General features: G+C 48.6%; 95 protein-coding genes, 1 tRNA gene and 3 pseudogenes (2 of these 99 running past the window's edge). 58 read left to right on the top strand and 41 right to left on the bottom strand.

Features of this window, described 5'->3' with window-relative positions; all coding sequences use genetic code 11:
- The 4 genes from PSE6802_RS28795 to PSE6802_RS0112270 all read right to left on the bottom strand — a co-directional run.
- Nucleotides 1–5,825: the 5' portion of a SpvB/TcaC N-terminal domain-containing protein gene (locus PSE6802_RS28795; RefSeq protein ID WP_019500353.1), read on the bottom strand. It extends 1,558 nt beyond the left edge of the window; 5,825 of the gene's 7,383 nt are visible here — the first part of the coding sequence; the start codon lies at nt 5,823–5,825; its stop codon lies off the left edge, out of view.
- 291 nt (nt 5,826–6,116) lie between these two features.
- Nucleotides 6,117–6,548, bottom strand: a complete 432-nt coding sequence (locus tag PSE6802_RS0112260) for a hypothetical protein (RefSeq protein WP_019500354.1) — start codon at nt 6,546–6,548, stop codon at nt 6,117–6,119.
- A gap of 105 nt (nt 6,549–6,653) precedes the next feature.
- Complete coding sequence (locus tag PSE6802_RS0112265) at nt 6,654–9,077, bottom strand: FHA domain-containing protein (protein ID WP_019500355.1); 2,424 nt, start codon at nt 9,075–9,077, stop codon at nt 6,654–6,656.
- Nucleotides 9,078–9,103: 26 nt separating this feature from the next.
- Nucleotides 9,104–9,556 (bottom strand): FHA domain-containing protein, encoded by a 453-nt coding sequence (locus tag PSE6802_RS0112270; protein ID WP_019500356.1) that lies wholly within the window; start codon nt 9,554–9,556, stop codon nt 9,104–9,106.
- Between the two features lie 347 nt (nt 9,557–9,903).
- Between PSE6802_RS0112270 and PSE6802_RS28800 the strand changes: the two are divergent.
- Nucleotides 9,904–10,696, top strand: a pseudogene (locus tag PSE6802_RS28800) (transposase).
- A gap of 237 nt (nt 10,697–10,933) precedes the next feature.
- Here PSE6802_RS28800 and PSE6802_RS0112285 read toward each other — a convergent pair.
- Nucleotides 10,934–11,932 (bottom strand): CBS domain-containing protein, encoded by a 999-nt coding sequence (locus tag PSE6802_RS0112285; protein WP_019500357.1) that lies wholly within the window; start codon nt 11,930–11,932, stop codon nt 10,934–10,936.
- 259 nt (nt 11,933–12,191) lie between these two features.
- Nucleotides 12,192–12,539, bottom strand: coding sequence for a recombinase family protein (locus tag PSE6802_RS0112290; protein ID WP_019500358.1), 348 nt, complete (start codon nt 12,537–12,539; stop codon nt 12,192–12,194).
- Between the two features lie 68 nt (nt 12,540–12,607).
- Here PSE6802_RS0112290 and PSE6802_RS0112295 point away from each other — a divergent pair.
- The 3 genes and pseudogenes from PSE6802_RS0112295 to trxA form a co-directional block, all read left to right on the top strand.
- Nucleotides 12,608–12,790, top strand: a pseudogene (locus tag PSE6802_RS0112295) (nucleoside monophosphate kinase); the annotation flags it as partial.
- A 152-nt stretch (nt 12,791–12,942) separates the two neighbouring features.
- Nucleotides 12,943–13,242: a ferredoxin gene (locus tag PSE6802_RS0112300; RefSeq protein WP_019500360.1), complete on the top strand. Its 300-nt coding sequence runs from the start codon at nt 12,943–12,945 to the stop codon at nt 13,240–13,242.
- A 61-nt stretch (nt 13,243–13,303) separates the two neighbouring features.
- On the top strand, nt 13,304–13,633 hold the full coding sequence (gene trxA / locus PSE6802_RS0112305) for a thioredoxin (protein ID WP_019500361.1): 330 nt from the start codon (nt 13,304–13,306) through the stop codon (nt 13,631–13,633).
- Between the two features lie 199 nt (nt 13,634–13,832).
- Here the strand turns inward: trxA and PSE6802_RS0112310 are convergent, their stop codons facing one another.
- The 6 genes from PSE6802_RS0112310 to PSE6802_RS0112335 all read right to left on the bottom strand — a co-directional run bounded on the left by PSE6802_RS0112310 (nt 13,833) and on the right by PSE6802_RS0112335 (nt 20,801).
- A complete protein-coding gene (locus tag PSE6802_RS0112310; protein ID WP_019500362.1) occupies nt 13,833–14,168 on the bottom strand; it encodes a low molecular weight protein tyrosine phosphatase family protein in 336 nt (111 codons plus the stop codon).
- Nucleotides 14,169–14,349: 181 nt separating this feature from the next.
- Nucleotides 14,350–16,125: an ABC transporter ATP-binding protein gene (locus PSE6802_RS0112315; RefSeq protein ID WP_019500363.1), complete on the bottom strand. Its 1,776-nt coding sequence runs from the start codon at nt 16,123–16,125 to the stop codon at nt 14,350–14,352.
- 141 nt (nt 16,126–16,266) lie between these two features.
- On the bottom strand, nt 16,267–16,383 hold the full coding sequence (locus tag PSE6802_RS0112320; protein ID WP_019500364.1) for a photosystem II reaction center protein I: 117 nt from the start codon (nt 16,381–16,383) through the stop codon (nt 16,267–16,269).
- Between the two features lie 477 nt (nt 16,384–16,860).
- Nucleotides 16,861–18,342 carry an ammonium transporter gene (locus tag PSE6802_RS28805; protein ID WP_412973442.1) on the bottom strand — a complete coding sequence of 494 codons (1,482 nt, stop codon included), beginning with the start codon at nt 18,340–18,342 and terminating at the stop codon, nt 16,861–16,863.
- Between the two features lie 109 nt (nt 18,343–18,451).
- Nucleotides 18,452–19,825, bottom strand: coding sequence for a 23S rRNA (uracil(1939)-C(5))-methyltransferase RlmD (gene rlmD, locus PSE6802_RS0112330; RefSeq protein WP_019500366.1), 1,374 nt, complete (start codon nt 19,823–19,825; stop codon nt 18,452–18,454).
- Nucleotides 19,826–19,889: 64 nt separating this feature from the next.
- Entirely contained in the window at nt 19,890–20,801 is a 912-nt protein-coding gene (locus PSE6802_RS0112335) for a carbohydrate ABC transporter permease (protein WP_019500367.1), read from the bottom strand.
- A gap of 317 nt (nt 20,802–21,118) precedes the next feature.
- Between PSE6802_RS0112335 and PSE6802_RS0112340 the strand changes: the two genes are divergently transcribed.
- Nucleotides 21,119–21,592 carry a hypothetical protein gene (locus PSE6802_RS0112340; RefSeq protein WP_019500368.1) on the top strand — a complete coding sequence of 158 codons (474 nt, stop codon included), beginning with the start codon at nt 21,119–21,121 and terminating at the stop codon, nt 21,590–21,592.
- 15 nt (nt 21,593–21,607) lie between these two features.
- Here PSE6802_RS0112340 and PSE6802_RS0112345 read toward each other — a convergent pair whose 3' ends face one another.
- The gene (locus PSE6802_RS0112345) at nt 21,608–22,117 is read right to left on the bottom strand and encodes a hypothetical protein (RefSeq protein ID WP_019500369.1); all 510 of its coding nucleotides are present in this window, start codon (nt 22,115–22,117) and stop codon (nt 21,608–21,610) included.
- A complete protein-coding gene (locus PSE6802_RS0112350) occupies nt 22,114–23,439 on the bottom strand; it encodes a GAF domain-containing sensor histidine kinase (RefSeq protein WP_019500370.1) in 1,326 nt (441 codons plus the stop codon). Before PSE6802_RS0112350 ends, PSE6802_RS0112345 begins: the two co-directional genes overlap by 4 nt.
- Nucleotides 23,440–23,843: 404 nt before the next feature.
- Here PSE6802_RS0112350 and PSE6802_RS0112355 point away from each other — a divergent pair, with 404 nt between their 5' ends.
- From PSE6802_RS0112355 to PSE6802_RS0112385, 7 genes are all read left to right on the top strand, one after another.
- Nucleotides 23,844–24,218, top strand: a complete 375-nt coding sequence (locus PSE6802_RS0112355) for a hypothetical protein (protein WP_019500371.1) — start codon at nt 23,844–23,846, stop codon at nt 24,216–24,218.
- A 116-nt stretch (nt 24,219–24,334) separates the two neighbouring features.
- Nucleotides 24,335–25,132 carry a glucose 1-dehydrogenase gene (locus PSE6802_RS0112360; RefSeq protein WP_019500372.1) on the top strand — a complete coding sequence of 266 codons (798 nt, stop codon included), beginning with the start codon at nt 24,335–24,337 and terminating at the stop codon, nt 25,130–25,132.
- The gene (locus PSE6802_RS28810; protein WP_019500373.1) at nt 25,132–25,965 is read left to right on the top strand and encodes an MIP/aquaporin family protein; all 834 of its coding nucleotides are present in this window, start codon (nt 25,132–25,134) and stop codon (nt 25,963–25,965) included. The genes PSE6802_RS0112360 and PSE6802_RS28810 overlap by 1 nt, the downstream gene beginning before the upstream one ends.
- A 159-nt stretch (nt 25,966–26,124) precedes the next feature.
- Nucleotides 26,125–27,603, top strand: coding sequence for an NAD(P)/FAD-dependent oxidoreductase (locus tag PSE6802_RS0112370; protein WP_019500374.1), 1,479 nt, complete (start codon nt 26,125–26,127; stop codon nt 27,601–27,603).
- A 38-nt stretch (nt 27,604–27,641) separates the two neighbouring features.
- Nucleotides 27,642–28,163 (top strand): DoxX family protein, encoded by a 522-nt coding sequence (locus PSE6802_RS0112375; RefSeq protein WP_019500375.1) that lies wholly within the window; start codon nt 27,642–27,644, stop codon nt 28,161–28,163.
- A 51-nt stretch (nt 28,164–28,214) separates the two neighbouring features.
- Complete coding sequence (locus tag PSE6802_RS0112380) at nt 28,215–29,756, top strand: GMC oxidoreductase (protein ID WP_019500376.1); 1,542 nt, start codon at nt 28,215–28,217, stop codon at nt 29,754–29,756.
- A gap of 117 nt (nt 29,757–29,873) precedes the next feature.
- Nucleotides 29,874–31,175, top strand: a complete 1,302-nt coding sequence (locus PSE6802_RS0112385; RefSeq protein WP_019498766.1) for an NF041680 family putative transposase — start codon at nt 29,874–29,876, stop codon at nt 31,173–31,175.
- Between the two features lie 186 nt (nt 31,176–31,361).
- Here the strand turns inward: PSE6802_RS0112385 and PSE6802_RS0112390 are convergent, their stop codons facing one another.
- Nucleotides 31,362–33,743, bottom strand: coding sequence for an ATP-dependent helicase (locus PSE6802_RS0112390; protein ID WP_019500377.1), 2,382 nt, complete (start codon nt 33,741–33,743; stop codon nt 31,362–31,364).
- Nucleotides 33,744–33,815: 72 nt separating this feature from the next.
- Here PSE6802_RS0112390 and surE point away from each other — a divergent pair, with 72 nt between their 5' ends.
- The 9 genes from surE to PSE6802_RS0112440 all read left to right on the top strand — a co-directional run bounded on the left by surE (nt 33,816) and on the right by PSE6802_RS0112440 (nt 46,546).
- A complete protein-coding gene (surE, locus tag PSE6802_RS0112395) occupies nt 33,816–34,589 on the top strand; it encodes a 5'/3'-nucleotidase SurE (RefSeq protein WP_019500378.1) in 774 nt (257 codons plus the stop codon).
- A gap of 98 nt (nt 34,590–34,687) precedes the next feature.
- The gene (locus PSE6802_RS0112400; protein ID WP_019500379.1) at nt 34,688–35,167 is read left to right on the top strand and encodes a CRR6 family NdhI maturation factor; all 480 of its coding nucleotides are present in this window, start codon (nt 34,688–34,690) and stop codon (nt 35,165–35,167) included.
- 10 nt (nt 35,168–35,177) lie between these two features.
- Complete coding sequence (csaB, locus tag PSE6802_RS0112405) at nt 35,178–36,212, top strand: polysaccharide pyruvyl transferase CsaB (RefSeq protein ID WP_026103260.1); 1,035 nt, start codon at nt 35,178–35,180, stop codon at nt 36,210–36,212.
- A 1,201-nt stretch (nt 36,213–37,413) separates the two neighbouring features.
- A complete protein-coding gene (locus tag PSE6802_RS0112410) occupies nt 37,414–37,947 on the top strand; it encodes a hypothetical protein (protein WP_019500381.1) in 534 nt (177 codons plus the stop codon).
- Nucleotides 37,948–38,273: 326 nt separating this feature from the next.
- On the top strand, nt 38,274–38,549 hold the full coding sequence (locus PSE6802_RS0112420) for a MoaD/ThiS family protein (RefSeq protein ID WP_019500383.1): 276 nt from the start codon (nt 38,274–38,276) through the stop codon (nt 38,547–38,549).
- 131 nt (nt 38,550–38,680) lie between these two features.
- Nucleotides 38,681–39,835, top strand: a complete 1,155-nt coding sequence (gene corA, locus PSE6802_RS0112425) for a magnesium/cobalt transporter CorA (protein WP_019500384.1) — start codon at nt 38,681–38,683, stop codon at nt 39,833–39,835.
- Nucleotides 39,836–40,001: 166 nt separating this feature from the next.
- Nucleotides 40,002–44,228: a PAS domain S-box protein gene (locus PSE6802_RS28815; protein WP_019500385.1), complete on the top strand. Its 4,227-nt coding sequence runs from the start codon at nt 40,002–40,004 to the stop codon at nt 44,226–44,228.
- A gap of 40 nt (nt 44,229–44,268) precedes the next feature.
- Entirely contained in the window at nt 44,269–45,690 is a 1,422-nt protein-coding gene (locus PSE6802_RS0112435) for a dihydrolipoyl dehydrogenase family protein (protein ID WP_019500386.1), read from the top strand.
- A gap of 19 nt (nt 45,691–45,709) precedes the next feature.
- A complete protein-coding gene (locus PSE6802_RS0112440) occupies nt 45,710–46,546 on the top strand; it encodes a metallophosphoesterase (RefSeq protein WP_019500387.1) in 837 nt (278 codons plus the stop codon).
- On the opposite strand, the gene bchH is transcribed toward PSE6802_RS0112440, so the two are convergent.
- From bchH to PSE6802_RS0112460, 4 genes are all read right to left on the bottom strand, one after another.
- Entirely contained in the window at nt 46,537–50,493 is a 3,957-nt protein-coding gene (gene bchH / locus PSE6802_RS0112445) for a magnesium chelatase subunit H (RefSeq protein WP_019500388.1), read from the bottom strand. The genes PSE6802_RS0112440 and bchH overlap by 10 nt on opposite strands.
- A gap of 67 nt (nt 50,494–50,560) precedes the next feature.
- Nucleotides 50,561–51,247 (bottom strand): dienelactone hydrolase family protein, encoded by a 687-nt coding sequence (locus PSE6802_RS0112450; protein ID WP_019500389.1) that lies wholly within the window; start codon nt 51,245–51,247, stop codon nt 50,561–50,563.
- A gap of 464 nt (nt 51,248–51,711) precedes the next feature.
- Complete coding sequence (locus PSE6802_RS0112455) at nt 51,712–52,680, bottom strand: pyridoxamine 5'-phosphate oxidase family protein (protein ID WP_019500390.1); 969 nt, start codon at nt 52,678–52,680, stop codon at nt 51,712–51,714.
- Nucleotides 52,681–52,765: 85 nt separating this feature from the next.
- On the bottom strand, nt 52,766–53,314 hold the full coding sequence (locus PSE6802_RS0112460; protein ID WP_019500391.1) for a TetR/AcrR family transcriptional regulator: 549 nt from the start codon (nt 53,312–53,314) through the stop codon (nt 52,766–52,768).
- A gap of 109 nt (nt 53,315–53,423) precedes the next feature.
- Here PSE6802_RS0112460 and PSE6802_RS0112465 point away from each other — a divergent pair, with 109 nt between their 5' ends.
- Both PSE6802_RS0112465 and PSE6802_RS0112470 read left to right on the top strand, forming a co-directional pair.
- A complete protein-coding gene (locus PSE6802_RS0112465; protein ID WP_019500392.1) occupies nt 53,424–54,023 on the top strand; it encodes a glutathione S-transferase family protein in 600 nt (199 codons plus the stop codon).
- Nucleotides 54,024–54,354: 331 nt separating this feature from the next.
- A complete protein-coding gene (locus PSE6802_RS0112470) occupies nt 54,355–54,684 on the top strand; it encodes a DUF4870 domain-containing protein (RefSeq protein ID WP_036945632.1) in 330 nt (109 codons plus the stop codon).
- Nucleotides 54,685–54,701: 17 nt separating this feature from the next.
- On the opposite strand, the gene bchI is transcribed toward PSE6802_RS0112470, so the two are convergent.
- Both bchI and PSE6802_RS0112480 read right to left on the bottom strand, forming a co-directional pair.
- Nucleotides 54,702–55,796: a magnesium chelatase ATPase subunit I gene (bchI, locus tag PSE6802_RS0112475; RefSeq protein ID WP_019500394.1), complete on the bottom strand. Its 1,095-nt coding sequence runs from the start codon at nt 55,794–55,796 to the stop codon at nt 54,702–54,704.
- 57 nt (nt 55,797–55,853) lie between these two features.
- Nucleotides 55,854–57,269: a serine/threonine protein kinase gene (locus PSE6802_RS0112480; RefSeq protein ID WP_019500395.1), complete on the bottom strand. Its 1,416-nt coding sequence runs from the start codon at nt 57,267–57,269 to the stop codon at nt 55,854–55,856.
- A 688-nt stretch (nt 57,270–57,957) separates the two neighbouring features.
- Here PSE6802_RS0112480 and PSE6802_RS28820 point away from each other — a divergent pair.
- From PSE6802_RS28820 to opcA, 6 genes are all read left to right on the top strand, one after another.
- A complete protein-coding gene (locus tag PSE6802_RS28820; RefSeq protein WP_019500396.1) occupies nt 57,958–58,689 on the top strand; it encodes a helix-turn-helix domain-containing protein in 732 nt (243 codons plus the stop codon).
- Nucleotides 58,690–58,694: 5 nt separating this feature from the next.
- A complete protein-coding gene (locus PSE6802_RS0112490; RefSeq protein ID WP_019500397.1) occupies nt 58,695–61,817 on the top strand; it encodes a peptidase domain-containing ABC transporter in 3,123 nt (1,040 codons plus the stop codon).
- Between the two features lie 150 nt (nt 61,818–61,967).
- Nucleotides 61,968–63,452, top strand: coding sequence for a putative HlyD family type I secretion protein (locus tag PSE6802_RS0112495; protein WP_019500398.1), 1,485 nt, complete (start codon nt 61,968–61,970; stop codon nt 63,450–63,452).
- Between the two features lie 20 nt (nt 63,453–63,472).
- Nucleotides 63,473–64,207: a peptidylprolyl isomerase gene (locus tag PSE6802_RS0112500; protein WP_225902672.1), complete on the top strand. Its 735-nt coding sequence runs from the start codon at nt 63,473–63,475 to the stop codon at nt 64,205–64,207.
- 223 nt (nt 64,208–64,430) lie between these two features.
- A complete protein-coding gene (gene zwf / locus PSE6802_RS0112505) occupies nt 64,431–65,960 on the top strand; it encodes a glucose-6-phosphate dehydrogenase (RefSeq protein ID WP_019500400.1) in 1,530 nt (509 codons plus the stop codon).
- A gap of 77 nt (nt 65,961–66,037) precedes the next feature.
- The gene (gene opcA, locus PSE6802_RS0112510; RefSeq protein ID WP_019500401.1) at nt 66,038–67,171 is read left to right on the top strand and encodes a glucose-6-phosphate dehydrogenase assembly protein OpcA; all 1,134 of its coding nucleotides are present in this window, start codon (nt 66,038–66,040) and stop codon (nt 67,169–67,171) included.
- Nucleotides 67,172–67,229: 58 nt separating this feature from the next.
- On the opposite strand, the gene PSE6802_RS0112515 is transcribed toward opcA, so the two are convergent.
- Nucleotides 67,230–67,541: a hypothetical protein gene (locus PSE6802_RS0112515; protein ID WP_019500402.1), complete on the bottom strand. Its 312-nt coding sequence runs from the start codon at nt 67,539–67,541 to the stop codon at nt 67,230–67,232.
- 116 nt (nt 67,542–67,657) lie between these two features.
- Nucleotides 67,658–68,083, bottom strand: a complete 426-nt coding sequence (locus PSE6802_RS28825; RefSeq protein ID WP_019500403.1) for a globin domain-containing protein — start codon at nt 68,081–68,083, stop codon at nt 67,658–67,660.
- Nucleotides 68,084–68,433: 350 nt separating this feature from the next.
- On the opposite strand from PSE6802_RS28825, the gene PSE6802_RS28830 reads away from it, so the two are divergent.
- Entirely contained in the window at nt 68,434–68,874 is a 441-nt protein-coding gene (locus PSE6802_RS28830) for a lysozyme inhibitor LprI family protein (protein ID WP_019500404.1), read from the top strand.
- A gap of 30 nt (nt 68,875–68,904) precedes the next feature.
- Here the strand turns inward: PSE6802_RS28830 and PSE6802_RS0112530 are convergent, their stop codons facing one another.
- On the bottom strand, nt 68,905–69,615 hold the full coding sequence (locus PSE6802_RS0112530) for a DUF4058 family protein (RefSeq protein WP_019500405.1): 711 nt from the start codon (nt 69,613–69,615) through the stop codon (nt 68,905–68,907).
- A 138-nt stretch (nt 69,616–69,753) separates the two neighbouring features.
- Between PSE6802_RS0112530 and PSE6802_RS0112535 the strand changes: the two genes are divergently transcribed.
- Genes PSE6802_RS0112535 through glcD form a run of 4 tightly spaced genes read left to right on the top strand, consistent with a single transcriptional unit; the run spans nt 69,754 to nt 74,444 of the window.
- Nucleotides 69,754–70,971 (top strand): HlyD family efflux transporter periplasmic adaptor subunit, encoded by a 1,218-nt coding sequence (locus PSE6802_RS0112535; protein WP_019500406.1) that lies wholly within the window; start codon nt 69,754–69,756, stop codon nt 70,969–70,971.
- 10 nt (nt 70,972–70,981) lie between these two features.
- The gene (gene devC / locus PSE6802_RS0112540) at nt 70,982–72,166 is read left to right on the top strand and encodes an ABC transporter permease DevC (protein WP_019500407.1); all 1,185 of its coding nucleotides are present in this window, start codon (nt 70,982–70,984) and stop codon (nt 72,164–72,166) included.
- A 19-nt stretch (nt 72,167–72,185) separates the two neighbouring features.
- A complete protein-coding gene (locus tag PSE6802_RS0112545) occupies nt 72,186–72,899 on the top strand; it encodes a DevA family ABC transporter ATP-binding protein (protein WP_019500408.1) in 714 nt (237 codons plus the stop codon).
- Nucleotides 72,900–72,926: 27 nt separating this feature from the next.
- The gene (glcD, locus tag PSE6802_RS0112550; protein WP_019500409.1) at nt 72,927–74,444 is read left to right on the top strand and encodes a glycolate oxidase subunit GlcD; all 1,518 of its coding nucleotides are present in this window, start codon (nt 72,927–72,929) and stop codon (nt 74,442–74,444) included.
- A gap of 37 nt (nt 74,445–74,481) precedes the next feature.
- Here the strand turns inward: glcD and bioU are convergent, their stop codons facing one another.
- Complete coding sequence (bioU, locus tag PSE6802_RS0112555) at nt 74,482–75,465, bottom strand: (S)-8-amino-7-oxononanoate synthase BioU (protein WP_019500410.1); 984 nt, start codon at nt 75,463–75,465, stop codon at nt 74,482–74,484.
- Between the two features lie 238 nt (nt 75,466–75,703).
- Here bioU and serC point away from each other — a divergent pair, with 238 nt between their 5' ends.
- From serC to PSE6802_RS0112590, 7 genes are all read left to right on the top strand, one after another.
- Nucleotides 75,704–76,813, top strand: a complete 1,110-nt coding sequence (gene serC, locus PSE6802_RS0112560; RefSeq protein ID WP_019500411.1) for a 3-phosphoserine/phosphohydroxythreonine transaminase — start codon at nt 75,704–75,706, stop codon at nt 76,811–76,813.
- Nucleotides 76,814–76,825: 12 nt separating this feature from the next.
- A complete protein-coding gene (locus PSE6802_RS0112565; protein ID WP_019500412.1) occupies nt 76,826–77,404 on the top strand; it encodes a hypothetical protein in 579 nt (192 codons plus the stop codon).
- Nucleotides 77,405–77,478: 74 nt separating this feature from the next.
- Entirely contained in the window at nt 77,479–79,734 is a 2,256-nt protein-coding gene (locus PSE6802_RS0112570) for a polyprenyl synthetase family protein (protein ID WP_019500413.1), read from the top strand.
- 36 nt (nt 79,735–79,770) lie between these two features.
- Nucleotides 79,771–80,817, top strand: a complete 1,047-nt coding sequence (locus PSE6802_RS0112575) for a Rieske 2Fe-2S domain-containing protein (RefSeq protein WP_019500414.1) — start codon at nt 79,771–79,773, stop codon at nt 80,815–80,817.
- A 2-nt stretch (nt 80,818–80,819) separates the two neighbouring features.
- Nucleotides 80,820–82,229, top strand: a complete 1,410-nt coding sequence (locus tag PSE6802_RS28835; protein ID WP_019500415.1) for a cytochrome P450 — start codon at nt 80,820–80,822, stop codon at nt 82,227–82,229.
- Nucleotides 82,226–83,518: a glycosyltransferase gene (locus tag PSE6802_RS0112585; protein WP_019500416.1), complete on the top strand. Its 1,293-nt coding sequence runs from the start codon at nt 82,226–82,228 to the stop codon at nt 83,516–83,518. Before PSE6802_RS28835 ends, PSE6802_RS0112585 begins: the two co-directional genes overlap by 4 nt.
- Nucleotides 83,519–83,554: 36 nt before the next feature.
- A complete protein-coding gene (locus PSE6802_RS0112590; protein WP_019500417.1) occupies nt 83,555–84,385 on the top strand; it encodes an FkbM family methyltransferase in 831 nt (276 codons plus the stop codon).
- Between the two features lie 32 nt (nt 84,386–84,417).
- On the opposite strand, the gene PSE6802_RS0112595 is transcribed toward PSE6802_RS0112590, so the two are convergent.
- Nucleotides 84,418–88,098 (bottom strand): WD40 domain-containing protein, encoded by a 3,681-nt coding sequence (locus tag PSE6802_RS0112595; protein ID WP_019500418.1) that lies wholly within the window; start codon nt 88,096–88,098, stop codon nt 84,418–84,420.
- A 270-nt stretch (nt 88,099–88,368) separates the two neighbouring features.
- Here PSE6802_RS0112595 and PSE6802_RS0112600 point away from each other — a divergent pair, with 270 nt between their 5' ends.
- Both PSE6802_RS0112600 and PSE6802_RS0112605 read left to right on the top strand, forming a co-directional pair.
- A complete protein-coding gene (locus PSE6802_RS0112600; RefSeq protein WP_019500419.1) occupies nt 88,369–89,886 on the top strand; it encodes an acyl--CoA ligase in 1,518 nt (505 codons plus the stop codon).
- A 14-nt stretch (nt 89,887–89,900) separates the two neighbouring features.
- On the top strand, nt 89,901–90,878 hold the full coding sequence (locus PSE6802_RS0112605) for a 2-dehydropantoate 2-reductase (protein WP_019500420.1): 978 nt from the start codon (nt 89,901–89,903) through the stop codon (nt 90,876–90,878).
- Here the strand turns inward: PSE6802_RS0112605 and PSE6802_RS0112610 are convergent.
- Entirely contained in the window at nt 90,875–92,020 is a 1,146-nt protein-coding gene (locus PSE6802_RS0112610) for an anhydro-N-acetylmuramic acid kinase (protein ID WP_019500421.1), read from the bottom strand. The two genes, PSE6802_RS0112605 and PSE6802_RS0112610, sit on opposite strands and share 4 nt — an antisense overlap.
- A 236-nt stretch (nt 92,021–92,256) precedes the next feature.
- On the opposite strand from PSE6802_RS0112610, the gene PSE6802_RS0112615 reads away from it, so the two are divergent.
- The 5 genes from PSE6802_RS0112615 to PSE6802_RS31075 all read left to right on the top strand — a co-directional run bounded on the left by PSE6802_RS0112615 (nt 92,257) and on the right by PSE6802_RS31075 (nt 95,650).
- Entirely contained in the window at nt 92,257–92,478 is a 222-nt protein-coding gene (locus PSE6802_RS0112615) for a DUF2997 domain-containing protein (protein ID WP_019500422.1), read from the top strand.
- 92 nt (nt 92,479–92,570) lie between these two features.
- Nucleotides 92,571–92,957, top strand: a complete 387-nt coding sequence (locus PSE6802_RS0112620) for a DUF1257 domain-containing protein (protein WP_019500423.1) — start codon at nt 92,571–92,573, stop codon at nt 92,955–92,957.
- 14 nt (nt 92,958–92,971) lie between these two features.
- Nucleotides 92,972–93,430, top strand: coding sequence for a ferredoxin (locus PSE6802_RS0112625; protein ID WP_019500424.1), 459 nt, complete (start codon nt 92,972–92,974; stop codon nt 93,428–93,430).
- Nucleotides 93,431–93,673: 243 nt separating this feature from the next.
- The gene (locus PSE6802_RS0112630) at nt 93,674–94,324 is read left to right on the top strand and encodes a Uma2 family endonuclease (protein ID WP_019500425.1); all 651 of its coding nucleotides are present in this window, start codon (nt 93,674–93,676) and stop codon (nt 94,322–94,324) included.
- A 90-nt stretch (nt 94,325–94,414) separates the two neighbouring features.
- Complete coding sequence (locus PSE6802_RS31075; RefSeq protein ID WP_019500426.1) at nt 94,415–95,650, top strand: GIY-YIG nuclease family protein; 1,236 nt, start codon at nt 94,415–94,417, stop codon at nt 95,648–95,650.
- A gap of 240 nt (nt 95,651–95,890) precedes the next feature.
- Here the strand turns inward: PSE6802_RS31075 and pntB are convergent, their stop codons facing one another.
- The 3 genes from pntB to PSE6802_RS0112650 form a co-directional block, all read right to left on the bottom strand.
- A complete protein-coding gene (gene pntB, locus PSE6802_RS0112640) occupies nt 95,891–97,342 on the bottom strand; it encodes a Re/Si-specific NAD(P)(+) transhydrogenase subunit beta (RefSeq protein ID WP_019500427.1) in 1,452 nt (483 codons plus the stop codon).
- 103 nt (nt 97,343–97,445) lie between these two features.
- The gene (pntA, locus tag PSE6802_RS0112645; RefSeq protein ID WP_019500428.1) at nt 97,446–99,080 is read right to left on the bottom strand and encodes a Re/Si-specific NAD(P)(+) transhydrogenase subunit alpha; all 1,635 of its coding nucleotides are present in this window, start codon (nt 99,078–99,080) and stop codon (nt 97,446–97,448) included.
- Between the two features lie 182 nt (nt 99,081–99,262).
- The gene (locus PSE6802_RS0112650) at nt 99,263–100,093 is read right to left on the bottom strand and encodes an inositol monophosphatase family protein (RefSeq protein ID WP_019500429.1); all 831 of its coding nucleotides are present in this window, start codon (nt 100,091–100,093) and stop codon (nt 99,263–99,265) included.
- Between the two features lie 175 nt (nt 100,094–100,268).
- Here PSE6802_RS0112650 and PSE6802_RS0112655 point away from each other — a divergent pair, with 175 nt between their 5' ends.
- Together PSE6802_RS0112655 and PSE6802_RS34265 are read left to right on the top strand one after the other, a co-directional pair.
- Nucleotides 100,269–101,333: a peptidoglycan DD-metalloendopeptidase family protein gene (locus tag PSE6802_RS0112655; protein WP_225902673.1), complete on the top strand. Its 1,065-nt coding sequence runs from the start codon at nt 100,269–100,271 to the stop codon at nt 101,331–101,333.
- 63 nt (nt 101,334–101,396) lie between these two features.
- Nucleotides 101,397–101,540 carry a hypothetical protein gene (locus tag PSE6802_RS34265; protein ID WP_019500431.1) on the top strand — a complete coding sequence of 48 codons (144 nt, stop codon included), beginning with the start codon at nt 101,397–101,399 and terminating at the stop codon, nt 101,538–101,540.
- Between the two features lie 108 nt (nt 101,541–101,648).
- Here the strand turns inward: PSE6802_RS34265 and PSE6802_RS0112665 are convergent, their stop codons facing one another.
- Together PSE6802_RS0112665 and purF are read right to left on the bottom strand one after the other, a co-directional pair.
- The gene (locus tag PSE6802_RS0112665; RefSeq protein ID WP_019500432.1) at nt 101,649–102,119 is read right to left on the bottom strand and encodes a VOC family protein; all 471 of its coding nucleotides are present in this window, start codon (nt 102,117–102,119) and stop codon (nt 101,649–101,651) included.
- On the bottom strand, nt 102,112–103,575 hold the full coding sequence (purF, locus tag PSE6802_RS0112670) for an amidophosphoribosyltransferase (protein ID WP_019500433.1): 1,464 nt from the start codon (nt 103,573–103,575) through the stop codon (nt 102,112–102,114). The genes PSE6802_RS0112665 and purF overlap by 8 nt, the downstream gene beginning before the upstream one ends.
- Before the next feature lie 628 nt (nt 103,576–104,203).
- On the opposite strand from purF, the gene glpX reads away from it, so the two are divergent.
- The gene (gene glpX / locus PSE6802_RS0112675; RefSeq protein ID WP_019500434.1) at nt 104,204–105,244 is read left to right on the top strand and encodes a class II fructose-bisphosphatase; all 1,041 of its coding nucleotides are present in this window, start codon (nt 104,204–104,206) and stop codon (nt 105,242–105,244) included.
- An 89-nt stretch (nt 105,245–105,333) separates the two neighbouring features.
- Nucleotides 105,334–106,653 (top strand): glutamyl-tRNA reductase, encoded by a 1,320-nt coding sequence (locus PSE6802_RS0112680; RefSeq protein WP_019500435.1) that lies wholly within the window; start codon nt 105,334–105,336, stop codon nt 106,651–106,653.
- On the opposite strand, the gene PSE6802_RS0112685 is transcribed toward PSE6802_RS0112680, so the two are convergent.
- From PSE6802_RS0112685 to PSE6802_RS0112695, 3 genes are all read right to left on the bottom strand, one after another.
- Nucleotides 106,650–107,537: a hypothetical protein gene (locus tag PSE6802_RS0112685; protein ID WP_019500436.1), complete on the bottom strand. Its 888-nt coding sequence runs from the start codon at nt 107,535–107,537 to the stop codon at nt 106,650–106,652. The two genes, PSE6802_RS0112680 and PSE6802_RS0112685, sit on opposite strands and share 4 nt — an antisense overlap.
- A 75-nt stretch (nt 107,538–107,612) precedes the next feature.
- Nucleotides 107,613–108,419, bottom strand: a complete 807-nt coding sequence (locus tag PSE6802_RS0112690) for an SDR family NAD(P)-dependent oxidoreductase (RefSeq protein ID WP_019500437.1) — start codon at nt 108,417–108,419, stop codon at nt 107,613–107,615.
- 20 nt (nt 108,420–108,439) lie between these two features.
- Nucleotides 108,440–108,619 (bottom strand): hypothetical protein, encoded by a 180-nt coding sequence (locus PSE6802_RS0112695; protein ID WP_156815507.1) that lies wholly within the window; start codon nt 108,617–108,619, stop codon nt 108,440–108,442.
- A gap of 18 nt (nt 108,620–108,637) precedes the next feature.
- Between PSE6802_RS0112695 and PSE6802_RS0112700 the strand changes: the two genes are divergently transcribed.
- The 3 genes from PSE6802_RS0112700 to PSE6802_RS0112710 all read left to right on the top strand — a co-directional run bounded on the left by PSE6802_RS0112700 (nt 108,638) and on the right by PSE6802_RS0112710 (nt 111,189).
- On the top strand, nt 108,638–110,203 hold the full coding sequence (locus tag PSE6802_RS0112700; protein ID WP_019500439.1) for a tetratricopeptide repeat protein: 1,566 nt from the start codon (nt 108,638–108,640) through the stop codon (nt 110,201–110,203).
- Nucleotides 110,204–110,281: 78 nt separating this feature from the next.
- Nucleotides 110,282–110,353 (top strand) — tRNA-Gln (locus PSE6802_RS0112705).
- 170 nt (nt 110,354–110,523) lie between these two features.
- On the top strand, nt 110,524–111,189 hold the full coding sequence (locus PSE6802_RS0112710; protein WP_019500440.1) for a hypothetical protein: 666 nt from the start codon (nt 110,524–110,526) through the stop codon (nt 111,187–111,189).
- A gap of 13 nt (nt 111,190–111,202) precedes the next feature.
- Here PSE6802_RS0112710 and PSE6802_RS0112715 read toward each other — a convergent pair whose 3' ends face one another.
- The 5 genes from PSE6802_RS0112715 to folD all read right to left on the bottom strand — a co-directional run bounded on the left by PSE6802_RS0112715 (nt 111,203) and on the right by folD (nt 114,398).
- The gene (locus PSE6802_RS0112715) at nt 111,203–111,598 is read right to left on the bottom strand and encodes a pentapeptide repeat-containing protein (protein ID WP_019500441.1); all 396 of its coding nucleotides are present in this window, start codon (nt 111,596–111,598) and stop codon (nt 111,203–111,205) included.
- Between the two features lie 77 nt (nt 111,599–111,675).
- Nucleotides 111,676–112,095: a hypothetical protein gene (locus PSE6802_RS0112720; RefSeq protein WP_019500442.1), complete on the bottom strand. Its 420-nt coding sequence runs from the start codon at nt 112,093–112,095 to the stop codon at nt 111,676–111,678.
- A gap of 40 nt (nt 112,096–112,135) precedes the next feature.
- Nucleotides 112,136–112,576, bottom strand: coding sequence for a divergent PAP2 family protein (locus tag PSE6802_RS0112725; protein WP_019500443.1), 441 nt, complete (start codon nt 112,574–112,576; stop codon nt 112,136–112,138).
- 9 nt (nt 112,577–112,585) lie between these two features.
- Complete coding sequence (crtE, locus tag PSE6802_RS0112730; RefSeq protein WP_036945635.1) at nt 112,586–113,536, bottom strand: geranylgeranyl diphosphate synthase CrtE; 951 nt, start codon at nt 113,534–113,536, stop codon at nt 112,586–112,588.
- Nucleotides 113,517–114,398, bottom strand: coding sequence for a bifunctional methylenetetrahydrofolate dehydrogenase/methenyltetrahydrofolate cyclohydrolase FolD (folD, locus tag PSE6802_RS0112735; protein ID WP_019500445.1), 882 nt, complete (start codon nt 114,396–114,398; stop codon nt 113,517–113,519). Before folD ends, crtE begins: the two co-directional genes overlap by 20 nt.
- 237 nt (nt 114,399–114,635) lie before the next feature.
- Between folD and PSE6802_RS0112740 the strand changes: the two genes are divergently transcribed.
- The 3 genes and pseudogenes from PSE6802_RS0112740 to PSE6802_RS31970 all read left to right on the top strand — a co-directional run.
- Nucleotides 114,636–114,821 carry a hypothetical protein gene (locus PSE6802_RS0112740; RefSeq protein WP_019500446.1) on the top strand — a complete coding sequence of 62 codons (186 nt, stop codon included), beginning with the start codon at nt 114,636–114,638 and terminating at the stop codon, nt 114,819–114,821.
- Nucleotides 114,822–114,823: 2 nt separating this feature from the next.
- Nucleotides 114,824–115,111, top strand: coding sequence for a hypothetical protein (locus PSE6802_RS0112745; protein ID WP_019500447.1), 288 nt, complete (start codon nt 114,824–114,826; stop codon nt 115,109–115,111).
- Nucleotides 115,112–115,138: 27 nt separating this feature from the next.
- Nucleotides 115,139–115,279: pseudogene (locus PSE6802_RS31970) on the top strand (DUF29 family protein); the annotation flags it as partial.
- 6 nt (nt 115,280–115,285) lie between these two features.
- Here PSE6802_RS31970 and PSE6802_RS28845 read toward each other — a convergent pair.
- Nucleotides 115,286–115,343, bottom strand: partial view of a GTPase gene (locus PSE6802_RS28845; RefSeq protein ID WP_019500449.1) — the 3' portion only. 1,094 nt of this gene lie beyond the right edge of the window; only the last 58 of its 1,152 coding nucleotides appear in the window; its start codon lies off the right edge, out of view; the stop codon is at nt 115,286–115,288.

Consider the following 115,343-nt stretch of genomic DNA (forward strand, 5'->3'; position numbering starts at 1 on the left):
TCCGTATAATTTTCCAGTTTATTGGCATCATTAACCAACGGCATAAACTTGCTCTGCTTAAAGTCTCCATCCTTCTCGTTATTCTTATAGGTCGCGCCATTGATACCTGGATGCTGCCTGCCGTTTGCCTCGATCAGACGATATAGCGCATCATAGGTATATTCAGAAAGCGGTTCTACCTTTTGATTGTTATAGAAAATGGTTTCATGCGACCTATCCAAAAGACGGGTAATATTCCCTACGGGGTCGTAGGTATAAGTAATATCCTGAAGCACCGTTGGGCGATCCTTCCCTGTAGCATCCTTGCCCAATCGCGTACTAAAAAGCTTAATTAAATGCAGCGTAGTATCTTCGTAGGTATAAGTTGTATTAACTCCATTTCCATAGGCAACAGCAACCCGTTGTTGATTCTGATTGTATTCGATGCGATTGATAATTGGCTGTAGTGTGCCGTCAGGGAATTTGACTGAAACCCGATCTAACAAACCGGATAGATTGTAGGTATTGGTGGTGATGGAACCATCGGGGGTAGTTTCTGTTATCAACTGTTGTAAAGCATTAAAAGCAAATTGATGCTTGTAGGGACTTTCTGTTTCTAAATTAACAACTGTCTCCCAGTTAATGTAATCTTTGTACTCCTGAGTAAACTGCCGCGTTGTTTCCAGTAATTGCCCTTGGATATTGTATTTGCCATTAATAATCTGCCCCGATTGATCCTGGTGTTGGTAAAGTTGTCCCCGCAAGTTGCAAGCCTGTGACTGCGGATGAGTTTCCCCATAGGTATAGGTTTCCACAATATTGTCAGTGGCAACCGTGCCGTCATTTTTAAGCCCTTTAATGCGAATTTTGGTTTTTCTTTGGAAGCGATCGTATGCAATCACCTGGTCGAAGTTCCTCGCACTTCTAATCCATAAAAAGCTGCCGAAAATATTGTTCAGACTTAGATCTAATCCAGCATCTGCACTATCTGTAGCAGCAGGATTCTCCTCACCCATTGCATATTGATATTTGAAATTATAATAAGCTGTGCCCTGAGTCTGATTGGCATGATAAAGGCGTGGATCGATGGACTCTATCAGTCTTCCCTGGGTATCGTATTTATGGTAGGAAGTCAAGCAGTTTTGCCTTAAAAGATCGATTATTTCTTCGGCAAATGGCTGAGCCATATCTGATATAAATGCAGGTTTGAAATCGCTGCTATAAGGTCGGAACTTACTCGTTACCCATGCCTGAGTATTGCCTTCTGCCTTGCTCAGATAACCCTTAGTAATTAAGAGATCCCAGACTGCCTTTGAGGTAATATCTCCACTGACAATATCTTTAAAAGCCTCCTCTGACACTGCTCCTAAATTGTTTTGAATTTCTAGAAAAGCGTTACCCATGCTGTCTAACACCATCATTTGCGGTGTATTGTAAAAGACTGCCGCTTTATCCAGGGCATCCTTTTCATTTTTTTGCTCTTCTGTGGGGTTGGCAGGATAGTTGTCTATAAATTTCTTGTAGTAGGCAGAGTCTTTGACCGTATCGTTCCGATCGTAGTGCTTGGTTTCCCAAGCAGTGAACTCTACCTTGGAGAAAAAGCTCTTGGGCGTATCTACTCTAATCACGCGCAACAAGGGATCGTAATGCATCACAGTGGGCGGCGGCACCAGTTTTTCGGCGACAATCTCCGACTGTGTTTCGTAGAGAGCCGTGTTAGAAAAATAAGGCAGGTACTGTTCAGCAGGGTTGCCCTTGTTGTTATAAACGGTGCGACCGGAAACCAGCCATCGTTGCAGAATTTCCCCTCGCACTGGCTGCCCATTCTCGTCTCTTTGTAAATTTCCTGCCTCGTCCCGTAGAATTGCTTCTCCCGGTTCCACTAACAGCTTTTGTTCAATCGCCCTGCCAAAACCATCCGCATAGCCCACAGAAACCTGAATAACAGATTGTTCTCCTGATTTGAGATCGCTGACATGAGTTTGCCGCACTAGACTGATATGATTAACGGGTTGCTGACGCTCTTTCCAAGCCAACAGGTCATAGTAGAAGAAACTCGTCGCTTTCTGCAAATAATCCGCCAGATTCTTGTCAAGTTCTTTGTCAGACAAGTTCTGAGCCAGGATCTTGTCAAAAGTCGCATCTATTGGGATTTTGAACTGGCTGAGATCCCCGTCGCCCTCTCTGGACGATCCATCAGTCGCCTCTTTAAAGATGGATGTCGCGATCGCCATCCCCAAAGGATCGAACAGGACTTGATGAATCACTCCATTTTCGTCTGTCAATTGCCAAGGTGCTAGATTATGATAATCGATGCTTGCCGTAGTGACATTCTTTTCTGTATCCGTGAGATAAGCTTCAGTCTTGATGGGTAGGAGATAGTAGGAATCATAGCTGACAATCATTTTCCCCTGCAGTCCATCAGCTTGTGCAGCTTGTTCTGCGAAGTCGTTTTTAGTTTGCCAAGATAGATAAAACCCTTCGAGCTTAAAATAATGTTGTACCAGCCCTTTATTCCACCAGTAGCCGTTATCTTCCTGAAAATATCCCCCGTCTCGACTGAGTATGGTCTGGTCTAATTTGTTGCCATAGACTGATTGCAGCCATTCATTGGAAAAAACAGCTTCTTGTTGATGGTGTAGTAAAGCCTGTGCTGTTATCTGTCCCAGAGGAAGCATTTGCTCTTGATGCTCATGCCAAAAATAGGATTGTTGCCATGAGATTAGGCGAGATTTTAGAGCATTGTCGCTAAATGGCACACCATAAGCGACCTGTTGCTTTAATGCCCCATTTATCTGTTCCTGAATCGCGTCAAGGCTGAAATATTGCTGCCCTTGTAAATCCAAACCATTGATTTCCAAGGCTTTCTGTTCATAAGGAACTCCGATCAGCCTGAAGGGTTCTGTTATCTCGATAAATTCCCCTAATTGGACAGTAGCTTTCAGTTGAGTCTGTTCTGGGTAAACAGTAATATTAGCGTCTGCCCGTCTGCCATAAGAAACACTACAAGCCTTTAAAACATTCCCGAAGGGAGTGATTTCCAAGACAAAATCGTGCTGGATGCGTGGATCTTGGTGATTGCGCTCGTAATGGTAGGTGAGGGTTTCCTGTGGATGGACAAAATATACCCCATATTTGTGGCTTCCCTGTGGTTGCAGCAACCTGACACGGTAATTCGTCTCCGAGACCGTATAGGGATTGCTTTGCAGCGAAGAATTATCGATCGCAAATACTTCCTCCCGCAGCACTGTCCCCTTCAACGCCCGAAAAGCCTCGCGCTGAGCGTCATCATCGGGTTTGCCGCCAGTATAGACAGAATAGTCAACCGCACTATCAGGCAACAGGTGAGCCTGCGTATCCCCTTGAAAATATTCTCGTTCGTACTGCCGCGACAGCGACCCGTTTTGTTGCCATGCGCCCGTGTGATACCAGGTTTTGGTCAAGACAGGAGGTACATCCGTAAGTTGGGCATTGGCTGACAGCGTTTCCGCATCCTGTCGCTCCACCATGCCAAAGCCGCGAAACTCCCGCTCGATGCCGTCGTAAAATCCGTGATGGTAACTGTACGTGCTGACCAGTTTGGTTTGAGAAATCAAGTCGAAACTTTCTGTCTTCTCTACTACGAGCACTGGGAATGGCAGATTGACGATCCAGGGAGTTCCTTTCTTCTTATCCGCCAGGTAAAACTTAGTCGAACTGCTATAAGTAATCGTGGATTTTGCGCCAAGATTGTTGTCGATCTCGTTCAAGAGATAGGGCTTTTGCGTCCCGCTGAAATCGTAACACCAATGGCGCGGTTCGGGATGGGTTTCGCTAAAGACCAAACAAGTCGTGCCATTGCCATGAATGTCCGCAAATTCAATTTGCGCTAACCTGTCCCACGTACTGGGCAGAGTAATGGATACAGGATCTTTGAAAGAATTGCCGCTCTGATTGAAAAATACCTCTACCCGATCCGGATAAACATAGATCAGATCGGCAGTTCCCGAACCATCGAGGTCTGCCAAAAACAGCCGCGAAGCATCCAGATCCCCTTCAAACTTGGGAGCGTTGTCTAATTGCACTGGCTTGCCAAACTTGCCATATCCCAGGTTGGGCCAACACTCAACCTTGCCATTGGTAATGCGAGCGAGATGCTGCTGCCCCGAACCAAGCAAATCGGCAAACTGGATGACTTCATTCGCCCCACTCTGTTTGGTCAGTGGCAGGTCATTGTTTTTGTCTCGCAGGCAGATCGACGGTGCCCCAAACCCATCCTTGCCCAGAGACGGATAGACCCAAATGCGATCGCTCTCCACGAGCAGGATATCCGCCAGTCCGTCCCCAGTTACGTCCACCAGATAGTTGTTTGGATTGGAGAAATCGTTGGGGAAGGCCGGAAATGTCTGAAAATTATTCCAGGTGCGATCGGGATTAGCTTCGTAATAGCCCGTACTGGCTGGAGTGCTGACTACGAGATCGAGTTGTCCGTCGCCCGTGAGATCCATCAAGCGCTGGTTAATTTTCTGGCGATCGCTCTCAATCGGCAAAGTGAGGGGAACCAGAGGCGGAGCATAACGCACCGTTGTTGACGTTCCCTGTCCATTCCCATCACCCTCCGGTTCCCAATAGAGGGTCGTTCTACCGTCGTTGTAGAGAATGCCCGGAATCCCCTCACCGTACAAATCGATTAACAAGTAATCTGGCGAAAGATTCAGTCCTGGCAAAGATTGACCGTTTCCTCCTAGTAATGGCTCAAAAGCCTGCTTATCTGGCTGGAAAGCAGTATATTTAAACTCCAATGGCGGCACACTTTTAGTTTGATATTTGCCGTTCTCATGGCGATAGCCCGTAGACGTAACCGCCGCCAGCAGCGTGAGATGAGAGTCTTCGGTATAGGTGAATTGCGTAGCATGGACGAGAACCGGGTTAAGGATAGCGTCGCTGCCCAACTCCTTGAAGCGGTGAAACATCAGGACATTGCGGCACAGGCGGTGGGTGCGAATTTCAAAACCCGCATGATAGGTCGAAAACGGATCCTGGCGACTCAGCCATTTTTGCACCGGGGTGTAGGGTTTGGCATTGGTCGCGTCGAGGTTGTACTCCCCATAATCAAACACCACCTCAAACATCCAATTGTCTTGAATTACCTTTCCTTCTTGAAAAGGTTGGACGTTGCCATACTTGATTGTTTTGATGTATTTGTTAGCCGACTGGGTGCGGTTTACCTCATAGATGGCATCAGCAGGTAAATTGTCATCGTTTTCCGATTCGTATTCATAGACAATGCGATCGCCCGTAGCCTCAAAAGTTTCAGAAAGCAGCCATTGAAAAATATGGGAATGGCTATCCGGATCGACTATTCTGGCGGTCTCGTCTTTGCCAAAAATACTGGTTATGTTATCTTTGCTGGTTACGCGCCAATAGGAATCTCCATCTGAGGCCGTGTTACACCAGTGCTCGATGCGGGCAAACAGTCCTTCTAAGCGAGGTTGGTAAGTAGTGACTTGATAGGTCGCATTGTTAGCGGTTTCGTGGCGCTGCCCTCCATCAATGGGAACCAGATCTTCAGCATTGGAAATCAGAAAGGTATCCGACTCATCGTATGTGGGAATCCCCTTCGAGGTTTTGCGGGAAATATTGGGAATAGACAGGCCAAATCCCAAGCCAAAAATCCCATTTCCTGCACCAGAACTGTACTCCACGCTCAGTTTTGGCTCAAAACCCCGACAGGGCGACGTGGGGATGGGGATAGACAGCGAGGCAGTTCCGGTAAACTCGTCTGACTGAAATGTTTCGCCGATCCCCTGAATCGCGCCTCCACCTTTTGGGAGAGAGACTTGAGTTGCCGAGATCTTGTTGCTCATTTGTCTACCTCTTCAGGATATGGGAATAGAGAAAGAAGCGCTACCCTACTTGCAAAAGCGTTGGAAGGGCTGCGTAACATCTTAATCTAAGGTATCCTAAAGAACAAGCTCCCACATCTGACAAATGTAATTTAACGATCGTTACAAATGTCATGCCGTATCTATAGCGGTTTTCAGATCGGAAGGAGTAGGGGGTTTGGGGGTGTTGCCCCCAAGAAGGGGTGAAACCCCTTCACCCCAAAAATAAAACCCGTTCTCAATTGAAAACCGCTATATTACATTTATGCCCCCCTATAACCACTGACCGCCGCGAAAGCGCCAGCGGGGAAAAACAATCCGCATGAGAGATTGTGACACGATATAGATCCCCAACCAAACGCAACTATAATGCAAAATAAATATGCCTAGATTTATGCCTAGATTAAAACTATCTAGCCCTGGCAATACTCTGCCGAACAAACTAAATAGAATTCCTAGGAATATTGCCTCCCAAACTCCAGCAGCTAGTTGATATACACCAGGCCAGTCGCGATCCCAGCGTCTTTTTTGGAGATAGTCATACAAAACATCCCAAAAAAAGACACCAAAAAAAGCGACATAACCCAAAATCCAGTAAAGCTTAGTATCGTTGAAGCCAAGAGCAAAGGGAATGGTAATTAAAACTCCAACCGTCGCGAGTAGGAGTAGTCGTGTTTGCCATCTGCCAAGAAGTGTAGGTGTCATTTTTTATTGGTGGTTGGTGGTTGGTGGTGGACGCAGGGGTTTACCATTTGTATGTTAATCTCTGCCTTAAACGAAAGAATTCGGTGCAAATGCTAAACCCTTACATTACGAAGGAGGTTTATTGAATACCCATTTCAGCCATTGTCCGAGGGAACTGAAGCCATTGAGATATCTCAACTGCGGTGCTCTCAGAGATACCAGTCGATCTACGGAAGTCAACGCGGCAAATTGCAAGCCGAGGAAACTATCAACGGCGGCGTATGGCCCACCCAGGGTGGGAGCGCCAGCAGCAAACATATATCCGCGATCGTTCCTCATCTCTGCGAGTTCAAAATCGTTGGTGACCGTAAGCCGACCGAGTCCGTTAATTGGTAGTTGGTAATGATCGATGAGATCGGCAAATAAGGGATTGACTTTCACTTTGGCATCTAAACCCGTGGCATCAATAATAAAGTCAGCTTCTAACTTGATTTCTCCTCTGAAACCGCGCTCGTGGATATAGGTAATCGTGCGTTTTTCAGGCGATTGTTCCACCCGCTCTACTTCTCCAAAGACGATTTGATACCAGCCCCGATCCAGTCCTTCTTGGACGATGCGCTTCCAGTCGCCGCGATCGGCGGTGGTAGTACCGCCCCAATCAGCGAGCAGTTCCTGGCGACGTCTGGGATCGGCGGCTTCCAACTCAACGCGCAGATCGCCGCTCCAGCAAGCTTTGGGCCAGTTGAATGGTTGAAATTCGTAGTGGTTTTCTACTTGACGCTGTGCAACACCATATTTGTTGCCTTGGGGCTTCGGCGATCGCATCAAATGCAATAGCGAAATGTTGGGATTCTTGCGCCTTGCCTCGTGGATGCGCTGCACGATCCGCGATGCTACAATGCCCCTGCCTCTAATCATGACCGTGCCGCCATGTTTCTCTAAATGGTTGTAGACATGATCGTGTTCTTCGTAGGCATTGACTACAGAGGTGAAGTCGTTCGTGCTGGTACGGTATTCTTGCAAATCTGGTAAAAACTGAATGGCAGCATAGCCAGGAGAGAGATGCACGTACTGGCCGATCCAGAAGCAATGCTTGCCCTGCCCCAGTGAAACGGCGATCGCATAGCGCCCATCCGTAGTCTTGCGAATTGCCAGAACGCGCCCGTAGCGGTAGGTTTGCTCCCAGCCAACGCGCTTGGTTTCGCGATCGATGGAATCAAATACATTGCCCGATCTAGGAGTGTAGGTTTCCGCCAGGGTTGGTTCTGCAAATACTTGCCAGAGATACTTCAAAGCTCCACCCATGTGGCCGCGTATGGCATCGTGCCAGGCTTCCCGTAGGGCGTAGCTGGGCCAACCCCAAATGTTATCGGGGCAAGAATCTGAATTTGAACGCAATCGTTCGTAGGCAGGGATTTGGGAATTAAGGCAAAGCCGTTGATAGCGGGCGTATGGTTTTGGTTCTAAACCGATCGCGGCGATTTTATCGGTAGATACACCATAAATTCTCAGTAAATCCGTCCAGATGAAACTCCCCAAGCCAGCCCCAACTGCGATATAGGTGGTTTCGTATACGGGCAGTCCCGTGGCGTAAAGATCTTGAACGATGACCTTTGGGATATAAAAGCTGGGTGGTGGAAATGCCTGCACGGTGGCTGGCACGCCAGTGACAGCTTGAGTCGCAGCTAGCTTGGGATCTGGCAACCCCGTAGATGGATTAAACAGGATAGTTGATGCGCCAGCGGACGAGCTTGCTTTGCCAGATTGAGTCTCAGATTGATTTAAAGATACCGTAATGTAGTAGGTGCCAATTTGAATGACATCGCCGTTAGCCAGGACTTGACTAGTCTGGCGTTGACCGTTGATATAAGTTCCACCCGAACTATTGCGATCGCTAATCTCAAATTGCAAGGGATTAGCTGGTGCGATATCGATCGAGGCGTGATAGCGAGAAACTTGCAGGCTATTAAACTTTAATTTAGTGACAGGCAAACCTCTGATTTCTGATGGCATGCGTGCCTCTTCTCTACCCAGGACAATTGGAGCCTGATATGAATGCTTCTGGAGTTCGCCTGTGGTGGGATCTTCCCATGAAAGTTGAATTGAGGGAATAACAGGTGGAGCAGGCTTGGAGATTGGAGCAGTTGCGTTTGCGGCTTGAGGCGAGCCGATTGGTGCCACTACTGTAGCAGCGGAAGTAGGGACGGAAAACGTAATTTGGATCTCAACGGTGCCAATTTGGATGCGATCGCCGCTATTTAAGGCAACACGACTTTGGCGCGCGCCATTAACAGCCACGCCGTTGGTACTGTTCTGGTCGATGAGGAGTAGGTTTTCAGTACTGCTAGGATCGAGGGCGATCGTGGCGTGATAGCGCGAAACCTGCCGATCGCTAAGCACGAGATGTGCTGTTGGCAATCCTGAAATTTCTGACGGGAGGATAGACGCATCCTTACCGATCGCGATCGGTGGGGTGAATTGCTCTTGCCTTGCTTCGCCAGTAGACGGATCTTGCCAATTTAGTTGAATTTGCCAATCAGCGGAACTCATTCGCACCTCTTACCTAATTTTTTAGCCTAATTTTTAATCGGGGGCATAATTACACTGGGAGCTGCTGCCAGCGATGTACCGCACCAGGGGCAGACTAACTTGAGACGATCGTAGGGAGAAACGCGCCCACATGCGACATTAGTACATTTAAGCCCGTACTGCTCGGCTGCGTGGGCGCTGGTCTTCGTCACTGTCAGCAATACCTGCCCCAAATAGATTTTGCTACCCTGGTGCAAAGGAGCTTCGCCCTGAACCAATCTCCTACGATCGACAACGGGAGGATTGCTGTCGCGCAGGTTACGCAGGTAAAACAGGCTATCTGCATCCCGAAAATAAATCATCGCATGTACCCCTGAAACTGTGGGGTGCGACAAAACTATATTGCAGCGGGCCGGATCTCGCCCGATGGTAGCTGATTTGCTCACCGTCTCGGTTTTTAGTGTTCCTGCCTCTTGCCATTCTAGGGTTATTTCACTCATAGTCTTGGTATTATGGCATTTTGTGTTAGTTTAGCGGATTTTCATGGGCTAGTATGCGATCGAGATCGCATGGGACATGGTTAATTTAATGCTAACAATGACCGGAGCGTTCTTAACATACCTGGACTCCTTAAAAGCTTCTGGTGGGGAGGAATTCGTGGATGGATAAATATCAGGTATTTGCGTTCCGAAAGTTAAGGATAGCAAATGGTTCTAGGTTGCCTTTTATAGCTATAGCCAACAGGCTTAGCCTGAATAATTCATAAGAAAGAAGAAAGAGAACAAAAAAAGAGCTTGAAACGATTTAGAATCAAGCTCTCTAGAATTTTTAGTACATTCATTTTGCCATGACAGAGTGTAATTCGGAACTGCCCTATGATTTTTACTCACGCCGAGGGCTAGTGGTTCGATTTTCAGGGCTGGAATTAAGTTCAGATGCAGGTATATTGCTTGCTCGTCAAGCGGAAGAACAAGTGCAAGTCTGTCTGGGGATATCAGAGTGTATTGAGGAATGGCGCGACCCCAGCAAAATCACGCATAGCCTGAATCAGTTGGTCAGCCAACGAGTGTATCAACTGGTAGGAGGATATGAAGATGCCAATGATAGTAACGTATTGCGGCACGACCCCATTTACAAAATAGCTTGCGAACGACTGCCAATAGCAGAGCAAGATTTATTGGCAAGCCAAGCAACGATAACGCGACTGGAGAACCATGTCAGCAAAGCGGAAGTGGCAGCGATGCGCCGCCGGATGGTGGATGGATTTATCCAGGGTTACAAGACTGCACCTGAAGAGATTGTGTTAGATATTGACGGCTGGGACGATCCGACGCATGGCCATCAGCAATTGAAAAGCAGATCGCCTCAGTTGCACTACCTTTATTGCCAATCAGTTTCGCTTGCTGCTTTCTCAGGCCGCTTACATTCTGACCATCGCCATTCGCCAAGCTGCGGCTGGAACTCAACTGGCAAACGCTCAGGTAGAGCGCCTCCGCTTGCTCCTGATTAAAGGAGCGGCCAAGGTGACGGTCTCGGCTCGTCGCGTTCTGGTGGAGTTGGCAACGTTCTGTCCTTTTGCCAAGGAACTGCGTCTGATTGCTCAGCGCTTATCCACATCCCAGACTCTGAAATTTGAGTAGCTCTTAGCCTGCATAGGATTAGTGTGTCCATTTGTAGTGAATTTAGGCATTTTTAGCCTTTTCGAGGCATTTGATAGCGCTTGCTCCCTTTCTTACTCTTTACAACTATCCCTATTTCCCAGAATTAGCCAAAATTTGTTTCTCTTCATACACCTCATGAATAGTGCAGGCTAGATCGCAAGGCAATTTACGGTCAGTCGGTACCTGAGGAATTCCAATAAGACTGAAATTCATTCTTCAGAGATTCCCCACAGCTTCTTGCGGTTTAGGCTTTGTATGGCTGCTCGGCAAGTAGCGTTCTTTCTCAGCTTCTAATTCGTCAATTCTTCGTTGCAGCGTTTCGATTACCCCATACATTTCCATAGGGTCGAATACTTTTAACAAACTAGTTTGGGTAACAATACCTAATTCCCTTCCCCAGTTCCAAGATACGACCAACCGCCGCACGTGTCGGCGTTGCATCTCCTGATGGGCAGTCCACAGAGAATCATCAGGATTCAATAAAAAGAGGGGCGTACTCATCACATCGCCAGCCAGAACATTAGTCAGGTCTAGCTTGAGCGATAAAAATTGCACGATATCTCGTTCGGTGACGATACCCACAGGTCGGACGCTATCTTCGTCATCTGCTGTGGTAATTACAACGCAACTGACGCAAAATTTCGCCATGCATCGGACTAAAACCATGACTGAGGCGTTTATAGAAGCATGGATTATCTCTCTAGTCATCACATCTGACACCCGCCTTAACTTCAGGAAGTTAGCCGGTCGAAGTACCTGGCGAATACTTTCAGGCGTAACAACTGCAACTAAGCGATCGCCATCGCTGACAATCGGCAGATGGCGAATCTGGTACCTCCGAAACAGAAATAAAATCGCAAAAATATCCTGGCACTGGCTTTGATGGAGGGTGATGACTGGTTGCGTCATCACGTCGGCAACTTTGACCCCTTCAAAGTCTATCCCCGCAGCGGTGAAACGCACAATATCTCGCTCAGTAAAAATGCCTATCAACCTCTCTCCCTGCAAGACCAGAACGCAACTAGCGCGCGTTTCGCATTTGAAAAGCTCATTTGATGGCGAATTCACGTCAGATAACAGGCAACTCCTGCCCCGCGTAATGTCCATTAAATCGATCGCTTCCAGGAGTGAGGTATCAGCAGCTACAGTGAGGGGATAGCGGTCAACTACCTCCTCTAAGGTTAGCGTGCTAACAAGCGAATCTTGCGTTTGCATGGTTGTAGAGGGATGTAACAAAAAAACTAGCCATTAGCCAGAAATAATATACACCTTAGACCAATAAAGGTGTATCATAGAGGAATGTTACGCTAAAAATCGAGAAGAGCTTTATGAGGAGAGGGTTGTATGCCTTTATAGGTTAAATCAAAACGGTAATTTCAATCGCAATAACGTAACGATTCTACATCCTTAGGGGTGCTTGTCGATCGAGCCAAATTCAAAACGCATTAGCTAGATTGCAACCCTAAAAACAAAACTAGGTTTGCGCGCTGGTTAAGCCAGATATCCTGGGTGTTTTGCCGTAGAGTCGATCTAAAACTCGCTTGACTGAGATGCGTTTCCACTCCTGCCCTCGCTTCGTGCGATATCCTTGCTGATTTAGCCAATCAGCAATCTGTTGGAGGGACTTACCAGACTTATGGTGGCGGCGAATTAACTCGATTATTTGCTGCTCGCGACCGTCTTCTACCAACTCGCCATCGATTGCAATTTGACCGAATGCTGGCGAACCATAGCCGGCATAGCCACCTCTAGAGGCTTTTTCCCGTCTGCCGCGATTGAGCTTTTCCCAGATTGTGTAGTTGTCTGAATTCTCAGCAGGCATAACTGTCAGCAATTTAGGAACCTTGTTTATCAGTTTATCAATATAGCTTAGCAATAACCCTTAAAAAAATGCGATTAAGTTTCTTAGGGTCTCCTGGAAGCGGCAAGAGCGCTCAAGCCAGCGTCTTGGCAGAGCAATTGCAAATTCCTCATGTTTCCACTGGTGACATTTTGCGGCAAGCGATCGCGCACAAAACAGGATTGAGCATTCAGGCAGAGGCTCATGTCAATGCGGGAGAACTGGTGCCGGACATTTGAAGAGGTTAATCTCGTCTTGCAAGACCTGCTGAAAATCCAGGCACCAGCGTAGCGGGACATAAACTTATTACTCAAAAGCGATCGCAGAAATTACTTATCAAAATCATTATTTGCAACATTAGAACAACAACATTAGGGAAAAATCCATGGCAACTTACAAAGTTAGACTTGTTAACGAAGCTGAAGGTCTCGACCGCACGATTGAGGTAGCTGACGACCAGTACATTTTCGATGCCGCAGAAGAGAACGACCTCGATCTGCCCGTCTCTTGCAGAGCTGGTTCCTGTTCTAGCTGTGCTGGCAAAATTGTCTCAGGAACGGTCGATCAATCCGATCAAGCCTTCTTAGATGACGAACAAATAGCTGCCGGCTTTGTCCTCACTTGCGTTGCCTATCCCACTTCTGACTGCACCATTCTTACCCATCAAGAAGATAACCTCTATTAATAGATTTCTCTCTTGGATTTCCAACTCACAAACTTAGGTAAAACATTTAGGTAAAACATCTATGACATCTACAGCACAAGCGGGTTACGTGCAAAGCGCCGAATTCGATTCTCTTCTAGCCTCTGACGAACCTGTAGTTGTCGATTACACGGCTACTTGGTGCGGTCCCTGCAAGTTGGTTAGCCCTCTCATCGATCGCCTGGCAGCCGAGTATGAAGGCCGCGCCAAAGTGGTCAAGCTTGATGTCGATGAGAACAGAGACAATGCCAAAAAATATGGCATTCGCAGCATTCCAGCCGTGCTCGTTTTTAAAGGTGGCGAGGTGGTGGAAACCATTGTGGGCAAGGCCACTTACGAAACCTTCAGTCAAGCGCTAGACAAACACCTGTAGATTCTGAATATTAAAGTGAGGGTATGGGAGCTTAAGTCGTTGCATCCATAACCTCAACTCTATCGAAGCGTATGCACCGGTTACCAGTCGTTCAAAGTATCCGGCTCCCACTCACTTTCAAGGGCTTGAGTTTTTGGCATTATAGTCTTGCCAATAGGCGCTCATGATGATTAAGCTATTTTAGGAACAGATTACTATTTCAGCTAGATATTCCCAGTAGTGGTAGAATTTTTTGCTTCAGGATGTCTATAAGAGCAGGCTCCATGTACTCAAAGTGATCGGGAATATCCAAACAAATTACGCGCTTGTTTTTAAGCCAAGGTTGGAACTTTTGTGATAATTTGCGGCGATGCGACTTCTCCATCACAAAAATGATATCTGACCACTGGACTGTTTCACTACTCAGCGATACTTCAGCCTCGCGATCTAATCCCGCTGACTCTACCTCCACTCCCTCACATCCTGCAAATATTGCTTCAGCAGTGGGACTTCGCAGTCGATTGCGACTGCAAATAAATAGCAGTTTTATAGCCATAGACAGATCTGTTAGGACAGGGGGGTGTGGGGGCTGCGCCCCCACGCAGGGGTGGAACCCCTGCACCCCGTCCTAAGCCTGTTGGCTATAGCTATATCATGTTTAGAATGATTTGACCGAACCTCTTGCCATTGCGACATCTAGAGCGACCCTACCGAAATTTGCTAACCGCTATAAAACCCTACACCTTCGCCATCATTTCCAACTCATACAAGCTCGCATATAGTCCCTTATGCTCGATCAATTCGTCATGCGTGCCGGACTCCACCACTTCGCCCTGTTTCAAAACTAAAATGCGATCGACATTGCGCACCGATGAAAGTCGGTGCGCGATAATAATGGCCGTGCGTCCAGCCAGCAAGCGCTCCAAAGACTGTTGTACCAGGTATTCGGTGCCGACATCCATTGAGGAGGTTGCTTCATCTAAGATCAAAACGCGCGGATTGCGGATGGCTGCCCGAGCAAATGCCAATAGTTGTTTCTGCCCGCCTGACAGATTAGAGCCGCGCTCTCTGATTTCTGTATTGTAACTATCGGGTAAATCTTCGATAAACTGGTGTACGTTCATGCTCTGAGCTGCAGCGATCGCTTCCTCCAGGCTATAGTCTTCACCCAGCGTAATATTTTCCTTGACATCGCCAGAAAAGAGAAAAACATCCTGCAGGATTACACCTACATAGTGCCGTAGCTCTTTTTGAGCGATTTCACGAATATCTACTCCATCGATGAGAATGCGTCCCCTGGTTGGTTCGTACAGTCGCGATAGCAGGCGGATAATCGAACTTTTACCCGCACCTGTCGGGCCGACTAACGCCACCTTTTCGCCGGGCCTAATCGTGAAGTCAATTTTTTGCAAAACGAACTCCCCTGGCTTATAGCCAAACCAGACATTTTTAAAGCGGATTTCGCCTTTGCCATCTTTGGGTAAAGATTTGGGCATCTCTGGATCGCGAATCTCAATCGGCTCGTTGATGATATTGGTAATGCGCTCGATCGCGGTAAAACCAGCCTGAATCACGGTAAACTTTTCCGCCAACTGCCGCAGCGGATCGAATAGTCGTTGCGAAAACAGAATAAACGCGGATAGTTCGCCAAACGTCAAGGTTTTCTGGATGACCTGGCCGCCCCCCAGCCACAGAACGCCAGCGATCGCCACCAGTGCCACCCACTCCAGCGTCGCGGATACAGCCGAGTCGTACCAGATCGTGTCGTTCACTTCGGCAATATATTTTTTGTTCACCTGTAGGTGCTGTTGCGAATTATAGCGTTCGCGCCGAAATAGCTGTACTATACCTACCCCAATAATATTTTCTTGCAAGATGGAGTTAAGTTCGGACAGGCGCTCGCGGGCTTTGTAGTTGGCTTTGCGAAACTGTTTTTGAAAGTAAATAATTAAACCCGTCACTGGAATTACCATCGCAATTAGCAACAGGGCTAGATCCCAGCGCAACCAGAACATAAAGCCAGCAATGGCAACGATCGATGCCAGATCGCTAATAATGCCCACCGCACCCGTGGCAAATACATCGCCCAACGCTTCCACATCGCTCGTGAGGCGGGTAATAAGCTTGCCCACAGGCGTGCGATCGAAAAAGCTAATTGACAACGATGTAACGTGCTGAAACAGGTTGTCGCGGATGTCAGCCGTAATATTCTGCCCTACCTTTTGGACGAGGAACCCCTGCCAAGCCTGGAGTAACATCCTTACCACGATCGCCAATAGCAAAAGTATGCTGAGCGATCGCAATCCCCCAAAGTCACCATTTTTAACTGGGCCATCCAGGGCTTGCTGCACCAAAATTGGCTGTATGGCGTTAGCAATAGATAGCGGCACCAGTAGAATCAGCGAAACAATCAACTCTTTGGCGCTGTGCTTCGCATAGGGATAAAGCCTCAGAAGCAAGCGCCAGTCGCTATCTACAGGGGCGCGTCGATCGTTTGGACTAGGAGCAACCATGGCAAACAAAAAATTTTACACGCAAATAGATGGGGCAGACGTTAAATCCTGCCCCTTAAGATTAGCAATTACTGTCTCGGATTTTCGATGGACTGTGGTAGTCTCAGGCCGAAAAGCAAAAAGCTTAAAAATTACAACTGGCTACTCCAGATCCTGTCTGCCAGGGTTGCGAGCCGGGTCGCTGTTGAGAAATCCGAATATGAATAGGCTAACAAAGAAGATGACGGTGATATAAACAACTATTTTGAGCGTAAGCATGAATAGAGGGTCTCCTAAAAGAAGTAAAACGAATATAACTTATACATAAGACTAATCTTAGCGGAAAATATGTCTTAAGAAAGTCTTAAGAGAGCTATTAGCACGCAGCGGTTAGCGGCCAGCTTTTTAAAGTCTTATAACAATTTGAACAGTAAACGCGACAGATCGAACGGGTTGAAGGGGTTCTACCCCTTCGTGGGGGCTTTGCCCCCACCCCCCATCCGTAACCACAACAATTTAAATTGGTATTGTAGCTATAGCCAATAGGCTTAGGACGGGGTGCAGGGGTTCCACCCCTGCGTGGGGGCGCAGCCCCCACACCCCCTGGCTTAACAGATCTGTCTATGGCTATATCTTGCAAGCATTTTGAAATAGCGAAAAATCAAAGGAGGTGGCGATCGCCACCTCCTTTGTTCTCTAGGGGATTTTTTACCGACCAATATAAAGTGGGCATTGCCCACCCTAACAATCGTGTCTCTAGATTTCCATATCTAAAGTTTCTTTGGCAAAGCCACTGTATGCTTCCATACCATGTTCGCCGATATCCAAACCCTTGAGTTCTTCTTCGCGCGGTACGCGAATGCCACCTGTTATAGCGGCGATTAAGTACCAGGCGATCAAGCTAAATACAACGGTAAAGCCACCGACTGCAATAGCACCAACAAACTGATACCATAGCTGCTCAAAACCACCATTAAAGAACAGACCTGGTTTTGGGAACGGTGCAGCACCAAACTTGTCAGCTTCGCTAAAAAGTCCTAAAGCTAAAGTGCCCCACACACCACAGACCAGGTGAACTGAGGTAGCACCTACGGGATCGTCAATCTTGATTTTGTCAAAGAAACCGACGGCAAAGACTACCACGGTACCAGCAATTAGACCGATAATCCCAGCGCTGGCAACGCTGACGAACGCACAGGGAGCAGTAACGCCGACCAGTCCGGCTAAAATACCGTTGATAATCATGGATAAGTCCGGCTTACCCAGATATAGCCACGCTACAGCCGTCGCCGCAATTCCACCAGTGGCGGCAGCCATGTTAGTGGTGAGGGCAATATGGGCGATTAACTTGCCATTCGCATCCATGGTCGAGCCGGGATTGAAACCAAACCAACCCAACCACAGAATTAAACAGCCCAGAGTTGCCAAACCCATATTGTGGCCGGGAATGGCATTAACTCGACCCTCAGCACTGTAACGCCCTAACCTAGGCCCTAAGATTGCAGCACCTACCAGCGCGCCCCAACCACCAACTGAGTGCACGACTGTTGAACCAGCAAAATCGTAGAAGCCCATTTTGGCTGCCCAGCCTCCGCCCCAGATCCAGTGACCTGTAACCGCGTAGGCAATACCAACCAGCAAGAAACTAAAGATCAGGAAGGCAAGGAACTTGATTCTTTCAGCCACAGCACCGGAGATAATCGTGGCGGCGGTACCAGCAAACACCAATTGGAACAAAAACTTAGCTTCCAGGGGTACGCTCGTCCAGTTTAGGGCAGAGAACACGCCCTTATAGTCTTTGAGTAAAGCTGGGCTATTATCATCTCCACTTAAAAAGAAACCAGCTAGACCAATAAAATCGTTGCCATCGCCAAACATGAACCCGAATCCGATCGCCCAGTAGGCAACTGTGGCGATCGCAAATACGATCAGGTTTTTTGCCAGAATATTAACGGCGTTTTTGCGACGGCAGAATCCTGACTCTACGAGTGCGAAGCCAGCATTCATAAAGAAGACGAGGAAGGCAGCTATTACGACCCACATCGTGTCTAGGGCCACATTCAGCTCAGACTGGACGGCTTCAGGTGTAAGGGGAGGTGTTGCAGGGGCAGGTGTACCCTGGGCGATCGCCGAATAGACCCAAAATACACAAATTATGACGGCGAGAGGTAGACAGTACGACCAATTTACCGTCTGGCTCCTCTTTCTTTTGCTCTTTAGTTTAGAAACTAGCACTATAGAATTTTCCTCTCTGGAGTTAAGACAGTTAATCTAATCAGTAATGGTGATGACTTAAATCACACCAAACCTGATGAGATGAATTTGTATCTCAAGATACACAACAGGTTCAGGTTGCAGTCAAAAAAGCAACGGACTCCACATGGGCAGTTTGTGGAAAGAAATCTAGCATTTGGAGGTTAGTTAAGCAATAGAAGCGATCTACGCATAATTGCTTGAGATCTCGTGCTAAAGTGGCAGGATTGCAACTAACATAGACCAGGCGATCGGGACGAAGATCTCGCAAATTGGCGATCGCATCGCTATGGCAGCCTTTGCGCGGTGGATCGAGTAGGACGATATCGGGTTTTCCGTACGTTTGGATATCGGGTTGGAATAGTAGCTGCTCGACTTTACCCGTGTAAAACTTAACGTTTGTAATTTGCTCGATCGCGGCATTAACTTCTGCTTGGGCTGTAGCTTGTGGCTGCATTTCCAGGGCGATTGCCTGCTTCACCTGTCGCGCTAAAGGTAAAGTCAGTGCGCCTATACCAGCATAAGCATCTAACAAAATTTCCGTGCCGGTGAGTTTAAGCTCCTGTTGAATTACCGCCAGCATTTTCTCTGCTTGCTCGGTATAGACCTGAAAAAATGTATCGGCGCGGAGTTGGAACCGCACGCCTGCAAATATTTCTTCTAAGTAATCTCGTCCGGCTAGGCAACGGGTTTCTTTACCAAAGATGGCGTTGGTGCGATCCCGATTGCGATTGAGCAGGATGCCAACTAGCTGCGGGTACCTTGTCAGCCAAATTTTGGCTTGCGCCGCTAGACCTGGGACATCCCACTCTTTGCTAACCAGTACGAGTAATATTTCGCCTGTATGTCGTCCGATTCTGAACCCCAGGTGGCGCAGCAGTCCCGTATGTTTTTGCTCGTCATAGATCGAGCAGCCTAGAGCCTGAATATCTTGTTTAATCTCTGCCAGGAGCGGATCGAGACGGTTGTCCTGCACGGGACATTGGTTGAGGTTAATTATTTTATGGCTGCCTTTTTGGTAGTAGCCTGCTTTTACTTTGCCAGAGCGATCGCACTCTAATGGATAAGTCACCTTATTGCGATAGCCCAGAGTTGACTCCGCTCCAATAATTGGCTGCATTACAGAGGCGATTTCTTCTAGCGCAAAGCCACCGATGCGATGTAAAGCCTGAATCACCTGATTTTGCTTCGCAGCTAACTGGCGCGGATAACTCACCGCTTGCCACTGGCAACCACCGCATTTATCCGCCACAATGCAGCTAGGACGTACGCGATCCGGTGAAGGTTCGATAATTTGTTCGATCTGAGCGTAAGCAAGATTGGCTTTGACATGTAACAACCTCGCTTCGATGCGATCGCCAGGTACGGTATTGGGTACAAACACCACAAAATCGCGATCGCGCCCCACCCCATCTCCATTATCTGCCAGGTCAGAAATTTCCAAAGATACGATCTGTCCCTGCTGCATGTGACGAAGCTCTCTAAAATATTGGAGGAGTTAAACTTCAACATTTTAGCGCGATCGGCTCTAGTTACTTCTCATCCCACACTTTGAGTTGTAAGTAAACTAATCCCAAAACGATCGCCAGCAAAACCATTGCTGCTGCTGCCGCATAACCAAAGTCAAATAGGCCAAATGCCTGCTCGTAAACGTAGTGTACCAGAATATTGGTGGCGTTGAGAGGCCCACCACCCGTTACCACGTATACCTGCTCGAAACCTCGAAATGTAAAAATAATTGTGGAGATGATGACAAATATTGTCGTGGGACGCAAGCCGGGCAGGGTGATGTGCCAGAACTTTTGCCATCCATTCGCACCGTCGAGTTCGGCAGCTTCGTAACGGCTCTGCGGAATAGCCTGCAAGCCTGCCAGAAATACCACCATGTTGAAGCCCAACTGCTTCCAAATGCTCAGCAAAATCAAGACTAGCATTGCTAAAGCCTGATCGTTAAACCAGGCAGGGGGGCGATCCCAGTTCAGAAAACTATTAATCGCACCATCGGGCTGAAATAGCCAGCGCCAGCCCAATCCAGCCGCTACAATCGATACGACTGAGGGCAGGAAATACAGCGATCGCAATATCCCTTTGCCGACAAAACTGCGATCCAACAATGTTGCCATTCCCAACGGCAAAATTACACTGGGAATGACAGTTGCCAGCGTGAAATAGGCAGTATTGCCGAGGATTTGCCAAAATTCTGGATTCAGAAGCAGTCGGATGTAGTTATTTAATCCCACCCACCTCACGCCGCCCAACGTCAGGTGACCGCCCGTAACGCTGAGGTAGCCAAGATAGAGGATGGGATAGAGGACAAATATGCCTAATAGTAGCAGGGCCGGGGTTAGAAATATCCAGGCAGATACGGCGCTACGATCGAGCCAGTTGCCCAACTTAGCGGATGCCTGCGACGATTTAATAGGTGGCTTACTCAGTGGTTGCACTTAACTGTTCGTTTGAGATCGCAATGCTTAATAGGAACAGGCACGACATGTTAAGAATAATAAAGGTAAAAAGCCAAAAGAGCTATCCCCTAAATGCCCCCGTCCCGTCTGAGATGGCATAAGCGATCGCCGTAGCGCTGCCATGTGAGATTCCTTAAAACTCGCGATTGAAATTGGAATTTAAATCCGTTTGAACGGATTTTCGCTCTTAGACCGCAATCGCCCCCAGAGCTTTTGTCCCTGCATTACTGGCTGGTACAACCAATCCACGCTCGAAATGAGTATGCTGGAAGTGGAGAGTTCTTGAGGATAAGGCAATGAAAAAAATCGTTGCTTCATGTCTCGCGGCGATCGCTGCGGCTCTTGCTCTAGGAAATGCACAACCCACACAAGCTGAAACCAGGTGTTGGAGGAGTGGGTCCGTCGTGCAGTGTCAGAACGTGCAGCCCTATAACAACTACCGCACGTACAGACCGTATAACAATTACCGTTACTACGCGCCTTACAACAACTACCGCACGTACACACCCTATAACAACTACCGCAATTACACGCCTTATAACAACTACCGCACGTATAGACCCTATAACGACTATCGTTACTACAACTATAACTACAGTTACAACTCGAATCTAGCGCGACAAATCAATGCGATTTACCGTCAAGAGTTAGGACGTAATGCCGATCCAGAAGGGCTTCAACACTATCTCAATCAGTACTACTACTATGGTTGGAGTCTGAAAGATATCCATCGCGACATTGCCACTAGCAATGAAGCCTACAATCGTTAGGGTAGATACTACTAATCAATCGGTACCTGCCCACTGCCAAGCAGGTACGCCGTTTCTCGTGCTGCGAGAAACGATCGATGGCGTATAGTTGTTTGTGTCTCTCATACCCGTCATGTCTAAAGTCAGAAATACTTGGGAATCGATCAACCTCATGCGCAAGTGGGGCGAACCGTATCCCTGAGAGTTTCTTATGCCAGCCGAAGCTCTACATGTACTGTATTGAGGTTTTAAAGCTGCTACCCAGGTCACGCTAAAGGCATCGCTGTTAGCGATCGCAAATTTCCCCGCTAACCATTGCAGGTTAGCCTGACCGCTGCGCAGATAGCCTCCTTCATAGTGCTTGCTGGTTTCGGCGATCGTAACCTGCGGCGGACAATTAGTAGTCTCTTTGTCCAGTAATTTTGACACTTGCAACACTACATTCTCAGCTTGGGATACTAACGGATAGCAACAGATTAAACCTGCAATTACCAGGCTCGCAGGGAAATTTACAGGTAAATTTACAAGGATTGTCCTGAAATTCATTGAGATACATCGCTCCTTGGCAAATAAAAACTGACAACTGTTCCCATCTCCTCAGAGGATTGGATGGATAGATCGCCTCCATGAGCGATGACTATACTTTGCACGATACCTAACCCCAAACCAGTTCCAGAGGGCTTAGTGGAATAGAATGGTTCGGTTAACTTAGGAATTACTTCCGGTGGAATGGGAGTACCTCCATTATGAACTTTCACGTATATTCGATCTGGTGCAGATCGATCGTCAATCTCCCACCGCACGGTATTTCCGACCGCGATCGCCTCGCACGCATTATTTATCAAGTTTACAAATATCTGCTTTAGCTTGTCACGGTCACCATCGACAACAACCTCAGAGGATGCAGGGATAAACTCAATTTGCCGATCCTGGGCAGATGGTAGTGCGCGAATAGAATCTACCATTTCCGCGATGAATTTATTCAACTCTATTTCTACCATCTGGAGGGTGGGTTGCTTGGCATAATTGAGAATTTCATCTAAAAGACGCTTGAGGCGATCGCCCTCGTCCAAGGAAAGTTCGAGGCGCATTTGTGCTGCTTCTGGCAACTCCAAGCGCTTAAATGAATTTAATCCCAATAGTATCGTAGTGAGGGGATTTCGTACTTCATGGACGATTTTGGCAGCCAGACCGCCAATTTCAGCTAAGCGTTCCAGACTGCGGCGCAATTCCGCCGTGCGCTGTTCGACCATCTCTTCTAAGTGAGCGTTCACTTCCATTAATTGAGCCTGAGCGGCTTGCAGTTGAGCCGTGCGCTTGGCAACCTCTTCCTCCAGCATATGATTGAAGTTTTTCTGCTTTTGGTAGAGCAGATAATTATCCAGCGCAGTGGCAGCTCGTTCCGCAAAGATCTCGACCGTAGCGATTTCCTCTGGAGTAAATAAACGCGGCTCGTGACAAAAGGAGCAAATGGTACCGATCGTCTCTTTTTGAGATGTGCGCAACGGCACGCCTAAATATGAGAGATAGCCTTCGGGAGCCTGACCGCATTCGGGGCGCAATCTGACATCATCCACTGCTAGGGATTGACCAGTAGTAATAACCGTGTTCGTGACCAGTCCGTGCAGATCGTAGATATGCTCGCCCTCACCCATATCTACAGTGCTTGCCATCACGCGCTCGACCCCATTTTGGCAGAGCGTGACCACCGACCAGTCCAGCGATACCAGTTTGCTTACACCCTGGGCGATCGCCTGCAAATAGTCGATTGGTTCGCCAGTGCGGTAGCTCAGATCGAGCAAAAAATCGAGAATGCGTTGCTTTTGTTGTAACTGAATATCAAGCTGGGGCGACTTCTTTAAGGCCATAGTAAAGTGGGTGTTCGATTGTTACTGAATGAGGGCTTACGCAAAATCAACTTTTTTACCTACATACATTGTAGGGTGGGCATTGCTCCTCCTACCCGTGGGGTCTCTGCGTAAACCCGCGTAACAGAAAAATAAGTTTTTGCTGAAAATTGGCAAAGCGTCTCTTATCAAAGTATCAGGATATTTCAGTTAACTCCTTAGATCGTCGTAATTTTTTAAGCAGGTCAGCAAGCGAAGATGGCATCAAGTTCAAGTTAACTCAATCAAAGCTATAGCAATCCAAAATCATTTATAGATGGGGTGCAGGGGTAGAACCCCTGCGTGGGGCGCAGCCTCCACCCCCCTTTTTCACAAATCATTTGCGATCGCTATAGCTACAAGCCAAACAACATTAGGAGTCCCCAATGAAACTATCTACGTTACTTGCTACAACCGCGATCGCTAGTGCCGTTACAATTTCTACCATTCCTCTCCAAGCATTTAGCCCCAATTTAGGCCAGGTAGCAGCCCAAGAAATCAAAGTTGCTGCGGTAACGGCACAACAAAAGATCGACCAAATTATTGCCGTCAAGGGTAAACCTGGTAGCGCCGCTTTAATGCGGAAATTATATGAGAAAGATCTAACACCCATTGGGATTCAGCCCGGCGGTGCAGGCATGGTCGTCAACCTGTACAGTAAGAAAGATGACACTACTCTCTCTCTCTGCACGACTTTCGATGTCGTCGTAGCGGTGAAGAAAGGCGCGATCGCCCAATTCGATCCTGGTGAAGTTAAGTAATACCAAATTCTCTAACGCAAATTAACAGATTGCTGGAAGGGCGAGCGTTCGTTCGCCCGTACGTAGATTTTTGCAGAATTGGCAACGACAAACACTTTTCAAATCAGGAGACAGACATGAGGCTTGATGGTAAGGTCGCCCTGGTCACTGGCAGCAGCCAGGGAATCGGGCAGGGAATCGCAATCCGTCTGGCGGCTGAAGGTGCCAGCGTCATTATCAACTATCGCTCCCATCCTGAAGGTGCAGAGGAAACTCTAGCCAAGGTGGAAGCGTCAGGGGGCAAATGCTACATGGCACAGTGCCCGAAAAATCCAGGTTATGCCATCAAAGCCGATACGGGTATGGTTGAAGACGTGCAGCGCCTGGTGATGGAGAGTGTAGAACATTTCGGCAAGCTGGATATTCTGGTCAATAATGCGGGGATTGAGAAGCACGCTCCATTTTGGGATGTCACGGAATCCGACTACGACGCTGTCCTGAACGTCAACTTAAAGGGAGTTTTCTTTGCCACGCAGGCAATGGTGAGACATCTGATCGCCACAAAGCGCCCTGGCAAGATTATCAATATCAGTTCAGTTCACGAGGAATTGCCATTTCCCAATTTCACGGCTTACTGCACCAGCAAAGGTGGGATGAAGATGTTAACCCGCAATCTGGCGGTTGAACTGGGGTCGCTGGGCATCACAATTAACAACGTTGCTCCAGGTGCGATCGAAACTCCCATCAATACCAAACTATTGAACGACCCCGAAAAATTAGGTGCCCTGCTCAAAAATATTCCCCTAGGGCGGTTGGGGCAACCCCAGGATGTAGCGGCGCTTGTAGCATTCCTGGCATCGGATGATGCCAACTACATCACTGGTACCACCTTCTTTGCCGATGGCGGCCTACTCTGGAACTATCAGGAGCAGTAATGAAAACTCAACGACTCCACTTGGCTGAATATGTGATTGAGGCAGTGGGTCTGGGTATCTTCATGATTTCTGCTTCTGTAGTGACAGCCCTGTTAGAACTTCCCACATTGCCGCTGCACCAGACGATCGCCGATCCCCTCCTCCGCCGTTTGCTAATCGGCACAGCTATGGGCTTAACTGCGATCGCGATTATTTACTCCCCTTGGGGCAAGCGATCGGGCGCGCATATCAACCCCGCCGTAACTCTGACCTTCTGGCGGCTCAAGAAAATCCAAACCTGGGATGCTTTGTGTTATATCGCCGCCCAGTTTATCGGTGGATGGCTGGGTCTATTAATCGCGGCGATGTTACTGGGATCGGCGATCGCCGATCCAGCCGTCAACTACGTGGTGACAATTCCAGGGCAACAGGGAGATTTGGTAGCATTTCTAGCCGAGTTCGCCATCTCATTTGGATTGATGACTTTAGTTCTGAATGTCTCCAATCGGATGCAGATATCGCAGTATACGGGGATTTGCGCGGGTATATTGGTAGCTCTTTATATTACCTTTGAAGCCCCCATCTCCGGCATGAGTATGAATCCCGCTCGCACCCTGGCTTCTGCCCTTCCCGCTCAGATTTGGCAGGCAATTTGGCTCTATTTCACGGCTCCGCCCTTAGGGATGTTACTCGCCGCAGAAGTATATCTGCGACAGGGGCAAAAGAAGCATCAATCCCAAATATGTTGCAAGTTATGTCCGAATCAAGAAACCCCTTGTATCAGTCCCATGTGTTGCCAACAAGGGTGTGGGAAATTCCCGTCTAAAAATTCTCTATCGACGCGCCATAGGTAGGGGCAGGTTTGGCTAGAAATTTTAGATTTTCACCAATAGCACTCTGGCAAAACCTTCCCCCTACAATCTTTTGATGTTCGCCAATAGCGCTCGACCAAAACCTGAACCTATATCGACGAATCTTTTACAGAAACGAAAATTCTAATCGAGTAAACCTTTATGAGTCAGGCTTTAAGTTCAACTGTAATCCTTGGTGGTGGTTTTGTGGGGTTATTTACCGCCCTACATCTCAGTCACCAGAACTACCCGCATGCCGTAGTTCTGATCGATCGCCGCCGCCACTTTAACTTCAAACCTTTGCTATACGAATTGCTCAGCGGTGAGATGCATTGCGAGCAGGTCTGCCCTGCCTACGAGGAGTTGCTGCAAGGTAGCAATGTATCCTTCGTGCAGGATGGCGTGCGATCGATAGATTTACCCAATCGTCGCGCGATCTTAGACTCCGGCAAAATCTACTACTATAGCAATCTCGTTCTAGCGCTCGGTGGGAAAACCACTTACTTCGATATACCTGGCGCAGCCGCACACGCACTACCTTTTACTTCTGCTGACGAAGCGATCGCTTTGAGCCATCGCATCAAAGCTAATCTGAATCGAGCCGCCCAAAGTAACGATGATGACGAACGCCAACAACTGCTGACCGTGGCGATCGTTGGGGCTGGGCCTGCTGGAGTAGAGCTAGCCTGTACGCTCGCCGACCTCATGCCGATCTGGTGTAGAGAAGCAGGTATAAGTCCCGATCCAGCCCGTGTAGTTTTGATGAATCGCAGCGATGAAATTCTCAAAGGAGATATCAACAGTCGCCTGCGCGATACGGCAAAATCTGCGCTCCAAAGTCGCGCGCTTCCAGTTGAATTAATCCTGAATGCCTCAGTGACGGGAATTAGCGCCAATGGCGTGGAATATCGCCAACAGGATCGAATGAATTTTCTAGCAACCGGAGCGATCGCCTGGACGGCTGGCACTGAACCTCCGGCTTTGCTCAAGGATTTGCCGGTCGCACCCGAGCATAGAGATAAGCGAGGGCGCTTGCAAGTAACCCCCACTCTTCAACTCTTGGATTTCCCCGAGGTATTTGTTGGCGGCGACTGCGCCTTCATTGCCGACAATCCCCAACCTGCTACGGCTCAGGCAGCCTATCAGCAGGGAACGGCGATCGCAGATAATCTCAAAGCTCTGGCGCGAGGCAATATGCCTGCTCCGGCAAAAATTACGATGCGCGGTACCTTGATGAAGTTAGGATTGGGTGAGGGGGTAGCGAATATCTTCGATCGCATTGAGGTCAAAGGCAAGCCCGGTCACCTGATTCGAGAAGCCACATACCTGGAACTTCTGCCTACACCAACTCGCAATCTTAAAGTCACGGCAGAGTGGTTAACCGATGAAATCTTCCATCGCCATCAACCCCATCTAGCAATCCCAGAAGATGAGTTAGGGATTGAGATCGAAGCCGATCCCGACGCACAAAAGCGTGGGGGAGTTTGGGCGGGTGTAATGGCGATCGCGGCAGGGCTGATCCTCGCATTACCCTTAACATTACGTGCCGCGAATCCTCAACAATTTCAACAAAGTTGGGGTTGGTCGGGGTTGCCAGTTCTATTAGATCGACTGGCTCCTCCGTTACCTCCCAAATCATAAATACTAAACGAGTCTTGCCATCATAGGAGATTAAAATCATGTTTAAACAGCTAATTCCTTTCCATAAGCTATCCCTCAAAAAAGCAATGACGATCAATCGCATTGTCTTAGGGATGTTCTTCTTTTTCTCAGGTGTTGCCAACTATATCAACTTTAGCGTGCCAAATGGATTCTATCAAACCGTTCTGACTCTGAAGCTGCAATTGTGGGGGCCATTTCCAGCGGGTTGGGAGGGGATAGGGCCACTTCCTGCTTTCATTGCCATTCCCTATGCCTGGCTTCTGCCTGGAGCTGAGATCGTGTTGGGATTGTTATTCGCTTTAGGCTTTTGGGTAAGATGGACGGGCTTGATTTTAATTGTGATGACGCTCAGTATTGTCCTGGCTTTTGGCATTATCCCAGCAGGTACGCTTTTCCCCAATGGTGCTGAAAGTTTCAATAAGAATATCCTATTCATGACCCTAACCTGGATATACATTGCCTACGATGTGGAAGCCAAAAAATCCCAAGCTCGTCGCCTGGCAGAGAGAACTAAACAGCTAACAGCAATGGGTTCGTAAATGATTTTAGGTAGAACCCTTATATCTTTGATTAACGAATAGGAGAAATCCATGTCAAACGATCGCTACGACATCATCATTATCGGTACGGGTGCGGGTGGAGGTACCTTGGCCTATCGCTTAGCACCCAGTGGCAAGCGAATCCTGGTTCTAGAGCGCGGTGCTTTCCTACCACGCGAAAAAGCTAACTGGGATACCGTCCAGGTGTTCCACAAAGAACGCTACCACACAACTGAGGTTTGGCACGATCGCGATGGCAGCGAAATCCACCCCGGCACGGGTTATTGGGTAGGAGGCAATACCAAAGTCTACGGCGGTGCGCTCTTTCGCTGGCGAGAACGGGATTTCGAGCGCGTCGTCCATAAGGGCGGCATTTCCCCTGCTTGGCCGCTCAAGTATCGCGATTTTGAACCCTACTACACCGAAGCGGAAAAACTCTACGAAGTTCGCGGTCAGCGCGGACTAGATCCTACCGAACCATCCGCTAGCGAAGCTTATCCTTTTCCCCGCATCAGTCACGAGCCGCGCATTCAAGAAATTCACGACGATCTCAAAGCCAGAGGCTTGCATCCTTTCTACATTCCGCTTGCCATTAAGCTGAATGAAGTCAACCGCCGCCTTAGTGCGTGCATTCGCTGCGATACATGCGATGGATTTCCCTGTTTGGTGAATGGTAAAGCCGATGCAGATGTTAACTGCGTCCAACCTGCCACTTCGTTTGATAATGTCACTTTGCTTACTGAAGCTGAAGTCCTGCGCTTGCATACCAGTCCATCGGGTAGAGAGGTCACCAGCGTCGAGGTTAAGCATGGCGATCGCATTACTAATTTCTCGGCTGATATTGTGGTGGTTGCTTGCGGTGCGATTAATTCCGCCGCCCTGTTACTGCGCTCCGCTAACGATCGCCACCCCAACGGACTAGCCAATAGTTCCGATATGGTAGGTCGGAATTTTATGAAACATCAGAACGGCGCGATCGTAGGAATTACCCAAAAGGAAAATCCGACAACTTTCCAGAAAACGATGGCGATTAACGATTTCTACTGGGGCGAACCAGGATTTGATTATCCTATGGGTCACGTCCAGCTACTTGGGAAAGTCAACAAAGATACGATCGCACTCGATGCACCTAAGTTTGCGCCTGGGATGGCTTTAGAGGAGATCGCAAGGCGATCGGTGGACTGGTGGCTGACGGCAGAGGATCTACCCGATCCCAACAATCGCGTTACTGTCAGCAATGGCAAGATTCAACTCTCCTATACCGACAACAACTCGATGGGCTTCGATCGCCTGCTCGATCGCTGGACTGGTATTTTAAAATCGATTAATTGCGGCGATACCATCCTGCCTTGCTCCCTCTACTTCCGCAAGAAAATCCCCATCCAGGGCGTAGCGCATCAATGCGGTACCTGTCGCTTTGGCGAAGATCCTACGGATTCCGTTCTGAACCTGGACTGTCGCACCCACGATGTCGATAATCTCTACGTCGTTGATGGCAGTTTCTTCCGTTCCAGCGCGGCTGTCAACCCCACCCTAACGATTATTGCCAATGCCCTGCGAGTAGGCGATCGCATCTTGGAACGCCTGAGGTAAGGGAGTTGCAGGTTGATACTGGAGTTTAGACTAAAAAGTGGTAAAAAGCAGCCAGCCATTGCAGACTGACCGCTTGATGATGGAAGCTGAAAAGACTATAAAATCAACAGCTTCATCATGATTAGTTTGGATAAACTTGAGCAATTTCGCAAGTACACGTACGAAATTATAGGGAACGGGAGAGATGCGCTGTTCGACTTGATGGATGCGGTACTGACGAGTCGGAGTGTTTCATCGTTTGTGGAACTTTCGTTAAGCCCATTATTTCGGAGGGAGTGGTCGAGTATCTATGAAGCACTGCAAGATAGTCATCCTCCACGTGAAGACTTGATGAAGCAATACATACAGCAAATGCCGGCAGCAGAGGTGACGATATTGGCGGGCGACCATACAGCCTGGTCGCGTCCCTATGCGGTGACATTACAAGAACGCACCTACGAACATCAACCTCAACCGGGAGTAGGAAGCAAACCTGTTACGGTGGGGCAAGGATACAGCACAATTGCCTGGATTCCAGAGTCAGAAGGGAGTTTTGCCTTACCGTTGCGGCATGAGCGGATCACCAGTTTCGAGAACCCGATTCAGAAAGCCGCTAGTCAGTTACGCTTGGTTTGTGCGGAAATTCCTGGGACTGTGCTTTTCCTGGGGGATGGCGAGTATGGGTGCGCACCATTTTTGCAGCAAACAGCAGACATCCCGTGTATCAAGCTGCTCAGGCTACGCCCCAACCGGGTTCTGTATCATGCCCCAAAGGATTACGAGGGGCATGGGCGACCCCATAAGCATGGAGAGAAATTTAGCCTCAAAGACTCTGACACTTGGTCTATTCCCCAAGCAGACATCACAATTGCAGAGCCTAAACTGGGACGATTGCAAATTCGTCGATGGCCAAACCTGCACTTAAAGCAAGCCGCAGACCATCCCTTTACACTCATTCTGGTCGAACGTCTTGATATGCCTGAATCGAAACCCCTGTGGTTGATTTGGGTCGCTAAAGACGAGCCAATCTTGAGTGAGGTATGGCAAAAATATCTGCGCAGATTTGCCATTGAGCATTGGTATCGCTTGGTGCGTCAACGTCTCCATTGGACAATCCCTCAGCTTTCTACCCCTGCTCAGATGGAGACTTGGTCGGACTTGATGCCTTTACTTACTTGGCAATTGTGGCTCGCTCGTGAACTTGTCCAAGACTCTCCTCTGCCTTGGCAGAAACCGATGACTAAATTGTCTCCTGGTCGAGTTGCAAATGCTTTTGCTTTAGTTTTGGTCAGGATTGGCTCTCCTTCCCCTGACCCTAAACCTCGCGGTAAGTCTCCAGGTTGGCCTCTTGGGAAAAAACGAACCCAACGGATTCGTTATCCTACTGTCAAAAAACGCTATGCCAAGCCCCTCAAAAAAGCTTCCGCTGCAACTGCTTAGCTCAACTTCTTCCCTTTTATCCTCTCTCTCGCTAGTTTCTATCTAGCGAGATGCTTCTTGTTGCCTTTTAGTCTAAACTCCAGTTGATAGGATACCAATCGTAAGGGCGAACGGCCGTTCGCCCTTACAGAGGCGCATTCCCGATCGTGGTAGGTTATTTAATTGCGGATCCCTAATGGTTGTTGACTAAACTGGCAAAACAAACTGAGGAAATTTTTGCGCCAAAGCTGAAATCGCAGGGCAGGCGGGCACGTTATCAATTCTACTGTCGAGATTATTCCAGTTAAAAGGCGTGCTACTACAGGCAGATAATACCAACAGGCGCTTGGCACGGGTCATGCCGACGTAAAGCAAGCGAAATTCCTCAGCTTGCTTGAGCATTTGACACTGCTCCCAGGCGATCGCTGGTGTCGGGATCGGTTCCTGATGAATCAACGCTCGAATTTGAGCGCGGGCAACCTCGGGATACGTGAAGTCGCCCAAGAACTTTACCGACTCCGGTAAAAATAATTTGCCCGGAAAGATGCGCTCGTGCAAAAAAGGCATGAATACCACATCCCAGTCCAAGCCTTTGGCTTTGTGAAGGCTGATTACAGTCAACTGACCGGGTTTCATGTAGCGCCCTTCCAGGTTCTCCTCCTCCACCGCCTCAAAATTTTCAGATAGGACGATCTCTTGCAAAGCGGCAATCGTGCTTGCCATCGTGTAGTTACCCACAAGTTGTTGGTTCAGGCGATCGCAGAGTTTATCCGCCGTTGCCAATTCCCCCTGGTCGTAGTCTAAGGTCATGGCAATAAAGGGAATGAGATTATAGAGAGGTAGTTCTAACTTGGCACGCAGTAGGCCGATGCATTTCGCCTGAGCAGAGGCGGCGATCGCTGTTGGCTCGGGATCGAGCATAGTGGGATAGAGGAATTGTTCCGGCGCGCTGGCAAGGGCATTGAGATCCTGCGGCTTGATAATTTGTCGTTCTGCCAATACACCTAAAGCGGCTTTGAGCAGATCGGGGGAATGGGGACGATCCATAAATTGCAGAATCGACAGCATATCGACTGGTACGCGAGAGCGGCGATCGCTTTGTTCCACGTCGTAGATGGGGATATCGTTGGCTTTCGACCATGCTTGTAGAGACGCACAAATAAATTTGCCCTGGTTGTGCTGGCGTACCAACACCGCCATACTGAGATTGCGATCGGCAGCGAATAGTTGCTTTGCCCTCACCCCAATTAACCTGGCTGTCTGCTCGATATCTTGAGGAAACTGAATTTCTACGCCTTTACCGAGTGGATCGGGGTTCGCATCGGGTTGCGGATCGTCGGGATCGACGGGATGGATATGTTGGGCGCGAAATGGCTTCTCGACTTTGCCATACTGCGATTGGTTTACCCATGCCAACACAAAATTAGCCGCCTCAATTACAGGTTTAGTACTGCGTCCAGCCCGATCGAGTTCCACCAGCCGATTTTTGAGGGCGCAGCGATCGCAAAATTCATTAAAGAATCTAGGATCGGCAGTAGTAAATGTAGAGTTAATCGCCTGATTCGGATCGCCAACCCTGATTAAATTACTAACTAAATTACTAACGATTGGGAGCGCACCCCTATCCTCATTTAACTCACCAGGAGTTGCACTAACGGTCGCAGGGGCAATGTCCGCGCTCTGGTTTTGTTCCCCTCTCCCTGAGGGGCTAGGGGTGAGGGGGGCAAGATCGAGTCCGGTTTCTTTCACATCTTCCGCTAAAATCTCCAGCAGTTTAGTTTGTAGCGGCGATGAATCCTGGGCTTCGTCTTCAAACACGGCAAAGATGCGTTCCTGCCAAAACTGGCGCACCGATGGGCGATCCAGGACTCGCAACGCCCCCAGGATCATGTCGTCGTAGTCGATCGCGCCCTGCTGTCGCAGCAGGCGATCGTAGACCTCATACAACCCTGCTGCCACGGTCAGAATTTCACCCGCATCGCTGTAACGCAGATCGTCAGGCGTGAGGCGAGAACTCTTTGCCGTCGAGATCGCTTCTTTGGCGAGATTTGGTAAAACATCAGTACGCAGTACCGTCTGCCGCCGCATTCTTTCTGTATCCTCCCCATCAAATCCGATTCCCGCTACTAGTTCCTCGTATTGTTGTGGATTTTCCTTCAGCCACTGGATCGTTGCCCATCGAATCAGTCGCTGTTTCTGAGCGTCGGAAATAAGCTGTACGTCCGAGCTACCTAAACCGGATAATGCGGGCTGGGAAGTGGCTATGCTAAATGCTAAGCCATGCAATGTATTGACTGTAAACGCGCTTTGAGGCAGTTGCAACTTACTAAGCTCGTCGCGAACTTTCTTGCGAATATTGCTGGCGGCAGAGCGCGTAAATGTAACGATGACTAACTGCTGATTGCGGTTGAGCTTATATTTGGCAATAGCGATGGCGGCAGCGATCGCCATCCCCGTAGACTTGCCAGCCCCCGGTACGGCGGACACCGCTAATTCTCCCCCTTGCCAATCCGCCATAGCTTGCTGCCCAGAGCGCAGCATTGCCCGTAGATTATGCAGGTTATTGAGATCGGGAGCGTACGAGGTCATAGGTTATTTCCAAGGATTGCTATTTGCAACGGATAACTGAATAATCGATCGCTAGTAGCTGAGAACTGACTAATGAATATTCTAATTAGTAATGATGACGGCATCTATTCCCCTGGGGTTAAAGCTCTGGCTGATGCTCTCAGTCATGGCGAGCATGAAATTACTGTAGTTTGTCCCGATCGCGAACGTTCCGCCACAGGTCACGCTCTTACTATCCATCACCCCCTCCGTGTCGAGGCGATCGAGAATGTCTACCATCCCTCAGTTAAAGCATGGGCTTGTTCTGGCACGCCCTCTGATTCGGTCAAGCTAGCTCTTGATGCCTTGATGAGCGATCGCCCTCAGTTAGTTCTTTCAGGTATTAATCGCGGTGCTAATCTGGGTACGGATGTGTTGTATTCCGGCACGGTTTCGGCGGCGATGGAAGGAGTGCTAGAAGGAATACCCAGTATTGCCTTTAGTTTGACCAGTTTTACAGCAACGGACTTCAGCGCAGCGGCAGAGTTTGCCAGTCGATTGGTAGGGGCGATCGCCCACCATCCCATTGACGAACCAGTATTATTTAATGTCAATATTCCTGCAATTCCTGCCGACGCCATTTGTGGCATAGTTGTAACTAAGCTGGGGATTAGACGCTATCGCGATATATTTGAAAAGCGGATCGACCCAAGAGGTAAAATCTACTATTGGCTCTCGGGTGAAGTAGTAGAGGAAGATGTAACATCTGGTACCGATATACAAGCAATTCGGGATAATTACATAACCATTACTCCGTTGAAATACGACCTCACGCTCGATCCCGGCTTACCTAAGTTAAAGGATTGGCTTTGTCTTGCCATGTTATAAATATCCTTTATCTAACTGAAGACGAAATATATATCTTATGAATGTCGCCAAAATTAGCAGAAATAACCGAATAGATCGGTTAATCTTCAGGGAATTCTATGTCAACCACGATTAATGTAAATCTGGCGTGTATAGAGAATATCGATATTACACCCGCCCGACTGATTTTAGATAAACTCCTGGCAGAGTCACCCCACGATCTAACTGGATTCGATCCGCAAATTCAGTTTGAAATTCTATTTCCCCGCGAGCAGGGAGATCCGCGCGAGCTATCCGAAATTCCCGAGGTTCGTCTCTGGTTTATTCGTCTGGATGCCACTTACCCCTGGCTGCCTTACCTGCTTAACTGGCGCGCAGGCGAGCTAACTAGATATACAGCTATGCTAGTACCGCATCAGTTTAGCCGCACTGAGGGAATTGAATTCAACGCTGAAGCTCTACAAATTTTTGTCATGCACAAAGTATTCATGATTTCGCAATGGCTAAAACAGCGAGGTATTAACAGTAATGAAAAACTACAGCACATGGCACAATCTTTAGGCTACGAAATTGATTCGGAATTCTTTACATTGTTATAAATTGAACTCAATGCAGCGTGCAGTTTTATGCGGCTATTACGGCATGGGCAACGGTGGAGATGAAGCTCTCCTGGCATCCCTCCTCCAAATGTTGCCCTCCCACGTACAACCATTGGTATTGTCGGCAAACCCCAAAGCAACGGAAAAGCTCCATCAAGTAGAGAGTTGCGATCGCTATTCTGTCCGATCTTTACTCAGAGCTTTTAAGCGATCGGATGCGTTCATCTGGGGAGGCGGTAGTCTCATGCAAGATGCCACTAGCGCTCGCAATCCAATCTACTACGGCGGTCTGATGGGACTAGCCCGTGGCATGGGTTTAAATACAGTGGCATGGGCGCAGGGGATTGGCCCGCTACATCGCCCCTTCAGCCGCTGGATTACAAAATTGGCATTTAATGCTTGCGATCGCATCACCGTACGCGATAGTGGTTCGGCTCAACTACTGGCTGATTGGCAGATTCCCTGTATTATGGCACCCGATCCGGTGTGGGCGCTCAAAGCGGAACCAACCCCGCAGCTATTGTCGCTGCCATCTCCCAGGATCGCCGTTATGCTCCGCTCCCACCCTTTACTAACCAATGCTAAACTCACCTGCTCGATCGAGGCTCTCAAGTATCTGCAAGCGGCAACTGATGCCTATATACTGCTCGTGCCATTCCAACCAAGCAAAGACGAGGAGATTGCGCGGCAAATTCATGCAAGTCTTCCTACTAAAAGTGCAATTATCGTGCAAGATAATCCACGCCTACTCAAAGGAATTTTCCAGGGTGTAGAAATGGCGATCGCCATGCGATTTCATGGATTAATTATGGCAGCAGCGGAGGGATGTCGCTGTAGTGCCATTAGTTACGATCCTAAGGTAACCCGCCTGATGAGCGATCTGGGCATTCAAGGGTGGGAGCTAGCAGAGCTACCCGATCGCCCCGATGCGATCGGCAGAGAATGGGTAGAACAGTTCGCCAACAGAGAGCCACTTAGTTCTGCCCAAATTAAATCTCTAGTAGATCGCGCGCTAATCCATACCCAAGTGCTCGCCGAATTATAGTTTCTATTACTTTTCCATTACTTTTCCATTACTTTTTCATTACTTCTAGCAATCTAAGCTAATTGGCTTAGATACAGTTTCAGTTGTTGCTTTAGAAACATTTATAGAACTTACACGAAGTCCCCCTATAGCTATAGCGGTTTTCATATGAAAACGAGAAGGGGGTTTGGGGGCGTTGCCCCCAAGAAGGGGTTCCACCCCTTCACCCCGTCAATAAAACCTGTTCTCAATTGAAAAACGCTATAGAGTGGGCATTGCCCACCTTAGTACGCGTATATAGTTTACGCGATGTACAACTTTCCCCATTGCCCTCACCCTAAATCCCTCTCCCGCTCTGGGAGAGGGATTTTGACCGATTCCGGCTCTCCTTCTCCTACCTTGGGAGAAGGGGCTGGGGGATGAGGGAGTACGTTAGTTGCACATCGCGTTAGTTTAGAAAAGTTTATTTTGCGTGAGTTCTGAATAAACATTTCTATTTTAGATTGCTTATAGTTGTCTGTACCCAAAATGCTATTAACTTCTGTTATGCAAACCTAGCATCTCTTTTGACCTGCAAGCACCCTCATAATTAAGGGTTAAAAGAGCAAGGACGGAATGTGGGTTTAGTCAATAGATCTCAACATTTTTCTTTTGGGGATAGGGGAATCCGATTCAGTGGCTAGTCCCCCTACCGTTAAGGAGAAGAGGTAGAGAGAGGCCAGTTTCAAGGGGAGCATCCCAGTTGTGCAATTACCCCTCCGCCTTCGGCACCTCCTCTTGGCAAGGGGAGGATGGGTGGGGTTATGAATCTGCCAACTTGAGATGCACCCGTTTCAAGTCTGTCAAACTCACGCGAACATGAGGTCATAAATGAGGGAATATGACTAAAGAAAAATATCAAACTGAGAAATTTTTTGGAAAATCGTAGCGAAAATGTAATTTAGTTGATATCATTTTCTAAGAGTTTGAGATTAATGGGGAGCAGGTTAAGTCAACTGAGTTAGTCTATCGACCTTTAGTTTAGCCTTGTATTTTTGAAAAGCCTTGAAAGAGTCGTTTCTCCGATTGATGCTTTCTGTTCCGCAGGCGATTTCATACTTCACTAAGTTACGCTCGATAGCTAGACGATTGGAATAGTTCCTAAACCAATGTCTATCTACAATCTACCAATAAATTACCAATAAATTGACCCATTATCGTTTAATTCATGAGTACAGACCTTATGTCACAGAAATCTGAAGTCCAACCAACTCTAGAATCCCTACAGTTCTATTATCAAACCATTGCAACTGATTACGAGAATATGGCTAAGCAAGCTCGGGAGCAGCTCGAGCATGTAGAGGCTATATTAAACTCTTCGGTTAAATCCAGCCCAACATCGGTTAAGCCTGCCGCTGCAGTAGCTCCGGCTGCTATCCTCACTGCTAAGGCTCCTACTCCAGCCCCGAGCAAGCCCGCTCCTATGCCTCGGATGCCCGCATCTAAGCGCGAAGCACCTGCCAGGCGCGGTTCCGCACCTAGATTTGTCAAGGCATACCAAAGCAAAACCATGCTTGATGCCATCGGACAAGTTTTACTAGAGCAAAGCGGTAATTCTGTGAGTATTGAAGATGTCGTTCAAGCTCTCTATGGTGACTTGAAGCCCAGCTTGTACAAGATTGCCAAGGATCGAGTTACCAAGGGCTTGTCCAAGGGCAAAGTGAATGGTATGTGGCAGAAAGTTGCCGGGCAACAAGGCTACTACACGATATCTTAAGGAGATCTCTAGCAATTGAATCTTCTTAGGGGCAGGTTTAGCTCGGATCTAACGATTCCAGTCATTGATTGACTGTAAAACTTGCCACCATTTCTCTCAATTCAACTTGTAGGGTGGGCAATGCCCACCTGATACATTTGATTTGAAGTCTTTTTGCTGGAATCACCACGTCATTATTCGCTCTGAAGACTAACAGAGAGTAGCAGTGTCAGGTAACCTGGGCTAATGCCTGGGTTGGTTTGGGCACTGCTGTTTTTTTGTTAAACCTGAACCAAAAGGGATAGCTATATGGCAGAATCGAGAAGGAATTTTTTGAAATAAAAATCATGGCTGTTAAAGTTTTAATCCCCACACCCTTACAACAACTGACCAACAATCAAGCGACTGTAGAATGCGAAGGCAGCAACGTCTCCGAAATGATCGACTCTTTAGAGTCTAGCTGCCCGGGCATTAAAGCAAGGATTTGCGACGATCGAGGCAATCTGCGCCGATTTGTTAATTTTTATGTAAACAGCGAAGATATTCGCTTCCTAGAAGGTGCTGGCACCAAACTCCAGGATGGAGATGAGGTAAGCATTATTCCAGCGATCGCGGGCGGTTAACCAGCGACATTAGCTAGCGCGGTGCAGGCAATCGCCGACCGATCTCAAAAATTAACAGGCTATGAAGGTAGTAAGGAGTTATATCTCTGCAGGATATAACTCCTTACAATCTATAGTTGGTAAATATCGTTATGCTGCAAAACTTTGCTCGATTCAATCTCGATCGAAATATTGTCCTCAAAGAGAGTAGCGACAGTGATTTTGAGACCTATGCCTACAATGAGCCAGGTAGTCCGCCGGGCACCTTGATTATTGATGCGGACTCCCAAATTCCTAATATTTTTTTAATTGACTACAATACCAACAACGCGATTGACATTACTGTTGCTACGCCCGAAGAATGCCTACCCTATTTGGATACTGAATCTGTGTCTTGGGTTGACGTGCAAGGCTTAGGATCGGAAGATGTCCTCCAGAGACTGGGAAAGGTATTTAACTTGCATCCACTCCTGCTAGAAGATGCGGTTAATATACCCCAACGTCCTAAAGTAGACGAATACGAGGGACATCTGATGCTTATTGCTCATATGGTAAATAAGCAAGCCAATGCCAATGGTTTCTTAGTAGAGCAGGTCAGCCTGATTGTTGGTCGCAACTATCTTTTAACTATTCAAGAAGAACCAGAGCTAGATGCTTTTGAGCCTGTAAGAGAAAGAATTCATTATAATAAGGGTATAATCCGACAACAAGGAACAGATTATCTTGCTTATGCTCTAATTGATGCAATAATCGATGGGTTTTTCCCAGTACTGGAAGATTATGGCGAACGGCTAGAAGATCTGCAAGATGAGGTGGTTTCTCAGCCTACTAAGCGCACCCTAGATAAAATTCATCGGATTAAACGTGAATTGCTACTGTTGCGTCGGGCTATCTGGCCGCAGCGAGATGCGATCAACTCCCTCATTCGGGAGGATAGCCAGTTAATTAGTCAACTGGTTAGAGTTTATTTACGCGATTGCTACGACCATACGGTACAGGTAATCGATATGGTGGAAACCTACCGCGAGTTGGCATCTAACCTTATGGATATATATTTGTCCTCGATTAGCAATCGCATGAATGAAGTCATGCAGACACTAACTGTAATCTCTACTATTTTTATCCCCCTGACCTTTATTGCCGGAATCTACGGCATGAACTTCGATCGCAGTGCCTCACCTTTAAACATGCCAGAACTAGGATGGTACTATGGCTATCCGCTGATTTTGACTGCGATGGCAGCGATCGCGATCTCATTGCTGATCTACTTTTGGCGCAGGGGCTGGCTATCAGACCGCGAACCATAAACCTATGGCAGCAAACAATCTGGCTCGATATGGAGGAGTAGGGACAACTTCCCCACGCATGGGTCACCCTACTGCAACCCGTCCCAGGACAATTTGGCAATGCTATAAACTGTGGAGCAAGTCGATGGGAAAGTTCATATAATGGCATTTAGCCCCAAAAAGCATTATGCCCTATCCTTTTACCTCAGTCTTAGATCGAGTAATTGACTACTCACTAGTAACCGTTACACCCGAGCAGCTAGTGGGAGACGTAGTTGCGTATATGAGCGAGGTGGCAGTCAGTCAGGTATTAGTGGTTAAGGCACAACGTCTGGTAGGAATTTTTACCGAGAACGATGCTCTCCGTTCGATCTTGCAAGGCGATGGTTATGAGTCAATCGCGATCGGCTCGGTTATGCAAACGGAATTTATTACACTACTAGATAGCGAGGTTAACGATCTCAAAGTATTGCTCGATCTATTTGTACAGCAACATTTACATAGCTTGCCGATTGTTAATAGCTTTGGACATCTAATCGGAGTCATTCACCACAATAGTTTATTACAGGCGCTGGCTCAGACCAATCTAACCAACCAGGAAGAAACCGCCAGATTAGATAGTAAAGGTGCTTCTAATGCTTCATACCTGGAAGATCCTTCGCAACGGTCGTACGAATACATCCTCGATACCATTTCAGAGGGGATATGGGTAATTGATGCAGATCTCAACATCACCTTTGTCAATCAAAAGCTACTGGACTTACTCTCATGTACGGCTGAGGAAGCGATCGGACAGCCTCTATCTAAATTTATGGATGTTGAGGAGACCCAGTCTGACAACCAACAGCTATCGAGACCGGATCGATACAGCTTTCAATTGAGGCGTAAAGATCGCGAAGAAGTCCATGTCATCGTGGTGACCACCCCCCTATTCGATCGCGAGGGGCAATATATCGGTACTCTGGGTCGGGTCAGCGACATTACCGAAAGAAAACTAGAGGAAAAGCGGCTACGGCAACAATTAATGGCGATTGAGGCTGCAACTGATGGGATCGCTATCCTCAATTACGAGGGCATATTTACCTATCTCAACGGTGCCTATGTCAGACAGTTTGGCTATACCCATGCCGATCGACTGATTGGCAAAAGCTGGGAAGAGGTACACGAATACGATCAGTTAAAATTGCTGGTCTTACCAAGATTGAAAAGCCAGGGGCGATGGCAGGGTGAGGTGATTGCCAAGCACAAAGACGGCAGTAAGTTCCCAGCCGAGCTATCTGTCACCCTGATTGAAGGTAACGAGTTTATCTGTGTTTGTCGCGATATTAGCGATCGCAAACAAGTTGAAAAAGCCTTACAGGATTCCGAAGCAGAACTCAGGACTATTTTTGCTGCCATGACCGATGTGGTGGTGGTGCGAGATCGGCAGGGACGCTGTCTCAAAATCGCACCGACCAATCCCAAACACCTTTACAAGCTAACCCCTCAAGCAATTGGCGAAACGCTGCACGATACCATGCCAGCATTACAGGCGGATCGCATCCTGAGCTACATTCAAAGAGCGCTCGATACTCAACAAACCGTAAGCTGCGAGTATAGCCTTACGATTGGCGATCGAGAAATTTGGTTTGATGCCAATATTTCCCCCCTCTCCAACGAAACCGTCATTTTGGTAGGACGCGATATCACTGGGTATAAAGAATCTGAAGCCGCAATGCGCGAGAGCGAGGAGCGTTTTCGCAGCACGTTCGAGCAAGCCACGGTCGGAATTTGCCATATCGCATTAGATGGCCGTTTCCTGCGTTCTAATCAAAAATATTGCGAAATTTTGGGCTATGGTCAGTCTGAAATTCTGGAGATCACTCATATGGATCTGACCTATCCTGACGATTTAGCCGAAGACCTGGAGGGCAGAAGCAGACTGCTGGCAGGCGAGATCTCGACCTTCAAGACAGAGAAGCGCTATATCAAGCGCGACGGAGATATTATTTGGGCAAATCTCACCCTATCATTGGTACGCGAGTCATTGGGAGCGCCCAAGTATTTCGTGGCGATTGTGGAAGATATTAGCGATCGCAGGCGCGCCCAAGAAGCAATCCAGCGCCAGATCGATCGCGCTCTTCTGCTCAAGCAAATCACTACTGAAATCCGCCAGAGCTTAGATGCCAACCAAATTTTTACCACTGCTGCCAGTCAAATCGGTCATGCTTTTAGCTCGAGCCGCTGTCTGATCTCCACATACATGCACGAGCCAACTCCCAGGCTCCAACTGATGGCAGAATATCTAGAGGATGGGTATGAATCTTTACGAGGTTTTGAGATTCCGATTGATGGCAATCTGTTTGCGGAACGGGTTCTATCGCAGGACTCAGCGGTTGCTTCCCATGACGTGTATCAAGATCCGCTCTTAGCAGCCGTGGAGCCAATCTATCGACGGGTGGGGCTGAAATCGATTATCGCCGTGCGAACTTCCTATCAAAGCGAACCTAACGGTATCATATACCTGCATCAGTGCGACGGCCACCGCGTCTGGACCGATGACGAGATCGAACTGCTTGAGGCTGTAGCAGACCAGGTCGGTATTGCGATCGCCCAAGCTAAACTTCTGGAACAGGAACGCCAGCAAAGCGAAGAGCTAACAGTGAAAAATCTGGCTTTAGAGCAGGCTAAGCTGGAAGCAGAATCGGCTAACCGTTCTAAGAGTGAATTCTTGGCAATGATGAGTCATGAAATTCGCACTCCTATGAATGGAGTGATTGGGATGACGGGGTTGCTGCTAGACACGGAGCTATCCGAGCACCAGAAAGAATATGTAGAAACCGTTCGCAATAGTAGCGATGCCCTATTGACCATCATTAATGACATCCTGGACTTCTCAAAAATTGAATCCGGTCGCATGGATCTCGAAGAGCAACCATTCGATCTGCGCTCCTGCGTAGAAGGCGCGATGGATTTGTTAGCTCCTAAAGCAGCGGAAAAGGGCTTAGAGCTAGGATATTTGATCTCATCTCATACCCCCTTAACAGTGAGAGGTGACATTACTCGATTGCGTCAGATTCTGGTTAATCTTCTGAGTAATAGCATTAAATTTACCGATCGAGGTGAGGTCATAGTCTCAGTCACCTCCAAACTACTATCAACGGAGCAATTGCCAGGGGAGCGATCGTCAACCGATGCCGATAGTAGCGAACCGCTAGAGCCAAAATACCAGCTTCAGTTCTCCGTCAAGGATACTGGCATTGGTATTGCGCCCGATAAGATGGAGCGACTATTTAAGCCATTTAGCCAGATTGATGCCTCTACAACCCGTCAGTACGGTGGTACCGGTTTGGGTTTGGTAATTAGCAGGCGACTGAGCGAGATGATGGGCGGCACCATGTGGGTAGAAAGCAGCGGGCAATTGGGAGGTAGCCCGCCACTTGATTGGCATGCAGATCAAAAGTCAGAATTAGATCGAGAACAGGGATCGAATTTTTATTGCTCTGTAACGGTTAGCGCTGTTGCAGACGATACTCAGGTTTATCCAGTCAGCTACGCTCAGTCACAATTAATTGGTATAAAGTTGCTGATCGTGGATGACAATGCCACCAATCGGAAGATTTTAACTTTACAAACTAAAGCTTGGGGCATGCACGCGCGGGCAGCCGAATCAGGTAACGAAGCGATCGCATGGCTGCGCGGAGGAGAACAGTTCGATATTGCTATTATCGATATGCAAATGCCTCACATGAATGGCATGACACTGGCAACTGAGATTCAAAACTTTCCCCAATGTCGTAATTTACCTTTAATTATGCTGACATCGCTCGGCCAGGTTAAAGTAGTGAATGTGGGGCAAAACTTTGCGAGATTTCTCACCAAGCCGGTCAGACAATCTCAACTTTACGATACTTTAGTGAGGGTCTTAAACAAGCAAAGTATTAAGGAGACCAAGCCAGCACCAAAAGTAAAATCAAAACTGAATCCTAAGCTGGCAGAGACCCTACCCTTAAAAATTCTCCTGGCTGAAGATAATCTCGTGAATCAAAAAGTGGCGCTTCGCATCCTCGAACGCATGGGATATCGCGCTGATATTGTGGCTAATGGTCTGGAAGTCTTGGAAGCTTTGCAAAGGCAGAGTTACGATGTCGTGCTGATGGATTTGCAAATGCCGGAAATGGACGGTTTGGAGGCGACACGGCAAATTATTCAGGAATGGGCCGATCGCGCAGCGCAGAATAACAGTCAAACCATTGCCCAAACACGTCGCAAGCATCGTCCCCGTATTATTGCCATGACTGCAAATGCTATGCATGGCGATCGCGAAACCTGTTTGGCCGCCGGGATGGACGACTACGTGAGCAAACCAATTGTAATTGAGGAGTTAATCGCGGCACTCAAACGCAGCGGACAAATTATCCAGGGCCGCTCTTAATATAAATATATCTGTATAGTTAGCAACCCAAAAAACTACTGTGGCAGTTGATTATGACCTGGTAATTATTGGCGGTGGTTCGGCTGGCTTAGTGGTAGCGAGCATTGCCGCCCAACTCAAGGCTAAGGTGGCTTTAGTGGAGCGCGATCGCCTGGGTGGAGATTGCCTCTGGTTTGGCTGCGTGCCTAGTAAGTCGCTCGTTCACGCCTCGCGCCTCGCCCATGACATGCGACACGCCGATCGCTTGGGCATTAGCTGTAAGGATCTGCAGATTGACTTTAGTAAGGCGATCGCCCACGTCGAGCGGGTAATTGCGGCAATTCAGCCCCATGACTCGCCGGAGCGATTTGAGGGCTTGGGGGTAGAGGTGATTTCCGGTGAAGGTGCGTTTGCCTCTCCCCATGTATTTGCAGTGAACGATCGCTCGCTCGCAGCCAGATCCTTTGTCATTGCTACGGGCTCCCGTCCTGCTGTACCAGACATTCCAGGTTTAGCGGGCGCAGGCTTTATGACAAACGAACAGGTATTTTCCTTAACTGCCTGTCCGGCAACCTTAGTGGTAATCGGTGCAGGGCCGATTGGTTGCGAGCTAGGGCAGGCTTTATCGCGGCTGGGGGCGCAGGTAACGATTCTGGCTAGCGGCGATCGCATTTTACCGAAAGAAGATCCCGATGTTGCGGCTGTGGTAACGGCTCAGTTTGAAGCTGAAGGCATTCGAGTTTTGACCGGAGCCAGAGCCGAGCGCGTGGAATTACAGGGCAATACTAAGTTTGTATTTGCCAGGGGCGAACGTATAGCGTGCGAGCAAATTTTGCTGGCTGTGGGTCGCGTTCCTAATAGCGATCGCCTCAACCTCGCAAATGCAGGCGTTGAATTCGATCGACAAGGCATTAAGGTAAATGCAAAACTCCAGACCAGTAATCCTCGCATCTATGCGTGTGGTGATGTTATCGGCAAGTACCAATTCACCCATGTTGCAGGTTATGAGGCGGTTGTGGTTGCCAAGAATGCCCTATTTTTCCCGCTGTCGCGGATTAACTACCACGTAATTCCCTGGGCAACATTTACCGATCCGGAAGTTGCCAGGGTGGGTTTGAGCGAAGCCGAAGCGCACCAGACCTACAAAGATATTGCGGTGCTAAAACAGGATTATGCTGGAGTAGATCGCGCGCAAGCAACAGCAGCAACGCAGGGGTTTGCCAAGTTTATTTGTCGCAGTAACGGTGAAATTGTGGGCGCTCATCTCGTGGGTGCATCTGCAGGCGAATTAATCCACGAGGTTGTTCTGGCAATGGCTCATAAGCTTAAGGTTTCAGCCCTGACTGGCATTCATATTTACCCCACTCTAGCGGAACTGAATAGTAAAGCCGCATTGTTGTTAAGCAAACGCAAATTTGCCGATAACCAAACCTTAAAGCAAGTTCTAGAAAATTTCTTTAGACTAAGAAGAAGGTTCAGATAACTCTAGGTGTGGTGCAGAAGTGATACAAAAATACTTATCTGGCTCCCTCAGTATCGAAAGGATTGCTATTCCTATTCCCGACCTGGTTCCTGCTTTAAGAGGAATTAAGATCGTGCAGATGTCTGATTTTCACTTTGATGGACTCAGGCTTTCTGAAGGCTTGCTAAAAAAGGCGATCGCTAAGAGCAACGAGGTAAATCCCGACCTGGTCGTGCTTACTGGCGACTATGTCACCGACAATCCGCAGCCCATCTATAGGCTGGCGCAGCAGTTAAAAAGCCTGCGCAGCCGCGCTGGAGTCTATGCGGTTCTGGGCAATCACGATCTATTTCAACGTGGCGCTAGGGACATAATCACTGATGCTCTGACGCAGAGCGGCATTCGGGTGTTGTGGAACGATGTGGTGTATCCGTTGGGAGAGGAAATCGCGATCGTGGGGCTGCCTGACTACTGGGCAAAGCAATTCGAGCCAAAACTAGTCATGGATCGCATACCCATCCACATTCCGCGCATTGTCCTATCCCACAACCCAGACAGCGCAGAAGATTTACAGCCCTGGCGGGTCGATCTGCAACTTTCCGGCCACACCCATGGAGGTCAGATTGTGATTCCAGGCATAGGGCCAATTGTGGGCAAAATGCAAACTATCCATCGCAGCCTTCCCAAACAAGTCACCCGCGCATTCCCATTTCTGCGTCCTGGCTGCCACAAGGTTGTAGATCGTTGGGAATGGTCGGAAGGACTGCATAAGGTAGGGAACAACTTGCTTTACATCAACCGAGGTTTAGGTACTTATATGCCAGGACGACTATTCTGCCCTCCAGAAGTCACTGTAATTACCTTAACTCAGACATAATCCCCTGGTAATCCTTCCAGGATATCCTCAGATGCCGTATAGAGCGCGCGCAATTGCTCTAGCTTGTCCGGATCGGGATGCCAAAATCCGCGACCGTGGGCTTCTAGCATTCTACCGACAATATTACGGAAGGCTTCAGGGTTAGCATCGCGCAGTCGCTTTGCCATGTCAGGATCGATGGCATAGGTGTCGGATGCTTGGTCGTAAACCCACGATTCCCGAAAGCCCGTCGTGCCGCCCCAGCCAATCAGTGCCGTCATGCGCTGCGAGATTTCAAATGCACCGCCGGAACCCTGACTGGCCATTGCCTCAGCCCACTTAGGGTTGAGCAGTTTGGTGCGATATTCCATGCGCAGTAATTCTTCTAAGTTACGAGGGGTTGTATCCTTAGAGAAGCTCTCCACAAAGCTCGTTTGCACGATCGCATTCCCATTCCCGCTACGTTGCTGAATCTCTGCTGCCTGCTTCAAACCGCCCGTATTGGCATAGTACTCTTGAATATCTGTGAGACCGTATTCCACCGAGTCAATTTCCTGAACGATGCGCCCCGTGGTTTGCAGTAACTGGCTCAATACTTCCGGTCTAGCTTTACCTCTATCCTGACGACCGTAACTAAAGGCATTGCGATCGCGCCAGGTTTGCCCCAATTCTGTCGCTGACTCCCAGTTGGCATCGACAACGCGATCGTTGACGAGGGAACCAAAATCCCCAGCAGGATTAGAAAACAGGCGAGCAGAAGCCTGCTCGATGCCCTGCGATCGCAACGCTAAGACATGCTTGCGAATGAAGTTCCGATCTTCCGGCTCCTCTAATTCTGCGGCTCTTTGGAACAGATCGTCCAGCAACTCTAGAATATTGCCAAAACTATCGCGGAAGATGCCCGATAGATTGGCGAGAACGTCGATGCGGGGATGCCCCAAATCGGAGAGCGATCGCAACTCGTAGCGCACGATTCTCCCCGTTCCTTCTTTGACTGGCTCTGCTCCGACTAACTCCAACAGAATTCCCAGCGACTCACCTTTAGTTTTAATTGCATCCAAACCCCATAACATCACCGCTACTGTTTCTGGATAAGTACCATGTTCCTTGAGATGGAGTGCCAGGATTTGCTGGGCGATCGCCTGACCGCGAGTATAGGCAGCGGGTGAGGGCATGCGATACGGATCGAGGGCGTGGATATTGCGACCCGTCGGTAAAACACCAACTCCATCGCGCAGGAGGTCGCCACCAGGAGCAGGGGGAATATATTCCCCATTCAAACCCCGTAATAGATTCGTAATTTCATCGCCAGTTTGAGCCAGTAACGTACGGATGGCAATGGCTTCATCTAGTCGAGCCGTGAGAGTAGAGAGATTGTCCTGCTCCGATCGATCTCCATTGCCCTGAGATGCAATCTTCGCCCCGTGCAGAATCGATTCTGCCTCGGCACGATCGACTCCATTCGCGATCGCGCTAATGACTGGCTCTGGCAATTCCTCACCGAAATAAGCCTGGAGATAGGTTTGCAGTAGCTCCGGCGACGGTACTGCTCCCAGGACGTGCAACCCTGACGAAAAGAGGCGGCTTTCTAAAACCTGGAGGTAGGCATAGAGTTCGACTAAATAGCGATCGAATGTCGGCTCGCCAAACATCCTGATGTTCTCATAGGTGAACTCCAACCCCATGCGCTTAGCTTCTGGGAAGGGGCAGTCGGCTTGGAGGCCAGTATCGGTAATTTTTTTACAGATCGCTTCCTTGAGCGCAAAGTTCTTATCAGGATCTTCTCGGTACTCGGCAATCAAATCGCGCAGCGCCACTAATTCTTTGTACAAACCTGCCCGTCCGTAAGGGGGTACGTTATGCGAGATTAAAACGCCATAGCCCCGACGCTTGGCTAGAATCGATTCGGAGGGGTTGTTGGCGGCATAGATGTAGAGATTGGGCAGATCTCCCAGCAGAATATCCGACCAGGAATAGCCAGTATTACCCAAAGGAGAGCCGGGCAGCCATTCCACGGTGCCGTGCATGCCCAGGTGCACGATCGCATGGGCGCAGAACTCGCATTGCAACCACTTATAAAAAGCAGCATACTGCGGATGCGGAGTCAAATCTCGCTCGAACATCAACCGCATGGGGTCGCCAGCAATGCCCAGGGGTGGCTGCACGCCGATCCAGATCTTCCCAAGCTGCACGCCACCGATGAGGAATTCGTCACCATAGGTTTTGATGCCGCTGCCGGTGAGAGATTTCCATTGCTTTTCAATCCAGCCAGTCCGAAGCTGACCCAGCCATGTTTCTAGCGCTCGGACGCTCGCGGATTTCCCCTCCACGGCATAGGCTAACTCGTCAGCTTCTTTCACCTGCCGAATCAGATCCTCTCCCTCCGCAGGTAGGTCGCCGACATCGTAGCCCTGTGCTTTCAGGGCGTGCAGGAGTTGCAATAGCGATCGCGGTACGTTTAAAAGCGCCGCCGTGCCCACGGCACCGTAACCGGGAGGAAATCCATACAGAATAATGGCTGTGCGTCTCTCTGCGGCTGGAGTGCGATGCAGAGCGACCCAATGTTTGAGCCTGCCAATCAAACGGTGTACTCGTTCGGGGACGAGATAAATCTCTTCTCCCACTAATCCACCAAGCGGCACGGTATCGATCGCGCCGTCAAGTTCCGGTAGAGCGTAGAGGACAACGCTCTGCAACCCCCCAATCCCCTGCCTCGTCCACGAATGAATGTCTTGAATCAGCAGCGGTGCGGACACTATATAGGGGACATTTTTGGCATTGAGAATTTCTTGCGTAACTTCGGCTTTGCGACCCGCCTCCATAGATCCGGCGGGGCCACCTACCAAGGTGAAGCCAATCGTGGAAACGATGGCATCAACTTTAACGGATTCTTCCCAAAGCGATGAAATGGCAATTCTTCCCGCTTGTCTTTCCTGCATTTCATAGTCGCTGGTCAACCAGTCCCGCACCGCGATATGCCCTTCCACGCCATTGATAAAAATTGGGAGCGGAATCAGTCCGGCTTGCTCGAAGTAGCGAATCAGTTGGGGAATGTATTTCTGTTTGGTAATGACGTGTTTGCGATAGAGGAGGATGGCGATTATTGGGGGTTGGGCATCGAGGGGGTCGGAGGAGGCGAGGATATCGGGGATGTCGGGGATGTCGGGGGTATCGGAGGGGTTAAGCATTTGCGTGGAATTTCTCCGTTCGATGCAAAGAGGATCGGGCAAATGCTTAACCCTTACGTGGGGTGGGTACGATGCGGTGCGATCGCGACGATTTTCGGCGTACCATTCCAGGTATTGGCGCGGGGATGTGAAGTAGGATGGACTATCGGGATGAAGCAAGCCCATGTTAGGAGTTTCCAGGACAGGTGGGATGTCGCCTATTTTTAAGCCTAGATATTTCTCCGCGATCGTCCAAAAGAGGGCAGCGACGTTGTCCAAGCCGCCAGCATTCCAGTAGCTGTAGATAATTAGCCAGTTGCGCAGGTCTTGAACCTTTTGAATTGGGATGAATTTTAGAAGTTGAGGGCCAGTCTTGAGGAAGTTAAGATATCCTGCTATGCGGTCTTCTTCACGTCCTTTTGTCCCTAAATTAAATTTATCCAGGATAAATTTTATGGGTTTGGGCATACCTTTGGGCTTGTCACCGATGGTAAAGGCTCCAATCTGTGTCATGCTCATCAGTTCTAGGGCTGACTCAAAGATCAGACGTATAGGGATGGTCTGAATGCGATCGCGCAGCCACACGACCCGATCGTAGTCAAAGATCAGGCTGGCAAAGAATACTTGAGCCGTCTTCAAGGTATCTGCGATCGCTGTGGGGTTTGTAGTAAGGTCGCGATCGCTGAATGCATGAATTTCTAAATCTGGGCAACGGGTTTTGACTAGATTGGCAACCTGGCGATACAGACCCGTATTAAACGATTCAAACCCAGCAATTAAGACAATTGATTGCTTACTCATACAGGCTACGAGGCAGGCAATGCCCACCCTACCTATGGGGCCTCTCCAGTATAGCGCTCGATCGTGGCTAGGTCTGTTGGTGGACGGGAATGAGGTGGCGGACAAACCATTGGCTGGCTAGTTGTGCCACTTCTGCCAATGCGCCTGGTTCTTCAAACAGATGGGTTGCGCCTGGGACTACCTGCAACTGTACTTCTACGCAAAACTGAGCTAGAGCGGTCTGATTAATCCGCAGAACGGGAATATCTTCTCCGCCTACAATCAAAAGTGCGGGACTGCGAACTAGCGGAATCGACGCAGCCGCAAGGTCAACGCGCCCGCCGCGAGAAACAATCGCTCCTATATCTCGCGATCGCTCGGCAGCGGCAACCAGGGCAGCGGCACTACCCGTACTGGCACCAAAGTAACCGATCCGCAAATCTCTAGTTAATGGATTGTGGTGCAGCCAATCGGTAGCATAGATGAGGCGCTTGGCCAGCAACCCAATATCAAAACGCCTTTGCCTGGTGTAGCGATCGAGCGTTTCTTCTTCTACGGTCAGGAGATCGAGGAGTAAAGTTGCCAGCTTAGCTTGACGTAATATTTCCGCTACGTAGCGGTTGCGGGGACTGTGGCGACTGCTACCGCTACCATGTGCGAACAGAACTACCCCGCGCGCATATGCTGGGATCGCCAGATTTGCGCTCATCGTCACCGATCCAGCCTTAATGGAGACCAATTTCTCCCGATTACTCTCACTCAGGACTCGAACCACGATCGCTTGCCTCTAAACTAATGCCTCAAATAACGCCTTTAAATCTTTGAGGAAGTTATAGCTATGGCTAACAGGCTCAGGATGGAGTGCAGGGGTAGAATCCCTGCGTGGGGATACAGACCCCATACCCCTATCACAGATAGTTCTACAGCTATACTTTGGCAGTTCTAAAATTTACGCAAAAAGCCCGCATATGGTAACGGGCTCCGTCATTATCGACTTCGCCCGTTAACACTGGTCTATTTGATTTATCACTACTTTTCCTACTCGCTGGGATAAAGTTGACCCGGAATTACAGACATCACTTACTTCTCTAATAGCAACGTTATCCAACTTCTGGTTTGGCGTTACCCTTTAAGGGCTTGTACCACTTACTTCTATCTTAGAAGTTATCTGCATTTCCAATTAACATATTAGCAGAAACTGCAACAGCGATCGCATCAAATACAAAAAAGATACAAACCTTAACTTTGCCAAGCACCCATGCGATCTAGAAATGGAGAAAACTCCGGCTCCGTCCAACGTAGCGGTAACCCGCCTTCAAGTAGATAGCCTTTTTCTAAGTGGAAACGCAATAATCTTTCTGCTCCAGCATAGGTATTAATTTCATCTCCATCCCAAATAACCACAGCAGTACCGGTCAGGTAGAGCAAATCGCCGCGCTCGAAATCGATAAATAATAGCCCTGCGCGTGGATTCAATTCTAAATTGCCGAATGTATTGAAATGCAAATTACCAGAAAAATCGGGGATGGTGAGACTGCGATCGCCGTCGATCCTAACGAAACCAGGCTTGCCGCCCCGATGCGAAACATCTACACCACTAGCAGTCCCTGCTGATGCGTCTAGATGGGCAGTTGCGATAAAGAATGTATCTGAGGTGCTAATTATCTTTCGTTCTTGCGCTTCTAGGGTCGTAACTTCCCAAACAACCCGCGAGGCGCTCAGCATATCTTCTCTTAGCTCGAACATGCGTGCCTGGATGTATTGGGGACAGTTGCCAAAGCTTTGTTTTACTTTGACATCAAAGCCTTCGGCATCGATCGCCACGACAGTGCCATTCAAGCGATTGCGGCGGCGAGTATGCAGCTCGATTCCCAGCAAACCAATATCAGCACCCTTAGCGAGCGTATGGCCTAAGGGATCGCCGAACAGCGGCTTTGCCGTTACGCGCAGGGCGCGATCGTCTGATGAGGAGAGAAATCCTGGGTTCCCCACCAGAATCGATGCCCAAGGGGCACCTGCGGCATCCACCGTACCCGCAATTACATAGGGCAATTGCGCGAAGAACTGCCGATGTTGGTCGAGCATGTAGTCTCGAATGAATCTCCGCCCTTGCTTATCCATCCGCTCTAGAATTCCCAGCCGAGCATGGATCGCTTGTTCGCCCCTGTGAAAGGGCGATTCAGTTGTTGCCCCATCGAGATTTGCCATAGTTTTCCTCCTTAGCAGTCCGAATCGTAGGATGTGTTAGGTGTTAGCCGTAACACATCGTTGGTATCTTTTCCATGCCAGTCCCTTAGCGATCGCGGCATAGCCGTTGTGGAAGTTGCTGCATCGTGCGTTTAAATGGGTTAGAGTCATTCAAACCGTGGGATAGAATTAAACTACCTTGCACGGCAATTACTGCCTCTTCGCCGCGTTCCTGGGCAAGTTCTCGCTCGAAGCCCACCTCCATCAAAACCTTTGCCATTGCTTCAATCCAGGCTCGATATGTCGCCTCCACGCGATCGTGAAATACATCGCGGGTGGAACCCAGCAGCAAGATCGCTGACATGCACGGTTGCTGTCCCTCTTCATACAACTCGCTCAGGCGATCGCACATCCTCGCGAATCTGGTCAGGGCATCACCTTGACTTTGCAAGGCAGGCAGAATGTTGTCCGCTACCCAGCGATCGAGATAATCCAGTACTGCTTCGACCATTTCATCCTTACCACCCGGAAAGTGGTGATAAAGGCTAGCTTTACCCAGACCCGTCGCCTCAGAAATCCTGGATAGGGTGGCACCATCGTAACCATGTTGCCGAAACAGTTTTAACAAGTTGGGGATATAGGTGTCTTTAGGCATAGCCAATAATTTTTGAGTGCTATTGACATTGTACCGAACGGACAGTACAGTTTTATTATACCGAACGAACGGTACAAATGCAATGTTTAATTTTTAAGGAGAACCGATGATGATTCAGCTTTACGGTCACGAATTATCTGGTAACAGCTATAAGGCGAAACTGATGTTGGATTTGCTCAAGATAGATTACCAATGGAATTCAGTTGATGTGATGGCGGGTGCCCACAAGCGATCGGAATTTTTAGCAATGAATTCCTTTGGGCAGATTCCAGTTTTAGTTGACGGAGATAGAGTGTTAGCAGACGCGCAGGCAATTCTGGTGTATCTAGCGCGGCAGTACGGTGGTGAGTCCTGGTTGCCCCTAGAGGCAGAACCGATGAGCCGATTGGTGCGATGGCTTTCAACCGCAGCGGGAGAAGTCCGTCAGGGGCCAGAATTCGCACGGTTGTATCATCTGTTCAAACTCACCAGCATTGATATTGGTCGTGCCATTGAGAAGTCGGCCTTTATTCTGGATCGATTGAACGCTCATCTGTCGGATCGAGAATGGCTGGAATTAGGACATCCAACGATCGCAGATGTGGCCGTTTTTCCCTACGTTGCCCTCGCCAGAGATGGCAAAATCGATCTGGACAGCTATCCCCACGTGCTTGCCTGGATCGATCGCGTTAAACAACTGCCAGGCTATATACCAATGCCAGGATTGTAAATATTTCAATCGATCGCAATGTTTAGTCTCAAAAAGTATTGCGCCAAAAGTATTGTACAATCTCTCTATTCTTGCACCTACTTGTTAGGTATAGCAGTTTTCAATTCGGAAGGAGTAGGGGGTTTGGGGGCGTTGCCCCCAAGAAGGGGTGGAACCCCTTCACCCCAAAAATAAAACCAGTTCTCAATTGAAAACCGCTATACAAGATATAGATTGGAAGCCAAACTTCTACTGCTTTCTTCGGTGTCGTACCGCCAGGGGCTAATCGTTCTTCAAACTAATTGGTTGGAAGCAGAATTTGTTCCTTCGTCACTATTAAAACATCTTTATTATGGACGCAAAAACTACTGCCTGGGTAAGCTATCTTACGATTATAGGATGGATTATTGCATTTGTAACGTACAGCAATATGAATTCCAAAAACTCTCTTGCCAGATTTCATCTCCGTCAAAGCTTTGGTATTTTTGCAATAGGTTTCGCACTGTACTTTGTGTTCTGGACGCTGATTTTCATTCCTTTTCTATCGTCATTACTTTCGCTCATCGGGCTTGTTCTTTTGGTTTTCTGGGTTCTGGGATTGATTGCAGCACTGAACGGTGAAGAAAAGCCATTACCAATTGTAGGGCCGTTATTTCAGCAATGGTTTCAGTTTATTCAATAATTTCTTATCAATACTTATCAATAAGCAGGTAAATTCGCAGATAAAGAAAAAACTCGATCGAACGCTTTTTGCACTTTGGTACCAGAATCAATCGACTCTAGAGGATCGCGACGCAGGCGGTGACGCAGGCAGATCGTAATTACCCGTTGAATATCGTTGACAGTGATGGTTTGACGGCCTTCCAGCGCAACTAATGCCCTGGTAGCGCGATTGGTGACAATGTCGCCGCGTATGCCATCCACGTTTAAGTTGGCGCATACTTGAGAAATCTTCATGCGCATGTCATAGGGAATCTCGATCGCTTTGAGTTTCCGCTGAGCCTGGATAATCTGACGTTGTAGAGCCTTTTGCTGCGCGTGATAGTGCTTCATAAATTTGTAGGGATTCCAATCGAACTCCGCGCGCCGATCGACAATCTGCACTCTTAAGGCTGGTTCCTTGACCGTGCGAATCTCGACGTGCATGCCAAAGCGATCGAGTAACTGCGGGCGCAGTTCGCCTTCTTCGGGGTTACCGGAACCCACCAGAACAAATCGAGCCGGGTGTCGGATTGAGATGCCCTCGCGCTCTACCGTGTTCCAGCCGGAGGCGGCGGCATCCAGTAATACATCTACTAGATGATCGTCGAGCAGATTGACTTCATCAATATAGAGAATGCCACGATTGGCTCTGGCTAGCAATCCTGGCTCGAATGCTTTGACTCCCTCAGTTAACGCTCTCTCAATGTCGATCGTGCCGCAAACCCGATCTTCCGTAGCACCGAGAGGGAGATCTACCATGAGAACGGGTTGTTTGGCGATCGCCAGAGTTTCCCCCCGTTGCAATCTTTGCCGCACATCTTCGCTTTGCAAATCTGCATCCTTGGGGTGGCTGTTAAACGGATCGCCTGCCACCACTTCAATTTCCGGTAACAGATCGGCCAGAGCGCGAATAGCCGTAGTTTTTCCCGTCCCGCGATCGCCCATGATCGTGACCCCACCAATTTTCGGATCGATCGCGTTCAGCAACAGAGCTAGCTTCATTTCATCCTGTCCCAAAATTGCCGTAAATGGAAAGATGGGACGTTTTTGCAGCGCGCGATCGGCTTTGGATTTTGCCAAAGTTGGGGACACGGTAACCAGGTATAAACTACTTCAGCACTATAGCCTAAAACCTTTGGATCTATTCCTCTAACTACTCGTAATTGGCAGTCCTAGCCAATCGCTCAGTTCCTGCGCCAGCCATTCAAGTTCGGGATCGACAATTATGCCGCCGCCACCAAATTCATACTTTTGCACGCCTGCCCAAATATTAATCTGTGGCTTTACCTCAACGCGATCGCCATCAGAATCCCTGCGATAGGAGCGTTTGGTCAATTCCAATTTACAAATATGCTCTCTGGGGCTGGGGCGGGGCTTGTTCCACTTAAAGCCAAGTACTTCAAACGAAAGAGTAATTAACTGCCGATCTATTCGCAATGCCATCTTCCCAAATAGAGTGAATAGGATAGTTGCGATTAAGCCAAGACCGACGGTAAGGTGCCCGATCGCAAATAATCCCATAAACCAGCCGCCCGAACTCCAGGTGGCGATCGAAATGCCATACCACATTACTAAAAAGGAATTCCAAGCGATCGCAAATGGAACGAGAAACACGAGCGAGGGATTAAATCCCATTGGTGGCAAGATAATTTCTATTTTTTCCCTATTCTTAATCAACTGCACCCTACTACCAGCAGGTTTACCAGTGGATTGTATTGATGATGGCGACGAAACAGATAAATCAGCTCTTCTTTGTTGGCGCTTTTCCAAAGCTTGTAGAGCTTTGGGTGCCGATTCTAGACGTAAATCTACGTTTGGTTCGGTCATCCACTTCAGCCAATCAACAAAAGCAGTATTGAGACTCACTGCTGACTCAAAGAAAATGCGCGATTCTTTTTGCGGTAAATCGGCGGGCTGTTGACCCGTCGCCAAATAAATTAGCGTAGCCCCTAAAGCATAAAGATCGGAGGCGGGGACGGTGCGCCCGCCAAATTGTTCGGGCGGCATGTAACCATAGGTACCCACGACAGTGATCGTGCTACCGGCTCTGGCGGCTTTGGTCTGTACCGAGCCAAAATCGACGAGATAAACTTCGTGGCGATCGCTCAGCAAAATATTGCTAGGCTTGATATCGCGGTGGATTACAGGCGGTTGACGCTGGTGCAGGTAAGTCAGAATTCCCAACAGGTCTTTGGCAATTTGGATAATCTCATCTTCGCTGAAAGTTCGCCCAGCTTTGAGGTGCTCCTGCAAAGATTTACCCTCAACGTAGCTCTGCACCAGGGCAAAGCCTTTACCAAGTGGAAGTTCGACATCGAAATAATCCAGATAGCGAGGGATGGCAGGATGGGAGAGATGCTTTAAAGTTTCCGCTTCCCGCTCAAAGAGTTTCAGATCGTCCCACGTAAAGCTATGACTAAAGGTAAGCAATTTGACTACGACTAGCTCCTGCGCGGAGCTTTGAGCCTGCAAATCCCGAGCTAGGAAAGTCCGCCTGACGGCATTGTCTCCTAACTGGCGTTGAATTTCATAGCGTCCGTTCAGTATTTGACCGATTATACCCATGCGATCGCATTTACCATAGACTCTAGCTCGATCTTACCCAATTTAGGCTTTTGGGTGCATCTTATAGCGTTTTTCAATTGAGAACAGGTTAAATTGACGGGGTGAAGGGGTTCCACACGGCAGTGGCTCTAGCGGGGAACCCCCAAGACCGCCCTGCCTCCCCTTCTTGGGGGCAACGCCCCCAAACCCCCTTCTCGTTTTCAGATGAAAACTGCTATAGCAGCTTAACTTAACTTTTCTGGCTTTTACTTACTTTCCCTGAATTACGAATCGCAGTAAAAAATGTTAGCTTTTTCAATATATCTCTGACAAGTCAATATATAGCAGTTTTCGCTTGAGAACGGGTTTTATTTTTGGGGTGAAGGGGTTCCACCCCTTCTTGGTGGCGTTGCCCCCAAACCCCCTACTCTTTCCGATCTGAAAACCGCTATAGCACTCCTATTAGAGTAGTGACACGAATCACGATGCCAGCGCGATAGCAGTCACTTCCCGATGGGTTTGTTCCAGACACAATAAACATAGGAGAACTTTGCACAAATCTTGTAAGGGTTTCCTTCTCTGAAATGCTCGCTATCTCTATATCAAGTAAAGTTGATTATCTGTACTGTAAGGCTTCTGTACGCATACCGATCGTGACTAGGGAAATAGCTTAAAAGTTCCTAGTTGGACAAATTAGAGGTTAATAATTATGACGACTAGCAATAAAGAGATGGATTTAGATAGTAGCTCTATCGAACAAGGACTTTTCCTAACATCCTTTCAACGCAAACTCCTGCTCAAGAACCTACAAGAAGATCTACGTCAAGAGTATCAGCATCGCATTCAGATCATGTTGTTTGCCGATCGCGGTGAATCCCAAGCACAAATTCGTAAAGCTTTGGGCTGTGCCCAAGAAACGGTGCGATATTGGGTGGCGATCGCCAGGTCAGGTCAAGCACATCGATGGAGCGAGTTTTCTGTCGGTCGCCCCAAGGCAATCAATGAAGAATATTGCCAGCGCTTGCAAGAACTGGTTGGGCATAGTCCTCGCAATTATGGTTATGCGTTTCAACGCTGGACCGCTCACTGGTTGAGCAAGCATCTGGCTAAAGAATTAGGAATTACCATTAGCGATCGCCATGTTAATCGATTGTTGAAATCGATGGGACTTTCCACGCGGATGCCTGCAGGTACATCAGAAACACAGGCTAATGCGTCTGACTCTGCTAACGAGCGCGTCGCCATTCGCGATCTGCCCTATTCTCAGCCATCCCAAGGTAGCGATCGCAAGTTGGACATTTCCTGCTCAAATGAGATCGATAGAGAACTGAACGAACCCGATCGTTCTCATGTTTGGGAGGCAACCCACTTCCGTTCTGCAGAAATGGACTGGAATCATTTTAACTCCAATGGAGTATTCGCAATGTCTCTAGGGTATTGAGCCACATGCCACTGTCACACTCGCAATCAAACCAATCGCAGATCGAATCGACTATTGAGCAATTGACACGCAAAGCTTTAGGGAATATCCTTCCCGAACGAGAACTCCATAGTTGCTGCAAACAAATACAAATCCTGGAGCCGCTGCCAGGCAAGCACTTTTGGCAATCAGATAGTTCTGCTGCCGGAATATATGTCGTTTTGACGGGTAAGGTTAGAATCTTAGATCGCAGCGATCGCTTGATAATTTCGCTGGAAGCAGGTACGTCTTTTGGCGAGCTGACACTATTGCCCGATCGATATTTTACCGCTTATTCAGCTCGGGCTTCAGTTGCGACGCAAGTTGGATTTATATCAGCAGATTTGTTGCACGCGACGCTCGCGAAATATCCTCAGCTTGGGGAACATTTCTACCAACAAGCAGTGCTGCAAGATCTAACCCTCCTACTTCGACAACAGCCTTGTTTAGAGAATGTGTCACCATCTAAATTAAGGCAGAGCTTGCAATTCACACAACAACATAACATTCCAGTTGGCAAGCTGCCTGCATCATTGCTAGAGGAGAAGGTATGGATAATCCGTCACGGCGAACTCTCCAGTAGCTTCGATCGCAAATCGGGTAAATATCTCACGACTGGCAGTCTTTATTTCCCATCTCAGTCAGATCGATCGCAAACCTGGCAGGCAGATCGAAACAGCGACTTACATACTCTCAGTCTCAGTAAGTGGGAAGAAGCGATCGCGCTCGTACCCGAATTGATAGATTGTATGGCGATCGCTGAAACTGGCGACTTGGGATCTATTGCCTACGATCGCCCCATTTCTATCTCCCGCTCCACACCTAATCCTGCCAATCGGGTAATAGAACCTCCACATGCTAATAGTGAGAAACGCCCCGAGCGGAACTCACGCAATAAGATAGGTAAGGCTTATTTCCCCAGCCCTTCCCTAAGAGTTGGACATTGGTGGCAGTGGGTGACGCGACGTTATCCATTTATGGCACAGCAAAGTACGGCTGACTGCGGTGCAGCATGTCTGACTATGGTGGGAGTCTATTGGGGAAAAAAGCTGAGTATGAATCGCCTGCGCGATCTTGCTAATGTCGATCGCAATGGAGCTTCTCTGCGAGGTCTGGCATCGGCGGCAGAAAGCATTGGCTTTTCTACGCGACCCGTAAAAACTGGTCTGACCAAGTTGGCAGAACAAACTCTACCTGCGATCGTCCATTGGGAAGGGAAGCATTATATCGTTGTCTTTGAGATTGCGCGGAAGCATGTAGTTGTTGCCGACCCAGCGATCGGACAACGGACGCTCAGCCACGCCGCTTTTAAAGCAGGATGGACGGGATATGCTCTCCTCCTGCAACCTACTGCCTTCCTGAAAGAAACTCCCGAAGCCAGCCAACCCATGTGGCAGTTTCTCAATCTAGTCAAACCTCACTGGCTGGTTCTGTTGGAAGTGTTCGTAGCATCGCTATTAATTCAGATTTTTGGCTTGATTACACCACTGTTTACCCAATTAATTCTAGATCGGGTAGTCGTGCAACGCAGCGCCCTTACGCTAACAGCGGTGGGATTGGGTCTGCTGCTGTTTGGTCTTTTTCGCGTAGCGATGACTGGCTTGCGACAATATCTGCTCGACCACACGGCAAATAGGGTAGATTTATCTTTAATTATCGGTTTTATCAAACATACGTTTCAGTTGCCCTTGAGCTTTTTTGAGTCTCGCTATGTTGGCGACATTATCTCCCGCGTACAAGAAAATCATAAGATTCAGCGTTTCCTCACAGGCGAAGCGCTCTCAATTTCGCTCGATCTGCTGACAGTATTCGTATATGTGGGATTGATGTTCTGGTATAGCTGGAAAATGGCACTACTGGCGCTGGTAGTCGTACCGCCCTTTATCCTGCTCGCACTCATCGCTACCCCATTCCTACAGCGCGTTTCACGAGAGATTTTTAATGCTTCCGCCACTGAGAGCAGTTATTTGATTCAGTCACTGACAGGCGTACAGACTGTGAAGGCAATGGCGATCGAACAAAACGTGCGCTGGCGATGGGAAGAATTATTTAGAAACTCCATTAAAACCAATTTTTCTGGACAGATTATAGGCAACACCCTGCAAATCTTTAGTGCCACAATTGAAACGGTGGCTACCACTGGATTGCTGTGGTTTGGAGCCTGGCTGGTGATTCAAAACGAACTGACAATCGGTCAGCTCGTCGCTTTTAACATGCTTCTAGGTAACGTGATCAATCCCTTTCGACGCTTGACCGTACTGTGGAATCAGTTGCAGGAAGTTGTAATTGCTGTAGAGCGCATTAATGATGTACTGGAAGCACAACCAGAAGAAGATCTGCAACAGCCTCGGCTGGCATTACCAGAAATTCAAGGTCATATTCGTTTCGATAACGTCACGTTTCGCTACCATCCCGAAAGCGATGTCAACACGCTGGAGAATATTAATTTTACTGTAAAACCCGGTCAGACAGTGGCTTTGGTCGGTCGTAGCGGCTCTGGCAAAACAACTCTGTCTCGACTGTTGCTAGGTCTCTATTTGCCCACCGAAGGAAAAATTCTCATCGATGGTTGCGATATCGCTAGCTTGAATTTACGATCGCTGCGGCAGCAAGTTGGCGTTGTCGATCAGGATACTTTCTTATTTGGCGGTACCATTCGTGAAAATATCAGTACGAGTCACCCTGGAGCATCCCTAGAGGAGATCGTAGAAGCAGCTAAACTTGCGGGCGCGCACTCATTCATTGAGGAGTTGCCAATGGGCTACGAAACTCAAATTGGTGAAGGTGGGGGCATGCTGTCTGGCGGTCAGCGACAGCGCCTGGCGATCGCCCGCGCCCTGCTGAGCAATCCTCCTTTACTCGTTCTGGATGAAGCGACCAGTCACCTGGATGCGGAATCGGAACGCATTATTCAAACTAACCTCAACTCAATTCTCCATAATCGCACTACTTTTGTGATTGCTCATCGTCTCTCTACTGTTAGAAATGCAGACTTAATTTTGGTGCTGGATCGCGGTGTCATAGTTGAGAGCGGCACTCATGACGAGCTGATGGCGAAACGTGGAAAATATTTCTACTTAAACCAACAACAGCTTGCTTCTACTAACTGAGGAACTTGGGTTTCAAGAATGTTCTAATCTTGAATTTGTCGATGATGTTATGGCCGCCGCCTATCGCATCCTACAATTCCCACGCTCACCCGTTACGGCTGTCACCCAGCACATCCCTACAGTTCTTGATCCCTCCACGCTATTCGCACTATGTCTAACCCATCAAACCTAACCGAACAGTTGGCTCAACGCAACGGTCACTACAAGGTCGCGCCAAACGTATCTGAGTCATTGACAGAGATTGATATCGCAGAGGCAAGAGATAGAACGCTCAGCACTCTCAGGCGATCGCAACAAGTCCAAACTGGTAATTCTCCAGAACCTGTAGAATATCCTGAAGTCTTGGCATCTAGCAGTGATGATTGGGATCCCTTAACCCAAGATCTGATCGATACAATGCCGCGAGTGTGGACGCGAGGGCTGCTTTACTTTTTAGTGGGATTTGCCGCGATCGCGTTGCCATGGGCGATGTTCTCTCAAGTCGATCAGACTGGAATTGCGAGGGGACGCTTAGAGCCAAAGGGTAAAACCTTTAAGTTGGATGCTCCGGTTGCGGGTAAAGTAGTTGCGATCGATGTTAAGGAAGGTAGCACTGTTAAGGCCGGGCAACCTTTGCTCAGTTTAGAATCGGATCTAGTTCTAACCGATCTGCAACAGTCTGAGGCAAAGTTGGAGGGACAATTGAATCGGCTCGCACAGTTAGAGAGAGTCAAAAATCAGTTGAGCATAGCTACGCGCACGCAGCAGCTTTTAAGTCAAGCCCAGACTACGGAACAACTAGCCCAAACCAGCCAGGTCGAAACCAAGCTCATCTCTGCCCAACGTGCCTATAGGCTTGCACAGGAGCGTCTGAATCAGGACCTCCGAGAGGTAGAACGCTATCGCAGCCTGTCTCAAGAAGGTGTGGTACCCGAGATCAAATTAGTGGAACTGGAGCGGACTGCAAGCGAAAGTAAACGGCTTTTTGAACAAGCCCAAGCTGATATCCAACAAACTCAGTCAGAACTCAAGAAACAGGGAAGTAGCAGCGATCGCGTAGTACGAACTGGCGAGCTGGCTATAGTCGAAAGCGAAAAGCAGGCTGAGGAACTCAAGACCCAAATGGGCGACCTGCGATCGGAGATCGCGCAAACTCGTAAAGCGATCGCATCGCTAAAATGGCAGTTGCAGCAACGGATAATTCGCGCCCCGGTTTCTGGGACGATTTTCCAATTACCGATTCAGAAAGCTGGTGCAGTAGTCCAGCCCGGTACAAATATAGCTCAGATTGCACCTAACGGCGTACCTCTAATCATTCGAGCCGAAATGCCTATTTCCGAGAGTGGATTTTTGCGCGTCGGCATGCCCGTCCAGCTTAAGTTTGATGCCTATCCTTTCCAAGACTATGGCGTAGTGCCGGGAAAGGTTAGCTGGGTTTCTCCCGACTCCAAACAAACCCAAACCGCTCAGGGACAAGTAGAAACCTTTGAATTAGAGATTATCCCCGATCGCACTGAGATTCAAGCGCAGAATAAGCGCGTAGCTCTAACCCCAGGTCAAACTGCTACTGCTGAGGTGATCGTGCGGCAGCGGCGCGTTATCGATCTCATCCTCGATCCGTTCAAGCAACTCCAAAGCGATGGACTCAAACTTTAGTTAAACAAGGAATTCACATTATGTCAGCTATGTCAGCTATGTCATCAGAAGATCGTGCGCTCTCCTCAGAGGCAGTCCTTCAGCAAGTCAAACTCTCTCTTCAACTCCCGTCGGTATTGGAAGCGATCGCTACCCGTGCCGCGATCGAGAAGGCTGCTAGCGCCGCAGGCATTCAGGTAGAGATCGCAGAGCTACAAGAGGCGGCGGATGCGTTTCGACTCGCGCATCGCTTGCAACGCAGCGAAGATGCCTGGCAGTGGATGGAGCAACACGGTCTATCCCTAGATGAATTTGAAGAAATGCTACGCTTTAATATCCTTACTGCTAAGCTATCCAACCATCTATTTGCCAACAAGATCGAGCCTTTATTTGTCGATCGCCAGCTCGACTACGCGCAGGCGATCGCGTACGAAGTCGTATTTGAAGACGAAGATCTGGCAATGGAGCTATTCTATGCTATTCAGGAAGGCGAACTGAATTTTTTCCAAGTCGGGCGCGAATACATTCAAGATCGGGAACTGCGTCGCACGGGCGGCTACCGCAAACCATTACGGCGTAGCGATCTCAGACCCGAGATTTCTGCGGCAGTGTTTGCGGCAAAACCTCCTCAACTTTTGAAACCGATCGTGACATCCAATGGAGCGCATCTCATTTTTGTCGAGGAACTGATCGAGCCTGAACTGGATCGGGCTTTAACCACCCAAATTCTGGCAGAGCTATTTGCGGCATGGCTCAAGCAACAAGTTTCGAGCTAATCGAGTTTTGTCATTCTGTTAATGTATTAATCAATACAGACAAATTTAGTTGATGACAGTAGAAGATCGCTTCCAAAAACAACAAATGATGTCGCGATCGCGGTATCTCAACTTAATAATTTCCTCGAAACCTAAAGAAAATGCTGAGTAAATGAATTGTGCGAGCAAGCTTGGTTAGAATGCATGTAGCAGTTTGCCATACACGCTCTAGAGTCTTTACTTCATGATTCAACTACTTGAAAATCCGTTAAGGGTAGGTTTACAGCAAGAAAGAACGCCTGAGCCGCTAATTCTGGTGATTTTTGGAGCTTCGGGCGATCTCACCATGCGTAAGTTGGTGCCCGCCGTTTACCATTTGAAACAGCAACGACGGCTGCCGCCCGAACTGACGATTGTGGGCGTGGCTCGCCGACCCTGGAGCCACGACTTTTTCCGCGAGCAGATGCGCGAAGGCGTGGAAAATTTCTCCGATGGCATCGGTGCTGAAGCGCTGTGGGAAGACTTTGCTAAGGGTCTGTTTTACTGCGCTGCCGATATGGACGATATCGAGGGCTACAAAAAACTAGATGCCTTGCTTAGCGAGCTTGATATACAGCGAGGTACCAGAGGTAACCGCGTATTTTATCTAGCTGTCGCGCCCAAGTTTTTCCCAGAAGCGATCGCCAAACTCGGCGAAGCAGGCATGATCGCCAATCCTGCCAAAACACGTTTGGTGATTGAAAAACCATTCGGGCGCGACCTGTCTTCGTGCCAAGAACTAAACCTGGTGGTGCAAACTGCCTGCGACGAGCGACAGGTCTACCGCATCGATCATTATCTGGGTAAGGAAACCGTACAAAATCTTTTGGTCTTGCGGTTTGCCAATGCCATTTTTGAACCCTTGTGGAACCGTCAATTTGTCGATCACGTGCAAATTACGGTAGCAGAAACCGTAGGTGTAGAAGATCGGGCAGGCTATTACGAAACCGCCGGGGCACTGCGGGATATGCTCCAGAATCACTTAATGCAGCTATTTTGCCTTACTGCCATGGAGCCGCCCAACTACATGGATGCCGACTCCCTGAGAAATGAAAAAGTGAAGGTAATTCAGGCTACTCACCTCGCTGATATACGAGATCTCAGTAACTCCAGTGTCAGGGCGCAATATAGTCCTGGCTGGATGAAAGGCAAGCCGATTGTAGGCTATCGCTCCGAACCTAATGTCAACCCGCAGTCGATCGTGCCCACCTATGTCGCCATGAAATTCTTTGTCGATAACTGGCGCTGGCAAGGCGTACCGTTCTACCTCCGCACGGGCAAACGCTTGCCCAAAAAAGTCAGTGAAATCGCCATTCAGTTCCGCGAGGTGCCGTATATGCTATTCCAGTCGGCGGCGAAGCAGGTCAGTCCCAATGTTCTCACCCTGAGAATTCAGCCTAATGAGGGCATTGCCTTGCGCTTTGAAGCTAAAATGCCCGGAGCCGAGTTGCGATCGCGATCGGTCGAAATGGACTTTGGCTATGGTAAGACCTTCGGTGTGGAGGGTTCCGACGCTTACGATCGACTTTTGCTAGATTGTATGTTGGGCGACCAAACACTATTTACCCGCGGTGATGAGGTGGAAGCAGCTTGGAAGGTGGTAACCCCCGCCCTTGCCGCATGGGAAGCACCAAGTCCCATAGATGCCATCCCACTGTACGAGGCTGGAACCTGGGGGCCAACCGAGGCAGAGCAATTAATCAACCGCGATGGCAGGCAGTGGCGCAGGTTATAGGTTTGTAATTTCTAATTAACGGTGAATTAACTGCAAATCGCTTGTATTAACCAAATTAACGATCGGGTAACCAAACTATGATTGAAACTCAAGCAATGCCAGTTGTATCCTTACAAGCACCTAAGGATGTTTCCGTATCTCAGGTCGAGCAAGAGCTAGCTAAAATCTGGCAATCCTATGGCGAACATGCTGCTGCCAGGGCAACTACGTTTAACCTGGTCGTCTATGAGTCGCAAGCCAGCAATAGCTCGAAAAATGCTCTTGTTGACGCGATCGCCTCTCAAAGTCCCTGTCGGGTAATTAACTTAGTATCCGAAGATGGTGAGGATAAGGGGATTACGGCGCAAGTAGCCGCCTACTGCCCCATTCAAAAGAGTCGCAGCGCGCTGATCTGCGGTGAATATATTACGCTGCAGGGTACTCAAGATGCTTTGAAGCGCGTTCATACCCTGCTATCGGATCTAATCATTTCCGATCTACCCGTATTTCTCTGGTGGCAGGGCAGTCCCGCCCCCAATACCAGCTTGTTCGAGAAGTTACTGAGTCTTAGCGATCGCGTCATTTTTGACTCATCTTACTTTACAGAGCCAGAAGCAGATTTGCGCAAAGTCAGTCAGATGATTAGTGCCGGAGCGCAGGTTGCCGATCTCAACTGGCGTCGCCTCGCACCTTGGCAGGAACTCACAGCCCAAGCCTTCGATCCACCCGATCGGCGTGCGGCAATTTGGGATGTCGATCGGATCACGATCGACTACGAACGCGGTAATAGCACGCAAGCTATGATGTTTCTGGGGTGGATTGCGAGTCGCCTGGATTGGCACCCCACATCGATTACAAACCAGGGTGGCGATTACAATATCCAACTGATTACCTTTAAGGGTAAAAACGACATTCATGTCGAAGCAGAGCTAGCTGCGATTCCTACTGCCGATCCTGGCGATGTTATTGGAGATATGCTTGGTTTAAGGCTAACCTCAACTAATCCAAATGCTACCGATGCTTGTAATGTCTTCTGTTCCGAGTCGATGGGTTGTATGCGGATGGAAGCATCTGGTGGCGCTCAGGTCTGTCACATCCATCAGGTGACAACGCTGGCAGATCAAAGGGCAGATACGCTTCTATCTCAGCAACTCCAACGCTGGGGACGGGAAGTTCTCTATGAAGAGAGCCTGGAAGTTACTGCCAAAATTCTCAGCCTTCCCCAAGCTTGAATCTGTAGGGGTAGGCACGGGGCACACTACCCCTACAGATAGATTCTGCCATATCCTCTCAAAACTCCAGTTTTTGAACTTCGTAACGAATACTGACATCGTTCACTTTGGTTTCACGTGTAAATATACGAGTAGATTCGGGATGTTGGATTATTAAATTGTGATCGCCCTGCCAAATGACATTCAGTTTGGGATAATACTTGATGACAAAAGTATTACTGCTCTTGTTGGTAGGAAGTACTGCATCTGCATTAAGAATGGAGACTTGGGTACTGCCACCATCAGTTGCGCCGCAGTCCCGCTCAAATACAACTGCTTTCCTCGTACGATCTGGGGAGGCGATCTCTCTTATAACCTTATTACTACACACGAAAAGACTGCAACTGTTTAAGCCCCAGACCATTACTATGAAAATTGGTAAGTTTCCCCAATGATTTTTTTTAATTCCCATACCTCGTCGGTCTGTGTTTGTCAGGACTACAGATATCAGGAGGCTCCTTCCCGTAAGCCTTCAGCTAGAAGTTGCATAACTATAGCATAGGCCTCCGACCAGGCGCGTTCTGTTGCGATAGTCCAATTGCTAACATTAGAATCGGCAAATGTTGCAAGCAAGGCTTTTTCAAAAAGGTACAAATTCTCTTCTTTGACTCCATAACGAACGTGGCGGGCACCCAATCCTCTAAGAGTTGAAGCTAGCATAGCTGGCTTTTCTAAATTTCTTACCACCAGAGTTAGCGCCGATATCAACATCTTTTTTTGTTCGTCCATGTTTGTCTTGGCAAACAACGGCTGTAATTGCGGCTCCAGGCGAAAGAGATTGACGTAGAAACGAGATGCAAACTCATCTTTTTGTTTCAAGATCTCGTCAAAGCTTTGTTCGATTGCCCGGACGGATTGGGCTGCAATAGACATCTTTGAATTTCCTCAAATAAAACAATTACATCTATTTTGCCCAAATTGCTAGGATTATATCAGGGCAACCATGCTTGTCAAAAACATATATACACTGTGGCGCAACCATACAGAGTCTTTTTTCATGAAATTTTGCAAAATCTTAAGCTTTCCGATCGTTTCAAATTGCCGGAAGGCGATCCATAATTTAGAAATATGGCAGGCAGCAACCGATCGCTGCTAAATCCCTACATATCGCGGATATTGACGTTCGAGAATACTGACGAGCAACCTTAATAAAAGCGCTGTGGTACGGATAGAGATGGCAGCGATCGTACCTATGCAATGAGCATGAGGAGAAAGTCGAATTTATGCGCAAGCACTTAAACTTGAGGTCGTTTACCCTGGCATTGATGGTACTGACTGGGAACTATTTATCTAGTTTAGCCGATTTCCAAGCAGCGATCGCAACTACTCCCGATCGAATACGCCAGCAACAAGAGAGGCTTTGTCGAGAGGAGCAAGGGAACAATATTGGGATTAAAGCTTGTATCTGGTTGGAATACGATACAGCCGATCGCAAGTTGAATGAGGCGTACAGACAACTGACAGCGAAGGTATCGCCGGAGGAGCGATCGCTCCTGACGGAAGCGCAACTGGGATGGATTAAGTTGCGAGATAATACCTGCGAATTTGAAGTTTACAGGAGTCGTGGCGGTACGGGTTTTAGTGGATTTTTGAATGCATGTAAGACGCGCATCACCAACCAGCGCCGAGTGGAACTAGAGCGTTACTTAACAAAACAGAATTGACACCAAAATTCGATAGTCATTTGAAGTTCTCTAAACGGGATCGGGAATTCGTTGCTTAGTGCAGGTGTAGGTGTAGGTCTGCTCTAAATCGAGCGGAAGAAAAATACCGCCTTTTAGGAAGAGAGGAACCATTGGCAGAGGTTCGCCAATGGTCAATGGTTCCTGCCAAATACTGAGATGGGATATCCCATCGATTTCTGCTACTCGATAGGCAACAACATACAGGTCTGACTTCAAAGACTCTGTTTGCAACGATAGCTGCTGCATCAAGTTGTGATGTAAATTGGCAGAAAGCGTTGTCACTATATCAACGATTACTAGCCCAATACTTTGTTGCAGATAGGTCTGACACTTTGAGGTGAAAGCATTGCGATGAGTCGGGCGATCTTTGTTGGCAGGACTGACCAACTCGATCGCTCCCACCAGAGTCGGCCCCGCCTGGGTATTGAAGATTTGTACTTCAACACTGTCTGTGGTGGGTTGAAATGGGAGCGTTGCTGTGGGTGGCCGTGGACTCCATTGCGTCGATTCTGGGGTTTGTTGAGCGAAACTCGTTAAGGGAACTTCGCTCAAGGTTGCCACATCAATTTCAATGCCAAACTGAACGTTCGGCTCCGCAAAGTAACCCTCCGGCAATAGTTGATTTAGATTTTCAGCGAGGTAAGTTGACCAGGCATTATGAAAGCTATGCCAATGCCGTTTGGTGCTGAGGGGAGGGAAAAAATGATCGCGCAATGACATGATGAGTTCCCAAATGGGTTAGTCCTATCCTATCGTAAATAAAAAAGTGCGTTATCTGCCAAATTCACCCGATTGGGTGAACTGGTTGCAGGTAGCACGCAATTTTGTAGCAGATAAACTACGATAGGCAGGATACAAATGCATCGTCAAAGCGCCAGCAACAAGACGATTATGGCTCAAGTACGAGATTCGCAGAAAACGTTTAAACCCTGGGTAGTGGGCGCGATCGCGATCGCCACCTCCCTGGGGGTATTTGCCATAATTTCTAATGTCCTGCAAGCTCAAGCGCCGAAACCTACAGAGACCGCCACTGCCACCCCCAGTAAAAACGTTACCGCCCTCGGTCGCATCGAGCCAATGGGGCAAGTAATTAAACTATCGGTAATTAATGCCCAGGATAGCCGCGTTGATAAGCTCTTAGTTCAAGAAGGTGACTACGTAAAGGCAGAGCAGGTAATTGCAGTTTTGCAAGGTTTAGATAAAAAGAAGGCGGCGTTGGCGGAGGCGGAACAGGAGCTAGCCGTGCAGGAAGCCAAACTAGCGCAAACCCTTGCCGGAGAATCAAAAGTGGGGGAAATCGCTGCTCAGGAAGCTAATATAGCTCAATTAGAAGCCCGCCTGCGTACCGAAACGGCTGAGAAAAAGGCTGCCATCGCTCGCATTGAGGCGGAATTGCGTAACGATCGAATTACCTATCAACGCTATCAAACTCTCCACCAGGAGGGGGCGGTCAATACTTCTGATATTGATGAAAAGCGTAAGAATTGGGAAACTTCCCAAGCTAAATTAGATGAGGCAAAAGCACAGTTGGCGAACGCGGAATCTACGCTCAAGGAGCAAATCCGCCAGCAGCAGGCCACTCTAGATAAGTTGCAAGAAGTGCGTCCCGTTGATGTGAGAGTGGCGCAAGCGCAAATGCAATATTCCAAAACTAAGGTGGCGACTGCTAAAGCCGATCTCGATGATGTTTACGTGCGCGTACCCGTAGCGGGTAGAATCCTCAAGATCAATACCCGCATCGGCGAGCAGGTGAATACGCAGCAGGGCATTGTGGAGTTGGGGCAAACCGATCGGATGTACGCGATCGCGGAAGTCTACGAAACCGATGTCTATAAGATTAAGCCAGGTCAGAGAGCCAGAATAACCAGCGAAAATGGTGGCTTTGAAGGAGAGCTACAAGGCACTGTCGATCGTATCGGTCTGCAAATTAAAAAGAAAAATGTCTTAGATTCCGATCCTGCTGCCGACAAAGATGCACGTGTAGTTGAGGTGAAGATTCGCATCGATTCCAAAGATAGTAAGAAAGTGGAGGCTCTCACTAACCTTCAGACGCGGATTTCGATCTCCTTGAATTAGTTTAATCGTCATGAAACTGCTACCCGCCAAAGATTTGCTAGATAATCTCGCGCACGAACTACCGCTGGGATGGTCGCAACTCGCCCACAAAAAAGTGCGCTTTGCCGTAGCGCTGGCAGGAATTGGGTTTGCCAACGTCTTGATCTTTATGCAGCTTGGGTTTAGCTCGGCTCTTTTTGACGGAGTTACCCGCATTCACGATCGCCTCAAAGGAGATCTATTTCTTGTCAGTAAGCGATCGAGATATCTCGGCAATCGCGGGTTCCCTCGGAGTCATTTATACCAGGCAGCAGCAGTGGATAACGTTGCTTCAGCCCGCCCTTTTTACTATGCCCTGTCAGGATGGCGAAACCCTGAAAATAGGCTATTTGAAGATGTGGGCGTAATCGCCTTCAACCCCTCGCAGCCAATTCTAGATCTGCCAGAGGTGGAGCAACAAATGGATAAGATCGTTATTCCCGATACCGTATTATTCGATCGCCTATCTCAAGTGACGCTCGGCCCCGTACCCGAGATGTTGGCACAAGGGAAGCGCGTCACCTCTGAAATTAACAAACGCAAAGTTATTGCCACTGGTACATTCACTTTGGGTGGCACCTTGTTTAAAAGCGGCCACGTTATCACCAGCGATTGGAATTACCTGCGCATCTTTGGCAAAGATAGTCTGGACGAAATTCAAGTTGGCGTAATTGCGCTCAATCCAGGTGCGGATATCCAAACCGTACGGAGAAATATTAAAGCCAGCGTCCCAGAAGAGATTCTAGTTCTCACCCGTAAAGACTTCGTACAGGTAGAGATCGACTTCTGGTCGCAGCACCCCGCCGGAGTGATTTTTGGCTTTGGTACGATTATGGGCTTCATCGTCGGAGTTGTCGTGGTCTATCAAGTTCTGTATTCTGATGTCAGCGATCATCTACCAGAATACGCTACCCTAAAGGCAATGGGCTACTCTAATCGACGATTGCTAGGAGTAGTTTTTCAAGAGGCAGTGATTCTCGCAGTCTGCGGTTTTGTGCCGGGGTGTTTGGCTTCCCTCGGCATGTACGCTGGTTTGAGCCATCTGACCAAACTACCCGTAAATATGCGTCCTCATGTCGCTACCCAGGTGTTTGTCCTCACTGTTTCCATGTGTACGATTTCCGCCGCGATCGCCTCGCGCAAACTCCAATCTGCCGACCCTGCCGATGTGTTTTAGATTTTAACTATTCCGCACTATGCCTCCACAACCCACCGTTTCTATCCGCAATCTCAACCACGCTTTTGGTAGTGGCAATCTCCGTAAACCAGTACTTAGCGATATTGATTTAGATATCAATCCTGGCGAAGTGGTGTTGCTCACCGGCCCATCAGGGAGCGGTAAAACTACGCTGCTTACTTTGATTGGTGGGTTGCGATCGTTACAGGAGGGCAGTTTGCAAATCCTCGGCCAAGAGCTATATGGTGCCAGCCAGAAGCAAATGGTACAGGTGCGCAGCAATATTGGCTTTATCTTCCAGTCCAACAACCTTTTGGAATGCCTCACTGCCCATCAGAATGTCAGAATGTCTCTGCGCTTGCACGATCGCATTCCCATGCGAGATCGCACCAAACTTTCGGTGGCGATGCTGGAGGCTGTTGGTTTGGGCGATCGCGCTGACTACTATCCCGCTGCTCTATCTGGCGGGCAAAAACAGCGGGTGGCGATCGCGCGGGCTTTAGTCAGCCATCCCAAACTCATCCTCGCAGACGAACCGACCGCCGCCCTGGACAGTCGATCTGGTAGAGATGTGGTGGAAATTATGCAACGCTTGGCAAGGGAGCAGGGATGTGCGATTCTACTCGTCACCCACGACAATCGCATTCTCGACGTTGCCGATCGCATCGTCAACATGGAAGACGGTCGCCTTACAACGCAAGATACAGTTGCGATCGCGATGGCGACAGAGTAAATTATTAATGAGTTGCTAACTAGTGCCATGATTGCGATACCTCAACCATCACCCACAATCGATCCGGATCGTCAGCCCCTTCAACCCGATCCGCGAAAAACTGATTGGCAGAAGATCGCGCAACTATTTGCCGCGATCGTGGGAGCAAAGAATGTCGTACGCGCGCGCGAAGATCTGATTGCCTATGAGTGCGACGGCCTAACCAGCTATCGCCAGCAGCCCGAAATAGTGGTTCTGCCCAGCACCACGCAGGAAGTGTCGGAAGTGGTGAAGGTATGCGATCGCTACAATATTCCTTTTGTGGCCAGAGGTTCGGGTACGGGCTTGTCAGGTGGTGCGTTACCGTTGCAGAATTCGGTTCTGATCGTGACCGCTAGAATGAAGCAGATTTTGGCAGTGGATTTAGAGAATCAGCGCGTGGTAGTGCAACCTGGGGTAATTAATAACTGGGTGACGCAGGCGGTGAGCGGTGCGGGATTCTATTACGCGCCCGATCCCTCCAGTCAGATTATCTGTTCCATTGGTGGGAATGTGGCGGAGAACTCTGGTGGAGTGCATTGCCTCAAGTATGGCGTTACCACCAATCACGTCCTGGGGCTAAAAGTGGTGCTACCTGATGGAGCAATTGTCGATTTTGGAGGAAAAATTCCCGAAATGCCGGGTTACGATCTGACTGGCATTTTCGTTGGTTCGGAAGGGACATTGGGAATCGCTACGGAAATCACGCTCAAAATCCTCAAAACATCGGAAGCAATTAGCGTACTGCTGGCGGATTTTAATAGCGTGGAAGCAGCAGGCAGTGCTGTATCCGATATCATTGGTGCTGGCATCATCCCTGGTGGCATGGAAATGATGGATAACATGAGCATCAATGCCGTCGAAGATACGGTTGCCACTGGTTGCTACCCCCGCGATGCTGTCGCTATTTTATTAGTTGAAGTGGATGGCTCGCAGGTGGAAGTGGCAGAGAATGCCAAATTGGTGGAAGCAATTTGTCGCAAAAATGGAGCGCGTAACGTTACCTCGGCGAGCGATCCGGAGCAGCGCCTCAAGTTGTGGAAGGGTCGTAAAGCTGCCTTTGCAGCTATGGGGCAGTGCAGCCCCGACTATTACGTACAGGATGGCGTGATTCCGCGCACGAAGTTACCCTACGTTCTGCGGGAAATTGAGGCACTCAGCAAGAAATACGGCTACAACGTCGCTAATGTTTTCCATGCGGGCGACGGGAATTTACATCCTTTGATTCTCTACGATAATTCTCAACCTGGAGCTTTGGAAGTTGTGGAGGAATTGGGTGGAGAGATTCTCAAACTATGCGTTAAAGTCGGTGGCAGCATCTCCGGCGAGCACGGCATTGGTTCTGACAAGCGCTGCTACATGCCCGAAATGTTTACCGACGCTGACCTGGCTACGATGCAATGGGTGCGTCAGGTATTCGATCCTAAAGCGATCGCGAATCCCACCAAGATTTTCCCTACGCCGCGCACCTGTGGCGAAGGGGCAAAACCTCACATTGACACAGCATTTCCTGCCGAGCGATTCTAAGATTCTCTATAGGGATATTCTGCAAGTGAGAATGGTATTAGCGTACAAATAGAGGCATCACTTCGGCGGAAGTAAAGAGACCGTGAATATGACGCTGGTGTAGCATTTTCCCTGCTTTGAGATAACCAAAGGCTGACCCGCAGACGTTCGCTGCCATACTGGTCTCATCGCCCAAAGTAAATGTGTGCGTGGAGATTTTGCCCTCAAAGGTTCTGCCCGTGAGTTTCATATTCGTACTGAGCGGTTTCTTGGGATTGCGCGTATCCACAACACCGCCAACCGTAACGCGGGAGCGATCGCAAATTCCCAACCGCTCCAACAAAATATCGTCGGCATGTTCCATATTTTCGAGCGTAATGATGCCGTTAGTTTTCTCTAACAACGCTTCCACTTCCGCATCAGTCATCGCCTGCGCGGTTTCGACGCTGTAACCGGGCATATGGGCAATATCTTCGCGAATGGTGGCGCGATAGGCGGCCCAGTTGGCAATACCGACACCAAAGGTAATTTCGACACTATGGACTTCGGCAAAACTTTGGGCAGCGATCGAAGCTGCTGCGGTTAGCAAGCCCGGTGTCGCACCACAACCAGTCATGTAGGTAATGCGATGCGCGGCGAGATCGCCAGACAAATCGATTAATTGTTCGACGGCGCTGGTACGCTTGATTGCATCGACCAAAACACCCTGCCACCCGGACTGGATGAATTGCCGAGCCACGCTTGCCATGAAAGTGTTAGGTAGGTTAGGTAAAGCTAGAAAGTAGCCGTCCACATCCCGTGCCGTAGCAATCAGGTTGGCAATACTGTCCTGACTGGCTGTGCCGTAGGACTCCAGGTGACCCACCGAACCCTTGGCTTGGTAGGCAGCGATCGCCGCACTTACGTTTAGACCGCTGGAACTGTAGGCGTAGCCGTCTCGATCTGCGATCGCCACCAATGTCATTTCCTGCTTGCCAGCTAGTAGTTTAGCTGCCGCCTGACCCAGACCGCCAAAACCTAAAATTCCTACCTTAATCGTCATATCAGCTTTACCCAATTTACTTACTCAAAAAGCCAGTCTTAATAATAACCCCGAAGGTATCTTAAAGTTTTGCACAAGGCAAAAATGAGTAATGTCATGACAAATGTAATCGGCAAAACGAGCAATGTCATGACAAGTGTAATCAGCCAGACATGACATTTATACGATGTTTTCAAAAACCTCTTCCCGATAAAGTAGGGCTACCGAATGATAGGTTGCTCTTCAAGGGTAAAACATAATGATAACGCTTCAAAAAACAACTTCTACTTTTAATTTTTCTCCCGGCCCAGGGGCGCTTCCTCTGGTGGTTTTAGAGGAAACTAGACAGGCGCTCGAACGATTGCCAAACGTACCTTTGTCAATTTTGGGAATCGGTCACCGTTCGCCATGGTTTGATGAGATCCTAAACGAAGCGGAGTCGAATTTAAGAAGCCTGCTAAATATTCCCACATCCTATAAAATCTTATTCTTGCAAGGTGGTAGCAGCCTGCAGTTTTCGATGGTTCCGATGAATCTCTTGCGCGGGAGCAATCGCACGGCAGACTACATTGTCTCGGGGTATTGGAGCGCAAAATCTGTTCCTGATGCCCAAAGAGAAGGCAATGTCCGGATTGCATGGGATGGAAGTGCGGATGGATTCATGCGGTTGCCGAATCGCTCCGAACTCAACTTGACTCCCGACGCAGCTTACTTGCACTATATTTCAAATGAGACAGTTGAAGGGCTGCAATTTAATAGTATTCCGGGACTTCCCAATATACCGTTGGTTTGCGACATGTCTTCGGATTTCCTTTCTAGACCCTTTGACATAAATCGGTATGCCCTGGTGTACGCTCACGCTCAGAAGAATTTAGGCCCTTCGGGGGTGACAGTAGTTATTCTGCACGAAGATCTCCTGGCTAACATCCCAGACAATCTACATACGATGCTGGATTACCGCCCCCATGTTCTCAAGCGATCGAATTACAATACGCCGCCGGTTTTTAGCATTTACGTCATGATGTTAGTAACGCGTTGGATGCTACGGGAGATCGCGAGCTTGGATGAAATGCACGATCTGAACAAACAGAAAGCAGAACGACTTTATCAGTCGATTGATGAAAGCGAGGGATTTTATCGAGGTCGGGCAGCAATTCAAAATCGCTCTTTGATGAATGTTGTGTTTAATATGGCCAGTCCACAGTTAGAGGCGGAGTTCGCTCAAGAGGCTCAGGCAAATGGAATCTTTGGGCTGGCAGGACATCGAACTTTAGGGGGACTGCGCGCTTCGCTTTACAATGCAGTGACCCTTGAGGCTGTTGATGCTCTCTGTAGGTTTATGTACCGTTTCCATCGCCGCCATCGTTAGGAGGGAAAGAAAATGCAGTTTTTTCTACTCGATCCCCAAGATCCATTCCAGCGCAATGAATACGAGCGTGCTTTTTTTCAAGCTTTTGCCAACCTCACCTCAAATCGTCTCGTCCGAAAGCTCTGGCTTTGGGACGACACCAAGCAAACTTTGCGAACCCGCATCCCTTACGATCGCCAACTAATCTATGCAGTGCGGGATTCAGACGGTATTTTAGATGCTGCTCTAGCGGTAAACTACAAACCCTCACAATTTCAATCGGCTGCGTTTGGCTTCTCACCTCCAGCAAGCGATCGGCAGTATTGCGAACTCATAAACATCTTTTCTCTTCGCAATCGACACCTGCATCGACTACTCCAACTCTTGAGCTACTGCTTCACCGACTTACGTCAACAGGGTTGCCAGAGTGCTCTGGGAACAACTGCGGAACGACCTCTTCGCTCTTATCTTTGGGCTGGCGCGCACCTATTGGCGCAAACCGAAATTGATGGGGAAAAGCGATACTTCTTTGAATTTCCAGAGTCTGCGTTAGATCGTTGGGCTAGAGCTGATATAGACCAATGCACGCGAACCGTTTCAAGATTGAAGTGAAGATGATATTTCGATGCGAATGAGAACGCCAGTAAGTCGAGTCAATTTTTAATTTTTTCAACCGAGCAACTACCATGGTCTCTACCCTTCCAAGTTTATCCAGATCGATTCCACAGAACTGGCCTGCCCAGGGGCCTATCGATTTAGCAATACACGACCTACCTCACAATGCTGCCATTGAGTGGTGGTATATCAACAGCCATTTCACAACCACTGACGGTCGTTCTCTTTCGCTCTTTGCATCGTTTTTTCGTAAAATTATCGGTTATGACGACGCAACGCAAGAGCCGCAATACGGTCACGCGCTAACGTGGGCGCTGAGCGATACAGACAATCATCGTTACCATGCGGTATCGCTGGGCGATCGCTCTGGGCCAAAGACGGTGCTGGAGATGATGGATGGTGGCGAAAAGATTCTCCAGGATCCCTGGATGGAACGCACGCTGCGCAAAATGTTAGAAGCTGGGAAAATTCCTGCCCCCGATCGCATGTTTGCAGGAGAAGCATATGCAGCCAGCGATCGCCTGGAACTGAACTACGACGGCTCGCGATTTCTCAAGCGCGAGGACGGTAGCTACTTGCTCGAACTCTGCGATCCAGAAGCAAAAATTGCTTGCAAGCTGGTGTTAACTCCGACAAAGCCGCCTACCCGCTACGGAAATAATGGGGCGATCGAGTTCAATAAGTTAACTACGTTCTACTATTTCATTCCCAGATTGGATGCCAGCGGTTATATCGAACAAAATGGTAGCAAACATGCGATAGATACAGGTATTGCCTGGTATGATCGCGAATTTGGCAGTGTATATCGCGATGAGAGCGATCGCGAGAACAGCGTGGCAGGGGCTGCCTGGACCTGGATGAGCATTCAGCTTGACAGCGGCTCGGATTTGCTCGTTTCTATGCTGATTGACAAAAGCAACAATAAACTCATAGACAAATTTACGATCCTTGTCGATCCCAAGGGTAATTCTCGTCAATACGAAGATTTCTCCCTCAGTCCTGACAATCTCTGGCGCAGTCAGCAGACATTCAACGACTATCCAACGCACTGGGTACTCCAGGTTCCGGCGGCGAATTTGGAGCTACAGATTGCAGCTTGCTTCGACGAGCAGGAGTTCATCACGTTAATTGCAGCACCAGCATTCTGGGAAGGATGCATATCGATGCGCGGAACCATCGACGGGCAGTCGGTTGTCGGTCGCGGATACTTGGAACGCAAAGGCTTTAACACAATTCACAGCATCGACGATTTTTTTACCGCTGTCGGTCGGGAAGTGCAGAAGTCAATCCACAATCTCCTGCCGGATATCCCAAGCAACGAGCAGGTTCGCTTTCTGATTGCTAACGGTGGAAACCACGAACTCTTGAATGACATCGATACCAATCGATTTGCGCGCAATATCATCGAGCCAATCCGAGAGATAAGCGATCGCGGCGGTAAGTCGTGGCGTTCCTACGCGCTGATGGCCTGTTGCAATGCCGTAGGTGGCGACTTCCGTCCGTACATGCACTTGTTGGGAATGCCCGAGTTGATCCACGTTGGTTCCCTCATCGTGGATGACGTACAAGATCGATCGACGGTTCGCCGAGGTGGAAAAACCTGTCACTTACTCTATGGCGAACCACTGGCAATCAATGCCGGAACGGCCTGCTATTTCTTGAGCGAACTTCTGCTTCCGTCTGCAAACCTTTCCCCCGATATCAGATTGCAACTTTACGAGCTATTCTTCAAGACATTTCGCGCCGCGCATACGGGCCAGGCTTTCGATCTAGCAGGGTTGAATTCCGAGATGGATGCTGTCGTTGCCAGCGGAGATAGCTCGAAACTAGAACGCCAGGTGCTTACAACATGCTGGCTGAAAACGGCTGTACCAGCAGGAACGGCAGCCCGTGCGGGCGGTCTCATCGGTGGTGGTAGCAAGGAGCAAATCGAAGCTCTCGGACAGTATCTCGAAGCCCTCGGTCTTGCCTTTCAAATTATCGACGATATTCTTAACTTGCGAGGTTTCGAGCGCAACCTCAAGTTCCGTGGCGAGGATATCATGCAAGGAAAGGTGACGCTTCCCGTTGTCAAAGCCATGTCGCGGCTAACCCATGCAGATCGAACCTGGCTCTGGAATACGTTACAGTCACAACCCAAAGAACCAGCAATCGTGTCCGCCTGTATTGACACGATCGCGCGCTGTGGCGCTCTAGAGGCTTGCAGCGATCGCGCGAGGGAAATGGTAGAAAATGCCTGGCAATCTCTCGATCCGTTGCTTAAGGACTCCCAAACCAAGATTATGCTGCGTGCCTTCGGATTTTATCTACTGGAGCGGCATTACTAGATTTCTTTTCTGCAGTCAATAGCAAAAGATAGTACCATGTCAAGAAATTCTGCGATCGCTTCCGACTTAGAAGTTGAAAATTCCAGTACGAACTCTCGTTTTCCCTTCACGTCTTTCCCTAATGGGTGGTTTAGAGTGGCCTATAGCGACGAACTCGCTCTGGAAGAAGTCAAGCCACTATACTACTTTGGTAGAGACCTCGTCCTCTTTCGCACCATTGATGGTATTCCACATCTACTCGATGCCCATTGTCCCCATCTGGGCGCTCATCTCGGTTATGGGGCAAGCGTTGCAGGCGAAACGATTCGCTGTCCCTTTCACGGCTGGCAATTCAATGGCAGCGGTCGGTGTACAAACGTCCCCTATACAAAGGAGGTTCCTCCTAGAGCACAGATTAACTCTTGGCCGATTTGTGAAGTTAACGGCCTGATTCTCGCGTACCACGATGCAGAGAGAAAAACTCCCTCATGGCAAGTACCAGAATTTACGCAGTGGAATGCTAAAGACTGGACTCCTTTCCACCGTCAATCCTGGAAAATTCGCACGCACGCGCAAGAGATGGTAGAGAATAGCGTGGATACAACGCACTTTGTAGCTCTACACGGGGCACATACCTGCGAGCATGCGTTCCTAAAAACAGATGGCACCATATTAACCAATCGAATGCGCGGGGGATATAACGTCTCCTTGTTAGAAAAACTTATGATTCGAGGCGATATTGAAATCGACTACACCTTCTACGGTCTGGGTTTGTATACAACTCACAGTACCGGGCTGCATAGGGTTCGCAGCTGGATCGATGCAACCCTAAAGTTGAACACCATTTTGATCTTCATGCTAACTCCAATCGATCGCGAATATCTCGACGTACATATCCTTTACAGTATTCGGAAATTTGCAAATGGTGCAGTTACGCGAGCCATCTACAAAAAGACCCTTGCAGACACAATTAAACTGATCGAACAGGACATCCCCATTATGGAAAATAAACTTTACCGCAGCGCTCCTTTACTCTGCGAAGGCGATGGCCCCATTATGCAATGCCGTCACTGGGCGTGTCAATTTTACTCGGAGGGAATCTAGCAATGACTCTGCCAAATGGCCCTCAAGCCCCCACTCTCTTACAACTATTGCAGCTAAGATTCAATCCCACCCACTACCTGGAAGCGGCTAATCGAAGGTGCCCCAATCTATTTGCGCTGAAATCCGCTTGGAATTCCAACCATCTAGTGATTGTCAATCACCCGCAGGCTCTCCGTCAGATGTTCGCAAATGAAACGACTCAATTTGATGCTCCTGGACAGTTACATGAGTTTTTCAAACCATTTTTGGGAGATTACTCAGTGATGACAGTGGATGGCGATCGCCACCAGCGACAACGCCACCTCCTCATGCCTGCTTTTCATGGAGAAAGGGTGTGGACTTACGGCCAACAAATTTGTAGCCTCACGCGATCGGTGATGGATGGAGTTGCTTGCGATCGCCCGTTTACGGCTCGCTCTAACATGCAGGAAATCGCTCTGAAAATCATGCTAGAAGTCATATTTGGCATCAGCGATGGGAAGCGCAGTCAGCGTTTTGAATGGCTGATTCGCGCGATTTTCGAGATCTTCAAATCCCCTGTAAGCTCCACGCTAATATTCTCTACTGCCGCACGCTGGGATTTAGGTCCTTGGAGTCCGTGGGGACATTTCCTCTCCCTAAAGCGAGAGTTAGACGAACTGATTTATACTGAAATTGCCGATCGTCGTCAAAATCCCCATTCCGAACGGCATGACATTCTGGCGCTGTTGATGTCAGCCTGCGATGAAGATGGCATCCCGATGAGCGATGTAGAGATACGCGATGAATTGCTCTCCCTTTTGCTCTCAGGACACGAGACGACATCCGCCATTCTAGCTTGGGCGCTGTATTGGGTGCATCACTTAAGCGATGTCCGCCAGAGATTGCTGGCAGAGTTAGATGCATTAGACGGCGATCGCGACCCTAAATCCCTGTATCGACTTCCCTACCTTACAGCCGTCTGCCAGGAAACCATGCGAATTTATCCTGTTGCCTTCATGACGTTCCCGCGAGTGGTGAGATCGCCAGTTCGCTTACTGGACTGCGATCTCGACCCCGGTACGGTTCTGCTCGGGTGCATCTATCTCACGCACCAGCGCGAAGATCTCTATCCCGATCCCAAGCAATTCAAACCAGAACGATTTTTAGAACGTCAGTTTTCTCCTTATGAGTTTTTGCCTTTTGGCGGTGGCAGCCGTCGCTGTATTGGCGCAGCTTTAGCGCAGATGACGATCTCACTAGTGTTGGCAACGATCCTCTCAAACTACGAACTGGAGTTGGTAGATCGCGAATCCATACGCCCCCAAGTTCGGGGTCTTCTGCTCGTTCCTTCAGGAGGGGTAACCATGCGTCTCAAAGGGAAGCGCTCAGAAAAAGAGAGGCAGTCTTCAATGGCAGAAAGTTATGCTCCTTTAAATGCGAGGTTTCTATGAGCAGCCGCATCGTAATTTGCACCAATGGCACCCTGGGCGACTTTTATCCTTATCTGGCGATCGCGCTGGAGTTGAAAGCGCGGGGTCACTCAGTAGTCCTTGCCACAGGAAGACTTTACCAAACAGAGGTTGAGACTCAGGGTATTGAGTTTTATCCCATTCAACCCGATCTTTCCTCTTATACTCCTGAAGCACTGCGAGCAGCGATAAGTAAGATGATGGATTGTAAACGAGGTACGGAATACGTTCTGCGCCAGCTATTGATCCCTCATGTCAAAACTAGTTACGATGCTATGATGGATATTGTACGCGGAGCTGACTTGTTGCTGACCCACCCACTTTTCTTTGCAGGCCCCCTAGTAGCAGAGAAAACGGGCATTCGCTGGGTGTCTACCGTACTGGCTCCCATTTCAATTCCTTCGATTTACGATCCTGCCGTCCTGAACGCAGACAGTCTCATTCAGCCGAAAATGGTTAAGCCCTGGCTGGCTCGCCTTTTACAGCAACTCGGTAGATGGTACCTGCGTCCCTGGAGCGAACCAATACGACAGCTACGTAACGAACTGGGTTTATCCATTGGAGGCGATCCGCTCTTTGAAGGTCAGTTTTCGCCTCACCTCGTCCTGGCACTGTTCTCTCAGGTTCTCGCTATTCCTCAACCGGACTGGCCTTCTCAGGTTCGCATCGCTGGTTTTATGTTTGACGATCGCGATCGTACCAATCGCTTGCCGCCAGAATTAATCGACTTCCTGGATGCAGGTTCTCCTCCTATCGTGTTTACGCTGGGTTCGTCAGCCGTTTGGGATGCGGATGACTTTTTTATAGAGAGTGCGCTGGCAGCGAGACGCTCAGGCTATCGCGCCGTCTTGCTCGCCGGGCCGGATGTCGATCGCTTGCCATCGGAGTGTCTGTCAGAAAACATCGTTGCCTTTGGCTACGTTCCCCATTCAGCTCTGTTCCCACGTGCGGCAGCCATTGTACTCCACGGCGGCATTGGGACTACAGCCCAAGCACTGCGCTCCGGTCGCCCGATGTTGTTCGTTCCCTACGCCCACGATCAGCCGGATAACGCTGCTCGCGCTAAGCGGTTGGGCGTTGCGCGCATTCTCTCTCGCCGTCGCTATAAGGCCAATCGCCTCGCAATCGAACTGAGATCGTTGCTTGAAGACAGCTCTTACACGAACCGCGCTGCAGAAATTAGCTTGCGAGTGCGGGCAGAAACTGGAGTTCGGGCAGCTTGCGATGCGATCGAAGCACAACTCAAAGTTCCACCCAGAGTTGTAACCTAGCAATTTCCACATTATCGTTTAGGAGCAAATTTCTGAATGACACGATTTAATCTACCTTCTGTTGCAGAGGTCACCCTTAAGAACGGCGCAAAGATCTTCTGCCTGCATAAAGGTGAAGCACAATTTATGGCTGAAGAGGTCAAAGAGTATCTCAAACATGGTATTGAGATTCAAGAAGGCGATACTATATTCGATGTAGGCGCTAATATTGGCGTTTTTACAATCTGGGCATACCAGCTATGCGATCGCAATGCCAACATCTATGCCTTTGAGCCAATTCCCAAAATTTTTGACGTGCTGTTCCGCAATGCTCGACGTTTCAATTTCGAGAATCTGAAAGTATTTCCATACGGGCTGGCACAGGAACCTAAAACAGCGACATTCGCCTATTATCCCGCTGCAACACTGTGGTCGAGTGCCGATCTCGACTTTTCCAAAGAACAGATTGAGGAGTCAAAGAATGCCGTACTCCGCAATATCGAAGCAACACCTCTCTGGTTTCAGCGTCTTCCCGGTTTCCTGCGAAAAGCCTTTGTTGATTATATGTTTGGGAGAACAACTAGGAATGCGGAGCGCGTCACCTGTCAATTGAGGACGCTTTCTGAAGTTGTCCGCGAACAATGCATTTGTCAGATTGACTTGCTCAAAATAGATGTCGAAAAAGGTGAGTTGGATGTTCTTCTCGGGATTGAAGAACGAGATTGGCCTAAAATCAAACAAGTTGCGATCGAAGTTCACGATGTAGATCGTCGAGTCGAGACGATTTCGGCTTTGCTCAAAGCACGCGGACTGGACGCGATTACCGTAGACCAGCAACCTATCCTCAAAGGTTCCAGCGTTTTCCTACTTTATGCTAAGCGCCAGTAGCAAGAAATCCAACTTCGCAATAATACAGATTTTCAGCGCTCAACTGCACCCAAAGCCTGCAAGGTAACTTTTTGAGCGGTAGTTAAACCCGTGACACCTTTGATATTCATACCTTCGTAGGGACGATCTACGCGCAGGGTCTTCAGACATTCCCCCGATCGCGTATCCCAAAAACGAATGGTTTCATCTTCTCCCGCACTGGCTAAAATGTGAGCTTCTTCGCTGTTAGGGCTGAAGGCGATCGCCCAGACTGGCTTGCTATGCCCGACGAGTGTTTGGATACAAACAGCATCGCGAGGACTCCAGACCTTAACGAGGCAATCATCGCCGCAGGTCGCCAGGATCTTATGTTTAGGGCTGGGATGCAGGATAGCGGCTCGCACGGGACGCTCGTGACCTTCCAAAGTTTGGAGGCATTCATAGGTTTCACCATGCCAAAATTTCACCGTGCGATCGCCACTGCTACTGGTCAGGCGAGCGCCACAAGGACTATAAGCTACAGACGAGATCCATCCTTCATGACCGGATAAAACCTGGAGGCAATTGCCAGTTGCGATATCCCAGATCCGAACGTTTTTGTCATCGCTTCCGCTCGCGAGTGTCTTGCCATTAGGATGGAAGACTATCGACTTGACGCGATCGCTATGCCCTTTAAAAATATGCAAGCATTCGCCAGTAACGATATCCCACAACCTCACGGTCTGGTCGTGGCTGCTACTAGCGATAGTTTTACCGTCAGGACTAAATGCCACAGATTGAATCCAACTACTATGCCCGAGGAAGGTTCTCATACATTCGCCACTGCTGACATCCCATAGCTTTATGCTGCGATCGTCGCTGCCACTGAGAATAGTCTTGCTGTCGGGGCTAAACGCTACCGCTGGCACCCAATTAGTATGCCCTCGCAATACTTTAATGCATTTGCCAGTACTTACATCCCATATCCTTGCCGACCGATCCTTATTTCCACTTGCAAGCAAACGTCCATCACTACTGAACGATAGAGATGAAATCATATTACTATGCGATTCCAATGTCTTTAGACATTGCCCAGTTGCGGTATCCCAAATCTTGACGATCTCATCTTCACCCACACTAACCAGCACAGATCTATCCATGCTAAAGTTTACGGACCAGACGCGATCGCTATGACCGTGGAAAGTTTTCACTCGTTTACCATTGGCGATATCCCATATCTGCACGGTTCTGTCTTCATTGCCAATTGCAAGCAATCGATCGTCGGCACTGAAGTCGATCGCCCAGGCATATTGGCTATAGCCCTGTAAGGCGTGCGAGAAGGTACCAGTTATGGCATTGTATAATCCGATCTTATTGCCATCGCAGCCGATCGCCAGAATTTTTCCATCATGACTGAGCGCGATGGATAGCATCCAATTGATATTGACTGGAATTATATATTGGCACTCTCCTGTAGTTAAATTCCATAAATCTACCCAACGATCGCTGCCACTAATCAGGTTTTTTCCGTCGGAGCTAAAAATTACTGCCGTAACGCGATCGCCTTGTGCCTGTATGGTTTGAAGGCAGGCACCATCGCTAACCTGCCATAATTTAATCGTGCAATCGCTACTACCACTAGCCAGAATGCTGCTGTCCGGGCTAAAGAAAACAGAAAGGACGCGCCCGCTATGACCGCGTAAGGTCTTTAAACATTGCCCCGTGCAAGCATCCCACAGCCTTACAGTACCGTCATGGCTCCCACTGGCAAGGATACTGCCATCGGAACTAAACTTCAACGCTACTACCCAATCCGTATGACCGCAAAGATTAAAAAGTAACTTACCACTGCTAAGTTGCCAGATACAAATTTCCTGCTCTAAACCCGTAGCCAGAACCTGGCTGTCGGGGCTAATCGCAGTCGAAAGAATGCTACCAGTCGTTCTAATAAATACAGATCTGCTTAAATCAGCTCGTGCAAAGTTGACGTAGTGAAGATTAATCCCCTGAAGATAGGCTTGCCACACGGCAATGTTAGAAAAATCAAAATAGCTTAAATCGATGTCCAAACAGTGCATCAAATTGAGAATATTGCCGCCAGCGTAACCCAATCTTTTAGGACTTTGCTCTCTCATGTCTGAGAGCATCCGATCGAAGTAGGCTTTGGTACGATCTTCAGTCACGAAAAAACGCCGTAACATGTCTGCCAGCGGCTTGAGGACTAATCTGACTTGCGTTTCGCGAATATAGTCTTTAGCCTGGGCTTTGATGAGAGCGTAGGTATTCCAGTAAGGGAGATCGTGCATTAAAACAGGTCGAGTATTGGTAATTTCCAAGTAAATTTGCTCGACTAGACGATCGCTAACATACTCCATTACTACGGGTTGTTGGGTAAAGCTGTGTTGCTGTTTTTCGATTAGCGATCGCACTTTGAGCGACTCCAATGCCTCTATTAGCTGCCTCGGTAAAACTGGCGTGACAAAGTCTTCCTGGAGGGTACTGATATCTATCCATTCACGGTTAATTGCCAGCCAGAACATCACCTGTTGCTCTAGATGAGTGAGGCGGTTAAACTGCTGTTCGATCAAATCGCGAATGTCGCCAAACACAGAATTATGGCTCGTCCAAAAAGCAGCAACATCGCTGCCGTACTGCTCGCGTATCCTGGTTGCAACAATCTTCAGAGCTAATGGATTGCCCCCATAATGCTGAATCAAAGAATGCCACTGTTCTTCAGAACCGGACAGACCTTTCACCCTAAAAATCTCGCTTCCTTCCGATTGCAATCCACTTAAGAGAAACGAACGTACTGGTAACCTTGGCCCTTCATTCGATGACATTCCACTTGGTTTCTCGCGGCTAGTCAAGATCGCACAACTGTTATGAAGTTCGTCGCCAATACGACGCAGCATTTGACCGTAATTTTCATAGCCAGGTCGATATAAGCCAACGCGATAGTCGATCTCGCTGCCACCATCCCCAGCACTTCTAAGAATTGATTCAAAATTATCCAAAACGATCAAACAGCGCTCGGAGCGCAAATAATCCATCAATTTTGTCAACAACCCATCAAGAGTCTGCGGCATTGCCACGCTATCTCCCCTTCGATCCGCGATCGCCTGGATGGAGCTGACTAAGATGCTTTCCACTGTAGGCGCATTCCGCAGCGATCGCCAAATCACGAATCTGAAAGCCTTAAACGCCGATCGTGCTTCCCTCCTTTCCTCACCATCTTCTCCAACCTCCAGCCCTTCACCGCCAAACTCTAAAATCTTTTCAACTAACTTCGCTACCAAAGATGTCTTCCCAATTCCCCCCATGCCTAGAATGGCAACTAAACGGCAGCGATCGGAAGTAATCCATTCAAACAAAGTATCCAATTCCTGCACGCGCCCACAAAATATTGAGACATCAATTACCTCATCACAATCCTGGTAAATCGATACTTTCTGACTTTGTGGCAAAGTAATTTCAGTATCCAATACTTTTACTCGTCGCTGACAACGACTCAGGACGGCTCGAATGTTTCCTTTGCTGACTGGTTCGCCGAGAATTTCGCTCAGGGTATGCCAAACCTCAGAGCCAACTTTCCTGACATAGTCTCCATCATAGTCAGAGTTGTTTGCCATCTCCGCATAGGTACTTCCTTCGCAGCTTTGGCGAATTACTAATTCTTGAACATCTGTGAAGGTATCGGATCGCCCTCTTTGCCGCATGACTTCATACAACACGGCGATCGCTTCTGTGCCGTTCATTACGTATTAATTCGCAGTTACTCTAGGGGTATAAGGAATTAAGGATGGTCAGATCGCAAGATCGTAAAATAATCATATAACTTTCATCGAAGTCTGGAAAGCTCTATCTTAGTGGCAGCAATACTGGTAAAGCTTTCCGGTCGCGCTTCTCTTGAGTGCAGCTTGCCCTCGTTCGATCGTACGAACCGAATTTCACAGGTGAATATTTGCGTGTTAAGGTTCAGTATGTTTGTTAGGGTATCTTTACAAGCTGGTAGGGTGTAATGAAAAATGGCAAATCATAACAATACGGTGCTGGATTTATTAGCTGGAGAAGACGATCGCATAGCTTTAACCGCACCAGGTAAACCTGACCTAACTTACAAACAACTGCGGCGGAATGTCAGAGAACTCGCTGCTAAGCTTAATGGTTTCGGTATAGGAAAAGGCGATCGCGTTTCTATTGCCATTCCTAACAGCCCTGGAATGGTCGTTACATTTCTCGCCACTGCTACCTGTGCGACGGCAGCACCTCTTAATCCTAAATATAACCGGGAGGAATTCGTCTTTTATTATGAAGATACCAATGCTGTCGCGCTCATTGTTCTTGACGAAGGAATCGAAGCCGCACTAGCTGCTGTAACACCTGATATACTCGTCATCCGCGCTACATCAAATCCTGATGGAACGCTATCATTCGAGAAAATTAATGGAATAGAGCGATCGCCTCGTGTAGAAGAACTCGCAGAATCCGACGATATCGCCACGATTTTACATACCAGTGGCACCACCAGCCGTCCTAAGCGCGTCCCCATTCGCCACCGCAATCTAGCAGCCTCTGTAGGTAACATTACCAGCGCCTATGAATTATCTCCTGCCGACACGACTTTATGCCTGATGCCTTTATTTCACATTCACGGACTGGTGGGATGTTTGTTATCCACTTTTGCATCGGGAGGAACGTTAGTTTGCCCCAATGGATTTAATGCATTGGAATTTTGGAAGTTGGTAGATATCTACAAACCAAGCTGGTATTCTGCCGCGCCGACGATGCATCAGGCAATTCTATCGCGTGCCTCTCGCAATGAAGCCATTGTCAAAGCCAATCCATTTCGATTCATTCGCTCTAGCAGCGCTCCTCTGCCACCCGTCATCATCGAACAAATGGAAGCTACGCTCAATGCTCCCGTATTGGAATCCTACAGCATGACAGAAGCGGCTCACTTGATGGCAACTAACCCCTTGCCACCTAAAATCCGCAAGCCTGGAACCGTTGGCTATGGATTCGGTGTAGATGTAGCGATTATGGATGAAGATGGGAATTTACAGGAAAGAGGTCAATCAGGTGAAGTCGTAGTTAAAGGTGCAAATGTTGTCGATGGATATGAAAACAATCCCGAAGCCAATGCTAAAGCCTTTACTAACGGTTGGTTTCGCACGGGCGATCGGGGAATGTTAGATGAAGATGGCTATTTACGCCTGACAGGAAGGCTGAAAGAACTAATCAACCGAGGCGGCGAGAAAATTTCTCCGCTCGAAGTAGATGATATCTTATTGCGACATCCTGCTGTAATGGAGGCGATCGCTTTTGCCGTACCTCATAAAATGCTAGGCGAAGATATTCATGCCGCGATCGTGGTGACAGATAAATCCATTACCGAGCAAGAATTAAAGGCGTATTGTTCGGCATCGTTGGCAGAATTTAAAGTGCCGCGACAGTTCCATATTTTAGATGAGCTACCTAGAGGAGCAACGGGTAAATTACAGCGTCTGAATATGGCGAAATTGCTGAATCTTACCGAGGGATAGAGAGAGGAATAGCGATGAAAGTTTGTATTGTTGGTGCTGGCGCGATCGGCGGCTACCTGGGCGCAAAATTAGCTCAAACAGGTGCTAATGTCACCCTAATTGCGAGGGGCACTCACCTGCAAGCAATTCAGGAGCGGGGATTGATCTTGCGATACTCAGATGGGACTGAAGATATCGTTAAAGATGTCGCCGCAACCGAGAATATGACTGCTGCTGGCGTACATGATGTCGTTATCGTGACATTGAAAGCGCAAAGCGTTCCTTCCATAGCTCCCTTGCTGCCAGCACTTTACGGCAAAGAGACGACGATCGTCACGGCGCAAAATGGAATTCCCTGGTGGTATTTTCGCAAATTAGAGAGTCCCTATGCCGATTATCGCATTCGAGCGGTAGATCCCGACGGCATTGTGGAAGCGAATATTCCGATCGATCGCACGATTGGCTGCATCGTCTATCCTGCTGCCGAAATTGTTTCTCCTGGTGTTATTCGGCATATCGAAGGCGATCGCTTTAACCTGGGAGAACTGGATGGCAGTAGGAGCGATCGCATCCAAAAATTATCGCAACTGTTCAACAGTGCTGGCCTCAAATCTCGCGTGCGCGAGCGAATTCGTAACGAATTGTGGGTAAAACTGTGGGGAAATTTAGCATTTAATCCGATTAGCGCCCTTACCCACGCCACATTAGAGCAAATTTGTCAGTATCCGCCTACCAGAGAACTAGCAGCCAATATGATGCGCGAAGCCCAAGCGATCGCAGAAAAACTGGGCGTGGATTTCGGTATCTCTTTAGAGAAACGCATCGCTGGAGCAGAAGGCGTGGGAGCGCACAAAACCTCAATGCTACAGGACATTGAAGCGCATCGTTCCACCGAAGTCGATGCGATCGTCGGTTCTGTCGCAGAATTAGGAAGACTCACGCAAACCCCTACACCGTGCATCGATGCAATTTACGCCAGCGTTAAATTATTGGAAAAGACGGTGACTAGCTAACCATGTACGCGACCCAAGACGACGGGATGCGATGCGCCCGTGACCCGGTGGAGGTTGCCAGGACGATTTTGTAATTTGAGATATCCCAAAACGGCAAAGGCGATCGCTTCTTTGAAGTCGGCATTCAATCCCACAGATGTAGTATCTGTCACCTCGGCAGGTGCTAAGTGGTGTTTTAGCCTTTGCCGCAGGTAGTCGTTGCGACTGCCGCCACCACAAATCAAAACCCGATCGGGGAGCTTCGGCAAAAATTTCTGGTAGCTTTGCGCGATCGCGACAGCCGTAAATTCCGTCAACGTTGCCAGAATATCTTGACCGTCCAGTTGCTTGCGATCGCAATCTGCTAAGCACCGATCGAGGTAGTCCGGACTAAATAGCTCCCGTCCTGTGGATTTAGGCGGCGGAATTTCAAAGTAATCCTGGCTCAACCACTGCGTTACCAATTGCGGATCGGCTTTACCCTGGGCAGCAATCTGACCGCCGCGATCGTAGGATTGACCGAAGAGTTTTTGGGTCGCCATATCCATCAAAACATTCCCCGGCCCGTTATCCCAACCAAAAACAGCATCGCACTCTGCGGCGGCTGGCAGGTAGGTAACGTTGCTAATCCCACCAATGTTTTGCACGCAGGTTATTTTAGTTGGGTGCTTTAACAGCAGCCAATCCAGGATCGACACCATCGGTGCGCCCTGACCGCCAGCCTCAATATCGGCGGTGCGGAAGTCGCTGACGGTTTTAAGGCCAGTCAGATTAGCAATTACTGCCCCTCTACCCAATTGCACGCTGTAACCCAGTCGAACGCGATCGCCAGTAGTTAACGGCGGGCGATGAAATACTGTCTGACCGTGGGAACCAATAAAATCTGGTTGGATCTGACTGGCCTGCATGAGTTGGAGCGCGGCGGTGGCAAATGCCGAAGCGATCGCGTCGTCAAGCTGGCAAATTTGCGCTATGGTTCTGGGCTGCTCGGCGCAGACTGCCAGGATTTCCGCTCTGAGCGCCGGATCGTAGGCGATCGTTTCGCCAGCCAGCAGTTCGACCTTAAGCGCACCTTCAGTGTCAAAGATCTTAACCAGTGCCGCATCAATACCATCAACCGACGTACCGCTAATTAAACCAATACCTATGGATGGGGACTGCATATTTAAATTTTTAATACCCCTAAAGACAGAATTTCACCGCCATCAGTGTGCCAGATATTTCATAAATTTGTCGCCCAATTTTGTCCCCATGCATCCTGGTAAATGTTTCTGTATTTCACAAGTAAACGCTCACTCATTGCAGCTTTTTTAATGATTTATATGTACTTTTATTAAGATATTGACGCTTTCATAAAGATTGGGCGAAACTATCTAAATAAGTTTGCAGTATTACAAGTATGGAAACTTTAGAGTTTATCATTCGGCCTGACGGTCGGGTCGAAGAGCGAGTAACTGGTATAGTTGGCTCCAGTTGTGCTGCTGTTACGGCTGCCATTGAAGCCAAGCTAGGCACGGTTGCGTCCCGCGAACTCACTTCTGAAAACTTTGCCCAATCCCTTGCGACAGTTACAGGAGAGCGGGTTAGCCAGCAAACAGCCCTTGACTACAGTCAATGGTAATAATTCTTTAGCAATCGCAAGGAATCTCGTTATTTCTTGTAGCGATCGCTATGTTATCAATTGAAAAATATTAAGTTCAGGAAAGTATCCATATGTCACACTTCAGCCAGGTTAAAACCCAAATTCGCTCCCTTGAGCCTTTGCAAAAAGCACTGACCGATTTAGGTTTAACATGGAAGTCAGGTCCGTCTATCCTGCGCGGCTATCGTGGTGATACTACTTCTGCCGAAGTGGTACTGCAACAGGAAAATGGCTACGATGTCGGGTTTAGATGGAATGGCTCCGAGTACGAACTAGTCGCCGACATGCAGTATTGGCAGCAGCCCTGGACAGTGGAAAGCTTTTTAAGAAAAGTCCTGCAAAGATACGCCGTGCAGACAGTAATGACGGAGTCAGCGCATCAGGGCTTTAACCTCACCGAACAAGAAACTCAAAAAGATGGCTCAGTGCGCTTAGTTTTACAGCGTTGGCACGGATGAGGCATAGATGAGACATGGACGATCTCTCACCAGATCTCTCATCAGAATTAGTTTCTGGGCTAGAACCTGAGCTTGGCGGCTCGCTACGCGAGCCCGATGCGGATCGTTCTGGCCTGGAACCCGAACTCGGCGGCACTCTGCGACAGAATGCCGTATACGTATATGAAAATATTTGCATTGGCTGCAAGCACTGCGCCCATGTAGCCCGCAATACTTTCTTTATCGAAGATAACTACGGTCGATCGCGGGTAATCAGTCAGGATGGCGATGATGAAGAGACGATTCAAGAAGCGATCGACACTTGCCCTGTGGATTGCATTGCCTGGGTTAGCTACCCCGAGTTAGCGGCATTGGAAGAAGAACGCAAACATCAAGTCATTCAGCATATTGGTATGGCTGGTGATGGCAAGCTGGCAAGAGTCAAACAAAATCGCCGCAAGAAAACCAGCGATCGCGCCGCTCTAGGAACCTAGCGTTCCGCAAATCGCAATGCCGATAATTTGTAGGGTGGGCAATGCCCACCCTATGTTATACAAAGGTATAGCCGTAGACAGATCTGTTAGGACAGGGGGTGTGGGGGCTGCGCCCCCACGCAGGGGAGGCAGGGCGGTCTTGGGGGTTCCCCGCTAGAGCCACTGCCGTGTGGAACCCCTGCACCCCGTCCTAAGCCTATTGGCTATAGCTATAAAATGAGACTGTAGCTTTGACGCGATCGCATGGTCACTACTCCAGTTGCACCTATATCTTTCGATCTACCTGAGAAGCGGGTGGTGCTTTACGACCTCAGTTGGCAAGCCTATGAGACGATTTTGGCGGCACTGGGCGATCGTCGATCGGCACAGCTCACTTATTACAAAGGCATGTTGGAAATTATGACCCCGTTGGAGTCGCACGAGAATTCTAAGCATGTCATTGGAAATTTCATCGAAATCCTAGTGGACGAAGGGGATTTTGAGGGCATCAAAGGTATGGGATCGACGACGCTTAATTTCCCAACTCTGCATTCAGGAGCCGAACCCGACCAAGCTTACTATATTGCCAATGAGTCGCTGGTACGAGGAAAGACAGTGGATCTCAAGACCGATCCGCCGCCCGATTTAATTCTGGAAGTGGATATTACTCATACCGACATCGACAAAAATGCGCTCTATGCTGAAATGGGCGTGCCAGAGTTTTGGCGCTATAACGGACGTACCCTCACAATTTATGCTCTGGAAGCTGACAGCTATCAGGAAGTAGAGGTTAGTCCAACATTTCCGGGAGTTCCCAAGGAGAGGCTTTATGAGTATTTGCGAGACTGCGCTGAGGTGGGCGAAAAGCAGGCCAAGTGGAATTTGCGTAATTGGCTGCAACAACAAAAGAGTTAGAATATGTAGTCGTTCAACAAGGATGCCCGTTAGCTGTCGGCACTAGGCGGATCGGTAAGGCTCATTTGTTCCAAAGGCGTGTTAGGAATTATGACTCAGTTAGAAGAATACAAGAATCGCCACTATGTCATTGAAGACCTAGTGGATGAAGGTGATATGAGGATTGTAACCACATCTAAAAAGGAAATTAGAGAGGTTTTGAAACAAAATAGAGAAAGATGTTTTTATGTTTATGTTTTAATCCGACCAGATACAAATGAAGTATTTTATGTTGGGAAAGGTAAAGTATATAGAATCTTTGCACACGAAAAAGAAGCCTTAGGAAAGAATTATGTGAATTCCTATAAAAGCAACTTAATAAGGAAGATTTTGAGTCAAGGTTTTCAGATAGTTTATGGAATAGTTGATTTCTACGATGTAGAGGAAGATGCCCTCGATCGAGAATGCAAACTTATAAAGAAAATAGGTCGAGCTAACTTAGGTTCAGGCACCTTAACGAACCTCACAGATGGTGGTGACGGTTTCATAGGTTGGATGGATTTTGAAAAACACTCAAGATCGGGAAGACCACTAAGTGGACAACCTGGAAATATAGATATCATGATGGAAAGAGTAGAAGGAGTTTCAGAAGATATGGTTATTGATTACCTTAAGCTAGATGGATGGGGGGATAGTGAGCCTCGAAGTGATTTACTTGATGAACTGCCTGAAGAATTCAAATGGATAGGCCATAAATTTTATCGAAAACTCAAAAGTGGATATGGCGCAAAGGGTTATTTGTATGAGTATCTCTATGGAGATCTTAAAGATACGATCCTCCAGAAAATAAATTTAGTTGAAAAATTTGACAATCTGCTGTTTAGGAGAGAGGATGAATTCATATGCATACTTAAAATATTGCTATCATCAAATGGTTGGATTAGTAAATGTAAAATAGTTGATGCTTTACTAAAAGAGGTAAATAGATTTAAAGGTCTTCAGAGAGATGATGCAGAAAGAATTACGAATTTTTTTACTGAGCAATTAAAGCAACTTGGAAAACTCAGTCAAAGAGACGATAAACTAAGGTGGATAAGCAGAAAAAAATCTCCAAAGGTTGAATGTTCTGGCTTAAAGCCTTCTGAGATCGTCAGGGAAATCGAAAACTTTTCCAAAGGAAACAAAAATATTTATATTGCTTTTTTAGATCGTGAATGCTCCCTAGCAAGAGATTTTGTCTTTTTCCCTCATCACTTTCGGAAAGGTCTTAAAATTTTCTTTAAGCAGAAAATTGTATTGACAATAAATACTTGTGAAATTTTCTATTTAGAGATGATTAGTTTATGAGCATTTATAGCACTTTTCAATTGAGAACGGGTTTTATTGATGGGGTGAAGGGGTTCCACCCCTTCTTGGGGGCAACGCCCCCAAACCCCCTAATCTTTCCGATCTGAAAAACGCTATACGATCGCGGCACTGCTTGGCAAACTTTGAATTTGGAATTGCTGTAAAAATAGTGGCATGAAGATGAGTCTTCATGCCACTAATACTGTTGCCCAGAATTGCGGTCTAGGGGTCACGCATCTACTATGCGTTTGCTAATACTTTCTCCGGTACGCGGACTTGAGAAGTTTCCTCGTTAGATTGAATGAGCCTGCCCAAAATTGCGTCAACATTTTTACGCGCATCGCCGAATAACATGCGCGTATTGGGTTTGTAGAACAGGGGATTCTCAACGCCAGCATAACCGCTAGCCATGCCGCGCTTCATGACGATTACGGTTTTGGATTTCCAAACTTCCAGTACGGGCATCCCAGCGATCGGACTAGCGGGATCTTCCATCGCACTGGGGTTCACTGTATCGTTAGCACCAATTACCAAAACAATATCGGTCTCGGGAAAGTCATCATTAATCTCATCCATCTCCAGGACAATATCGTATGGAACGTTGGCTTCAGCTAACAATACATTCATGTGGCCGGGTAGGCGGCCAGCGACGGGGTGGATGCCAAACCGAACATTGGCACCGCGATCGCGCAGAATCCTGGTAATCTCAGAAACGGAATGCTGTGCCTGCGCCACTGCCATCCCATAGCCGGGGACGATAATCACGCTGCTGGCATCGCGCAGTTGCTCTACAGTCTCATCGACAGTGGTAGCGATTACTTCACCGGCTGGAGTTGATGCAGTATTTGATGCCTTCGCCGTACCCGTACCAAAACCGCCTAGAATTACGCTGATGAACGAGCGGTTCATCGCTTTGCACATGATGTAACTGAGGATGGCACCACTACTACCCACGAGCGCGCCTGTGATAATCAACAGATCGTTGGAGAGCATGAAGCCCGCTGCCGATGCCGTCCAACCGGAGTAGCTGTTCAGCATGGATATCACCACGGGCATATCGGCACCACCGATCGCCATGACCAGATGAACGCCCAGGATAGAGGAGATCGCAGTCATAATTAACAGCGATTGCAAGCCAGTCAAGATATTGCCACCCATAAACTCGTAACCCAGCCACAATGTAGCGGCTACCATGGCGAGGTTGAGGAAATGGCGACCTGGAAGCAAGAGGGGTTTGCTGCCAATAATCGCGCGCAGTTTCCCAAACGCAATTACGGAACCCGTAAAGGTGAGCGCACCAATAAAAATTCCCACAAAAATCTCAATCTCGTGGATTGTCACCTCCACTCCGGTTAAAGCTGGATCTGGTTGTAGGTAGCTGGCAAAGCCAACTAACACTGCCGCCGCCCCTACAAAACTATGTAAAATTGCCACGAGTTCGGGCATGGAAGTCATGGCCACCCGTGCAGCTAAGAGCGAGCCGATCGCGACACCGGGCAATACCACCATTGCCAAGGTAGCGTAGGAAGTTACAGCGGGACTGAGAGCGGTGGCGATAATCGCGATCGCCATACCGATGATGCCAAAGAGATTGCCCTTGCGAGCGGTTTCTTGATTGGATAATCCTCCTAAACTGAGGATGAACAAGGCACTGGCAGCAATATATGCCACCGTTAGTAGATTACTGGTCATAGTTTCAATTTTTCTTCTGTTTGCTCGACATGGTAATTCTGTTGTGAAGGGGGTATTTATGAATTCGCTGGATGCGGAAGATTCTGAAACCCTTAAAGCTCTTCTATTTTTGGAACATTTTGAGCATCCGTTGGGTAACCAGGAAACCACCAGCGATGTTGATCGTGCCGATGAGAATCGCGATCGCGCCGAGAATGGTAGTTGGTGATGTCAGTTCTCCTGATATTTGCAGCATCCCACCGATAATGATGATGCCGCTAATCGCATTGGTGACGCTCATCAGGGGCGTGTGCAGCGCGGGTTTGACATTCCAAATCACCTGCCAGCCGACAAAACAAGCCAATACAAATACGGTCAGGTGAGATAGGAATGAGGATGGCGCGCCAATTCCAATTCCAATCAAGATGGCACCAAGCAGAATTGGCCAGAGCAGTCCCGTCAGATTGTTAGATTTCTGTCCTACTAATTCTTGAGTAGAGGGAGTAGCGATCGCGCTTTGAGTCTGAGATTCAGCTTGAGGGGGTGCAGGTGGAGTACTGGGTTGCTTGGGCGGCCAGGTAATCTCGCCGTTGTGCAGGATCAAAGCCCCACGCACGACCTCGTTATCGCGATCGACCTTGTAGTTTTCGGCTCCCCCCATATCATCCAGCAGGTGGCAGAGGTTAGTGCCGTAGAGTTGGCTGGACTGCGCCGCCATGCGACTGGGCAGATCGGTAAGTCCGACAATCGTCACGCCATGATAGCGATATACTTCACCTGGCCTGGTTACGGCACAATTACCGCCCTGTTCCGCTGCCATATCCACAATTACCGATCCCTCTTTCATGCTCTCCACCATCTCCTGCGTAATCAGGAGCGGTGCTGGCTTGCCAGGGATGAGGGCGGTGGTGATGATGATATCGACTTCCTTGGCTTGTTCGGCAAACAATGCCATTTCCGCGTCAATAAACTCTTTGCTCATGACTTTGGCATAGCCGCCTTCCCCCGAGCCATCTTCTTTAAAATTAAGCTCCAGGAACTCACCACCCATGCTTTTAACCTGTTCTTTCACAACCAGGCGCGTGTCAAACGCTCGGACGATCGCCCCCAAACTCCTGGCAGCCCCGATCGCGGCTAGACCAGCTACACCAGCACCGATTACCAGAACTTTAGCCGGTGGTACCTTACCTGCTGCCGTAATCTGTCCTGTAAAGAAGCGCCCAAAATTATTTGCTGCTTCGATTACAGCGCGGTATCCCGCAATGTTTGCCATCGAACTGAGGGCATCCATTTTTTGGGCGCGGGTAATGCGCGGCACGGCATCCATTGCTAATGCCGTGACCTTACGTTGAGATAGCCGATTTAGTAATTCTGGGTTTTGAGCGGGCCACAGGAAACTAATCAGAGTACCGCCTTCGCGCAGAAGTTCTGTCTCGTGTCTGTCCAGGGTGGGGTGCAGATCTGGCGCGCAGACCTTGAGCACGATGTCAGATTCCGCCCACAGTGCTTGGGGATCGGACACGATCTGACAACCTGCCTGGAAGTAGGCATCATTGGGGAAACTAGCCGCTTTGCCTGCGTCAGATTCAATTAAGACGTCAAAGCCAAGTTTTTGCAGGCGTTTGGCTGTATCTGGCGTAGCGGCTACCCGGCATTCACCAGCTCGAACTTCTTTGGGTATACCAACCTTGAGGCGTGTTTTGGTCTCCATTGCAACACTAGAACCTATTTCCGTGTTTTTTTCTATGGCGATGGTCATTAATTCTCCTTAGTCAATTAAAAGATCTACCGATCGACCTTGAAAGGGCTGCGACTTTACAATCATGATTCGATCCCCACAGATCGATCTAGATCTTCAACTTCTCTTAGGATTCAAGCGAACAATATGCGTATTTCGTATCTAAGTACACTACCGGGGAGCAAAAATTGTGGATAGTGCAATTACCGCATGGGGAATTGTGCGGTTAAAGGTTTGACTTTGGCTAACTCAGCGATCGCTGAGTCGTGAATATGACCGTTTGTTGACAAAAGTCTACCACTTTTGAGATCGAGATCGCTGCCATCATAGGCAGTAACTTTACCTCCCGCCTCTCTGACTATAACGATCCCCGCCGCCATGTCCCAGATCGATAAGCCCCGTTCCCAAAAGCCATCTACCCGCCCGCAGGCAACATAGGCTAAATCCAGCGCCGCCGAGCCGCTCCGCCGCACCCCTTGGGTCAAATGCGTAAAATGACAGAATTCGGCATAGTTATTGTCGTGGGTGCGGGTGCGATCGTAGGCAAACCCGGTTACTAACAGGCTGCGACTGAGTTCTGTCGTGTTGGACACCCGAATTGGCTGGTGATCGCAGGTAGCGCCCAGCCCAGTTGCTGCCCGAAATAGCTCGTCGTGAAACGGATCGTAAATTACCCCCACAGCTGGTATGCCGTTAAGCATTAACCCAACTGAAACGGCAGAAAAAGGATATTGATGCGCAAAGTTGGTAGTCCCGTCAAGGGGATCGATCGCCCAGAGGAACTCGCTCTCTGCGGTACCAAATGCACCTGACTCTTCTGCCAAAATGTTATGACTGGGAAAATGGCGTTGAATAATTTTCATTACCGCTGCTTCAGATTCCTTGTCAGCAATGGTAACTAAGTCGCCCGGTTGCTTCTCCTGGATGTCTTTGAGTTTGCCCCAATAGGATTTGAGGATTGCCCCACCCGCACATGCCGCCTCGGTAGCAATATCCAGGTAGGTATGCAAGGCATCACCATTGCCTAAATTCATATAATCTTAATAATTGTTAATATTTATTTTCTGGATTATTCTAAGCTTTTTGTGTGACATTCACTCAGGGAAATCACCCGGAAGCATTAGTTCACTTTCCTCGTTAACTGGGAAAATACGATATTGCTAATATTACGGAAGCTTAACTTTTCTCGTGAGCAGAAAACTGGTTAAATTGGTTGCGAATATTGCCTTTGGGCTGGCGAGTATTGTTGCCAACTCCTATTTACTGTCACCTGCAGCGATGGGAGCTACTGGCAGTTCGGGTTTAGTACCAGATCGAAAGCCAGACGCAAAGCTCGAACTCAAGCCCGCTCTAAAGCCTAATTTAAAACTAGATTCCAAAGCAAAGCCAAGCGCAAATCCAGATACGACACCAGCCGATTCCAGCCCAGATGATAAATCCTCTTTGTGCGGCACCCCAATCATGGACGGTCTCAAGCAGCATAAGGTAAAAAAAGGGGAAACTCTGGCAGCGATCGCCAAACAATACAAGCTCACCACCGCCACGATTATGGGGCTGAATCCCAGTACCCGCGACGGCACGGTTTCACCGGGGGAAATTCTGACGATCCCACCTAGCAATGGCATTTCTTATCGGTTTGGTAACGAGGAAACCTACAAGTCACTTGCTAAGAAATTTAACGTAAGAGCCGATGTCCTATTCGAGCAGAATGGCTGTCAGTCTCGCCCCAAGGTGGTGTTTGTCCCAGGCGCAGTTTGGAAACCCAATCCGGTTATTCCCAAACTACCAGCCTTTGCTACGCTAGCCTCCGCCCCGTCGCAACCAGCTATTATTTTCAACTCCGGCGGCTATCCTCTCCCCTATGCCGTCCCCGTCACGTCTGGCTATGGCTGGCGCATCAACCCCGTCACCGGAGAGTCGGCGTTTCACAGCGGCATAGACCTGGGCGCGCCCATGGGTACGCCTGTCCTGGCAGCAAAATCCGGTACCGTGCAGTTTGCAGGATGGTCGGGCGGTTACGGTAATTTGATCGAGATCGGTCACGACAATATGGGTACTCGTTATGCCCATTTGTCTGCAATCTATGTTAACCCCGGACAGCGCGTTGCCAAGGGACAGCAGATCGGTCTTGTAGGCTCCACCGGGCGATCGACTGGGCCGCACTTACACTTTGAGATTATGGTACCTTCAGCCGAAGGTTGGGCAACCCTCGATCCCGCCCCATACTTGAATCGCATTGCCGCTGTATTCAGCCAATTTATACCTATTTCTTAGTGCTAATTCCTGCCACGATTGATAGAGGTTATGATGCAAATGCACGTATAACCTCTAAAAACAATGGCTCAAAGACTAAAAAGTTGGGAATCGCCGCGATCAGAGGGGCGCAACGACAAAGGTAAAGGCGGCTCTGCTCGCCAGCGCCAACGGAGAAAACAGTTGCAGCTTTTACGTAAGAAGCTCAAGGAAGGCAATACCTCTTAACACTGCCCAATCCTCGGTGAGGGTTTAGCCCAATCATCGGTAAGGGTTTAGCATTTGTGCGACAGTCTTTAGCGTCAAACGCAAGAATTCATGACAAATGCTAAACCCCTATTCTTTACGTACTAAATGCTTCTGCTTTTTACTGATGGAAATAACATCACCGATTTGGTTGTAGCTGGTCTCCCCGAAAATCGCCGACTCAAAGCGATAGTGCTTGAACTCTAGGATATTACCGGAATAGTCGGACAGGAAAAAAGTGCGGTGTTCTAAAGGCGTATCGGCAAAGCGCACCTTAGGTGATTGATAAAACTTCAGCCGCTTTTCCTGTACTTTCTCTAACAAAGCCATCCAACTACTTTCACACTCAAACACTAAACCAAAATGGCGGGGGTAAATGCCGGGCTGCGGCTCTAATTCCCCATCCACTACATGAGCTACTAACTGATGGCCGTACAAACTCAGAATAATTGAATTGTCGGACTCTCTTCCTGCCAAGCAACCCAGACCATCTACATAGAAAGCCTTAGTGCTGGCAATATCAGTAACAGGGAATGCCAAGTGAAACAGTATTTTAGTCATGGTGCTGCTTTTCAAGGATTAGTTTCGAGTGCTTGAGCTTATCGGGAATGGCGATCGGGTAATCTCCAGTAAAGCAAGCCGTACAGAAATGGCTAGGATCTGCATTTGTGGCTTTCAGCATGGATTCCCGGCTGAGATAGGCAAGCGTGTCTACGCCAATAATTTCAGCGATCGCGCTGACAGACTTTGTCGCAGCAATTAAATGATCTTGGGAATCCGTATCAATACCATAGAAACAGGGATGCGTGACTGGTGGAGAAGAAATACGCATATGTACTTCTCTTGCGCCTGCCTCACGTAATGCTTGTACCATTTTACGACTAGTGGTACCGCGCACGATCGAATCATCAATTACAACTATACGCTTATCCTGCAACACATCGCGCAGCGGATTTAACTTCATGCGAATCCCGGATTCGCGCATTGCCTGAGTAGGCTGAATAAACGTACGTCCCACATAGCGATTTTTGATCAATCCCTCAGCGTAAGGTATGCCAGAAGTTTGCGAGAAACCGATCGCTGCTGGAATACCAGAATCCGGCACACCGATGACTAGATCTGCTTCTACGGCTGCTTCTTCTGCTAGTAGATGCCCCAGTCGCTTGCGATAACTGTACAAACTATCGTGGTGCATGATGCTATCGGGACGGGCAAAGTAAATCATTTCAAATACGCAGAGCTTTGGAGCAGGTCGAGCCAGCCACCGATGCGAGCTGATACCTGTAGCATCAAGCCAAACTAGCTCTCCCGGCTCTACATCACGCAGAAAATCTGCCCCAATAATGTCTAACCCACAGGTTTCAGATGCCAAGACATAACTGCCGCTATCGGGGATCTGACCGATTACTAAAGGGCGCAAGCCAGAACCATCTCTTACTGCTGCAATGCCTTGGGGCGTGCCCATCACTAAGCTAAATGCTCCTTGGCAGCGATGCATGGCTGCGATTATGCCTGCAATCCAATCTTTGCCTTCATTCACTGCTTCGGCAACCGCAAAGGCAATACCTTCTGAATCAGAAGTTGACTCCAGGACATGTCCCCGTGCTAGGAGCTCGGCTCGCAGCTCTGTAGTATTGACCAGGTTGCCATTGTGGGCAAGTGCAAAGTCTCCCAATCTGGTTGGGACTACAATTGGCTGCGCGTTATTAATTTTGCTAGAACCCGTAGTAGAGTAACGGGTATGCCCAATGGCAAATTGTCCTGATAGTTGACTTAAAATTTTCTCGTCAAAGACCTGTGAAACTAACCCCATGTCTTTGTAGGTGTGCGAATCTCGCTCGCCTAACTTAAATGTAGTAATACCAGCCGATTCTTGACCGCGATGCTGCAAAGCAAAAAGCCCGAAATAAGCGAGTTTGGCAACATCTTCATTTGGTGCCAAAATGCCAAATACACCACATGCTTCCTCCGGGGAATCTGGTAAGTCATCAAAATCTAGACGCGATCCTGAAGGCATAGCTTTGCTCTTAAATTTCTCTTAACAATTTACCCATAATTGTAAATTTACTTAACGAAGATTTGTTAGTAAATTACCAAACCCTACCTCAATCCAGGAGGTTTCGCGTAAATAAAATACCCGTAGAGACAATCCTCGCTCTGGGTTTCCAATTATTTGGGGACAGTCGAAGGGGCACTGCCCCTACAAATTATCAGTGCATTTATCGGTACATTTTCTCATGGAAATCACCTTAGGGACTTGCATGAAAATTAAGATATTCCTGATGCGTTACGGCGATCGCCTAACACATCCTAACGGTGGGGCATTATTTAACCGCGCTTCCCTTAAGTAATAGCTGGCTCCATCACTATCATAGTCCCGTGATGGCTATGTTTAACACGCATACAAGCAGATCAAAATAGCCCAAAGTTAATCACAATCGCATCAGCATTGTGTTTTTGTCCTATTGGTTGGGGACATTTAGAATCAACAGAATCAAAACTTAACATTTCTTGCCACCTACGAAATCGTTCTTAGGGGCAGTCTCGCTTGTAAACTAAATAGTGCTGGGGTTGTGCAATCGCAATCAAAAGCAACAAAACTAAAAACTAGATGTTAAAACGGATCGGAAAAGAGGACGCTACGCATGGACAGTACAATCAGCCTTGAAATTATCGAGGTCGTAGAGCAAGCAGCGATCGCATCAGCGCGCTGGATGGGTAAAGGAGAGAAAAATACCGCTGACCAGGTGGCAGTGGAAGCTATGCGCGATCGCATGAACAAAATTCACATGCGTGGAAGAATTGTCATTGGTGAAGGGGAGCGAGACGACGCACCCATGCTCTACATTGGTGAAGAAGTGGGGATCTGCACCCAGCCTAACGCCGCAGAGTTATGCACCATTGACGAACTCCAGGAAATTGATATTGCCGTAGACCCTTGTGAAGGCACTAACCTGGTTGCCTACGGTCAAAACGGCTCGATGGCAGTGCTGGCCATCTCTGAAAAGGGTGGCTTATTCGCAGCACCAGATTTTTACATGAACAAACTTGCTGCCCCTCCCGCCGCTGCTGGGCATGTAGATATTCGCAAAACCCCCACGGAAAACCTCAAGATTCTGGCTGAATGCTTGGATCGTTCGATTGAGGAATTAGTGGTAGTTGTGATGGATCGCGAACGTCACAAGGGCTTGATTTCAGAAATTCGTGCGGCTGGAGCCAGAGTCAGACTAATCAGCGATGGTGATGTTTCGGCAGCGATTTCCTGTGCTTTTGGCGGGACGAACATCCACGCTCTCATGGGTATTGGTGCTGCACCAGAGGGCGTGATTTCTGCGGCGGCGCTGCGTTGTATGGGTGGGCACTTCCAAGGCCAGCTTATTTACGATCCTGCGGTCGTCAAAACTGGTTTGATTGGCGAAAGCAAAGAAGGTAACATCGAGCGCCTGAAGTCAATGGGTATTAACGATCCAGATAAGGTCTACAATGCTAACGAGCTAGCTTCAGGTAGAGAGGTTTTATTTGCTGCTAGTGGCATTACCACTGGCACTCTGATGGAGGGCGTACGCTTCTTTAACGGTGGTGCCCGCACTGAGTCTTTAGTTATCTCTAGCCAGACAAAAACCGCTAGATTTGTTGATACGATTCATATGACTGGAGACAAACCACGGGCGGTCAGTCTGTACTAAGTCTTTCTTCTGGGTAGCTCACAAACTATGAGCTACCTAAACATACTAAATCAATATAAAAACATCATTAAATTATTTAATTTTTAAGTATGAATATTGCTGTTGTCGGCTTGAGTCACAAAACGGCGACTGTGGAAGTAAGGGAAAAACTCAGTATCCCAGAACCTAAAGTAGAAGCGGCGATCGCTCAATTGACTAGTTACCCCAGCATTGATGAAGCAGCGATTTTAAGTACCTGTAACCGAATGGAGCTATATGTAGTAACCCGCGAAGCCGAGAGTGGCATTCGGGAAATTCTGCAATTTCTCTCCGAGTTCAGTCAACTACCACTACAGTTCCTGCGCCGCTATTTATTCATTTTGCTCCGCCAGGATGCGGTTACGCACTTGATGCGGGTATCGGCTGGACTCGACAGTCTAGTGCTGGGCGAAGGACAAATCTTAGCGCAGGTCAAGCACACTCATCGCCTGGCCCAGCAATATAATGGTGCCGGTCGCGTCCTCAATCAGCTATTCAAAGAAGCGCTTAAAGCTGGTAAGGACGTACGCACTAAAACTGACATCGGTACCGGTGCAGTTTCGATCAGTTCGGCAGCGGTGGAGCTAGCGCAGTTAAAACTGCAAAACCTGGCTGACTGTCGCGTAACCATTTTAGGTGCGGGCAAAATGGCTCGCCTGTTAGTCAAACATCTCTTATCTAAGGGAGCTACAAAAATCGCCATTTTTAATCGCTCCGTCGAACGAGCAGAAGAGATGATTGGTGAATTTAGGGCTAATGCAGAGGGTGTAGATTTTCAGGTGCATTCATTCGATCGCTTTTACTCCCGTCTCGAACTATCGGATCTGGTGTTTACCAGTACCGCTTCAACAGAGATATTAGTCTCGCGCGCTCACCTGGAACCATTTGCCGCTAACCATCCTGGTTTGATGTTGGTGGACATTTCGGTACCGCGCAACGTGCATTCTGACGCGAACGAACTGCCCAACGTCCATACTTATAACGTTGACGATCTCCAGGCTGTAGTTGCTAACAATCAGGAGAGCCGCCGCCAGATGGCTCTGCAAGCGGAAGCTCTTTTAGAGGAGTCGGTGCTCGAGTTCGATCTATGGTGGCGATCGCTAGAGACCGTCCCCACGATCAGCAAACTGCGCCAGAAGATGGAAGTAATCCGCGAGCAGGAAATGGAGAAAGCACTATCTCGCCTGGGCAGCGAATTTGCAGAAAGGCATCAAGAGGTAATCGAAAATCTGACGCGCGGGATTATCAATAAAATTCTGCACGATCCGATGGTGCAACTACGGGCACAGCAGGATATTGAAACTCGTCGCCGCGCCATGCAAACCCTACAGATGTTATTTGACCTGGAAACCCCTGGCAAAGTTACGGAAACTGGCGGGTTTGGCAGCTAATTATGCGATAACCAAAGCACAATGTTACGCACATAGGCGTGAATATCCTCAAGCGCGCGGGGTTCTGCCTTCATGCCATTCCCTGGTGGCTCGGAGACAAAACTGGGCGCGCCAGCATTGGCATCCCAGTTATAATCGCAAAAGTGATGAAAAGTCGATTCCGCCAGCACTCTGCCCAAATCATTGCCATCCTGACGAGGATCTATAGCTACAGCCAAATTAAACGTGCGACCTGTAGTTAGGCTTTTGCCCCGAGCAATGACGCGAGCATGGCGATCGCGATCGCTCGCACCCACAGCACCCTCATGGGGATGCGCTGGGAAAAACTCAATGATGCCATTTGGGGATGAGGGATTGCGGAGTAGATCGTGAATTGGTTCTAGCGGCAGGATGCGCTGAAAATCGCCATTCGCGCCGGAATGATAGTTCGGCCACAGGATCGTAGTGGTTTGGGTATCGTCACAGCAATGTCGCGAGGCATCCGGGTCGGGGTTTTGGGTATGAAAGTAGTGAAATGCGCCCACGCAGCCCAGGTTGTTAATCGAGCAGCCGAGATCCTGGTGATCGCGGGTCGCCATAATGCCGCCACCGCGCGCGTAAAATGACTGAATGCCTTCCGCATCTTTAGCTGTCAGGCCATCCCCCACATCCACGGCAAATAACCATAGCTGATCGAAATCGGATTCGCCTAACGTGCTTAATATCGGATCGTTACCTGTTAAATCTGATGCGCGATCGCGGGCAGTAACGTTGCATAAAGGTTTACCATCTTCATTCCGCAGCGATGCCAGATAGTTACTCAGCATCGAAAATCGGGCAATACTCCAGTCATCTTCTGTGGTGGGAATAGTTGTTTGCAACAAAATTTCGATCGGTCGATCCATAGTCCTACGCACCTTCTGTTCTCTAAAGTAATTGCATTTTAACCTTCGCGTTGCGGTCTCGCACTCAGAACCACATTACGACCGATCCGATGGTGCAGCTTCGCTGCCTGCCAAGATTCCGCCATCAATATGTAACTCGCTCCCAGTTACGTAAGTAGACTCATCGGAGGCAAAATATAAGGCGGCATTTGCTACGTCTAAGGGCGTGCCCATTCGCCCTAAGGGTACCTGGCTGGAGATCTCTCGCATCATTTTCTCGCGCTGTTCGCCCTCGCCAAACATTGGATCCCACATGGGCGTGAGGATGGCACCAGGATGAATGGAATTGCAGCGAATGTTGTAGCGCATTTCAGCACAGTACAACGCCACGCTCTTGGTATGGTTTCGGACTGCTGCCTTGCTGGCTGCATAGGCCACCATGTGAGGAATGCCGACTATCCCAGCCCGTGAAGAGATATTGACAATGCTGCCATTCCGGTGCTTTTTCATCAAGCGAATGGCATACTTGCACCCCAGTGCGACCCCGTCAGAATTAACCGCATGAACGTGATGCCAACTAGCCAGATCCATATCCTCAGGATTGTGGGGACCTGGAGTTTGAATAAAGCCGCTGATGCCAGCATTATTGACCAGGACATCCAAGCGGCCATACCCATGCTCGACGATCTCAAAGACCTTTTGCCAGTTACTTTCCTGGCGAACATCAAGATGGTGATATGCGGCACGCTCTGAGAATTGTTCGGTTACTCTCATCCCAACTGGGTCGTTGATATCAGTAACTATAACTACGGCACCTTCAGCATGGAACCGCTCGGCGATCGCTCTGCCAATACCCTGAGCTGCCCCTGTCACGAGGGCAATTTTGTTTATTAATCTGGACATATATTCTCCTGCCGATCTGTTCAAAAGGTGATTACGCTAACTTGCATAATCTGGATTGCTACTATGCCCAAACACTGATATGACTGAATTTCAAGCTCGCGATCGCTCTGGTTCCCAATCCAAAAGTCCATCAAAGTGGTGAGGCTAAAAGTGCTGTTATTCGATACAATTTTTACAATTTTTGTTTTCAGCTCCTTCACACAAATTTTATATTTCACATGATCGAGAAAGCCCCGATCCAACTCTCTGTTTTTAGTATTGCTCTGCTGGGCAGTACTCTCCCTTTAGCCCTTCCCCTAACAGATACGGCACTTTTGGCACAAAATGCTCGACCTCCAGTTCCAGCAACCAGACCCCCTGCAGATTCGGTTGCGGCTGTGGTGGAACGGGCAAATGCTCGTAGGGAGCAAAACAGGCTGACAGAGGCTGCCAGACTGTATCGACAAGCGATCGCCATTGATGCCAACTTCGTCCCTGCCCACTACGGTCTAGGCGTAACGCTACGGCAACAGGGAGATCTAGATGGCGCGATCGCTGCCCATCGTCGGGCGCTGCAAATCGATCGCTCGTACACGCCTGCCTATTACGGTCTGGGTATTGCCCTATATAAAAAAGGCAATATGAGCGCTGCCGCCGACGCTTACAAAAAAGCGATCGAGTTGAGTAAGGAAGAGTCTAGCCTGGCACCGACTTATTACAATCTGGGTTTGGCTGAGGAGGGACGAGGCGATCTCAAGGCAGCGGTGGCGGCTTTTCAAAAAGCGGTCGCACTCGATCGTAGCTATGCCACTGCCTATAGCGGACTGGGTTCAGCATTGCGCCGTCAAGGCGATACCAAGGGTGCGGTAGAAGCGTTTCGCGAAGCAGTCAAGCTAGCACCAAAAAACGTTGTGGCTCAGTATTCCCTGGGCGTAGCTTTGTACGAGCAAAAGGACTATGCGGGTTCGATCGCCGCTTACAAACGAGCGATCGAGCTAGACGAGAAATTCCCCAACCTCCTCTACAACTTAGGGATTGCTTTGGTAGCTGATGGCAAGATTGCGGAAGCGATCGAGGCTTATCGCAAGGCTACGGAATTAGACCGACAAAACGATAACGCCTTTGCCGCCCTTGGTAATGCTCTGCTCCAGGATGGAAAAACCGCCGAGGCAATTACAGCTTTCCGTCGCAGCGTTGTTATCAACCCTAAGTCCGCTACTGCTTACAACGGTTTGGGGTTGGCTCTCCGCCGCGAAGGCAGGCTAGAGGACGCGATCGCCGCCTATCGGCAGGCGATTCAACTCACCCCTAACTATGCCGCTGCCTATAATAACTTAGGCCGCGCCTTGTCCGATCTCGATAAACCGACCGAGGCGATCGCCGCCTTCCGCAAAGCCATAGAATTCGATCCCAAAAATGGAGTTGCCTATAGTAATTTGGGCAATCTCCTGCGGGCGCAGGGTAACCCAATTGGTGCAATTGAGGCTTTGAACCGAGCGATCGCGCTGGGCAAAGAGGAGCTATGGGTGGATTACACGATCTTAGGTTTAGCCTATGCCGAACAAGGAAATATGAAGGAGGCACAGGCTTCCTATAGCAAAGCGATCGAACTCAAACCAGATTTTGCCAATGCCCATTTTGGCTTAGGTGCTCTTTATGCAGCACAAGGAGAGGTTAAGCTGGCGATCGGCTCTTACAAAGAAGCTTTGAGGCTATATCAGGCTGCCAACAGTACCGAGTGGGTTAATCGCACTCAGCAAGCTTTGCAGGCTTTACAAGGCACGCCCCAGTCACAACAACAGTAAATTTGCGATCTTGAGTTGACAAACCGCAGCCAATCTTTGATATATTTGTAAAGCTTGTCAAGCGTAAAGCTAAAGCATTGGGGTGTCGCCAAGCGGTAAGGCAGCGGGTTTTGGTCCCGCCATTCCGAGGTTCGAATCCTTGCACCCCAGTTTAACTTCTATTTTCCAGGTTTGTTACGGATAATTAATAACCGTTAAGCATTTACTACACATTTTGGGCAATTAGGGCAAATTAGGGTAAGTTAGACACAAGTTATGCACTTGGCGTAGTTGTCCGGTCGCCTCGTCGAAATCACCTCAGATAGCTGAGGATAAAGATCATGGCAATTGCAATCAGTGAGGAATTATTTAAGCAGATCCAGATTTACCTGCTTACCCTTAGCGAGCAGGGCGATCCCCATGCCCAGGAATTGCTAACCGAAATGCAGCACCAGGAACATGCTAGAGCTGATATATCCGCGCGCGCTCCTGTCCCTCAAACCATATCGCCCAAGCTGAGCCAAGCTGAATTTGCCCAAAAGCTTTTCAATACCTGGCAGGATCTGGCTAAAGATGAGATTGGTGAAAATTTCTGGAGCTATCCTATACCGATCGGCGATATTGCCGATGCAATGGAAATGGAGGCAGAGGCGCTAGTTCATTATCTAACTAATTTTGAGGTAGATCGCATCCAACTAATTCAAGCGCGGGGGCACAACTATCAAATTGGCGAGCAGAAAGCGGCATCGCTCACATTTCATCCGATCGCGCATCCCCATACACGCGAATCCAAGCCATCAAGAGTGCCACCCAAGAGTGAGAACGGCATTTTGATTGAAGATGAGACAGCCTTTAAAGTTGGAGATCGCGTCCGCGTTAACAACCTCCGACCGCAATATGCCAACCTTAGCGGTACTGTTTCTCAAGTAATTAGTGTAAGTTGTCGCGTTCAGCTTGATAATGGCTGGTCGGCATTTCTGCCCAATCACTGCCTAGATCGAATTTAATACAGGCAGTTAGTTAATTGCCAGTCTTCCAAACTGCTTTATGCAACTTAGTGTCCAGCATAATTGCACCTTCTAGTTCTGCACCTTGCAGGTATGCCCAACTCAGGTCAGCGCCTCTGAGATCGCTGTCGCGCAGATCTGCCCTGCGCAGATCTGCTCCCTTTAAGTTAGCTTTACGCAAATTCGCCCTATGCAAATCCGCTCCCTTTAAATCCGCACCACTGAGATCTGCCCCCACGAGATTAGCTCTGGTGAGCTTAGCATCAGCTAAGTTAGCTTTATACAACCTTGCCCAACTCAAGTTAACTTTGTGCAAGTCCACATTGCACAAATTGGCTCCACTCAGATCGATAGAAGGAAATTCCTTGCGCCCAGATCTATACAAACTCAAGAAATCACTGGTTTCCATGTTTTTGTTATCTAGGTGGCGATCGCCCTACGAGTAATGTGTGATGTTAAATGCGATCCAGATAGCAATGCGAGATACTATTTTCTCTTCTCTTTGTAATTCTCAATTTCCTCATAGATATCCAGATCCATAGCTGCCGATCCGCCGCGCTCTAGTTCTACCAGGAGCTTGCCTAACTGTCGCCATACAAAAGAAGCGCTGCCAATAGTTAGCGGTACTGCAACTTTGTAGGCAAAGTCAGGTGGAAATCCAAAAATCTCTAAACCAGAACTGAGAAATACCCCAACACATATAGTAATACCAATGTAGGGTAGCTTGACAGGCATCCCCTTGAGATTGAGTAGATTGCGGGAAGAACGGTTTTGCGTCCATGCTTGTACTAACTGACGCAAAGTCGATTCAAATGCTTTGCCACAGGCTAAACCAGCTAGCAGAGAAGCTCCAAATAAAAAGTAGGGAGGATTAAGTGGAAAGTAATAACTGATAGCGGGTTCCATGGTTTTATCGGGTAATAGTAGTTAGGTTACGAGGGTTGGGTTACAACAGCCAGAACATCAGACCAACACCTAAGATCGCTCCGACCAGGACCTGGATGGGCGTGTGACCGAGCAATTCTTTCAGCGGATCGATTTCGCGATCTTCTTCAAATACTTCCACGACAATTTGATTGATCACTTTGGCTTGCTTACCTGCGGCTAGTCTAATGCCAGCCGCATCGTACATGACAATAAAGGCAAATACCGAAGCGATCGCAAATTGCGGGCTGTCCCAACCTTGGGTTCTGGCAATACCTACTGCTAAAGCAGCAACCAAAGCTGAGTGAGAGCTAGGCATACCCCCAGTCTCCACGAGAACGTGGAGCTTGATTTGCCCAGACTGCACGAACAAAATCAACAGCTTCAATAGTTGGGCTGTGAGACTGGCAGCAAGGGCAATCAATAGTACTCTATTATCAACGATTTCCTTGAAGGAGTGCATAGTTTTTGTTTAGCGATCGCGTGCTGTTATATAGTCTGCCAGCGCCATTAACGGGATAGCAGCACTACCAAAGCTTTGCAATTCGGCTTTGGCAGTATTTACGAGTTCCTCAGCTTTTTGTTGTGATGTTGGTATACCCCACAAACTAGGATAAGTCACTTTTTGGGCAGCAACATCTTTCCCTGCGGTTTTACCAAGTTGCTCGGTAGTGGCAGTCATATCAAGGATATCGTCAATAATCTGGAATGCCAGACCGATATTCTGAGCGTAGGTGGATAGCTTGGCTAGATCGGCCCCAGATGCACCCGCCAGGACTGCACCACAAGTAACGCATGCTTCCAGCAGTGCTGCCGTCTTGTGCATGTGAATAAAGGTAAGAGTTTCTGCCGTAGTATCCGTCTTTCCCTCGCATTCGAGATCGACCACTTGACCGCCAACCAGACCCGTAGCAGCAATGGCATGCCCCAACCGCTTCACAACATTAATCACGCGCTCGGCTGGTACTCCAGCAGTGCGATCGGCAATAAACTCAAAGGCATAGGCAAGAAGAGCATCACCCGCCAGAATTGCAATGTCTTCTCCATATACCTTATGGTTGGTAAGCTTACCGCGACGATAATCGTCGTTGTCCATCGCAGGCAGGTCATCATGGATCAATGACATGGTATGTACCATTTCCATGGCGCAGGCGGTGGGCATGGCAACCCGAAGCGCTTCATCGCGGCGGGACGCATCCCCCTGGGAATCGCCGCCAATTGCCTCATAGGCAGCCAGGCACAAGATGGGGCGCAGTCGTTTCCCCCCCGCCATCAGCGAGTACCGCATTGCTTCGTACACTTTTTCGGGATAGACAACTTGAATCGAAGCATCCAGAGCCGCTTCTACATCGACCTTAGCGGCTTTGAGGTAGTTTTCTAGATTGAATGTATTTGTTGACATGTCAATTGTATGCTGTGCCATATCGCCGACAATAACTCCAAATAGTATTGTGCATCAACATGGTCACAGTCATCGGCCCAACTCCTCCCGGAACGGGTGTAATGTGCGACGCAACCTGGCTTGCGCCCTCAAAGTCAACATCGCCAACCAGGCGCGAATTACCCTCGTAGTCAGTAATGCGATTGATCCCCACGTCAATTACTACTGCCCCCGGCTTGACCATATCGCGCGTGACTAACTCGGGTTTGCCCACTGCGGCAATCAGGATATCGGCACTCCTGGTCGTGGCTTTGAGATCCTCGGTGCGAGAGTGCGCCATAATCACCGTGGCATTAGCTTGCAAAAGCAACATGGCAACGGGTTTGCCCACTAAAATACTGCGTCCAATTACCACGGCTGTCTTGCCTGCCACTTCAATATTGGCAGTTTGCAGCAATTGCATTACACCCGCAGGCGTGCAGCTTTGCAAACCCACTTCGCCGCGCATGAGCTTGCCCATATTGTAGGGGTGCAATCCATCCGCATCTTTATCGGGGTGAATTGTATTGAGCAGCGCGATCGCGTCGAGATGTTCCGGCAAGGGCAACTGCACCAGAATGCCATCAACGCGATCGTCCTGGTTGAGCTGAGCGATCGCCTGTTCCAGTTCGGCTTGCGTGACGCTGGTGGGGAAGTGCTGCCCGAACGACTGCATCCCTATACGCTGGCAGGCTAGCTCCTTATTCTTGACATAGGCGGCGCTGGCGGGATTATCGCCTACCATCAGAACGGCTAACCCTGGGGCGCGTCCGAATTGCGATCGCCATTGGGCGATGCGATCGCCCATTTCTGCCTGCATGCGCTTTGCTAGTGCCTTGCCATCAATTATTTGTGCAGATGTCATGTTTTGAGTGGTTTCGAGCGGTAAATTAAGCTGTTATCTGGAATCAAAATGCTTATATATTTTAAGGGTTTACAGCCAGCGCTTGAATTTAAGCTATAACAATCGCTACATGTTGCTTCTGCCTCCTAAATCATATCGGTAGGCGGAAGCTAAAATCATAGCTAGTGCCATGTAACTAGTAGCAGTAGGCAATATCTAAGCTCTTGCCAAATAAAGGAAGTATTACGCCAGTTTGAAATGGGAAAGAAAAATCATGAAAAAGCTATCAGATCTTTAAACAAGCGCATAGCTGAGCATGAAGATAAAATTAAAAGAGAGCTAGAAAAAGACGTTCCGGATCTAGGGCTGATTCGGCATTGGCAAGTCGAGATTCGTGCCTTTGAAAAGGGTATTCAACAAGCACAAAAAAGACTAGGGAAATAACTATGCAAGCGACTGAGCTACCTATAGATCTAATACTTCAAGCGTATCGTCCAACGGCAATCAAAAATACGACCCTGAGTACGCTTGTAGCAGAGCTAGGTGTGGAATGTCAAAATATTCTTGCGCTAATTCATCAACTTCAGCTATCAAGCCTGAGTCGCGACCAGACAACGGATGTTTTAGCTGAGCTAACAGCATCGGTGATCCACTTGCAAGCCCATTGTGGCGACGACTTGCAAGATCTAATTGCAAATGAGTTAGAGAGCTTGCCTGATGAGCTAGAAACCTAAAAGAGTCAGGTAAAGAGGATAAAAGCTATGACGGAAATAGTAAAAGCGCGATCGCTTTACGAGCAAGACATCCTGCTCTGGGTAGAAGATACGGTTGCCAAGCTGAAATCGCGAGATTTTCAGAATCTGGATATCGAGAATTTAATTGAAGAGGTGGAGTCGTTGGGGAGAGAGTTAAATTACCTGAGTGGGTTCTAGCAATGTTGGCAATAAACCCAGCCAGAACGATCGC

The organism is Pseudanabaena sp. PCC 6802, assembly GCF_000332175.1.
GTDB lineage: Bacteria > Cyanobacteriota > Cyanobacteriia > Pseudanabaenales > Pseudanabaenaceae > PCC-6802.

What these genes read in the sequence shown, in the direction of transcription:
- PSE6802_RS0112420 (WP_019500383.1), top strand. Translation starts at nt 38,274, where the DNA reads ATGGCTGTTAAAGTTTTAATCCCCACACCCTTACAACAACTGACCAAC.
- PSE6802_RS0112490 (WP_019500397.1), top strand. Translation starts at nt 58,695, where the DNA reads ATGCCACTGTCACACTCGCAATCAAACCAATCGCAGATCGAATCGACT.
- PSE6802_RS0112610 (WP_019500421.1), bottom strand. Translation starts at nt 92,020, where the DNA reads ATGCAGTCCCCATCCATAGGTATTGGTTTAATTAGCGGTACGTCGGTT.
- PSE6802_RS0112345 (WP_019500369.1), bottom strand. Translation starts at nt 22,117, where the DNA reads ATGAATTTCAGGACAATCCTTGTAAATTTACCTGTAAATTTCCCTGCG.
- PSE6802_RS0112500 (WP_225902672.1), top strand. Translation starts at nt 63,473, where the DNA reads ATGTCAGCTATGTCAGCTATGTCATCAGAAGATCGTGCGCTCTCCTCA.
- PSE6802_RS0112480 (WP_019500395.1), bottom strand. Translation starts at nt 57,269, where the DNA reads ATGGGTATAATCGGTCAAATACTGAACGGACGCTATGAAATTCAACGC.
- PSE6802_RS0112370 (WP_019500374.1), top strand. Translation starts at nt 26,125, where the DNA reads ATGAGTCAGGCTTTAAGTTCAACTGTAATCCTTGGTGGTGGTTTTGTG.
- PSE6802_RS0112600 (WP_019500419.1), top strand. Translation starts at nt 88,369, where the DNA reads ATGGCAAATCATAACAATACGGTGCTGGATTTATTAGCTGGAGAAGAC.
- PSE6802_RS0112535 (WP_019500406.1), top strand. Translation starts at nt 69,754, where the DNA reads ATGCATCGTCAAAGCGCCAGCAACAAGACGATTATGGCTCAAGTACGA.
- PSE6802_RS0112595 (WP_019500418.1), bottom strand. Translation starts at nt 88,098, where the DNA reads ATGAACGGCACAGAAGCGATCGCCGTGTTGTATGAAGTCATGCGGCAA.
- PSE6802_RS0112340 (WP_019500368.1), top strand. Translation starts at nt 21,119, where the DNA reads ATGAAAAAAATCGTTGCTTCATGTCTCGCGGCGATCGCTGCGGCTCTT.
- PSE6802_RS0112375 (WP_019500375.1), top strand. Translation starts at nt 27,642, where the DNA reads ATGTTTAAACAGCTAATTCCTTTCCATAAGCTATCCCTCAAAAAAGCA.
- PSE6802_RS0112575 (WP_019500414.1), top strand. Translation starts at nt 79,771, where the DNA reads ATGTCAAGAAATTCTGCGATCGCTTCCGACTTAGAAGTTGAAAATTCC.
- crtE (WP_036945635.1), bottom strand. Translation starts at nt 113,536, where the DNA reads ATGGCACAGCATACAATTGACATGTCAACAAATACATTCAATCTAGAA.
- PSE6802_RS0112615 (WP_019500422.1), top strand. Translation starts at nt 92,257, where the DNA reads ATGGAAACTTTAGAGTTTATCATTCGGCCTGACGGTCGGGTCGAAGAG.
- PSE6802_RS0112585 (WP_019500416.1), top strand. Translation starts at nt 82,226, where the DNA reads ATGAGCAGCCGCATCGTAATTTGCACCAATGGCACCCTGGGCGACTTT.
- PSE6802_RS0112665 (WP_019500432.1), bottom strand. Translation starts at nt 102,119, where the DNA reads ATGACTAAAATACTGTTTCACTTGGCATTCCCTGTTACTGATATTGCC.
- PSE6802_RS0112410 (WP_019500381.1), top strand. Translation starts at nt 37,414, where the DNA reads ATGTCACAGAAATCTGAAGTCCAACCAACTCTAGAATCCCTACAGTTC.
- PSE6802_RS0112320 (WP_019500364.1), bottom strand. Translation starts at nt 16,383, where the DNA reads ATGCTTACGCTCAAAATAGTTGTTTATATCACCGTCATCTTCTTTGTT.
- PSE6802_RS0112455 (WP_019500390.1), bottom strand. Translation starts at nt 52,680, where the DNA reads ATGGCAAATCTCGATGGGGCAACAACTGAATCGCCCTTTCACAGGGGC.
- bioU (WP_019500410.1), bottom strand. Translation starts at nt 75,465, where the DNA reads ATGACGATTAAGGTAGGAATTTTAGGTTTTGGCGGTCTGGGTCAGGCG.
- PSE6802_RS0112605 (WP_019500420.1), top strand. Translation starts at nt 89,901, where the DNA reads ATGAAAGTTTGTATTGTTGGTGCTGGCGCGATCGGCGGCTACCTGGGC.
- PSE6802_RS0112715 (WP_019500441.1), bottom strand. Translation starts at nt 111,598, where the DNA reads ATGGAAACCAGTGATTTCTTGAGTTTGTATAGATCTGGGCGCAAGGAA.
- PSE6802_RS0112710 (WP_019500440.1), top strand. Translation starts at nt 110,524, where the DNA reads ATGGCAATTGCAATCAGTGAGGAATTATTTAAGCAGATCCAGATTTAC.
- PSE6802_RS0112740 (WP_019500446.1), top strand. Translation starts at nt 114,636, where the DNA reads ATGGGAAAGAAAAATCATGAAAAAGCTATCAGATCTTTAAACAAGCGC.
- PSE6802_RS0112590 (WP_019500417.1), top strand. Translation starts at nt 83,555, where the DNA reads ATGACACGATTTAATCTACCTTCTGTTGCAGAGGTCACCCTTAAGAAC.
- PSE6802_RS28825 (WP_019500403.1), bottom strand. Translation starts at nt 68,083, where the DNA reads ATGTCTATTGCAGCCCAATCCGTCCGGGCAATCGAACAAAGCTTTGAC.
- csaB (WP_026103260.1), top strand. Translation starts at nt 35,178, where the DNA reads ATGCAGCGTGCAGTTTTATGCGGCTATTACGGCATGGGCAACGGTGGA.
- PSE6802_RS28815 (WP_019500385.1), top strand. Translation starts at nt 40,002, where the DNA reads ATGCCCTATCCTTTTACCTCAGTCTTAGATCGAGTAATTGACTACTCA.
- opcA (WP_019500401.1), top strand. Translation starts at nt 66,038, where the DNA reads ATGATTGAAACTCAAGCAATGCCAGTTGTATCCTTACAAGCACCTAAG.
- PSE6802_RS0112290 (WP_019500358.1), bottom strand. Translation starts at nt 12,539, where the DNA reads ATGCCTGCTGAGAATTCAGACAACTACACAATCTGGGAAAAGCTCAAT.
- PSE6802_RS0112380 (WP_019500376.1), top strand. Translation starts at nt 28,215, where the DNA reads ATGTCAAACGATCGCTACGACATCATCATTATCGGTACGGGTGCGGGT.
- serC (WP_019500411.1), top strand. Translation starts at nt 75,704, where the DNA reads ATGATAACGCTTCAAAAAACAACTTCTACTTTTAATTTTTCTCCCGGC.
- PSE6802_RS0112690 (WP_019500437.1), bottom strand. Translation starts at nt 108,419, where the DNA reads ATGTCCAGATTAATAAACAAAATTGCCCTCGTGACAGGGGCAGCTCAG.
- PSE6802_RS0112680 (WP_019500435.1), top strand. Translation starts at nt 105,334, where the DNA reads ATGAATATTGCTGTTGTCGGCTTGAGTCACAAAACGGCGACTGTGGAA.
- bchH (WP_019500388.1), bottom strand. Translation starts at nt 50,493, where the DNA reads ATGAGTAAGCAATCAATTGTCTTAATTGCTGGGTTTGAATCGTTTAAT.
- pntB (WP_019500427.1), bottom strand. Translation starts at nt 97,342, where the DNA reads ATGACCAGTAATCTACTAACGGTGGCATATATTGCTGCCAGTGCCTTG.
- PSE6802_RS0112725 (WP_019500443.1), bottom strand. Translation starts at nt 112,576, where the DNA reads ATGCACTCCTTCAAGGAAATCGTTGATAATAGAGTACTATTGATTGCC.
- glpX (WP_019500434.1), top strand. Translation starts at nt 104,204, where the DNA reads ATGGACAGTACAATCAGCCTTGAAATTATCGAGGTCGTAGAGCAAGCA.
- PSE6802_RS34265 (WP_019500431.1), top strand. Translation starts at nt 101,397, where the DNA reads ATGGCTCAAAGACTAAAAAGTTGGGAATCGCCGCGATCAGAGGGGCGC.
- pntA (WP_019500428.1), bottom strand. Translation starts at nt 99,080, where the DNA reads ATGACCATCGCCATAGAAAAAAACACGGAAATAGGTTCTAGTGTTGCA.
- PSE6802_RS0112385 (WP_019498766.1), top strand. Translation starts at nt 29,874, where the DNA reads ATGATTAGTTTGGATAAACTTGAGCAATTTCGCAAGTACACGTACGAA.
- PSE6802_RS0112495 (WP_019500398.1), top strand. Translation starts at nt 61,968, where the DNA reads ATGTCTAACCCATCAAACCTAACCGAACAGTTGGCTCAACGCAACGGT.
- PSE6802_RS31075 (WP_019500426.1), top strand. Translation starts at nt 94,415, where the DNA reads ATGACTCAGTTAGAAGAATACAAGAATCGCCACTATGTCATTGAAGAC.
- PSE6802_RS0112460 (WP_019500391.1), bottom strand. Translation starts at nt 53,314, where the DNA reads ATGCCTAAAGACACCTATATCCCCAACTTGTTAAAACTGTTTCGGCAA.
- PSE6802_RS0112265 (WP_019500355.1), bottom strand. Translation starts at nt 9,077, where the DNA reads ATGAGTTCCGCTGATTGGCAAATTCAACTAAATTGGCAAGATCCGTCT.
- PSE6802_RS0112260 (WP_019500354.1), bottom strand. Translation starts at nt 6,548, where the DNA reads ATGACACCTACACTTCTTGGCAGATGGCAAACACGACTACTCCTACTC.
- PSE6802_RS0112650 (WP_019500429.1), bottom strand. Translation starts at nt 100,093, where the DNA reads ATGAATTTAGGCAATGGTGATGCCTTGCATACCTACCTGGATATTGCT.
- PSE6802_RS0112565 (WP_019500412.1), top strand. Translation starts at nt 76,826, where the DNA reads ATGCAGTTTTTTCTACTCGATCCCCAAGATCCATTCCAGCGCAATGAA.
- PSE6802_RS0112355 (WP_019500371.1), top strand. Translation starts at nt 23,844, where the DNA reads ATGAAACTATCTACGTTACTTGCTACAACCGCGATCGCTAGTGCCGTT.
- corA (WP_019500384.1), top strand. Translation starts at nt 38,681, where the DNA reads ATGCTGCAAAACTTTGCTCGATTCAATCTCGATCGAAATATTGTCCTC.
- folD (WP_019500445.1), bottom strand. Translation starts at nt 114,398, where the DNA reads ATGACATCTGCACAAATAATTGATGGCAAGGCACTAGCAAAGCGCATG.
- PSE6802_RS0112350 (WP_019500370.1), bottom strand. Translation starts at nt 23,439, where the DNA reads ATGGCCTTAAAGAAGTCGCCCCAGCTTGATATTCAGTTACAACAAAAG.
- PSE6802_RS0112625 (WP_019500424.1), top strand. Translation starts at nt 92,972, where the DNA reads ATGGACGATCTCTCACCAGATCTCTCATCAGAATTAGTTTCTGGGCTA.
- devC (WP_019500407.1), top strand. Translation starts at nt 70,982, where the DNA reads ATGAAACTGCTACCCGCCAAAGATTTGCTAGATAATCTCGCGCACGAA.
- PSE6802_RS0112570 (WP_019500413.1), top strand. Translation starts at nt 77,479, where the DNA reads ATGGTCTCTACCCTTCCAAGTTTATCCAGATCGATTCCACAGAACTGG.
- PSE6802_RS0112360 (WP_019500372.1), top strand. Translation starts at nt 24,335, where the DNA reads ATGAGGCTTGATGGTAAGGTCGCCCTGGTCACTGGCAGCAGCCAGGGA.
- rlmD (WP_019500366.1), bottom strand. Translation starts at nt 19,825, where the DNA reads ATGCAGCAGGGACAGATCGTATCTTTGGAAATTTCTGACCTGGCAGAT.
- PSE6802_RS0112300 (WP_019500360.1), top strand. Translation starts at nt 12,943, where the DNA reads ATGGCAACTTACAAAGTTAGACTTGTTAACGAAGCTGAAGGTCTCGAC.
- glcD (WP_019500409.1), top strand. Translation starts at nt 72,927, where the DNA reads ATGATTGCGATACCTCAACCATCACCCACAATCGATCCGGATCGTCAG.
- PSE6802_RS28810 (WP_019500373.1), top strand. Translation starts at nt 25,132, where the DNA reads ATGAAAACTCAACGACTCCACTTGGCTGAATATGTGATTGAGGCAGTG.
- PSE6802_RS0112720 (WP_019500442.1), bottom strand. Translation starts at nt 112,095, where the DNA reads ATGGAACCCGCTATCAGTTATTACTTTCCACTTAATCCTCCCTACTTT.
- PSE6802_RS28820 (WP_019500396.1), top strand. Translation starts at nt 57,958, where the DNA reads ATGACGACTAGCAATAAAGAGATGGATTTAGATAGTAGCTCTATCGAA.
- PSE6802_RS0112465 (WP_019500392.1), top strand. Translation starts at nt 53,424, where the DNA reads ATGATTCAGCTTTACGGTCACGAATTATCTGGTAACAGCTATAAGGCG.
- PSE6802_RS0112310 (WP_019500362.1), bottom strand. Translation starts at nt 14,168, where the DNA reads ATGGCTATAAAACTGCTATTTATTTGCAGTCGCAATCGACTGCGAAGT.
- PSE6802_RS0112390 (WP_019500377.1), bottom strand. Translation starts at nt 33,743, where the DNA reads ATGACCTCGTACGCTCCCGATCTCAATAACCTGCATAATCTACGGGCA.
- PSE6802_RS0112315 (WP_019500363.1), bottom strand. Translation starts at nt 16,125, where the DNA reads ATGGTTGCTCCTAGTCCAAACGATCGACGCGCCCCTGTAGATAGCGAC.
- PSE6802_RS0112400 (WP_019500379.1), top strand. Translation starts at nt 34,688, where the DNA reads ATGTCAACCACGATTAATGTAAATCTGGCGTGTATAGAGAATATCGAT.
- PSE6802_RS0112685 (WP_019500436.1), bottom strand. Translation starts at nt 107,537, where the DNA reads ATGGATCGACCGATCGAAATTTTGTTGCAAACAACTATTCCCACCACA.
- zwf (WP_019500400.1), top strand. Translation starts at nt 64,431, where the DNA reads ATGATTCAACTACTTGAAAATCCGTTAAGGGTAGGTTTACAGCAAGAA.
- PSE6802_RS0112745 (WP_019500447.1), top strand. Translation starts at nt 114,824, where the DNA reads ATGCAAGCGACTGAGCTACCTATAGATCTAATACTTCAAGCGTATCGT.
- PSE6802_RS28835 (WP_019500415.1), top strand. Translation starts at nt 80,820, where the DNA reads ATGACTCTGCCAAATGGCCCTCAAGCCCCCACTCTCTTACAACTATTG.
- PSE6802_RS28830 (WP_019500404.1), top strand. Translation starts at nt 68,434, where the DNA reads ATGCGCAAGCACTTAAACTTGAGGTCGTTTACCCTGGCATTGATGGTA.
- surE (WP_019500378.1), top strand. Translation starts at nt 33,816, where the DNA reads ATGAATATTCTAATTAGTAATGATGACGGCATCTATTCCCCTGGGGTT.
- PSE6802_RS0112470 (WP_036945632.1), top strand. Translation starts at nt 54,355, where the DNA reads ATGGACGCAAAAACTACTGCCTGGGTAAGCTATCTTACGATTATAGGA.
- PSE6802_RS0112700 (WP_019500439.1), top strand. Translation starts at nt 108,638, where the DNA reads ATGATCGAGAAAGCCCCGATCCAACTCTCTGTTTTTAGTATTGCTCTG.
- PSE6802_RS0112285 (WP_019500357.1), bottom strand. Translation starts at nt 11,932, where the DNA reads ATGCAAACGCAAGATTCGCTTGTTAGCACGCTAACCTTAGAGGAGGTA.
- trxA (WP_019500361.1), top strand. Translation starts at nt 13,304, where the DNA reads ATGACATCTACAGCACAAGCGGGTTACGTGCAAAGCGCCGAATTCGAT.
- PSE6802_RS0112630 (WP_019500425.1), top strand. Translation starts at nt 93,674, where the DNA reads ATGGTCACTACTCCAGTTGCACCTATATCTTTCGATCTACCTGAGAAG.
- PSE6802_RS0112620 (WP_019500423.1), top strand. Translation starts at nt 92,571, where the DNA reads ATGTCACACTTCAGCCAGGTTAAAACCCAAATTCGCTCCCTTGAGCCT.
- purF (WP_019500433.1), bottom strand. Translation starts at nt 103,575, where the DNA reads ATGCCTTCAGGATCGCGTCTAGATTTTGATGACTTACCAGATTCCCCG.
- PSE6802_RS0112530 (WP_019500405.1), bottom strand. Translation starts at nt 69,615, where the DNA reads ATGTCATTGCGCGATCATTTTTTCCCTCCCCTCAGCACCAAACGGCAT.
- PSE6802_RS0112545 (WP_019500408.1), top strand. Translation starts at nt 72,186, where the DNA reads ATGCCTCCACAACCCACCGTTTCTATCCGCAATCTCAACCACGCTTTT.
- PSE6802_RS0112270 (WP_019500356.1), bottom strand. Translation starts at nt 9,556, where the DNA reads ATGAGTGAAATAACCCTAGAATGGCAAGAGGCAGGAACACTAAAAACC.